This is a genomic window from Telluria sp. GW821-FHT07G12 (genome assembly GCF_059418525.1).
On the sequence record NZ_JBWKQA010000002.1, the window covers coordinates 484011 to 599353 of the forward strand.

General features: G+C 66.7%; 88 protein-coding genes (2 of these 88 cut by a window edge). 49 read left to right on the forward strand and 39 right to left on the reverse strand.

The genetic code is table 11. The features are described 5' to 3' along the window. Positions 1-836, reverse strand: the 5' portion of a protein-coding gene (locus AC07PE_RS10350) for an ethanolamine ammonia-lyase subunit EutB (RefSeq protein ID WP_498763873.1). 553 nt of this gene lie to the left of the window's left edge; only the first 836 of its 1389 coding nucleotides appear in the window; it begins with the start codon at positions 834-836; its stop codon lies off the left edge, out of view. Between the two features lie 139 nt (positions 837-975). Between AC07PE_RS10350 and AC07PE_RS10355 the strand changes: the two genes are divergently transcribed. Next, on the forward strand, positions 976-3180 hold the full coding sequence (locus tag AC07PE_RS10355) for an OsmC domain/YcaO domain-containing protein (RefSeq protein WP_498763875.1): 2205 nt from the start codon (positions 976-978) through the stop codon (positions 3178-3180). Here the strand turns inward: AC07PE_RS10355 and AC07PE_RS10360 are convergent. After that, positions 3177-8219: a diguanylate cyclase gene (locus AC07PE_RS10360; RefSeq protein ID WP_498763877.1), complete on the reverse strand. Its 5043-nt coding sequence runs from the start codon at positions 8217-8219 to the stop codon at positions 3177-3179. The two genes, AC07PE_RS10355 and AC07PE_RS10360, sit on opposite strands and share 4 nt — an antisense overlap. A 105-nt stretch (positions 8220-8324) precedes the next feature. Here AC07PE_RS10360 and AC07PE_RS10365 point away from each other — a divergent pair, with 105 nt between their 5' ends. The 3 genes from AC07PE_RS10365 (at position 8325) to AC07PE_RS10375 (ending at position 12571) form a co-directional block, all read left to right on the forward strand. Next, positions 8325-8552, forward strand: a complete 228-nt coding sequence (locus AC07PE_RS10365) for a hypothetical protein (protein ID WP_498763879.1) — start codon at positions 8325-8327, stop codon at positions 8550-8552. 17 nt (positions 8553-8569) lie between these two features. Next, the gene (locus AC07PE_RS10370; RefSeq protein WP_498763881.1) at positions 8570-9928 is read left to right on the forward strand and encodes an MBL fold metallo-hydrolase; all 1359 of its coding nucleotides are present in this window, start codon (positions 8570-8572) and stop codon (positions 9926-9928) included. Between the two features lie 87 nt (positions 9929-10015). After that, on the forward strand, positions 10016-12571 hold the full coding sequence (locus tag AC07PE_RS10375) for a S9 family peptidase (RefSeq protein ID WP_498763883.1): 2556 nt from the start codon (positions 10016-10018) through the stop codon (positions 12569-12571). Between the two features lie 16 nt (positions 12572-12587). Here AC07PE_RS10375 and AC07PE_RS10380 read toward each other — a convergent pair whose 3' ends face one another. After that, a complete protein-coding gene (locus AC07PE_RS10380) occupies positions 12588-14990 on the reverse strand; it encodes a TonB-dependent receptor (RefSeq protein ID WP_498763885.1) in 2403 nt (800 codons plus the stop codon). A gap of 357 nt (positions 14991-15347) precedes the next feature. On the opposite strand from AC07PE_RS10380, the gene AC07PE_RS10385 reads away from it, so the two are divergent. After that, the gene (locus AC07PE_RS10385; protein ID WP_498763887.1) at positions 15348-16664 is read left to right on the forward strand and encodes an MFS transporter; all 1317 of its coding nucleotides are present in this window, start codon (positions 15348-15350) and stop codon (positions 16662-16664) included. A gap of 74 nt (positions 16665-16738) precedes the next feature. Continuing rightward, entirely contained in the window at positions 16739-18349 is a 1611-nt protein-coding gene (locus AC07PE_RS10390) for a phytoene desaturase family protein (protein ID WP_498763889.1), read from the forward strand. Here the strand turns inward: AC07PE_RS10390 and AC07PE_RS10395 are convergent. Further along, on the reverse strand, positions 18346-19140 hold the full coding sequence (locus AC07PE_RS10395) for an ABC transporter permease (RefSeq protein WP_498763891.1): 795 nt from the start codon (positions 19138-19140) through the stop codon (positions 18346-18348). The genes AC07PE_RS10390 and AC07PE_RS10395 overlap by 4 nt on opposite strands. Next, positions 19137-19784 (reverse strand): ABC transporter ATP-binding protein, encoded by a 648-nt coding sequence (locus AC07PE_RS10400; RefSeq protein WP_498763893.1) that lies wholly within the window; start codon positions 19782-19784, stop codon positions 19137-19139. Before AC07PE_RS10400 ends, AC07PE_RS10395 begins: the two co-directional genes overlap by 4 nt. Positions 19785-19864: 80 nt before the next feature. Here AC07PE_RS10400 and AC07PE_RS10405 point away from each other — a divergent pair, with 80 nt between their 5' ends. Continuing rightward, the gene (locus AC07PE_RS10405) at positions 19865-21298 is read left to right on the forward strand and encodes a DUF3943 domain-containing protein (protein WP_498763895.1); all 1434 of its coding nucleotides are present in this window, start codon (positions 19865-19867) and stop codon (positions 21296-21298) included. 18 nt (positions 21299-21316) lie between these two features. Here AC07PE_RS10405 and AC07PE_RS10410 read toward each other — a convergent pair whose 3' ends face one another. After that, positions 21317-21577 (reverse strand): hypothetical protein, encoded by a 261-nt coding sequence (locus AC07PE_RS10410; protein WP_498763897.1) that lies wholly within the window; start codon positions 21575-21577, stop codon positions 21317-21319. A 145-nt stretch (positions 21578-21722) separates the two neighbouring features. On the opposite strand from AC07PE_RS10410, the gene fdhD reads away from it, so the two are divergent. Further along, positions 21723-22580 (forward strand): formate dehydrogenase accessory sulfurtransferase FdhD, encoded by an 858-nt coding sequence (gene fdhD, locus AC07PE_RS10415; protein WP_498763899.1) that lies wholly within the window; start codon positions 21723-21725, stop codon positions 22578-22580. On the opposite strand, the gene AC07PE_RS10420 is transcribed toward fdhD, so the two are convergent. The 3 genes from AC07PE_RS10420 to AC07PE_RS10430 all read right to left on the reverse strand — a co-directional run bounded on the left by AC07PE_RS10420 (position 22577) and on the right by AC07PE_RS10430 (position 25358). Beyond that, the gene (locus tag AC07PE_RS10420; protein WP_498763901.1) at positions 22577-23968 is read right to left on the reverse strand and encodes a nucleobase:cation symporter-2 family protein; all 1392 of its coding nucleotides are present in this window, start codon (positions 23966-23968) and stop codon (positions 22577-22579) included. The two genes, fdhD and AC07PE_RS10420, sit on opposite strands and share 4 nt — an antisense overlap. Before the next feature lie 48 nt (positions 23969-24016). After that, on the reverse strand, positions 24017-24598 hold the full coding sequence (locus AC07PE_RS10425) for a hypothetical protein (protein ID WP_498763903.1): 582 nt from the start codon (positions 24596-24598) through the stop codon (positions 24017-24019). 79 nt (positions 24599-24677) lie between these two features. Further along, positions 24678-25358, reverse strand: coding sequence for a trimeric intracellular cation channel family protein (locus AC07PE_RS10430; RefSeq protein WP_498763905.1), 681 nt, complete (start codon positions 25356-25358; stop codon positions 24678-24680). A gap of 131 nt (positions 25359-25489) precedes the next feature. On the opposite strand from AC07PE_RS10430, the gene lldD reads away from it, so the two are divergent. After that, positions 25490-26623 carry an FMN-dependent L-lactate dehydrogenase LldD gene (gene lldD / locus AC07PE_RS10435; protein ID WP_498763907.1) on the forward strand — a complete coding sequence of 378 codons (1134 nt, stop codon included), beginning with the start codon at positions 25490-25492 and terminating at the stop codon, positions 26621-26623. A 4-nt stretch (positions 26624-26627) separates the two neighbouring features. Next, positions 26628-27371: a sulfite exporter TauE/SafE family protein gene (locus AC07PE_RS10440; RefSeq protein ID WP_498763909.1), complete on the forward strand. Its 744-nt coding sequence runs from the start codon at positions 26628-26630 to the stop codon at positions 27369-27371. 3 nt (positions 27372-27374) lie between these two features. Here AC07PE_RS10440 and AC07PE_RS10445 read toward each other — a convergent pair whose 3' ends face one another. Further along, on the reverse strand, positions 27375-28760 hold the full coding sequence (locus tag AC07PE_RS10445; RefSeq protein ID WP_498763911.1) for an ATP-binding protein: 1386 nt from the start codon (positions 28758-28760) through the stop codon (positions 27375-27377). 3 nt (positions 28761-28763) lie between these two features. Continuing rightward, a complete protein-coding gene (locus AC07PE_RS10450; RefSeq protein WP_498763913.1) occupies positions 28764-29429 on the reverse strand; it encodes a response regulator in 666 nt (221 codons plus the stop codon). A gap of 351 nt (positions 29430-29780) precedes the next feature. Between AC07PE_RS10450 and AC07PE_RS10455 the strand changes: the two genes are divergently transcribed. The 3 genes from AC07PE_RS10455 (at position 29781) to AC07PE_RS10465 (ending at position 35640) form a co-directional block, all read left to right on the forward strand. Beyond that, positions 29781-32648 carry a TonB-dependent receptor gene (locus AC07PE_RS10455; protein ID WP_498763915.1) on the forward strand — a complete coding sequence of 956 codons (2868 nt, stop codon included), beginning with the start codon at positions 29781-29783 and terminating at the stop codon, positions 32646-32648. Between the two features lie 3 nt (positions 32649-32651). Next, on the forward strand, positions 32652-34031 hold the full coding sequence (locus tag AC07PE_RS10460; protein ID WP_498763917.1) for an alpha-amylase family glycosyl hydrolase: 1380 nt from the start codon (positions 32652-32654) through the stop codon (positions 34029-34031). A gap of 118 nt (positions 34032-34149) precedes the next feature. After that, complete coding sequence (locus AC07PE_RS10465) at positions 34150-35640, forward strand: tryptophan halogenase family protein (RefSeq protein ID WP_498763919.1); 1491 nt, start codon at positions 34150-34152, stop codon at positions 35638-35640. On the opposite strand, the gene AC07PE_RS10470 is transcribed toward AC07PE_RS10465, so the two are convergent. Both AC07PE_RS10470 and AC07PE_RS10475 read right to left on the reverse strand, forming a co-directional pair. Then, positions 35637-35861: a hypothetical protein gene (locus AC07PE_RS10470; protein ID WP_498763921.1), complete on the reverse strand. Its 225-nt coding sequence runs from the start codon at positions 35859-35861 to the stop codon at positions 35637-35639. The genes AC07PE_RS10465 and AC07PE_RS10470 overlap by 4 nt on opposite strands. A gap of 74 nt (positions 35862-35935) precedes the next feature. After that, positions 35936-36556, reverse strand: coding sequence for a flavin reductase family protein (locus AC07PE_RS10475; RefSeq protein ID WP_498763923.1), 621 nt, complete (start codon positions 36554-36556; stop codon positions 35936-35938). A gap of 93 nt (positions 36557-36649) precedes the next feature. On the opposite strand from AC07PE_RS10475, the gene AC07PE_RS10480 reads away from it, so the two are divergent. Then, positions 36650-36949: an antibiotic biosynthesis monooxygenase family protein gene (locus AC07PE_RS10480; protein WP_498763925.1), complete on the forward strand. Its 300-nt coding sequence runs from the start codon at positions 36650-36652 to the stop codon at positions 36947-36949. Between the two features lie 76 nt (positions 36950-37025). Beyond that, positions 37026-39260 carry an NADP-dependent malic enzyme gene (locus tag AC07PE_RS10485; protein ID WP_498763927.1) on the forward strand — a complete coding sequence of 745 codons (2235 nt, stop codon included), beginning with the start codon at positions 37026-37028 and terminating at the stop codon, positions 39258-39260. A gap of 12 nt (positions 39261-39272) precedes the next feature. Here the strand turns inward: AC07PE_RS10485 and AC07PE_RS10490 are convergent, their stop codons facing one another. From AC07PE_RS10490 to AC07PE_RS10520, 7 genes are all read right to left on the reverse strand, one after another. Beyond that, complete coding sequence (locus AC07PE_RS10490) at positions 39273-40163, reverse strand: MBL fold metallo-hydrolase (RefSeq protein ID WP_498763929.1); 891 nt, start codon at positions 40161-40163, stop codon at positions 39273-39275. A gap of 88 nt (positions 40164-40251) precedes the next feature. Next, complete coding sequence (locus tag AC07PE_RS10495) at positions 40252-42132, reverse strand: glycoside hydrolase family 28 protein (protein WP_498763931.1); 1881 nt, start codon at positions 42130-42132, stop codon at positions 40252-40254. 13 nt (positions 42133-42145) lie between these two features. Further along, positions 42146-44809 (reverse strand): pectinesterase family protein, encoded by a 2664-nt coding sequence (locus AC07PE_RS10500; RefSeq protein ID WP_498763933.1) that lies wholly within the window; start codon positions 44807-44809, stop codon positions 42146-42148. Next, positions 44806-45600: a rhamnogalacturonan acetylesterase gene (locus tag AC07PE_RS10505; RefSeq protein ID WP_498763935.1), complete on the reverse strand. Its 795-nt coding sequence runs from the start codon at positions 45598-45600 to the stop codon at positions 44806-44808. Before AC07PE_RS10505 ends, AC07PE_RS10500 begins: the two co-directional genes overlap by 4 nt. A gap of 84 nt (positions 45601-45684) precedes the next feature. Continuing rightward, the gene (locus AC07PE_RS10510) at positions 45685-48396 is read right to left on the reverse strand and encodes a TonB-dependent receptor (protein WP_498763937.1); all 2712 of its coding nucleotides are present in this window, start codon (positions 48394-48396) and stop codon (positions 45685-45687) included. Between the two features lie 267 nt (positions 48397-48663). Then, positions 48664-49896 (reverse strand): DUF4861 family protein, encoded by a 1233-nt coding sequence (locus tag AC07PE_RS10515; RefSeq protein ID WP_498763939.1) that lies wholly within the window; start codon positions 49894-49896, stop codon positions 48664-48666. Continuing rightward, a complete protein-coding gene (locus AC07PE_RS10520) occupies positions 49893-51299 on the reverse strand; it encodes a glycoside hydrolase family 88/105 protein (RefSeq protein ID WP_498763941.1) in 1407 nt (468 codons plus the stop codon). Before AC07PE_RS10520 ends, AC07PE_RS10515 begins: the two co-directional genes overlap by 4 nt. Positions 51300-51461: 162 nt before the next feature. Here AC07PE_RS10520 and AC07PE_RS10525 point away from each other — a divergent pair, with 162 nt between their 5' ends. Beyond that, a complete protein-coding gene (locus tag AC07PE_RS10525; protein ID WP_498763943.1) occupies positions 51462-52442 on the forward strand; it encodes an alpha/beta hydrolase fold domain-containing protein in 981 nt (326 codons plus the stop codon). A 3-nt stretch (positions 52443-52445) separates the two neighbouring features. On the opposite strand, the gene AC07PE_RS10530 is transcribed toward AC07PE_RS10525, so the two are convergent. Together AC07PE_RS10530 and zwf are read right to left on the reverse strand one after the other, a co-directional pair. After that, on the reverse strand, positions 52446-53144 hold the full coding sequence (locus AC07PE_RS10530; protein ID WP_498763945.1) for a FadR/GntR family transcriptional regulator: 699 nt from the start codon (positions 53142-53144) through the stop codon (positions 52446-52448). Positions 53145-53264: 120 nt separating this feature from the next. After that, complete coding sequence (gene zwf / locus AC07PE_RS10535; RefSeq protein WP_498763947.1) at positions 53265-54731, reverse strand: glucose-6-phosphate dehydrogenase; 1467 nt, start codon at positions 54729-54731, stop codon at positions 53265-53267. Positions 54732-54947: 216 nt separating this feature from the next. On the opposite strand from zwf, the gene AC07PE_RS10540 reads away from it, so the two are divergent. Next, positions 54948-55823, forward strand: a complete 876-nt coding sequence (locus AC07PE_RS10540; RefSeq protein ID WP_498763949.1) for a DMT family transporter — start codon at positions 54948-54950, stop codon at positions 55821-55823. A gap of 111 nt (positions 55824-55934) precedes the next feature. Here the strand turns inward: AC07PE_RS10540 and AC07PE_RS10545 are convergent, their stop codons facing one another. Genes AC07PE_RS10545 through AC07PE_RS10555 form a run of 3 tightly spaced genes read right to left on the reverse strand, consistent with a single transcriptional unit; the run spans position 55935 to position 58417 of the window. Next, positions 55935-56081 (reverse strand): hypothetical protein, encoded by a 147-nt coding sequence (locus AC07PE_RS10545; RefSeq protein ID WP_498763951.1) that lies wholly within the window; start codon positions 56079-56081, stop codon positions 55935-55937. Beyond that, a complete protein-coding gene (locus tag AC07PE_RS10550) occupies positions 56078-57079 on the reverse strand; it encodes a response regulator (protein ID WP_498763953.1) in 1002 nt (333 codons plus the stop codon). The genes AC07PE_RS10545 and AC07PE_RS10550 overlap by 4 nt, the downstream gene beginning before the upstream one ends. Positions 57080-57094: 15 nt before the next feature. Further along, positions 57095-58417, reverse strand: a complete 1323-nt coding sequence (locus tag AC07PE_RS10555; protein ID WP_498763955.1) for a sensor histidine kinase — start codon at positions 58415-58417, stop codon at positions 57095-57097. 217 nt (positions 58418-58634) lie between these two features. On the opposite strand from AC07PE_RS10555, the gene cqsA reads away from it, so the two are divergent. The 12 genes from cqsA (at position 58635) to AC07PE_RS10615 (ending at position 71889) form a co-directional block, all read left to right on the forward strand. Then, entirely contained in the window at positions 58635-59876 is a 1242-nt protein-coding gene (gene cqsA / locus AC07PE_RS10560) for an alpha-hydroxyketone-type quorum-sensing autoinducer synthase (RefSeq protein WP_498763957.1), read from the forward strand. Positions 59877-60052: 176 nt separating this feature from the next. Continuing rightward, positions 60053-60700: a class I SAM-dependent methyltransferase gene (locus AC07PE_RS10565; RefSeq protein ID WP_498763960.1), complete on the forward strand. Its 648-nt coding sequence runs from the start codon at positions 60053-60055 to the stop codon at positions 60698-60700. Positions 60701-60797: 97 nt separating this feature from the next. Continuing rightward, positions 60798-61814, forward strand: a complete 1017-nt coding sequence (locus tag AC07PE_RS10570) for a DUF2156 domain-containing protein (RefSeq protein WP_498763962.1) — start codon at positions 60798-60800, stop codon at positions 61812-61814. Between the two features lie 3 nt (positions 61815-61817). Then, positions 61818-63359 carry a fatty acyl-CoA reductase gene (locus AC07PE_RS10575; RefSeq protein WP_498763964.1) on the forward strand — a complete coding sequence of 514 codons (1542 nt, stop codon included), beginning with the start codon at positions 61818-61820 and terminating at the stop codon, positions 63357-63359. A gap of 103 nt (positions 63360-63462) precedes the next feature. Further along, the gene (gene coxB, locus AC07PE_RS10580; protein WP_498763966.1) at positions 63463-64449 is read left to right on the forward strand and encodes a cytochrome c oxidase subunit II; all 987 of its coding nucleotides are present in this window, start codon (positions 63463-63465) and stop codon (positions 64447-64449) included. Then, positions 64446-66389, forward strand: a complete 1944-nt coding sequence (gene ctaD, locus AC07PE_RS10585) for a cytochrome c oxidase subunit I (RefSeq protein ID WP_498763968.1) — start codon at positions 64446-64448, stop codon at positions 66387-66389. Before coxB ends, ctaD begins: the two co-directional genes overlap by 4 nt. Further along, the gene (locus tag AC07PE_RS10590; RefSeq protein WP_498763970.1) at positions 66386-67033 is read left to right on the forward strand and encodes a cytochrome c oxidase subunit 3; all 648 of its coding nucleotides are present in this window, start codon (positions 66386-66388) and stop codon (positions 67031-67033) included. The genes ctaD and AC07PE_RS10590 overlap by 4 nt, the downstream gene beginning before the upstream one ends. Position 67034: 1 nt before the next feature. Continuing rightward, complete coding sequence (locus AC07PE_RS10595; RefSeq protein ID WP_498763972.1) at positions 67035-67376, forward strand: hypothetical protein; 342 nt, start codon at positions 67035-67037, stop codon at positions 67374-67376. Next, positions 67364-68269: a cytochrome c oxidase assembly protein gene (locus AC07PE_RS10600; RefSeq protein ID WP_498763974.1), complete on the forward strand. Its 906-nt coding sequence runs from the start codon at positions 67364-67366 to the stop codon at positions 68267-68269. Before AC07PE_RS10595 ends, AC07PE_RS10600 begins: the two co-directional genes overlap by 13 nt. Beyond that, on the forward strand, positions 68266-68625 hold the full coding sequence (locus AC07PE_RS10605; protein ID WP_498763976.1) for a c-type cytochrome: 360 nt from the start codon (positions 68266-68268) through the stop codon (positions 68623-68625). The genes AC07PE_RS10600 and AC07PE_RS10605 overlap by 4 nt, the downstream gene beginning before the upstream one ends. A gap of 46 nt (positions 68626-68671) precedes the next feature. Next, a complete protein-coding gene (locus AC07PE_RS10610) occupies positions 68672-69496 on the forward strand; it encodes a ferritin-like domain-containing protein (protein WP_498763978.1) in 825 nt (274 codons plus the stop codon). Next, positions 69493-71889: a DNA polymerase II gene (locus AC07PE_RS10615; protein ID WP_498763980.1), complete on the forward strand. Its 2397-nt coding sequence runs from the start codon at positions 69493-69495 to the stop codon at positions 71887-71889. Before AC07PE_RS10610 ends, AC07PE_RS10615 begins: the two co-directional genes overlap by 4 nt. A 9-nt stretch (positions 71890-71898) precedes the next feature. On the opposite strand, the gene alr is transcribed toward AC07PE_RS10615, so the two are convergent. Beyond that, positions 71899-73008 carry an alanine racemase gene (gene alr, locus AC07PE_RS10620; RefSeq protein ID WP_498763982.1) on the reverse strand — a complete coding sequence of 370 codons (1110 nt, stop codon included), beginning with the start codon at positions 73006-73008 and terminating at the stop codon, positions 71899-71901. After that, complete coding sequence (locus AC07PE_RS10625) at positions 73005-74297, reverse strand: D-amino acid dehydrogenase (RefSeq protein ID WP_498763984.1); 1293 nt, start codon at positions 74295-74297, stop codon at positions 73005-73007. Before AC07PE_RS10625 ends, alr begins: the two co-directional genes overlap by 4 nt. Positions 74298-74403: 106 nt before the next feature. Between AC07PE_RS10625 and AC07PE_RS10630 the strand changes: the two genes are divergently transcribed. From AC07PE_RS10630 to AC07PE_RS10665, 8 genes are all read left to right on the forward strand, one after another. Next, the gene (locus tag AC07PE_RS10630) at positions 74404-74889 is read left to right on the forward strand and encodes an Lrp/AsnC ligand binding domain-containing protein (protein WP_498763986.1); all 486 of its coding nucleotides are present in this window, start codon (positions 74404-74406) and stop codon (positions 74887-74889) included. Between the two features lie 133 nt (positions 74890-75022). After that, positions 75023-75991 carry a chemotaxis protein gene (locus tag AC07PE_RS10635; protein WP_498763989.1) on the forward strand — a complete coding sequence of 323 codons (969 nt, stop codon included), beginning with the start codon at positions 75023-75025 and terminating at the stop codon, positions 75989-75991. 43 nt (positions 75992-76034) lie between these two features. Then, on the forward strand, positions 76035-77015 hold the full coding sequence (locus AC07PE_RS10640; RefSeq protein WP_498763991.1) for a diguanylate cyclase: 981 nt from the start codon (positions 76035-76037) through the stop codon (positions 77013-77015). A 452-nt stretch (positions 77016-77467) separates the two neighbouring features. Continuing rightward, complete coding sequence (locus tag AC07PE_RS10645) at positions 77468-79678, forward strand: ATP-binding protein (RefSeq protein ID WP_498763993.1); 2211 nt, start codon at positions 77468-77470, stop codon at positions 79676-79678. A gap of 126 nt (positions 79679-79804) precedes the next feature. After that, complete coding sequence (locus tag AC07PE_RS10650) at positions 79805-80323, forward strand: Csu type fimbrial protein (protein WP_498763995.1); 519 nt, start codon at positions 79805-79807, stop codon at positions 80321-80323. Between the two features lie 2 nt (positions 80324-80325). Further along, positions 80326-81060 carry a fimbrial biogenesis chaperone gene (locus AC07PE_RS10655; RefSeq protein WP_498763997.1) on the forward strand — a complete coding sequence of 245 codons (735 nt, stop codon included), beginning with the start codon at positions 80326-80328 and terminating at the stop codon, positions 81058-81060. Between the two features lie 32 nt (positions 81061-81092). Continuing rightward, on the forward strand, positions 81093-83435 hold the full coding sequence (locus tag AC07PE_RS10660) for a fimbria/pilus outer membrane usher protein (protein WP_498763999.1): 2343 nt from the start codon (positions 81093-81095) through the stop codon (positions 83433-83435). Next, complete coding sequence (locus AC07PE_RS10665) at positions 83432-84463, forward strand: Csu type fimbrial protein (RefSeq protein WP_498764001.1); 1032 nt, start codon at positions 83432-83434, stop codon at positions 84461-84463. Before AC07PE_RS10660 ends, AC07PE_RS10665 begins: the two co-directional genes overlap by 4 nt. Before the next feature lies 1 nt (position 84464). Here AC07PE_RS10665 and AC07PE_RS10670 read toward each other — a convergent pair whose 3' ends face one another. From AC07PE_RS10670 to AC07PE_RS10695, 6 genes are all read right to left on the reverse strand, one after another. Then, positions 84465-84734, reverse strand: a complete 270-nt coding sequence (locus AC07PE_RS10670) for a hypothetical protein (protein WP_498764003.1) — start codon at positions 84732-84734, stop codon at positions 84465-84467. Between the two features lie 307 nt (positions 84735-85041). Continuing rightward, positions 85042-85410, reverse strand: coding sequence for a response regulator transcription factor (locus tag AC07PE_RS10675; RefSeq protein WP_498764005.1), 369 nt, complete (start codon positions 85408-85410; stop codon positions 85042-85044). After that, positions 85403-86464: a sensor histidine kinase gene (locus AC07PE_RS10680; RefSeq protein WP_498764007.1), complete on the reverse strand. Its 1062-nt coding sequence runs from the start codon at positions 86462-86464 to the stop codon at positions 85403-85405. Before AC07PE_RS10680 ends, AC07PE_RS10675 begins: the two co-directional genes overlap by 8 nt. Positions 86465-86474: 10 nt before the next feature. Beyond that, positions 86475-87104 carry a response regulator gene (locus tag AC07PE_RS10685; RefSeq protein WP_498764009.1) on the reverse strand — a complete coding sequence of 210 codons (630 nt, stop codon included), beginning with the start codon at positions 87102-87104 and terminating at the stop codon, positions 86475-86477. A gap of 19 nt (positions 87105-87123) precedes the next feature. Then, positions 87124-87372 carry a hypothetical protein gene (locus AC07PE_RS10690; protein WP_498764011.1) on the reverse strand — a complete coding sequence of 83 codons (249 nt, stop codon included), beginning with the start codon at positions 87370-87372 and terminating at the stop codon, positions 87124-87126. Between the two features lie 94 nt (positions 87373-87466). Beyond that, complete coding sequence (locus tag AC07PE_RS10695; RefSeq protein ID WP_498764013.1) at positions 87467-88054, reverse strand: response regulator; 588 nt, start codon at positions 88052-88054, stop codon at positions 87467-87469. Positions 88055-88278: 224 nt separating this feature from the next. Here AC07PE_RS10695 and AC07PE_RS10700 point away from each other — a divergent pair, with 224 nt between their 5' ends. Beyond that, entirely contained in the window at positions 88279-89889 is a 1611-nt protein-coding gene (locus tag AC07PE_RS10700) for a methyl-accepting chemotaxis protein (RefSeq protein ID WP_498764015.1), read from the forward strand. Positions 89890-89906: 17 nt separating this feature from the next. Here AC07PE_RS10700 and budC read toward each other — a convergent pair whose 3' ends face one another. Continuing rightward, on the reverse strand, positions 89907-90668 hold the full coding sequence (gene budC / locus AC07PE_RS10705) for a meso-2,3-butanediol dehydrogenase (RefSeq protein WP_498764017.1): 762 nt from the start codon (positions 90666-90668) through the stop codon (positions 89907-89909). Between the two features lie 359 nt (positions 90669-91027). Here budC and AC07PE_RS10710 point away from each other — a divergent pair, with 359 nt between their 5' ends. Both AC07PE_RS10710 and AC07PE_RS10715 read left to right on the forward strand, forming a co-directional pair. Further along, positions 91028-94225 carry an efflux RND transporter permease subunit gene (locus AC07PE_RS10710; protein ID WP_498764760.1) on the forward strand — a complete coding sequence of 1066 codons (3198 nt, stop codon included), beginning with the start codon at positions 91028-91030 and terminating at the stop codon, positions 94223-94225. After that, a complete protein-coding gene (locus tag AC07PE_RS10715) occupies positions 94215-95360 on the forward strand; it encodes an efflux RND transporter periplasmic adaptor subunit (RefSeq protein WP_498764019.1) in 1146 nt (381 codons plus the stop codon). Before AC07PE_RS10710 ends, AC07PE_RS10715 begins: the two co-directional genes overlap by 11 nt. Before the next feature lie 69 nt (positions 95361-95429). On the opposite strand, the gene AC07PE_RS10720 is transcribed toward AC07PE_RS10715, so the two are convergent. The 3 genes from AC07PE_RS10720 to AC07PE_RS10730 form a co-directional block, all read right to left on the reverse strand. Further along, entirely contained in the window at positions 95430-96752 is a 1323-nt protein-coding gene (locus AC07PE_RS10720; RefSeq protein ID WP_498764021.1) for a PQQ-dependent sugar dehydrogenase, read from the reverse strand. Continuing rightward, positions 96739-97188: a DUF2231 domain-containing protein gene (locus AC07PE_RS10725; RefSeq protein ID WP_498764023.1), complete on the reverse strand. Its 450-nt coding sequence runs from the start codon at positions 97186-97188 to the stop codon at positions 96739-96741. The genes AC07PE_RS10720 and AC07PE_RS10725 overlap by 14 nt, the downstream gene beginning before the upstream one ends. Before the next feature lie 92 nt (positions 97189-97280). Then, positions 97281-98654, reverse strand: coding sequence for an enolase C-terminal domain-like protein (locus AC07PE_RS10730; protein WP_498764025.1), 1374 nt, complete (start codon positions 98652-98654; stop codon positions 97281-97283). 78 nt (positions 98655-98732) lie between these two features. Between AC07PE_RS10730 and AC07PE_RS10735 the strand changes: the two genes are divergently transcribed. Together AC07PE_RS10735 and AC07PE_RS10740 are read left to right on the forward strand one after the other, a co-directional pair. Further along, positions 98733-99995: an SGNH/GDSL hydrolase family protein gene (locus tag AC07PE_RS10735; protein WP_498764027.1), complete on the forward strand. Its 1263-nt coding sequence runs from the start codon at positions 98733-98735 to the stop codon at positions 99993-99995. After that, complete coding sequence (locus AC07PE_RS10740; protein ID WP_498764029.1) at positions 99992-102841, forward strand: glycosyl hydrolase 115 family protein; 2850 nt, start codon at positions 99992-99994, stop codon at positions 102839-102841. The genes AC07PE_RS10735 and AC07PE_RS10740 overlap by 4 nt, the downstream gene beginning before the upstream one ends. Here AC07PE_RS10740 and AC07PE_RS10745 read toward each other — a convergent pair. Both AC07PE_RS10745 and AC07PE_RS10750 read right to left on the reverse strand, forming a co-directional pair. Continuing rightward, a complete protein-coding gene (locus AC07PE_RS10745) occupies positions 102838-103968 on the reverse strand; it encodes an endo-1,4-beta-xylanase (protein ID WP_498764032.1) in 1131 nt (376 codons plus the stop codon). The genes AC07PE_RS10740 and AC07PE_RS10745 overlap by 4 nt on opposite strands. Before the next feature lie 33 nt (positions 103969-104001). Next, entirely contained in the window at positions 104002-106218 is a 2217-nt protein-coding gene (locus tag AC07PE_RS10750) for an alpha-glucuronidase family glycosyl hydrolase (protein ID WP_498764034.1), read from the reverse strand. A gap of 139 nt (positions 106219-106357) precedes the next feature. Between AC07PE_RS10750 and AC07PE_RS10755 the strand changes: the two genes are divergently transcribed. The 7 genes from AC07PE_RS10755 to xylF form a co-directional block, all read left to right on the forward strand. After that, a complete protein-coding gene (locus AC07PE_RS10755) occupies positions 106358-107473 on the forward strand; it encodes a LacI family DNA-binding transcriptional regulator (protein ID WP_498764036.1) in 1116 nt (371 codons plus the stop codon). 292 nt (positions 107474-107765) lie between these two features. Beyond that, positions 107766-110162 carry a glycoside hydrolase family 3 N-terminal domain-containing protein gene (locus AC07PE_RS10760; protein ID WP_498764038.1) on the forward strand — a complete coding sequence of 799 codons (2397 nt, stop codon included), beginning with the start codon at positions 107766-107768 and terminating at the stop codon, positions 110160-110162. Positions 110163-110177: 15 nt separating this feature from the next. Continuing rightward, on the forward strand, positions 110178-111359 hold the full coding sequence (locus AC07PE_RS10765) for a fumarylacetoacetate hydrolase family protein (RefSeq protein ID WP_498764043.1): 1182 nt from the start codon (positions 110178-110180) through the stop codon (positions 111357-111359). A 13-nt stretch (positions 111360-111372) separates the two neighbouring features. Then, positions 111373-112164 carry a D-xylose 1-dehydrogenase gene (xylB, locus tag AC07PE_RS10770; RefSeq protein WP_498764047.1) on the forward strand — a complete coding sequence of 264 codons (792 nt, stop codon included), beginning with the start codon at positions 111373-111375 and terminating at the stop codon, positions 112162-112164. Then, positions 112161-113042, forward strand: a complete 882-nt coding sequence (locus tag AC07PE_RS10775) for an SMP-30/gluconolactonase/LRE family protein (protein ID WP_498764049.1) — start codon at positions 112161-112163, stop codon at positions 113040-113042. The genes xylB and AC07PE_RS10775 overlap by 4 nt, the downstream gene beginning before the upstream one ends. 19 nt (positions 113043-113061) lie before the next feature. Next, on the forward strand, positions 113062-114843 hold the full coding sequence (locus AC07PE_RS10780; RefSeq protein ID WP_498764051.1) for an IlvD/Edd family dehydratase: 1782 nt from the start codon (positions 113062-113064) through the stop codon (positions 114841-114843). Positions 114844-114881: 38 nt separating this feature from the next. Next, positions 114882-115343 carry the 5' end (the start) of a D-xylose ABC transporter substrate-binding protein gene (gene xylF / locus AC07PE_RS10785; protein WP_498764054.1) on the forward strand. The gene runs 543 nt beyond the window's last position, so the window shows 462 of its 1005 coding nt (coding positions 1-462); the start codon lies at positions 114882-114884; its stop codon lies off the right edge, out of view.

Below are 115343 nucleotides of genomic sequence, written 5' to 3' on the forward strand. Positions count from 1 at the left end.
CCGCGGCGTAGGGAGAGGGCGGCATCCCGCGCTTCGCCCAGCAGCGCCAGGTCGATGCCGAAGCTGGCGTTGGCCGCCTGGGTCCCGGCAATCGACTGGAACACCAGGTCGACCGGCGCACCCCGTTCGATGGCGGCCATCGTGTTCGTCACATGGGTCAGCACGCAGGACTGGGTCGGGATCGCGTGGCGCGTAATGATCTCGTCGAGCATGCCGACCAGCCTGACCACCTGCGGCACGTTGTCGGTGGCCGGGTTGATGCCGATGACGGCGTCGCCGCTGCCGTACATCAGGCCGTCGAACAGGCTGGCCGCGATGCCAGATGCGTCGTCGAGCGGGTGGTTGGGCTGCAGGCGCGTCGACAGGGTGCCGGGCAGGCCGATCGTGTTGCGAAAGCGCGTGACGACGCGGCACTTGCGGGCGACCAGCACCAGGTCCTGGATGCGCATGATCTTCGATACCGCGGCCGCCATCTCCGGCGTGATACCGGGGGCAAGGCGCGAGAGCGCGGGTTCGTCCGCGCCGTCGCCCAGCAGCCAGTCGCGCAGGCCGCCGACGGTCAGGTGGCGGATAGGCGCGAAAGCCGCTGCATCATGGCTGTCGACGATCAGGCGCGTGACCTCGTCGGTCTCGTAAGGCACCACCGCCTCGTTCAGGAAAGTCGTGAGCGGCAGGTCGGCGAGGGCCATCTGCGCCGCCACCCGTTCCTCGGCGCTGCCGGCCGCCACCCCGGCCAGGTAATCGCCGGAACGGGCAGGCGAAGCCTTGGCCAGCAGCTCGCGCAGGTCCGCAAAGGTATAGGTCCGGCTGCCGACTAGGTGGGTAATCTGGCTCATGGCGGATTCGCTCCGGTTGCATAAATAGTACTTTCGTATAAATCCTGCCACATTTCCGCTGCAAGCGTGAGCCTATCCCGCACAAGGGAAACAACGGATAATAGCGCCTTGATTATTCAAGCAAATGTGGAATTCTTCGATGGAAATTAAGGTCAACTTTCTCGACAAGCTTCGTCTCGAAGCCAAGTTCGACGACTTCACGGTGATCGCCGACCAGCCGATCCGCTACAAGGGCGACGGCTCCGCACCCGGTCCCTTCGATTATTTCCTGGCTTCGTCGGCCCTGTGCGCGGCCTATTTCGTGAAGTTGTACTGCAACACGCGCAACATCCCGACCGAAAACATCCGTCTTTCGCAGAACAATATCGTCGACCCGGAAAACCGCTACCAGCAGATTTTCAAGATCCAGGTCGAGCTGCCGCCGGATATCTCCGAAAAGGACCGCCAGGGCATCCTGCGCTCGATCGACCGCTGCACCGTGAAGAAAGTGGTGCAGGCCGGTCCCGAATTCGTGATCGAGGAAGTCGAGAACCTGGATGCCGATGCGCAGGCGCTGCTCACTTTGCAGCCCGCCGGCGATGCGGCCACTTATATTCCTGGCAAGGACCTGCCGCTGGAGCAGACCATTGCGAACATGTCGGGACTGCTGGCGGACCTGGGCATCAAGATTGAAATCGCTTCCTGGCGCAATATCGTGCCGAATGTGTGGTCGCTGCATATCCGCGATGCGCATTCGCCGATGTGTTTCACGAATGGCAAGGGCGCGACCAAGGAAAGCGCATTGGCCTCGGCCCTGGGCGAGTACATCGAACGCATCAGCAATAACCATTTCTATGCCGGCAGCTATTGGGGCGAGGAGATCGCCAACGCGGCCTTCGTCCATTACCCGAACGAGCGCTGGTTCAAGCCTGGTCCGGATGACGCACTGCCGGACGGGATTCTCGACGAGTACAGCCTGGAGATCTACGATCCGGAAGGCGAATTACGCGGCTCGCACCTGATCGACACCAATTCCGGCAATGTGGAGCGCGGTATCGTTGCGCTGCCTTATGTGCGCCACTCGGATGGGGAGACAGTGTATTTTCCGTCGAACCTGATCGAGAACCTGTACGCCAGCAATGGCATGAGCGCCGGGAACACGCTGGCGGAAGCGCAGGTGCAATGCCTGTCCGAGATTTTCGAGCGCGCGGTGAAGCGCGAAATCCTCGAAGGCGAGATCGCACTCCCGGACGTGCCCCAGGAAGTGCTGGCGAAATACCCTGGCATCGTGGCCGGCATCCAGGAACTGGAAGCGCAAGGCTTTCCGGTGCTGGTCAAGGACGCCTCGCTGGGCGGCGCCTATCCGGTCATGTGCGTGACCCTGATGAACCCGCGGACCGGCGGCGTGTTTGCCTCCTTCGGCGCGCACCCGAGCTTCGAAGTGGCGCTGGAACGCAGCCTGACCGAATTGCTGCAGGGCCGCAGTTTCGAGGGCCTGAACGATCTGCCGGCGCCGACCTTCGCCAGCGAAGCGGTGACCGAGCCGTATAACTTCGTCGAGCACTTCATCGATTCCAGCGGCGTGGTGTCGTGGCGCTTCTTCAGCGCGAAGGCGGCTTACGATTTCGTCGAATGGGATTTCACGGCCGAAGGCGAAGACGCCAATGCCGAGGAAGCCGCGACCCTGCTCGGTATTCTCGAGGAGATGGGCAAGGAAGTGTACATGGCGGTCTACGACGAGCTTGGCGCGACGGCCTGCCGCATCCTGGTGCCCGGTTATTCCGAGATCTACCCGGTCGAAGACCTGGTCTGGGATAACACCAACAAGTCGCTGCTGTTCCGCGAAGACATCCTGAACCTGCACCGCCTCGACGACGAGGCCCTGGCGGCGCTGCTGGACCGCCTCGAGAACAATGAGCTGGACGAGTACTCTGACATCGCCACCCTGATCGGCATCGAATTCGACGAGAACACCGAGTGGGGCCAGCTGACGGTGCTGGAACTGCGCCTGCTGATCAATCTCGCCTTGCAGCTGCTGGAAGAAGCGCATGAACTGGTCGGCGCCTTCCTGCAGTACAACGACAATACCGTCGAGCGTCGCCTGTTCTACCAGGCCCTGAATGCGGTGCTGGAAGTGGAGCTGGATGAGGAGCTGGAGCTGGACGATTACGTCGTCAATTTCCGCCGCATGTACGGCAATCCGCGCATGGATGCGGTGCTGGGCTCCGTCGACGGCAGCGTGCGTTTCCATGGCCTGACGCCGACCAGCATGAAACTGGAAGGCCTGGACCGCCACCATCGCCTGATGGACAGCTACCGCAAGCTGCACGCGGCGCGGGCCAAGGCCGCGGCGCGCTCGCGCTAAGGCTGGTCGCCGAGCACCACGCAGTTGCGCCCCGCGTCCTTGGCGCGGTACAGCGCGGCATCGGCCAGCCGCATCAGGGTGTCCGGATCGCCGGCGCCCGGCTCAGTCTGGACCGCGATGCCGACACTGATCGTCACCCGGCCCGACTTCGCGCCGGCGTGGGCTATGGCCAGGCCTTCGATCGCGCCGCGCAACGCTTCGCCGATCTGGCGCGCTTTGTCGGCGCCGGTGTTCGGCAGCACGATCGAAAACTCTTCGCCGCCGTAGCGCGCCGTCAGGTCGCTGGCGCGCCGCATGCCGGCCGCCAGCGTCTGCGCAACGCGGGTCAGGCAGGCATCGCCGGCCTGGTGGCCGTAGTAATCGTTGAATCGCTTGAAGTAGTCGACGTCCAGCATGATGACGGCGAGCGGCTGCTTCATGCGTGCGGCGCGCGCGCATTCGTTGCGCAGCACTTCGTCGAAATGGCGGCGGTTGGCCAGGCCCGTCAGGCCGTCCGTGATCGACAGGGTCGCCAGCTTGCGGTTGGCGGCTTCCAGCTGCGCGGTGCGCTCGGCAACGCGCTGCTCGAGGCTGTCGTGCAGCCGGGCGCTGGCGATCGTGGTCATGGCCTGGGCGCCCAGCATGCGCAGGAACTCGACGCGCTCGCCGGTGAACGAGGCTTCGGCCAGCCGGTTCTCGAAATACAGCACGCCGGCGACGATGCCGCCGTGCCGGATCGGCAGGCACATGAGGGCGCGCGGCCGCTGCTGCTGCACGTAGGGGTCGGCGGCGAAGCGTGAGGCGTTCGCGACGTCGTCTTCGATCACTTCGGCGCCGGTGCGGATCACGTAGCGCAGCACCGACAGCGGGAACTGCGGATCGCTGTCCGCATCGAGGTCGAGCTGGCGCGACTGCAGTACGGTGACGGACTCGCCGTCGCCGTCCGCCTCCAGCCTGCACACGCCGTCGGACAGCAGCAACAGGCGTGCCACCTGGCCGCCGGCGTTCTCGCGCACGATGGCGATCAGGCGCTGCAGCACATTGCGCAGGCCGACTTCGTTCGACAGGATCTGCGTCGCCTTCAGCAGTGAGACCAGGTCGAGCGCGCTGGCGCCGTGGGTGCTGGAATGCGTCTGCGTCGTGCGGCTCTCCATCCTCGCCAGCTGCGCGCCGTGACGCTTGCGCAACTGCGCCACCTTGCCTTCGGCGCCCCACTGGCCGTAACGGGCGATGGCGTCCTTGATGAAGACCGCGGCCACGCGCGGCTGCCCCTGGTCCAGCCAGCACTCGCCGCACAGCTCGTTCGCCAGCGCCTGCAGGTTGACGTAGCCGGCCAGGCCGGCGGCGTCGATCGCTTCCTGGTAGCGGCGCGTCGCCAGCGGCAGGTCCTGGCGCCAGCGCGCCACCTCGGCCTGCACCAGCAGCTGCCTGGCGCCGCTGTTCTCCGGGCTCTGTTGCGCCCAGCGCGCGAGGCTGGCCTGCAGCGTCTCGACTTGCGCCAGCAGCTCGGCGGCATCAGGACGCCCGGGATTGCGCCGCAGCGCGCGTACCAGGATCAGCGCGGTGTAGAAACTGGTCTCCGGCACCTTGGCCTGGCCGCGCATGATCTGGGTGACGCTTTCCAGCTGGCCGGCCAGGGCCTCGGCATCGGCGGTGTCGAACAGATAGGCGTTGCGGATCTTCCCCTGCAGGTAGTAGGCGCGGTAGAGGCGCGAGTCGCCGTAGCGTGCCAGGAAGCCGGCCTCGGTGAAGTCCGCATCGTCGTAGTTGTCGCTGCGCGGCGTGTGGCCCAGCAGGGATTTGATCGGCTGGATCGCGCCGGCCAAGCAGCAATCGGCCATCGCCTGCTGGCCGTTGGCGCGCATCAGCGCCAGGTCACGCTCGATGGCGTGCATCAGGTCCGGCAGGTAATCGCCCAGGATGATCCGCTCGGTGGCGCGCACGGCCGCCACCACGCCCACCTGCACGAAATCGCCGATTTCCAGCGCCCAGCCCATCGCTTCGTCGTACAGCGCGTCGGAGTTGCGCAGCGGCCGCGTCCAATGGCTGGTCATGGCGGCGAACATCACCGCCGTCTGGATGCGGGTCTGCAGGTTAGCGCGGCCCCGGGCCAGCGCCATCGCCATCGCGCCGAAGCGGTAGCCGCGCTCGGCGTCGCCGCTTTGCAGGGTCAGCAGGAAGGCGTAGGCGACATAGGCGACCGCGCTGAAATCGTCGGTGCCCTGCTGCATGGACAGGCGCGTCATCGACACCACCATCAGCGCGCTCAGGTCCTGCTGGCCGGCATAGTAGGCGGCCAGCCACAGGCCGTGCATGGTCTGCATGGCGGCCACCGCATGCGGATCGCTCATCTCGCCGGCCGCAAGCAGCGCGTCCGGCGCGCGGCCGTCGTGCAGCTGTTCGATGTCGGCGAGGATGTTACTGAAGCGGGCCTTCAGTTGCGCGGTATCGTCCGAGATATCGACACCCAGCTGCGCCAGGCCCTCGCGCAGGATGGCGATGGCGTCGTGCAGGCGGCCCTGCAACTGATACTGGTGCGCCTGCACCTTGATGCAGCGTAGCTGTTCGAGCGGGGTCGCGCTGCGCGCCCGTACCAGCGGATAGATCGCCTCGGCGGCATCGAACTGGCCGCACAGGTAGGAGGCTTCGGCCACGCCGAGCTGCAGGTCCAGCCAGAGGCCGGGCTGGCTTTGCGATGCGTCCGGTGGCAGCAGCTCGAGACCGGTGCGCATGTGTTCGAGCGTCGCCTGGAAGGCGGCGGAGCGGCGGGCCTTGGCGCCGGCGCGCAGGTTCAGCCCCGCCAAGTGCAGGCGCTCGCCGGCGTCGAGGATCAGCGCACGCCCGGCATTCAGCTGCTCGACGATCTCGAACAGTTTTCCGTCCAGTGCCTCCGACGCCGTGTGCCGCAGCAGCAGGCGGCCGATGCGCAGGTGGTTCGCCGCCCGCGTGGCGGCATCGGCCACCTGGTAGGCGGCCTGCTGGACGCGGTCGTGCAGGAAGCGGTAGCCGACGCCGTTGTCGCCGGCGGCGCCGTCGGTATCGACATACTTGTAGCGCTCGTCGATTGGCTGGATCAGCCCCGCGTCGAGCGCCGGCCACAATTCCTGCTGCGTGAGCCAAGGGCTGCGTTCGACGGCGAGGGCCAGCGTGTCGAGCGCGAAGCGATTGCCGATCGACGCGCCCAGCTGCAGCATGCGCTGGGTGGCGACGGGCAGGCGGCGGATCTTGTCGAGCAGCAGCTCGACCACGTTGTCGGTGTACGCGGCCTGTTCGATCGCCGCCAGGTCCCAGTCCCAGCAATCGCCGGCGGCCCGGTAGCGCAGATGGCCGGCTTCATGGATCGAGCCCAGGAACTGGTTGAGGAAAAACGGATTGCCGCCGGTCTTGCGGAAGCACAGGCGCGTGAGCGGCGCGCATTCGGCGGCCGGCAGGCGCACAGTGGCCGCCACCATCCGCGCCACCTGCGGCTCGGTCAAGGGACCCAGCATCAGCGTCGACAGACGGACGCCGTGGCTCCGCAGCTTGTCGCGCAGGGCGATGAGCGGGTGAAGGGCTTCGACTTCGTTGTCGCGGTAGGCGCCGATGACCAGCAGGTGGCCGCTGTCGCGCGACACCATGAACAGCTCGATCATCCGCAGCGTGGCCGCATCGGCCCATTGCAGGTCGTCGAGGAAGAGCACCAGCGGATGGGCGGCGTCGGCGAACACCTCGACGAAGCGAGGAAACACGCGGGCCAGGCGGAGCTGGGCCTGTTCCGGTGGCAGAGGCGAGACCGTTTCGGTGGGGCCGACGATCAGCGCCAGCTGCGGAATCAGCTCGACCATCACCCCGAGGCCGCTGCCCAGCGCGCCGCGCAGCTTGCCGGCCCAGTGGCTCAGCGTTTCCTCGGGCTCGCCGAGCAGCTGGCGCACCAGGCCCTGGAAGGCCTGGATCAGCGATGCGTAGGGCAGATCGCGCTGGAACTGGTCGAATTTACCGGCCAGGAAGCAGCCGCGCCGGGCGACGATGGGCTTCTGCACCTCGTTGACCACCGCCGACTTGCCGATGCCCGAATAGCCGGCCACCAGCAGCATCTCGCTGCCGCCCTCGGCGCTGCGCTCGAAGGCCGCCAGCAGGGCGGCGATCGCGTCCTCGCGGCCGTGCAGGGTCTGCGGCACCATGAAGCGGCCGTTGTGTTCGGATAGCCTGAGCGGCAGCGCCGGCGCCGACGTGGCCATGCCTGCGCGGCAGGCTTCGAGGTCGCTGCGCAGGCCTTGCACGCTCTGGTAGCGCTGCTCGGCGTTCTTTTCCAGCAGGCGCTGGACGATCGCCAGCAGGGCGCCGGGCAGGGCGGCCAGCACCGGGTGCGACCAGTCGGGGCTGCGCGCGATATGGCAATGCACGAGTTCCATCTCGTCGCGCGCCTCGAACGGCGCCTGCCCGGTCAGCAGTTCGTAGAAGGTGGCGCCGAGCGCGTAGAAGTCGGCGCGGTAGTCGACCCGCCGGTTCATGCGCCCGGTCTGTTCCGGCGCCATGTAGCGTAGCGTGCCTTCCAGCGCGTGCGGATTGACGATGCCCTGCACCTCGTGCGGCAGCTCGCAGGCGATGCCGAAATCGATCAGCTGCAGCAGCCGCCGTTCCTGGTTCCACACCAGGTTGGACGGATTGATGTCCTTGTGGATCACGCCGTGACCGTGGACTTCCTCCAGCGCCGCGCACAGCTGCAGCGCGATGTCGAAGAAATCGTCGAGCGGCAGGGCGGGCTGCGAAGCATCGCCGTTTGCCGCCAGCCGCGTGCGCAGCACCCTGTCCAGCGCGAGGCCGCCGACGTCTTCCTGGACCATCATCCAGCGCCCGCCGCGCAGCTGCAGCGCGAGTGGACGCACGACGCCCGGATGGCGGCAGCGGCGCGCGATCGCATACTCGCGCTTGAACTGCGCCAGCTGCTGGAAGGAGGGAAATGCCTGATTCGGGAGTTTGACGATCAGCGCGGTGCCATCCCCGGCGCGGGCACGATAGACCAGCGAGCGGGAACTGTCGTGCAGCTGTTCGATGATCTCGTGGTCGAGGAGGGCGTCCATAGGCTGGAATTGCGATGTGGCAATTATTATATCAGGTGGGTGGCGCGTCAACACAAACGCTGCAAGTGGTAGGATGCCGCCTTTGCTTTCATCCCGGAGATCGCCATGACCATATTCGCCACGCCCGTTTTCGACGCGACCGTCGTCTACGAAGGCAAGGAACTCTTCAAGGGAAGGGGAGCCGCAAGCATGTGGGCCGAAAAGCTGGCCCGCGAACTCGAAACCGCTGTCACGGTCGAGAAGATCGGCACCGGCTGGGCGCTGTGCGGGCAGGTCGACGGCGTCGACTGCCGCTGGGGCATCCACGGCCAGCGCCTGATGCGTCTGGGCTGAGCCGGGGAAAAGCAAGCATGTCGACTCCCGCGCTGACCGTCTCGCGGATTCTCCACGCCGGCTACGTGTTCGAATGCGGCGGCACGCGCATCGCCTTCGATACGATTTTCGAGAATCCGTTCAGCCGCAATTGCCACGCCTTTCCCGAGGTCCGCTTCGACCACGAGCAGATCCGGCGCCAGCGCTTCGATGCCGTGTTCATCTCGCACTTCCACGACGACCACTGTTCGCTGGAGAGCCTGGATCTGCTGGACCGTGCGACGCCCCTCTATATCTACTGCCTGTTCGAGGAACTGTTCGACATGGTGCGCCAGCTGGGCTTCCATCAGGTGCATGCCTTGCGCCTGAACGAGGCGGTCGAGGTCGGGCCCTTCCAGGTGATCCGGCGCGAAGCCATGGATGCCGAGGTCGATTCGATGTTCCAAGTCAGGGCGGCCGGGCTGAATGTCCTGAACGTGGTCGATTCCTGGATCGACGAGGATACGCTTGCCGGGCTGGTGGCGGAGGGACCCTGGGACATGGTCCTGTGGCCTTTCCAGACCATGCGCGAGCTCGAAGTGCTGACGCCCTCGCGCGCCGCGGCGGCCCCGCCCGCGCTGCCGGAACAGTGGCTGGCCCAGATCGGGGCGCTGGCGCCGCGTTACGTGGTGCCGAGTTCCTGCCAGTTCCTGCAGGAGCCGTGGTCCTGGTACAACCGCGCCTTCTTCCCGATTTCGTATGCGCGCTTCGCGCAGGAGGTGGCGGCGGTGCTGCCGGAGGTCCAGGTGGTGCGCCTCGATCCCTCGGTCTCGGTGCGGCTGGATGCGGCATCCCTGCAGCCGGCGCCGCCCTTGCCCTGGGTGATCCCGGTGGGCGAGCAGGACGTCGACTACGTCTACGAAGGCAATGCCGCGCCGCCGCCCACCGCGGAGATCGCGTGCCATTTCGCAGCGCTGAGCGCCGAACAGTTCGAGCGCGTGATGGATTACTGCCGCGTGGACCTGCTCGAGAAGGTAGGGGAGACCGAAGCCGCCTCCGGCTTTTTCGACCGGGTGCGGGTGTGGCAGCTGTCGGTCTACGACCACGCGGGGCAGGCGACGCGTTTCCGCTATCGCCTCGAGCCCGATGGCAATACGTACCCGGACGAGGGCGGCGCGCCGCTGGCATGGACCACCGAGATCCCCGCCGCCAAGCTGTATGCGGCGCTCGAACTTGGCGAGTCGCTGACCTCGATGTACATGCGCATCAACGACACCGTGTTCGATGCGGACGTCGAGCGCGAGCTGCTGGATGCCGACGTGGTCGACGATCCACTGATCCGTTCCCTGTTCAACGACAGTTTCGGGGCCTACCAGGCGGCCCAGTTGCGGCGGCTGCTGGGGCGAACGAGCGAATAGGCCTCGCCGCTTCTGTTTGGCATTGCCTCCGGGATATTTTTATGGCAATGTCACCGTTCAGCCTACCCGATCAGAACGGAGAACCCCATGCAGGCAAAACACCTGTTGTCGGCCCTCGCGGCCACCATGCTCGCCGCCGGCATGACGCCGAGCGCGATGGCAGCATCCAAGACCGCGGCGCCGGCGAGCGCCGCCCCGTCCAGCGCCTACAACCAGCCGCCAAAAGAAATCCTGGACGTGATGCGCGCCCCGCCGCCGCCGTCTCCCTCGCTCAGCCCCACCCGCGACAAGCTGATGCTGATCACGATGGAGGAGTACCCGTCGATCGCCAAGGTCGCCACGCCTTTCCTGCGCCTGGCCGGCGTGCGCATCGAGCCGGGCAACCAGAGCCAGCACGATACCCCGGGCGGCTACGGCATCCCGCCCTGCGTGAGCGCGATCGACCTGGTGCAGGTCGCTGACGGCCGGCAGACCAAGGTGAAGCTGCCGGCGAATGCCTGCCCGCGGCGCCCGGTCTGGAGCGCGGACGGCCAGCGTTTCGCCTTCGAGAACATCACCAATGAAGCGGTCGAACTGTGGGTCGGCGATGCGAAGACCGGCGCCGTGCGCCGCCTGCCGGGCGTGCGCCTGAACCAGATGTTCGGCGACCAGATGCAGTGGATGCCGGACCAGAAGACGCTGCTGGTCAAGCTGTCGACCGCGCAAAAGGCGCCGCCGGCCGAGGCGCCGGGTTCCGATGGCCCGGGCATCCAGGAATCGCTGGGCGCGATGGGGCAGAGCAGCACCTACGAAAACCGCGACACGCTGCGCAACCGCCACGACGAAGAGCTCTTCAACTACTACGGCAGCTCGCAGCTGGCGCTGGTCGATGCCGCGACCGGCAAGATCACGCCGGTCGGCAGGCCCGGCATGTACGAGGAACTGGACGTGGCGCCCGACGGCCGCCACGCGGTGGTGACCGAGATCCGCACGCCGTACTCCTACGTGACCACTTTCGACCGCTTCCCCAAGCAGGTCGATATCTGGGACCTGACCCAGCGTGCGGCGAAAGGCGCCAACCCGGTGGTGCGCGAGATCGCTGCGCTGCCGCTGGCCGACCGCGTGCCGAACCGCGGCGTGCCTGTCGGTCCGCGCAGTTTCAGCTGGCGTCCCACGGAAGCCGCGACCCTGGTCTGGGCCGAGGCGCTGGACGGCGGTAATCCCAACGTCCAGGCGGCGGAGCGCGACAAGCTGATGATGCTGAAGGCGCCGTTCAATGCGGCACCCGTCGAGATCGTTCGCACCCAGCAGCGCTTCGGCGGCCTGGCCTGGAGCGAGAAGGCCGACGTGGCCCTGCTGAGCGACTATGACGTCAACCGCAAATGGCTCCGCACCTGGCAGATCAACGTCGACGATGCGCAGAATTCGCGCCGCCTGATCTGGGACCTGTCCAGCGACGAGCGCTACGCCGATCCGGGACGCCCGGTGCGCCGCCAGCTGGCCAACGGCTTCCCGGTGGTCCGCGTGGACGGGGACACGATCTTCCTGTCCGGCGCCGGTTCCTCGCCGGACGGCGACCGTCCCTTCCTCGACAGGTTCAACCTGAAGAGCCAGCAATCGGAGCGCCTGTTCCGCAGCTCGAAGGCCTCCTACGAGCAGTTCCTCGGCTTCGCCGGCAACGACACCTCGCGTCTGCTGACCTGGTACCAGTCGGCCGAGGAGACGCCCAACGCCTTCGTGCGCACCCTGGGTGCCGGCACTGGGGCCGCCGCCGGTGAGCCGAGCTATGCATCGTCCAGCGTCGCGCTGACTCACCTGACCGACCCGACGCCGGAAGTCCGCCAGATCAAGAAACGCCTGGTGAAGTACAAGCGCGCCGACGGCATCGAGCTGTCCTTCACGCTGTACACCCCGCCGGGCTACAAGGAAGGCACCCGCCTGCCGACCATCCTGAACGCCTATCCGCTCGATTATGCGGATGCGTCCAAGGCCGGCCAGACCACCGGCTCGCAAGCCACCTTTACCCGCCTGCGCCAGTACCGCCTGCTGCTGCTGTCGGGCTACGCGATCATCGACAGCGCGGCCTTCCCGATCGTCGGCGATCCGCGCAAGGCCTACGACACCTACACCGAACAGCTGGTGGCGAACGCCAAGGCGGCCGTCGACGAAGCCGTGCGCCTGGGCGTGGCGGATCCGGACCGCATCGGCGTGACCGGGCATAGCCACGGCGCGCTGATGACCGCCAACCTGCTGGCGCATTCGAACCTGTTCCGCGCCGGTGCGGCCACCAGCGGCTCGTACAACAAGTCGCTGACGCCCTTCGGCTTCCAGAACGAGCGCCGCTCGGTGTGGGAAGCGCCGGAGGTCTACACCAAGGCCTCGACCTTCTTCTACGCCGACAAGCTGAAGACGCCGCTGCTGATCGTGCACGGCGGCGACGACGCCAACCCGGGCACCACGCCGCTGCAGTCGGTCAAGCTGTACGAAGCGATCCGCGGCAATGGCGGCGTGACGCGCCTGGTGATGCTGCCGCACGAGCCGCACTGGTACGCGGCGCGCGAATCGAACGAGCAGCTGGTGTACGAAATGCTGCGCTGGTTCGACAAGTACGTGAAGAATGCGCCGCCGGCCCCGGCGGCCGGCGCGCAGACCGCCAGCCGCTGATAGGAAGGCGCGCAGCTCAGAACGTAAGGTCTGCGCGTACGCCGAAGTAGCGGTGATAATCCCGCGGCGGCAGCCACTCCGTGGTGTTCACCGCCAGCGGCACGTTCGGCGCCTTGGGGCTCCAGGTGCCGTTCGCAATGCTGCTGTTCAGGCCCGCCGCGTAACGCTTGTCGAACAGGTTGTTGACGAACAGGCTGGCCTTCCAGCGGCCCTGCTTGTCCGCGGCGCCAAAGCTCAGATTGGTGATGCTGTAGGCGCCCTGGATCGTGCTCGGGTCCTGGTTCAGCGAGTACTGGGTACGGCTCTGGTAGCGAGTGGTGCCCGAAATGAAGCCATCGAAGGGCAGGGCCGCGAGCGGCAGGTCCAGCTGGCCGCCGAGGTTCAGCTTGATCTTCGGGGCGTTCGGCAGCGTCTTGCCGGCCAGGTCCTGGACGTTGGTGTTGTTGAATTCCGGGCTCTGGTGGCAGCCGGGACCCGGCGTCGCCGCGTTGCCGGCGGCATTCAGGACGTTGTAGCAGGGACCGTTGCGAAACTCCCGGATCGTGGCGCGCGTGTAGGCCAGGCTGCCGTTCAATTGAAGCAGCCGGGTCGCGCGCACCGAGCCTTCCATTTCGAACCCTTCGGTGCGCAAGCCGCCGATGCTGTTCAGGGCTGTGCGGAAGATGCCGTCGTAGTCGAAGAAGCCGGCCGACTGCTGGAAGTTGCGGAAGTCCGTGCGGAACACGGCCGCCGAGAACATCGCGCGATTGCTCCACAGGCTTTGCTTCCATCCCAGCTCGTAGCTGCGGGCGGTTTCCGGCGCCACCGGCGGACGGGCGGCGAGGACCGCCGTGAAGCTGGACGTCAGGTCGTAGGCGATCCCCTTGTGACCCGTGGAGATCGTGCCGTACACCATGGCATCCTTGTCCAGGCGGTGTTCGAGGCCCAGCTTCCAGGTCCGGCTGCTGTTGCTGTCCGAGCGCGTATAGAACTCGGTCTGCGCGAAGGCCTGTGGCGGCACCGTGTAGCGGCGGAAGTTGTAGCCCGTGTCCTCGTCATTGAAGCGTCCACCGACTATCAGGCTGGTGTCGGGCCGGAAGTCCCAGCTGCCCTGGCCGTAAATCGCCTTGTTGGTATTCCAGGCGTCGGCGCCGTAGTTGGTGCCGTAGTTGGCGATCAGCGGCACCTTGGCCAGCTCGCGGTTCAGGTCATTCTTGCCGTACCAGATGCCGACCACGTAGCGCAGCGGCCCCCGGTCCGGTGAGGTCAAACGGAATTCCTGGGTGCTCGACTTGACGTTGAATACACCGTACTGGTAGATCCCGCCGTGCATCCTCGTGGGCGAGCCGTCCTGCAACGTCAGGAACTGCAGGATATCGATGTCGGTGGCGTCGTTGTCCTGGTAGTCGTCCATATGGTACTTGCTGTAGGACGAGATGGAGCTCAGCGTATGGCCGGCCAGTGGGCCGGCGTCCGGGAAGCCGTAGTCGATCTTCAGGCCCGTGCCCCAGTCGTGGAACTTGCCGCCGGTGGGATAATCGTTGCGCACGTCGCGGTTCGACGGATTGATGGCGATGCCGGCCAGGACCACCGACTGCGGCAGCTGCGGCGCGTTGCGGTACAAGCCGCCGGGCGTCATCGACGAGAACGCGGTGGTGCAGCAGAACTTCTCGGTGCGGTTGTAGTGCGGGGTCAGCGTGAAGCTGAGGCTGTCGACCGGACGCCATTCGAATTTCGCATTCAGGTTATCGCCCTTGCTGCCATTGAGCTTGCCGCCGGTAGTCAGGTTGTTCAGCGTGCCGTCGTAATTGGTCTTGCTGGCGGCGACACGCATGCGGAAGCTGTCCGAGACCGCGCCGGATACGCTGAGGCCTGCGCGCCATTCGTTGTCGTTGGTGGACAGCAGCGTCGCATTCGACTTGACCGGTCCGCCGATCGGCTTGGTGGTGATGTTCAAAGCGCCGGCGATCGAGCTTTTGCCGAAGAGGGTGCTTTGCGGACCTTTCAGTACTTCGATACGGTTAACGTCGGCGAGGTCCTTGAAGGCGTTGGCCTGCATGCCGAGCGGGATGTCGTCGACGATAACGGCGACGTCGGCTTCCACGCCGATACCCAATGAATACGTGCCTACTCCGCGCATGTTGATGCTGAAGTTGCCCGGTTGGGTGCCGTAGGATAGCGTGAGGGCCGGCGAGAGCGACGGCAGGTCGTCCAGCTCGCGGACATTCGAACGCTGGAGTATCGCATCGCCGAGGACGGTGATTGAGGCTGGCACGTCCTGCAGGTTCTGGGCGCGCTTGTTGGCGGTGACGACCACGGTATCGAGTTTGCCCGTGTCGGGCTGCTGTTGTACTTGTTGTGCCTGAGCGGCATTGACGAACATGGCGGCGCCAATGGCAAGGGCCAGTGGAGTTGGGGAGAGGTGTCGTTGGTGCGGCATGCTTGGTCTCCATATTGTAAATATTCGATTTGGCAACGTTTCCAATTCGCGCCGTTCGTTTGGGCTTCGGACCGCTGCCGTGATTGGACGGCAGGGTTCGATGGCAAGCTGTAAGGGAGAATGGCGGCGCTGGGGAAAACGTTTATTACGTCTTAATAGCCACACTAAACAAGCGCTAAGTTGGGCGGCGTTCTCGAACTTCAGTTAAACGTTTTCCACCGTATTAAAAATATACTAAATGGTGTGAATAGACAAGCGCACGAGTTTTTTTGCAACATTGTCTTCTGCAGCACGGTAGAGGAGATGTCATTCCTGCACACTAGGCACATCGTATAGGCGGCATATGAAGGAGAACGGATGACAACATCACCCGTAACAGTGGAGCAGGGCATCCGGGCGGCAGGCGTCGGAAAATTCCAGTACCGCCTTTTCGCCATCTTCGGACTCGTCTGGATGGCCGATGCCATGCAGGTGCTGGCGATCGGCTTTACCGCGCCGACGATCGCGAGAACCTTCGGGATCGCGATGCCGCGCGCGCTCGAGAGCGGCACCTTTTTCTTCATCGGCATGCTGATCGGCGCCTTCGTCTTCGGGCGACTGGCGGACCGCATCGGGCGCCGCCCTGTCCTGATGGCGGCGGTGCTGGTGGACGCCTGCTTCGGGGTGGCGTCGAGCTTCGCGCCCGACTTCGGCTGGCTGCTGGCGCTGCGTTTCCTGACCGGCATCGGCGTCGGCGGCACGCTGCCGGTGGATTACACGATGATGGCGGAATTCCTGCCGAGCGAACGGCGCGGCCGCTGGCTGGTGCTGCTCGAATCCTTCTGGGCGGTCGGCACGATCCTGCTGGCGGTGCTGGCGCTGGCGGCGCTGCGCTGGGGCGCGGATGCATGGCGCGTGATCTTCTTCGTGACCGGCATTCCGGCACTGGTGGGCGTGGTGCTGCGGCTCTCGATTCCCGAATCGCCGATGTACCTGAACCGCAGCGGCATGCCGGAGCAGGCACGCGCCGTCCTGCAGCGCATCGCCAGGGTCAACGGGAGCCAGGCGGCGATCCCGAGCCTGCATCCGGAGACGGCCGAGAAGCGCTCGATGTTCGCGCTGTTTTCCAGCGAACTGCGGCGCCGGAGCGTGTCGCTGTTCGTGGCCTGGGCGTTGATCTCGGTGGCCTATTACGGCGTGTTCGTCTACCTGCCGGTCAAGCTGAGCGCCGAAGGCTTCGGCTTCATGCGCGGCCAGGAATTCCTGATCGTGCTGGCGCTGGTACAGTTGCCAGGCTTCGCGTTGTCGGCCTATGGCGTGGAGCGCTGGGGCCGCAAGCCGACCCTGGTCGGCTTCCTGCTGCTGAGCGCCGCCGGCTGCCTGTGCTACAGCCTGGGCAGCGCGACGGCGCTGGTGGTCGGGTCGACCCTGCTGATGAGTTTTGCGCTGCTGGGGACCTGGGGCGCGCTGTATGCCTTCACGCCCGAGGTGTATCCGACCGGCCTGCGCGCCAGCGGGATGGGACTGGCAGGCGCGGTCGCACGCTTCGGCGGGCTGCTGGCGCCGGCCGTCATCGCGCCGGTGATGACGGCGCACTTCACGCTGGCGCTGGCCATGCTGGCGGGCTTCCTGGCGCTCGGGGCGGCCGCGATCCTGTGCGTGGATGTGGAGTCGCGCAACCGGGCCCTCGATTAACGCAATTCGACCCACGGCGACTTGCCATCCGCCGTGCAGCTTGTATAGTAGCCCGCATCACAGGGAGGCCCTGCATGCGCGATGCGATCGTAGTCGGAGGCGGCCACAATGGCCTGGTATGCGCCTTTTACCTGGCCCGCGCCGGGCTCAAGGTGACGGTGCTGGAGCAGCGCGGCGTGGTGGGCGGCGCTGCGGTGACCGAGGAGTTCCATCCGGGTTTCCGCAATTCGGTGGCGTCCTATACCGTGTCGCTGCTGAATCCCAAGGTGATCCGCGAGATGGACCTGCCGGCGCATGGCCTGCGCGTGGTCGAGCGGCCGCTCGCCAACTTCCTGCCGCTGGACGACACGCACTACCTGAAGCTCGGCGCCGGCCGGACCGCCGCCGAGGTGGCGAAGTTTTCCCAGCGCGATGCCGAGCGGCTCGACGATTATGCCCGGCACCTGGACGACGCCGCCGACCTGCTGCGCGAGCTGGTCCTGCAGACGCCGCCCAACCGCGTGCAGGGCGGCTGGTTGGAAGCGCTGCCCGAGCTGCTCAAGGCCGGCAAACTCGGGAACCGCGTGCGCAAGCTGCCGCTCGCCGCCCAGCGCGAGCTGCTCGACCTGTTCACCAAGTCGGCCGGCGATGTACTGGACGGCTGGTTCGAGAGCGCGCCGATCAAGGCGGCCTATGGCTTCGACAGCGTGGTCGGTAATTACGCCAGCCCCTTCACGCCGGGTTCGGCCTACGTGCTGCTGCACCACGTGTTCGGCGAGGTGAACGGCAAGAAGGGCGCCTGGGGCCACGCCATAGGCGGCATGGGCGCGATCACCCAGGCAATGGCGAAAGCGGCGCAGGCGCGCGGCGTCGAGATCCGCACCGGCTGCGCAGTCGGCGAGATCCTCACGGCGAAGGGGCGCGCCACCGGCGTCGTCACGGCGCAGGGCGAGCGCCTCGATGCCCGGGTAGTGGTGTCGAACCTGAATCCGCGCCTGCTCTACACCCGCCTGGTCGATCCGGGCGTGCTGCCAGCGGACTTCCTGCGCCGCATGCAGGCCTGGCGCTGCGGCTCCGGCACCTTCCGCATGAACGTGGCCCTGTCGGAGCTGCCGGACTTCAGCTGCCTGCCCGGCAGGGAGGCGGCCGAGCACCACGCCAGCGGCATCATCATCGCGCCCAGCCTGCAGTACATGGAGCGCGCCTACCACGATGCGCGGGCGCTGGGCTGGGCGAGGGAACCGATCGTCGAGGTCCTGATCCCGTCGACCCTGGATGCAGGCCTGGCGCCGGCCGGCCAGCACGTGGCCAGCCTGTTCTGCCAGCACGTGGCGCCGCAGCTGCCCGACGGCGCCAGCTGGGACGAGCACCGCGAGCAGGTGGCCGACCTCATGATCGATACCGTCAGCCGCTACGCGCCCAACTTCAAGGGCGCCGTGCTAGGACGCCAGATCATGAGCCCCCTGGACCTGGAGCGCACCTTCGGCCTGGTGGGCGGCGACATCTTCCACGGCGCCCTCGGCCTCGACCAGCTGTTCGCGGCGCGGCCCATGCTGGGGCACGCCGATTACCGCGGCCCGCTGCAGGGCCTGTACACCTGCGGCGCGGGCGCGCATCCGGGCGGCGGCGTCACCGGAGCGCCGGGCCACAACGCCGCGCGCGAGGTGCTGCGCGACTTCGCCCGGCGCGACAGGCAGTTCGCCTAGACGCGCAGCCGGTCCAGCCGCAGGCGCTGCCTGTGGTCGCTCAGCGCCCGCACCGCCAGCAGGGCCGCGCCGGCGGACGCCAGCCCGCTCGCGCCGGCGAGCAGGAACATCAGCAGGATCTGGTACTTCACTGCCTCCATCGGATCCATCCCGGCCAGCAGCTGCCCGGTCATGATGCCGGGCAGGGTGATGATGCCGGCGGCCGACATCTGGTTCGCCACCGGGATCATGCCGCGCCGGATCGCGTTGCGCAGCAGCGGCGCGATCGCTTCGCGGAAGGGCGTGCCCAGCGCCAGCCGCGCCTCGATGCGAGCGCGCTCGCGCACGACCCCGTCCAGGATGCCGTCCAGCGCCAGCGAAGCAGCATTCAGCACGCTCCCCAGCACGATGCCCATCAGCGGAATCGCATAGCGCGGCGCATACCACGGGTCCGGCCGCACCGCCGTGGTCAGGGCCAGCAGCACGGTGGCGAAACCGGCGCAGGCGACGACCGCGGCGCTGATCTGGTAATTCATCCGGCGCTTCAGGCGCTGCTTCGGCCGGGTCGCGACTTCGCGCGCGGCGGCGGCGATCATGAACAGGATCACGGCGGCGGTGGCGCCCGGGGATGCGATGGCGAACACGCTGCGCAGCACCATGCCGACGATGGCCAGCTGCAGCACCATGCGCACGGCGGCGATGAGAATCTGGCGGTGCACGCCGAGCCGCAGCGCCAGCGACAGCGCGGCGTCGAGCAGGATCAGCAGCGCGGCCGCCAGCAGGTCGGAGGCGCCCAGGTGGATGGCGTTCATCGGATGCTCAGCTTTCCCCGGTCGAGATAAAACACCCGCTGCGCCAGGCGCTGGGCCTGTTCGCTCGAGTGGGTCACGATCAGGATCGCCATGCCCCGCGCCAGGCAGCCCGACAGCAGCGCCTCGGCGCGCGCGACCGAGCCCGGATCGAGGCTGGCGGTCGGCTCGTCCAGCAGCAGCACGCGCGGGTCTTTCGCCAGCGAGCGCACCAGGGCCAGGCGCTGGCGCTCGCCGGTGGACAGGCGCTCGACCTCGCTGTCCAGCAGAGCGTGGGAGAGGCCGAGCGCGGGCAGGGCCTGGTCGAGGAAGCCGCGCTGCGCCGCCTCGAAATGCTCGCCGGCGCTGGCTTCCCACCATGCCGGCTCGGCCGCCTGGTAGACCACCTGCGCACGCCAGGCCGGCGCCGGCATCGATGTGTTCGAGCGGCCGTCGAGCAGGACCTCGCCCTCGTGCGGGTCGAGGTCGGCCAGCATGCGCAGCAGCACGCTCTTGCCGGCGCCGGACGGTCCCTGGATGGCGACGCATTCGCCGGCCTGGAGGTCGAAGTCAAAGGGGCCCCCGAAGCGCGAACGCAGGCCGCGCGCGGACAGGAGCGCGGGAGCAGGGGAGTGGCCGGAGATTCCGGACAAGGGAGTGGAGGGCATGAGTTTTTCTTGTGCGACAGGATTCTGCTGAGATTGTTACATTAATGCCAATATTTTGCATCGTAGCGAATCGGAGAAACATGAAATTACGAGCCCATGCCATTCTGCTTGCGCTGGCCGCCGGCGCAGTGCAGGCTCAGGAAGTGGAACAAAAGCAGCCGGCCGACCCGCTGGCCGAACCGGCGGCGGCGCCCGCGGCCGCGCGGGAGACCCAGGTCTATGCGGACTCGCGGCAGTACAAGAGCTATGGCGCGGCGGCGCTGGAAATCCTCGGCTTCCAGCTCGTGCTGAACCGCGTCGACCACGCCTTCGTCAAGCCGGACGACTACGGCGTCAGCGTCGGCTCGATCCGCCGCAACCTGCGCAGCAGCTGGGTCGAAGACCGCGACCCCTTCGAGATCAACCAGATGGGCCACCCCTACCAGGGCTCGGTCTACTTCAATATCGCGCGCAGCAATGGCCTGACGTTCTGGGAATCGATGGGCTATGCCTTCGCCGGCAGCGCCGTGTGGGAAATCGCCGGCGAGACCACGCCGCCCTCGCGCAACGACCAGATCACCACCAGCTTCGGCGGCAGCTTCCTCGGCGAAGCCCTGTACCGGATGGCCAACCTGGTGCTGGACCGCGGCGACGGCACTTCGCCATGGCGCGAAGTGGGCGCGGGCCTGGTCTCGCCCTCGCTCGAGTACAACCGCCAGAAGGGCTCGCGCCGCGCCGCCTCGCTGTGGGCCGGCGCCACGCCGGCCACCTTCTCGCGCCTGCAGCTGGGCTACAGCAACCCGTCGAGCAGCAATGTCGGCCCCTCGCTGGCGACCAAGCGCCGCGAAGTCGCGGCCGACTTCGCGCTGGAATACGGCCTGCCGGGCAAGGAGGCTTACACCTATCGCAAGCCTTTCGACTACTTCCTGTTCCGCGCCCGCGTGTCGAACGCGAACGGCCTCGAAAGCCTGACCTCGCGCGGCATGCTGACCGGGACCACCTGGGGCTATGGCGAGCGGGCGCGCGGCATCGCCGGCATCTACGGCAGCTACGACTACCTGTCGCCGCAGCTGTTCCGCATCGCCAGCACGGCGGTTTCGCTGGGCGGCAATGCGCAGGTCTGGCTGGCGCGCGAACTGGCGCTGCAGGCCCATGCCTCGGGCGGCGTCGGCTATGTATCGACCGGCACGATCCGCGCCAGCACGGGCGGTCAATACCACTACGGCTTTGCGCCGCAGTCCATGCTGGGCCTGCGCCTGATCTGGGACAACAAGATGTCGCTGGACCTGAGCTCGAGCGCCTTCTTCGACGGCAAGCAGCACGGTCTCGAATCGGGAGGCAAGGACCGCGTGCTGCGCGGAGACGCCTCGCTCAGCTACCGCTTGTCCGGCCCGCACGCGCTCACGCTCAAATACCTGACATCGCGCCGCGGTTTCTCCTTCCCCAACGTGGTGTCAAGGCAGCAGCGCTACGACTCGGTCGGCCTGTATTACAGTTGGCAGCCGGCGCGCAGCATGGGTGCAGTGAGCTGGTAAGCGCGATGCGGCGGCGTCTCAGCGCAGCCAGGCCTGCAGCACGTCCGCGCTCTGGTTCATGCCGGACTTCAGGCGGCGCTCCGCCAGCGCCGCGCATTGATCGACACTGCCGGCGCCCTGGTCCGCGGCTTTCGCGGCGAGCGCCCTGGCCGCGATCCCGAAGCCGAGGATGGCTTCGTCCCAGCTCAGCCCCGAGGCCAGCGCATGTTCGACCACGTGCGCGGCCAGCGCGCCCAGGCGCTCGACCCGCTCGCCATCCATATTCCCGACCTTCAGCATGTTCTCTCCCGTGTGTGTACGGGGCGGGCGCCCCGGGCCGTCTTTTGTAGCACGCACTGCGCCGGCCTTCCGTACGCTGGCCCGCCTTCAAAGGCAGGCTGGTGGCGCGCGCCGGAAAAGTGCCTGGAATGCTAGATTCCTTCGCATGCACGCACAGTTCGATTTCTCAGGCAGTCCCGATGGCCCCGCGCTCGCACCGCAGGCGCCCGCACCGGCGCGCGTGCGCCACGTGCTGCGCATGCGCAAGGAGATCCTGGCCACCGTCGAGGACATGGTAGTCGACGAAGTGCCGGTGGCGCTGGTCTACAACGGCATCTCGCACGCGGTGATGATGGCGACGCCGGCGGACCTGGAAGAATTCGCGCTCGGCTTCTCGCTCAGCGAAGGCATCGTCGCAGGGCCGGGCGAGTGTTACGGCATCGAGGTCGAACCGGGCCGCGACGGCATCGCCGTGCAGCTCGAGATCGCCGGCAAGGCCTTTGCGGCGCTGAAGGCGCGGCGCCGCACGCTGGCCGGGCGCACCGGCTGCGGCCTGTGCGGCGTGGACAGCCTGCAGCAGGTATCGCGCGCGTTGCCGCAGCTGGCGCCCGCGCGCGGCTTTCATGCGGCGGCGGTGCGGCGCGCCCTCGATGCCATCGGCGCCGAGCAGGCGCTGACGCGGTCGACCGGCGCCGCCCACGCCGCCGCCTGGTGCGGCATGGACGGTGGGCTCCGGATCGTGCGCGAGGACGTCGGCCGCCACAACGCACTGGACAAGGTCATAGGCGCGATGGCGCGCGCGCGCGTGCACCCCGCGGACGGCTTCTTCCTGATCACCAGCCGCGTCAGTTTCGAGATGGCGCAGAAGGCAATCGTGAGCGGTGTGCCGGCGCTGGTTGGCATGTCGGCGCCGACCCTGGCGGCGGTGGATCTGGCGGAGCAGGCCGGCATGACCCTGCTGGCCTTTGCGCGCGGGCGCGACTTCGTCTGCTACACCCACCCGCAATACCTCGGCCTGGATTAGTGACCGGCGCCCGTGTCGGCGTGAACAGCGGGCAGGAACCAGTTCATCAGCACCGCACAGATGCCGCCGGTGGCCACTCCCGACTCCAGCACGTTGCGCAGCGCCGACGGGATGTGCGCGAGGAATTCCGGCACCTGCGACACGCCCAGCCCCAGCGCCAGCGACACCGCGATGATCAGCAGTGCGCGGCGGTCCAGCGTAACGCTGGCCAGGATGTTGATGCCGGCCGCCGCTACCGCGCCGAACATCACCATGGCGGCGCCGCCGAGCACCGGCTCCGGCACCGCCTGGATCACGCCGGCCACGCTTGGGAACAGGCCCAGCACCACGAGGAAGAGGGCGATCCACATGCCGACATGGCGGCTGGCGATGCCGGTCAGCTGGATCACCCCATTGTTCTGGGCGAAGATCGAGCTGGGGAAGGTGTTCAGCAGGCCGGCCAGCAGCGAGTTGGCGCCGTTGACCAGCACCCCGCCCTTGATGCGCCGCATCCAGGTCTCGCCTTCGACCGGCTCGCGCGACACCTTGCTGGTGGCGGTGACGTCGCCGATGGCTTCGAGCGAGGTCACGAGGTAGATCACGATCATCGGAATGAACAGCGACCACGAGAAGCCCAGCCCGAAGTGCAGCGGCTGCGGCACCTGGAACCAGGCCGCCTGGTGCATGCCCGTGAAATCCAGGCGCCCCAGCGAACCGGCGAGCAAGTAGCCCACCGCAAGCGCGATGATGATGGCGCCACTGCGCATCCACACCACCGGCACGCGGTTCAGCAGCACGATGATCGCCAGCACCACGCCCGACAGCAGCAGGTTCTCGCCGTTCGCGAAGCTCCCGTTCGACATCGCCGCGAAGCCGCCGCCCATGCTGATCAAACCGACCTTGATCAGCGTGAGGCCGATCATCAGCACTACGATGCCGGTGACCAGCGGCGTGATCATGCGCTTCACGAAAGGCAGGATGCGCGACACGCCCATCTCGATGAAGGAGCCGGCCACCACCACGCCGAAGATCGCGGCCATCACGGCTTCGACCGGCGTGCCCTGCTTGACCATCAGGCTGCCGCCGGCGATCAGCGGGCCCACGAAGTTGAAGCTGGTGCCCTGCACGATCAGCAGTCCTGCGCCGAAGGGACCGAAGCGGCGGCACTGGACGAAGGTGGCGATGCCGGACACCACCAGCGACATCGAGACGATCAGGTTGGTGTCGCGCGCCGAGACGCCCAGCGCCTGGCAGATCAGCAGCCCGGGTGTGACGATGGGGACGATGATCGCCAGCAGGTGCTGGAGGGCGGCGAGGATGGCGACCAGGGGGCGCGGGCGGTCTTCGAGGCCGAGGACCAGGTCGGGGCCTGGCGGCGCGGCTGTGGGGAGGGGCGGTCGTGTGTTCATGGCGGGCGCGGGCAAAAACCCGATTCTACCCGCTACGGCCGGGCCCGCTCAGCGCCCGCCTTTTTTCTTGACCAGTTCGCCGCCGCACAAGACGATGCACAGCAGCGCCGCCGCGGCCCACAGGCACCAGGCGGCCGGCAGGGCGACCAGCAGGTTCATCTGTCGGCCCGCGAGGCCTGCGGCAAGGACGGCGCCGGCCGCCACCGCGAGGAAGGACAGGAAGAGGTGCTGCTGGTGCGCGCGCAGCCAGGTCCAGGGCGTGCAGCAGCACAGCGCGGCGGCCAGCGCCACCGCAAGCACCGAGCCGCTGCCGGCCGCGATGCCGAACACGGCGCCGAGGACGAATACGAAGGCCAGCGCGACGCCGCCGCTGAACAGGGCGCCGTGTGGCCGCGTGCGTGCGCGCATGTGGCGCGGACAGGCCGCGCGGAAGCGGCGCAGCGAGCAGGCCATGACGGGCGCACAGGCCAGGGTATTGACGAGATGGGGCGCGATGCCGGTGCGGGCGCCGAAGCTCCAGCGCTCGAGGATCGCCCAGCCGAGGAAGGAAAACAGCAGGGCGCTGAAGGCGAGGTTTGCCGGAGACCGGCGGGCGCCGGTAGGGTAGGCGGGTAACGCTCCTGGCTTCATGTGGACCTCACTGTCTTGACGCACCCCGTCAGGATGCGCCAATGATATGAGAGGGCAGCTGACTCAGGTCAAACCGAACTCATCTTCCATCCCGCGCGTCCGTCTCCGGCTCCTCAGGCGTGCGCGCGACCGGCAAATGCCAGTCATAGCGGATCGCGGCCATGCGCAGGACGAAGCACAGGATGGCGCCGGCGCTGGCCATGGGCGCCGACGGCAGGCCCAGTACGTGGCCGATCACCACCACGCCGGCCCCAGCCAGCGCCGCCACCGCGTACACCTCGGCGCGTAGCACTGCCGGCACCTGCGACAGCAAGACGTCGCGCGCGACGCCGCCGCCGACCCCGGTCAGCATGCCGAGCAGGGCGGCCATCCACGGCGCCAGGCCGTATACCAGTGCCTTCTGGGCGCCGGCCACGCAAAACAGGGCCAGGCCGGCGCCGTCGAACACCAGCACCGGGTTGCGCAGGTGGCGGACCTTCGGATACCAGAAGAAGATCAGCACGCCCGCCGCCACCGACACCACCAGGTAGCGCCAGTCGCTGATGGCGGCCGGCGGCGTCGCTCCGATCAGCAGGTCGCGCACGATGCCGCCCGAATTCGCGGCCACGAAGGACAGCACCAGCACCCCGAAGATGTCGAGACGGCGCTTGACGCCGGCGGTGGCGCCGCTCAGGGCGAACACGAAGGTGCCGACCAGGTCGAGGGTCAGGACGAGCGTCTTGAGGGCCGCCGCCACGTCGAGGGAAACTGCCGGGAACATCTGGATGTCTTTACTGTAGTGTGAAAGGGCGCCGCACACTATAGCATCGGCGCCCCGAAATCAAGGGCGGGCATGCCCATCGGTGCCGGTTTCGTCGTACACTGGACATTACGACAAGAACGCAAGAAGCCATGATCATCTCTTCCGCCACCGACTTCCGCGAAGCCGCGCGCCGCAAGCTGCCACCCTTCCTGTTCCACTACCTCGACGGCGGGTCCGGCGCCGAGCAGACCCTGCGCGCCAACGTCGACGACCTGCAGAACGTAAAGCTGCGCCAGCGCGTGCTGCGCGGCTCGGACACCCTGGACCTGACAACCCACTGGTTCGGACAGGACCACGCGCTGCCGATCGCGCTGGCGCCGGTCGGCCTGGCCGGCATGTATGCGCGGCGCGGCGAAGTCCAGGCGGCGCAGGCGGCCTGCAAGGCCAACATCCCCTTCATCCAGTCGACGGTGTCGGTGTGTTCGCTGGCCGAGGTGGCGGCCAAGGCCAGCAAGCCGATCTGGTTCCAGCTCTACGTGCTGAAGGACCGCGGCTTCATGCGCGACGTGATGCGCCGCGCCGGCGAGCTGGGCGCGACCACCCTCATCTTCACGGTCGACATGCCGGTGCCCGGCAACCGCTACCGCGACCTCCACAGCGGCATGAGCGGCCCGGCCGGCCCGCGCCGCCGCATGCTGCAGGCGATGCTCCATCCGCGCTGGGCCTGGGACGTCGGCCTGTTCGGCCGCCCGCACGATCTGGGGAATATCTCGGCCTACCGCGGCCACGCCACCGGCCTCGAAGACTACATCGGCTGGCTGGGCTCGAACTTCGACCCCGGCATCAGCTGGCAGGACCTGCAATGGATCCGCGACGAGTGGAAGGGCGAGCTGATCCTGAAGGGTATCCTCGACGTCGAGGACGCGCGCGACGCCCTGGACTTCGGCGCCGACGGCATCGTCGTCTCGAATCACGGCGGCCGCCAGCTGGACGGCGCGCCATCCTCGGCCAGCGTGCTGCCGGCGATCGCCGAGGCCGTCAAGGGCAAGATGACGATCTTCGCTGATGGCGGGGTGCGCACCGGCACCGACGTGTTCCGCATGCTGGCGCTGGGGGCGGACGGGGTGCTGATCGGGCGCGCCTTCATCTATGCGCTGGCCACCCAGGGCCAGGCCGGGGTCGAGCGGCTGCTGGCGATCATGGAGAAGGACTTGCGGACGAATATGGTGCTGACGGGCGTGAAGTCGGTTCGGGAGATCGGGCCGCATTTGCTGGCGGCCTGAAACCATGCTCCTCCTTCTGATCTTTCTCGCCGGCATCTGGGCCGGCATCCAGAACACCCTGGCCGGCGGCGGCTCCTTCGTCACGTTGCCGGCGCTGATCGTATCCGGCATGTCGCCGCTGGCCGCCAACATCACCTCGACGGTGGCCCTGTTTCCCGGCCAGCTGACCTCGGGCTATGCCGGCCGCAGCCTGGTGAGCGGCGCGGCCGGGCTGCGCTTCCGCACCCTGTTCATACTCAGCGTGCTGGGCGGCGCGGTCGGCGGCCTGCTGTTGTTGCACACCTCTCCCAAGGTGTTCGCGCGCCTGGTGCCGTGGCTGGTGCTGTTCGCCACCGCCGTCTTCACCTGGGGCAGTTTCTTCCGCAAGGCATCGGCGGAAAAAGCGGCCCACCTCGGTCCGATGACGACCGGGACGGCGCAGTTCCTGATCGCGGTTTATGGCGGGTACTTCGGCGGCGGCATCGGCATCCTGATGATGGCGGCGCTGACCATGGCCGGGCTGTCGGCGCGCAACGCCGGCGGCACCAAGAACGTGCTGGCGGGCGTGATGAATGCCTCCGCGGTGGCATTGTTCATCACCTCGCCCGAGCTGCACTGGCTCGAGGCCGGCGTGCTGGCGGTCGGCGCCATCATCGGGGGCCTGGCCGGCGCCTGGGCACTGCACCGGGTCAACGAGAAGGCGCTGCGCGTGGCTATCGTTGGCATCGGGGTGGCGTTGACTGTAGGCCTGTTCCTCCGGCCCTTGTGACGGTCAGGCGACGGCTGTGAAGTCGACGGTGACGCGCAAGCCCTGGCCGTCGCCACGGCCATCGAGCCGGATCGTCCCCCGGTTGCGCTCCGCCGCGCGCTCGGCGATGGCAAGACCGAGGCCGCTGCCCGGCTGGTCCTGGCCGGGAATCCGGTAGAAGCGCTCGAACACTTTGCGCCGCAGGCCGGGGTCGATGCCGGGGCCCTGATCGGCGATGCTCAGGCGGCAGCCGTCGGCGCGCGGCGCCAGCTGGACTTCGATCGTTCCACCTTCCGGCGAATATTTGATGGCGTTGCTGACAAGGTTATCGACCAGCGCCGCAATGCTTTCCACATGAAGCGGCAGGAGACACTCGGTGTCGGCCTGGAATTCGATCTCGATGCCGCGCTGCAGGGCCAGCGGAACGGCCGCGGCCAGGCGGTCGCGCACCAGCGTGCCGAGTTCCAAGGGCGGCAGGGGCGCCTGCGCCGGTTCGGTCTGCGTTCGTTCCAGCGCGAGCAGCTGATGCACCATGCGCGTCGCTCGATCGACGCCGTCGCGCAAGCCGTCCGCCGCATCCTGCGACCGAGCACGGGTCTCGGCATCGCAGCGGCTCAGCAGGACATGGGCGTTGATCTGCACCGCGACCAGCGGCGTCTTGAGCTCGTGCGCGGCGTCCGTCAGGAACTGGTGCTCGCGCTCGATGCGCTCGCTGAGGCGCTTCATCAGGCGGTTGATGGCATCGACCAGGGGCGAAAGCTCACGGTATTTCGAGGCCGGCAGCGCGGTCAGGTCGGACACCGCACGCTGCTCGATCGCGGCGGCGATCTCGCGCAGCGGGCGCAGTCCGATACCGACGATCAGCCACGCCGGCAAGAGCAGCAGCGGCAAGCTGAAGACGGTCGACGAGGCGAGGAAGCTGATGCCGGACATCGACAGCATCCACAAGTCGTCGACTTCATGGCTGCGTTCCAGCGCCAGGCCGGTCACGGCGTCGCTCTCGCGTGAGCTCACCCAGCCATTCTCCTGCAACGGGCGCGCCTGGTCCGGGTTCTTGAGCACATCCGGGAGGCCGGGCAGCGAGTCGTAGAGCAGGGCCCCGTGGCGCCACACCCGCAGTCTCACCTTCGAATGGTAGTCGAGCGTCTGGAACATGCGCAGCCGTGTCGCTTCAAGTTCGCGTGCAGCCGCCACCAGCTCTGCCGGCCGCTCGGCGAGCAAGCGCAAATGCAGCAGCGCCTCGCGTGCGTGAGCGCGATTCTCGGCCGCGGTACGGGTCCGCTGGGTGATGCGTGCGTCCTGCAGCACGTAGGCCAGGCCGAGCAGGAACACGATCACGGTGACGACGCTGAAGCCCAGCATCAGCCGCCGGAACAGCGAAGACTGGGTCGGAACGGGAAGGGGGGCCATGGCTTACGCGGGCTCGCGCTGGATCACGTAGCCGACGCCACGCACTGTACGGATCATGCGCTCTCCAATCTTGCGCCTGAGATTGTAGATATGAACGTCGAGCGTCTGGCCCTCGCTGTGCGGCAGCACGCGGCGTTCGAGGTCGGCGCGGGTCAGCACCCGGCCCGCCTGCTTGACCAAGGTGAGCAGCAATGCATACTCGGTGGGCGACAGCGCCACCGCGCCCCCGGCCCGCAGGACCTGCATGCTGCCCTCGTCGATCGTCAGCTCGCCCACGTTCCACAATTGATCGCTGCGTTCGACGGTGCCGCTGGCGCGCCGCACGATGGCGCGCAGCCTTACCAGCAGCTCGGGGATGTCGAAGGGCTTGATCAGGTAATCGTCGGCGCCCAGGTCGAACCCTTTCAAGCGGTCTTCCAGGCTGTCGCGCGCAGTGATGATCAGCACCGGCAGGCTGAGGCGCCGTGTACGTATCGCCTGCAGCAGGTCCGCGCCGTCGCCGTCGGGCAGGCCGAGGTCCAGCAGCATGGCGTCGAAATGTTCGGCTGCCATGCGCTCCATCGCGTGCGCCGCCATGCGGCACCAGACCACCCCGTGGCTGTTGTCCTGGAACACGGACAGCAGTGCCCGGCCGATCGAGAGGTCGTCTTCCACCATCAAGATTTTCATGCCGCGAGTGTAACAGCCGGGCTGGGTCGAGGGGACGATACAGGCGCCGTCAATCTTCAGGTTTTCTTTATGCCACCGTGCCGTGACATTTCCGCACCTTGCGCTGGACGGTAGCGGTGTTTCGCCCCTGAGTGCAAAGGAAATTCGGAGCTGTGGCGTGACGGGGAAATGTCGTTTGCCTTTATGCCCATTCGTGCAAATTGTCTGTACAGGGCATGGCCGCAAGGCAGCGCGTTTCTTTAGGCCAGATTCATGAATTGGCGACATCGGTTTTGACGACGGGAATGGTCAATCGCATCATCTAGCCCGACGCTTCGCACCCGATGGTCCACTACAACAACGAGAGACGACATGAAAAAAGCATTTGCCCTGCATCCGCTCGCCGCCGCCTGTACCTTGCTCCTGTGCGGCGCCGCCGGCGCCCAGCAGCTCGATTCGACCGCCAAGCCCGCCCGTGCCGACCAGCAGGAGCAGGACATCAAACCGGGCGGCGCCCAGCCGGTTCAGCCGGACATTGCGCGCGTCGAGGTGTCGGGCATCCGTACCGGCATCGAGGCCGCCATCTCGATCAAGAAGACCTCGACGTCGATCGTGGAAGCCGTGTCGGCCGAGGACATCGGCAAGCTGCCCGACACCAGCGTGGCCGAGTCGGTGTCGCGCCTGCCCGGCGTGACGACCCAGCGCAACAAGACCAACGGCAAAGCCACCGATGTCAGCGTGCGCGGCCTATCGCCGAGCTTTAACGGCTCGCTGCTGAACGGCCGCGAACAGGCGTCCACCAGCGACGCGCGCAGCCCCGAGTTCGATCTGTTCCCGTCGGAGCTGACCGGTGCGGTCGTGATCTACAAGACGCCGGACGCCAGCCTGATGGGCCAGGGCCTGGCTTCCACCATCGACTTGCACACGCTGCGCCCGCTCGATTTCGGCAAGCGCGTGCTGGCAGCGAGCGCGCGCAAGGAGCGCATCGGCTTCGATTCGGGAGCGGACATCGGCTCCGGCCATCGCAGCACACTGACTTACGTCGACCAGTTCTTCGGACGGACCCTCGGCCTGTCGATCGGCTTGACCTCCCTGAAGGAAGACAATGGCGGCGAGCTGAAATTCGACAGCTGGGGCGGATTCATGGTCGACAAGACCTTCGACGGCCAGACCGTGAAAGTGCCGGGCGGCTTCCTGGCGGAGACCTCGCGCCGCAAGAATGACCGCGACGCGGTCTCGATCGGTCTTCAGTTCAAGCCCAGCCAGAACTTCAAGACCATGGTCGATGCGTTCTACTCGCATGGTTCGGAATCGACCAAGAAAACCGGTATCGAAGGTGCGGTGGGCGGCAGCACCGGCGTTTACGATCCGGACGGCGTGCTGACGAATGCGACGGTCGCCAACGGCATCGCGACCAGCGGCACGCTGTCGAACTACAAGGCCGACGTGCGCAATCACATGTACTCGAACAAGGACCGCTTGCTGTCGGTGGGCGTCAACAGCGAGTGGAAGGCGGATGCCTGGCGGGTGGAAGGCGACCTCTCGCATTCGCGCGGTGTCAAGGCGCTGTCGAACTACGAGACCACCGCCGGCCAGCCGGGCAACCTGCCGAACTCCCAGCTCGGCAGCATCAGCTATAGCAACTTCGACGGCGTGCACTTCGACCAGGTCGTCTACAAGCCCAGCCTGAGCTATGCCGACCGCAAAGTGGCGGTGCTGACCGACGTCGACGGATGGGGCGGCGGTCCGCTAACCCCGCAGGCCGGCTATGTGTCGCTGCCTTTGATCGAAGACCAGGTCGACAGCATCCGCCTGAGCGGACACCGTGAGCTGGAGTGGGGGCCGCTGGCCGGCCTGCATTTCGGCCTCAACTTTACCAAACGCGACAAGTCCCGCGGCGGTGACGAAGGCCGGCTATCGATCCTGAATGGCGATGGCTACGCCAGCGTACCTGTGCCAGGCAGCGAGATCGCCATGGCCGGCGGCAGCGGCATCCCGGTCGTGTCCTTCGATCCAACCGGCACGCTTGGCACAGTCTATGCGCTGAATCGCTGGGTGGACGCGACCGTCCTGTCGCGCAACTGGACGGTAGGCGAACGTGTAACGACTGCCTACGCCATGGCCAACCTCGACGGCGCGCTCGGCGCGCTTCCCTACACCGGCAATGTTGGCGTGCAGGTGGTCCGGACGCGGCAGAACGCCAGCGGAAACCAGGTGGACCTCGCGAACTGCACCGGGATCACGATCGAGACCTGCCCATACGCGGTCCGTAGCGACGGCGCCAGCTACACCAACGTGCTGCCCAGCCTGAACCTGGCGTTCGACCTGCAGCGCGAACAATACCTGCGGGTCGGCGCCGGCAAGCAGATTTCCCGTGCAAACCTTGACAACATGAAGGCCAGCATGGACTTCGGCCTGCAGAGCGCCACCGCGACCGCGCCGGCGCTGACCGGGTATGCCGGCAATCCGCAGCTGAAGCCCTACCAGGCGACCTCTTTCGACATTTCTTACGAAAAGTACTTCGGCAAGAAGGCTTACGTAAGCGCGGCCCTGTTCTACAAGAAGCTGGACAGCTACGTGATCAACGCCCCGCGCGAATTCGACTTTGCGCCCTATACCAGCGCTTCCACGCCGCTGCCGCAAACCGGTCCGTACAAGAATTCGACGGTCGGCTTCCTGACCAAACCGGAGAACGGCTCGGGCGGCAACATGCGCGGCATCGAGCTGGCGGTAAACATGCCGTTCTCCCTGTTTACGAAAGGTGCGCTGAACGGATGGCTGGACGGCTTCGGCATTCAGGCCAGCCACTCGTACACCGACAGCTCGGTCAAGCTTCCGACCTCGGCCTTCGTCACCAAGAACAATGCGCCGGTATTCAATGGCGCAGTCGATTCGATCGGCCTGCCAGGCCTCTCGAAGAACGTCTCGAGCATGCGCCTGTACTACGAGAGCCATGGTCTGCAGCTGGCGGCGGCGGGCTACAAGCGTTCGGACTTCATTGGCCAGATCCTCGACTACCGCAGCGACTCGCAGTTCACCTTCATCAAGGGCGAGACCATCGTCGACCTGCAGGCGGCCTATGAGTTCCAGCAAGGGTGGCTGCGCGGATGGACCATCCTGCTCCAGGGGCACAACATGACGAACCAGCCCTTCCGCGAGTACACCAAGGATCCGAACCTGATCACCAACGAGGTCAAGTACGGCCGTACTTACTACGCCGGCGTCAACGTCAAGTTCTGAGCGATGCGGACCACGATACTGCATGCGGCCGTGCTGGCCGCGACGATGGCGGCGCTGGCTCCCGGGCCGCTTCTGGCGGCGGGGCCGGCGCCGGCCGGCGCGCCTTATGTGAAATTCGAGCACGCCGCCTGGACCCGTGACGCCACTGTCTACGAGATCAATACCCGCCAGTTTACGCGCGAGGGCACGCTGCGGGCGGCCGAGAAGGAATTGCCGCGCCTGGCAAAGCTGGGCGTGGGCATCCTCTGGCTGATGCCGATCCATCCGATCGGCGAGGCGAAGCGCAAGGGGGCTCTCGGCAGTCCATACGCCGTGCGCGACTTCCGCGCCGTGAATCCGGAGCTCGGCACGCTCGGCGACTTGCGCAGCTTCGTCGACAGGGCACACCGCCTCGGCATGCACGTGATTCTCGATTGGGTCGGCAATCACACGTCGTGGGACAACGCGCTGCTGTCCGGTCATCCCGACTGGTATGCGAGGGATCGCCACGGCCGTCCGCACCCGGCGCCGTGGTACGACTGGGACGACATCATCGACCTCGATTACGCCCAGCCGGGATTGCGGCGCTACATGGCCGATGCGATGGCATATTGGGTACGCGAAGCCGGCGTGGACGGCTACCGTGCGGATGCCGCCGGCCTGGTGCCGCTCGACTTCTGGGAGGACACGGCGGCCGAGCTGCGCGCCATCAAGCCGGTGTTCCTGCTGGCCGAATGGGAAAGCCGCGACCTGCACGCGCGCGCCTTCGACGCGACCTATGCCTGGACCTGGTGGGACACCTTGAAGAACATCGCCCAGGGCAAGCAGGATGCCAGCGCTTTGCACCAATACTACGCCTGGGATGAAAAGTTCTATCCGGCCGCGGCCTATCGCCTGCTGGGCACCAGCAACCACGACAAGAATGCCTGGGAAGGCACCGAGTTCGAGACCTTCGGGCCGGCGCTTGAAGCGGTGGCGGTGCTGTCCTTCCTCAGCAAGGGTATGCCGATGATCTATAACGGCCAGGAAGCGGGCAACACTAGGCGCCTGGCGTTCTTCGAACGCGACCCGATCGCCTGGCAGGCGTCTGCGTGGGAGGCGTTGTACCGCCGGCTGATTGCCCTGAAAAAGAAGAATCCCGCACTCTGGAACGGCGCCGAAGGCGGCGTGGTGCAGCAGGTCCGCAACGGCGACGAGAAGCGCCTGCTGAGCTTCGTGCGCCAGCGTGGCGACAGCCAGGTCTTCGCCGTGTTCAATCTCTCGGGTGACGCGCTGGAGGCGCGCTTCGCCGACGACCTGCAGCTTGGCAGCTATCGGGACTTCACGGACGGCGCCACGGTCACCGTCACGCCCGATACCCGCTTCACGATGGCGCCGTGGAGCTATCGGGTGCTGGTCCGCTAGGTGCCCCATGCTGTTGCCGCGCTCACAGGCGTGCTGGTACAGCGCCAACCGGCGCACCGGAGGCATGGTGGTCAGTTCGGGCCATGCTCCGGGGCGCCGTCCATCAGGAGAAAAAGACATGCAGTCACCCTTGCTGCGCGAGATCGTGATCGTCGGCGGCGGCAGCGCCGGCTGGATGAGCGCGGCCGCACTTGCGACGGCCCTGGAAGGGCGCTGCCGGATCCGCCTGGTCGAGTCCAGCGACATCGCCACCGTCGGGGTCGGCGAGGCGACGATACCGATGATCCAGCGCTTCAACCAGTTCCTCGGGATCGACGAGAACGACTTCCTTCAAGCGACCCATGGGACCTTCAAGCTCGGCATCGAGTTCCGGGGATGGGGCGACGAGGGCGCACACTATATCCACGGCTTCGGCCGTGTTGGCCAGCAGCTGGCCAGCGTGCCTTTCCACCAGTACTGGAACCGGATGCGCAGCCTGGGCCGGGCGGCGCCGCTGGGCGATTATGCGATCGGCTGCGCCGCGGCGCGCGCGGGGCGCTTCGCAAAGCCCGATCCCGCGCTCGGCGATTCGCCGCTGGCGGACATCGCCTATGCCTACCATTTCGACGCCGGCGCCTATGCGCGCTTTCTGCGTACGCTGGCTGAAAGGCGCGGCGTCGAGCGCATCGAAGGGCGCATTGCCGGCGCCATCCTCGGTGCGGATGGCAATGTGGCGACCCTTGCATTGGAGGACGGCCGCCGCGTCGACGGGGAGTTTTTCGTCGATTGTTCCGGCTTCCGGTCGCTGCTGATCGGCGAGACCCTTGGCACACCCTTCGAGGACTGGTCGCATTGGCTTCCTTGCGATCGCGCGCTGGCCGTACCAAGCGAACCGGCCGGACCCCTGCAGCCCTTGACCCGCTCGACAGCGCGCCGGGCTGGCTGGCAGTGGCGGATTCCGCTGCAACACCGTACCGGTAACGGCCATGTTTTCTGCAGCAGCCATATGAGCGAGGACGAAGCCGCCTCCGTACTGCTGGCCGGACTGGACGGTGCGCCGCTCGACGCATCGCGGCTGTTGAAGTTCCGGGCGGGGCGCCGCAGCCTGGCCTGGAACCGCAATGTGGTCGCGGTCGGCCTTGCCGGCGGCTTCCTGGAGCCGCTGGAGTCGACCAGCCTGCACCAGGTACAGACCGCGATTGCGCGCCTGATCGAGTTCTTCCCCGACGCGGGTTTCGATCCGGCGGATGTGACCGAGTACAACCGCCAGGCCGCGTTCGAGACGGAACGCATCCGCGACTTCATCATCCTGCATTACCACCTGAACCGGCGCACCGACTCGGCGTTCTGGCGCGACTGCGCGTCGATGGCGATTCCCGACACACTCAGGCAGAAGATGGCGCTGTATCGCGCGCATGGGCGTTTGCAGCGCATCGACAACGAGCTGTTCGCCGAGCCTGGCTGGCTCCAGGTGTTCGAAGGCCAGGGCCTGCGCCCGCAAGGCCATCATCCACTGGCCGAGCTGCGCAGCGAAGCCGAGGTCGAGGCCTACCTGGCCGGCGTACGCGAAGTGATCGGCAATTGCGTACGCAGCATGCGTTCCCATGCGGAGGCGCTCGGGCGCGGCTAGCACCTCGGCTTCAGTGCGCGATCAGCAGCGGCACCCGCGCGCGCTCCAGCAGTTCGCGCGTGGTCAGCGGCCTTGCGCAGTTCCTCGAAATCGTCGCCGATCACCGGTGCCGCCATCGAGCCGGTCAGCAGGCTGTAGTCCATCCACGAGATGCCGGTCGCGCCCAACCGGCTTTCCTGCCGGGCGCCGCCGTCGATGTGTACGACGATGGTCTTGTACATGTCGGGTCCTCCCGAAGTAGGACGGCAGATGCCACTTTAGGCCTGCTTGCCGGCGCTGTCAAAACCGCGGCGTGTCAGCCAGGACGGAACATCCGGAACAGCTGTTCGTGGCCGATCGTGAAGTAATCGGCCGGTCCGCCGCCGCGCAGGATGGGCACGGCCGCGGCGGTTTCGTAGACGCCATCCTTGAGCAGCGAACGGTCTATGTGCACGCCCACGACTTCGCCCAGCACCAGCCAGGTCGGCACCTGTTCGCCGTCCGCGCGCTGCAGCTGGATCAGCTGGCTGAGGCGGCATTCGAAGGACACCGGCGTTTCCGCCACGCGCGGCACCTTCACTACGTTCGACGGCGCCGGCGTCAGGCCGGCCAGCGCGAACTCGTCGGCTTCCGGCGGCACCGCGGCGCAGCTCTGGTTCATCTGTTCGGCCAGCGGGCGGGTGGCCAGATTCCAGCAGAACTCGCCCGTCTCTTCGATATTGCGCACCGAATCCTTCCAGCCGATGCTGGCGAAGCCGACGATGGGCGGGACATAGTTGAAGGCGTTGAAGAAGCTGTAGGGCGCCAGATTGAGGATGCCCGATGTGCTGTGCGAGGAAATCCAGCCGATCGGGCGCGGGCCGACGATGGCGTTGAAGGGATCGTGCGGCAGGCCGTGGCCGGTGCGCGGCTCGTAGAAATGAAATGCTGTGCTCATGCGTGCTCCGTGGGTTGACCAGCAACGATACTCCATCCGGGGCATAATTGAACGATCACGCATTCAGGCATTCAATCATCGAAAGGGCAAGACATGGTTTTGGAAAGTGCAGAAATCCTGGTCAAGGCAGGCATGGAAGAGATCTTCGAAGCAGGTGTGCGCGAGGCGGCGCCGCTGTTCAAGCGTGCGCAAGGCTGTACCGGCATGCGCCTGCAGCGCGGCATCGAGAATCCGCGCGCCTACCGCCTGCTGGTGCAGTGGAACACGCTGGAAGACCACACCGTCCACTTCCGCGGCAGCGAGGATTTCCAGGAATGGCGGCGCCTGGTCGGCCACTGCTTCGACGGCGCCCCCAGCGTCACCCACCTGAGCGGTGTGCTCGAGGCCTTTTGAGCGCCAGCCTGCGCCGTGCGCAGCGGCCTGCGCTTTTCTGCGACCATAGCCAGACGACCGAACAAGGGAGACAATAATGAGCACCGAAAGCAGCCTCGATAGCGGCATCCAGGAACCCGGCAAGGACGCGCAGCTGCGCGCGGACGCCCTCGATTACCACCGCTCGCCCACGCGCGGCAAGATCGAGGTCGTCGCCACCAAGCCGCTGTCGAACCAGCGCGACCTGTCGCTGGCCTATTCGCCGGGCGTGGCCTACGCCTGCGAAGAGATCGCCGCCGACCCCAGCACCGCCGCCGAGTACACTTCGCGCGGCAACCTCGTGGCCGTCATTTCGAACGGCACCGCCGTCCTCGGCCTGGGCAATATCGGCCCGCTGGCCTCCAAGCCTGTCATGGAAGGCAAGGGCTGTCTGTTCAAGAAATTCGCCGGCGTCGACGTGTTCGACCTGGAGCTGGCCGAGAACGACCCGGATAAACTCATCGATGCGATCGCCATGCTCGAACCGACGGTCGGCGGCATCAACCTCGAGGACATCAAGGCGCCGGAATGCTTCTACATCGAGAAGAAGCTGAGCGAGCGCATGAAGATCCCGGTCTTCCACGACGACCAGCACGGCACCGCCATCATCTCGAGTGCGGCGCTGCTGAACGCATTGAAAGTGGTCGGCAAGGATATCGCCAACGTGAAGCTGGCCGCCTCCGGCGCGGGCGCCGCGGCCATCGCCTGCCTCGACATGATGGTGAGCATGGGCGTACGCCGCGAGAACATCTTCGTGACCGATTCGAAGGGCGTGATCTGGCGCGGCCGCGAGGCGAACATGGAAGCCAACAAGGCGCGCTTCGCCCAGGATACCGATGCCCGCACCCTGGCCGACATCGTGCAGGGCGCCGATGTCTTCCTCGGCTGCTCGACCGCCGGCGTGCTGACCGGCGAGATGGTCAAGACCATGGCCGAGCGTCCGGTGATCCTGGCCCTGGCCAACCCGGAGCCCGAAATCCGGCCGGAAGTGGCGAAGGCCGCGCGCCCCGACTGCATCGTCGCCACCGGCCGCTCGGACTATCCGAACCAGGTCAACAACGTGCTGTGCTTCCCCTACATCTTCCGCGGCGCCCTCGATTGCGGCGCCACCCGCATCACCGAGGAGATGAAGCTGGCCTGCGTGAGTGCGATCGCCGAACTGACCCAGGCGGAAGCCAACGACGCCGTGGCCGCCGCCTACGCGGGCCAGGACCTGCGCTTCGGTCCCGACTACATCATCCCGAAACCTTTCGACCCGCGCCTGATGGCGGCGATCGCACCGGCCGTCGCCGCGGCCGCCGAAGCCTCCGGCGTGGCGGCGCGCCCGATCACCGACATGGACGCCTACCGCGAACGGCTGGCGGCGATGATCTACCACACCAGCTTCTTCATGCGGCCGGTGTTCGCCAAGGCCCGCGCCAAGCCGCGCCGCGTGGCCTACGCCGAGGGCTTCGACGCGCGCGTGCTGCGTGCGGTGCAGACGGTGGTCGACGAAGGCCTGGCGCAGCCGGTGCTGATCGGCCGCGGCGAGGAGATCGAACAGGCCATCCTTGACGCCGGCCTGCGCATGCGGCGCGACGTCGACTACACCCTGGTCGAGTGCGATGACGACACCACGGCGCGCGGCACCAGGCTGCTGGCCACCGGCGAAGTCGACGCCCTGATCTGCGGCATGCAGGGCAGCTACGACAGCCACCTGGCCCACGTGCAGCGCGATATCGGCCTGGCCCCGGGCGCCGAGGTGATGGCGGCGATGAATGCGCTGGTGCTGGACAAGGGCACCCTGTTCATCACCGATACCTATGTCAACGACCAGCCGTCCGCCCAGGAGCTGGCGGCGATCGCGAAGCTGGCGTCAAGCGAATTGCGCCAGTTCGGTCTCGACCCGAAGGTGGCGCTGCTCTCGCATTCGATCTTCGGCTCGTCCTCGCGCCCCTCGGCGCAGCGGGTGCGCGAGGCGCGCGAGATCCTGGCGCGCGAGGCGCCGGAGCTTAGCGTGATCGGCGAGGTGCATGGCGACGCCGCGCTGGACGAGAACATCCGCGCGATCTACCTGCCGGACGGCCAGCCCAACTTCGAAGGCAGCGCCAACCTGCTGGTGATGCCCTCGCTGGATTCGGCCAACATCCTGTTCAACGTGCTGAAGGTCTCGTCGGGCAAGGGCGTGACCGTGGGGCCTATCCTGCTGGGAGCGGCCAAGTCGGTGCACATCCTCAGCCCCAGCGCGACCGTGCGCCGGATCGTCAACATGACGGCGCTGGCGGTGGCGGATGTGAAGGACGGCGCCGGCTGAGGGCGCGCAGGATCAGGGTGCAGGCGGGCAGGGTGGCGCGGTGGCCGTCGCCGCCTGCCCGGCCGGCTGGCGCATCGCTACTGCTTGCCCCAAGGGCATCAGGCGGATCTTTACTTCGGATCGGCAGCGCGTGCGCGTCAGCTCGGCCAGCCTTTGCAGCGTCCGATCGACCTTGTCGATGGGCCAAGGCAGGGGAGCGAGAGGCTCGGTGAACGGTTTGCTGAAATTGTCCCAGTGGATGGGAATCACGAGCCGGGTTCCGGTGCGCTCGACGGCTTCCGTCCACAGCGCAGCGGTGTCCTCGGCCTCTTTCGTACCCAGCGTCGCGATGCCGAGGAAAACGACGTCGGCGCTGACCCCGGCAAACATCTCCGGCCGGCTGCCGGCGCTGGGGACCACGAGCAGCTTGCCGTCCGGGTGGCGCAGCAGGAAGCTGAAGTTGGCCCCGAGCTTGTAATCGGCGACCCGCCCCGGCGCCTCGAAACTTTCGTCGATCGCGCCACCGACCAGGAGCGCGTGCCGCGTTCTCGCCACCAAAGGCGCATCGAGGGCATGGTCGTAATGGGAGTGCGAGACCAGGACGGCATCGATGGCCGGCACCGTGTCGCGTGGCAGCGCGGCGTCGATGCGCCCTGGTTTTGGCGTCAGCGGCGCGAACAGCACTTCACCGAGGCCGGGACGCGAGAAAAATCCGTCGATCAGGATCGTCGTCTCGCTGTCGCGGATGAGAAGGGTGCTGACGCCATACCATTGTGCCCGCAGGCCGGTGTCCGCGGCGCCGCTTGCCTGCAATCGCTCGGCACCGGCTAGCGCACCGGGGCCGTCGGGCTGGGGCCAGCTGCAGCCTGCCAGAGCCAGGCTCGCAATCACACCCAGAACCACGGGTCGAACGATCGTCCTCATCTCGGTCTCCGGACAGCTTTATTGTATTGACAATAATATATCAGCTGTGAGCCCGGGTGGAGACCTGGATCGAGCGGCGCCTGAGCGCTCAGGATGCGAGCGAGGTACTGAGCTTCTTGCCGGCGATCGTCACGTTCTTCAGCGTCAGGCCGCTTACGTTGTACAAATACCAGGGCTGCTCGGCGTTGGAGGGCGTGCCGAAATCGCAGTCGGTGATGCTGACGTTCCGCACCGGCAGCACCTCCGGCCGCGGCCCCGGGCCGTTGTAGTCCGAGGCCACCGGGCCCAGGATGACGAAGGCCTGCCAGCTCGACGCCTGCTTTCCGTCCTTGGTCTTCACGTTCCCGACCTTGACGTTCGAGATGTGCACGTCGTGGACTTCTGGCGGGCGGATCCGGACGTTGTCGGCGCGCGGCGTGTAGTCGCAGTCGAAGGTGATGACGCCGCCGGCCGCTGCCGCCACCGAGCGGTTGGGGATCGGCGAGCCGGGCAGCGTGGCGTAGAACGAGGGGCTGGTCTGCACGCCGTTCGGGATGCTGACGTTGCGCACGTAGAAGTAGCGCAGGAAGCCGCCGCGGTTCATGTTCGTCTTCAGGCGGATCGCGATGTTGAGCGGATTGGTGGCCCAGTTCTTGTTCTCGAAGACGAGGTCCTGCGCGTAGACTTTCTGGATGCCGCCGGCCATCTCGCTGCCCAGGGTCACGGCGCCGTGGCCGCTGTGCATCTTGCAGTTCTGGATCACGATGTTCTGCGAAGGACCGAACTGGGTGTCGAGGTTCTTGCCGGCCTTGATGGCGATGCAGTCGTCGCCGGTATCGAACTGGCAGCCGTCGACCAGCACGCCGTCGCAGGCTTCGGGGTCGAAGCCGTCGCTGTTCGGGCCCAGGCTGTTGGCGTAGACCCGGCGGATCGTGAGGTTGCGGCAGGCGACCGGGTGGTGCTGCCAGAATGGGGTGTGGGTGACCTGGTAGCCTTCCAGTAGCACGCCGCTGCAATCGATCAGGTGGATCATCGGCGGGCGCAGGTAGTGGCCCAGGCCGAACACGCGTTTTTCGATGGGCACGCCGGCTTCGGACAGGGCCGGCAGGTAGGTGTCGTCGGCGCGCCATTTCTCGCCTTCGCCCTGGATCAGCAGGCGCCTTTCCTCGGACAGGCCGGGCGCGACGTCCGCCAGCGATTTCGGATTCAGCGGATTGACCTGGTTCTGCGCCAGCTTGCCCGGCACGTAGTTCGGCGACTTGTCCTGGGCCACCGAGTTGATGGTGGCGTTCTTGCCCTTCCAGGTCCACCAGCAGTCGTTCGATCCTTCGAACGGAACGCCGCCCTGGCCGTCGAGGATGGCGGTCCAGTCGTCGGCCGTGAGGGCGATGTTGTTCGCCTTGTGCGCGTAGACCATGGGCGCGAAGTTCAGGCAATCGTTGCTCTGCCAGCGCGAGACCACCAGCTTGCCGTTCGGGCCGCAGTCATGGTCGCCGTACTTCGCGTAGTCGCGCGGATCGTTGCTGAAGTAGACGTGGGCGCCGGCCTGCAGGTGCACGTTCACGTTCGACAGCAGCACGATGGGACCGGCGCAGAACCAGTCGCCCTTGGGGATCACCACACGGCCGCCGCCTTCCTGGTGGCAGCGGGCGATGGCGTCGCGGATCGCCGGGTAGCAGTCCTTCGAGCCCGGCGCCGGGGTATTCAGGGTGTCCTGGTCCTCGAAGGAGACCCAGGCCTTGACCGGCACCAGCTTGCAGATCTCCGCGCCGAAGTCCGTGACCAGATAATCCTTCTTGCGGAACTTGACCGGCATGGCCAGGCGGTGCGCGATGGCCGCGGCTTCGCGCCACGGGTCGGCGGCGGCCTTGCCGGCGGCCTGCGCGGCCGCGGCGATGGCCTGCGCGCCCGGCGTGAGCGCGAGTCCGGCCAGGCCGGCGAGGGAGCTGGTGCGCAGGAAGTTGCGGCGGGTGTCGAAAGCTGATGTCATGCTGCGGTCTCCGTCATTCATTCGTGTTGTTGTATTCGCCGAGGTAGATCTCGGCCGGCGCCGGGCGCGGCTTGCCGTCCAGGACCTTGGCACCATCCAGCCCGACCGCGGGGTGGACTGCTTCCAGATTGGCCCAGTAATCGCTCGAATCGAGTTGCGCGCGGCGATGGGCCATGGTGCCGATGCGGTTCCATTCCGACCAGGGATGCGTCCGGTCGATATGGGCGCCGATGCGCGAGTTCAGGATCACCGCCTTGCCGACCGATTCCAGCGTGCGCTGGCGGATCGTGCCTTCCGGCGCGCGGTAGACGTCGACCTCGCCCAGGCGGCAGCGGTAGCCGTCCACCGCCATCCAGCCGTAGGGCGTGCAGCGCTGGTTGTGGAACCACTGGCGGGCCAGGTAGAACTGCGTGCCGTCTTTCGTAGCCTTGTCGGCGGTGAAGCGGCAGTGATTGAACACGAAGCCGTATTTCGCGCGGCGACTGGTATCGGGCGCCAGTGCGTAGGAGGCAGAGCGGCCGCCGATCGATTTGATCTCGCAGTCGTCGAAGTAGGCGATGGTGTCGCCGAAGATGAAATCGACGTCGCCTTCCACATAAGACTTGTGGAAGAAGCTGCGCACCGTGGCGTTCTGGTCCGGTGCGTTCAGGAACAGCGTGTCCTGCAGGCCGAGCAGGCGCACATTTTCGAACTGTACGCGGTCGGCGCCATCCACGCGCAGGGCCACGGCCTGGTGGTGGACGCGGCTGCCGCCGGTATTGTCCGGGCAGCGGTCGCCCACGCATTCGTTCCCGGCTTTGCTGCCCTTGCGGTTGAAGGCGTTCTCGATGGTGATGTTCCGTGCCTGGAAACCGTCGGCCTTGATCCAGGCGGTGCCGGAGCCGCTGGTCGACAGGGAGGGCAGGTCCTTCAGCTGCTCGTACATGGCGCGCACCGCTGCGGGGGCATTGTCGAACTGGGCGCCATGCCGCTCGCGGTAATCCGTGCCTGTGGTCGAGGCGTCGAGAGCGGCGACGATGCGTACGGCGCGCGGATCGGCATCGTCGGAGTACAGGGTAATCGGCGGCGCACCCGGCGGCACGTAGAGCAGCTCGCGATACACGCCCGGCTGGATGCGGATGTAGATGCGCCTGGCGCCTGCGCCGGCGATGGCCTTGTTCACCGCTGCCTGCACGGTGGGGAAGCTTTTCAGTCCGTCGGCCCTGGCGTTCGGATCGACCGTGAAGTCGGGCGTGAACGCAGCGCCGGCGGCCAGCGGATCGGCCAGCGGGTCCCACGGGTCGATGCGCTCGGCGCCGACCGTGCCCACATACTTGAGCACCTCGCGCACTTCGTAGGCTTTGGCCTGCTCGGCGCTGAGCTGCGGGCGCATGTTGCGGAGCGTCTCCGCCGGGAACGTCGGGAAGCGCCCGCTGCAATCGACGGGCGCGGCCACCTCGCCGAGGAAGCTGGCGGTGCCGGTCACGTGCGCGAATTCCGTCTTCACCTGGGGCGAGCCGTCGATGACCACGTCGGACAAGCGCAGGCGCAGCGGGTGCGCCTCGTCGTAGCCCTGCAGGTTGACCTTGCCCGGCGTGAGGCTGTGGACGCGCTCCATGCGCACGTCGCGGTAATCAGGTACCAGGCTGCCTGGCTTCTCCGCCTGCTCGTAATGCGTGTAGATGTCGATCGGGGCTTTCGGCCCGCGCAGGCAAACATCGTGATACAGAATTTCGGAGACGGTGCCCCCACGCGTATCATTACTCTTGATGCGCAGGCCGGAGGTGGTACCGTCCATCGACAGATCGTCGACCAGCACGCGCCGCACGCCGCCATTGGTCTCGCTGCCGATCGACATGCCGTGGCCGCTGTAGAAGTGGTTGTGCAGGATGGAGACGTTCTCGGTCGGGCCATTGCTGCCGCCCTTGATGGCGACGTTGTCGTCGCCGGTGCGGATCCAGCTGTGGGCGATGGTGATGTTCTTCGAAGAGATCGGGTCGATGCCGTCGGTATTGCGGGCGTCGTGCGGCGTATCGATCTTCACGCCCCAGGCCGTGAAGCCGTCGACGCCGTTCAGCGTGACGTGGAAGTTCGGCGAATTCTTCAGCAGGATGCCGTACATCGTGAACTCCTGCGATTTATCGACCTGAATCAGGCGCGGCACGTTCTGGCGCGTCTTCTCCTTCTGCGCGCGGCGTGCGATCTGCCACCAGCTCTCATCCTTGCCGAGCATTTTCTCGCCGCCGCGGCCGTCGATGGCGCCGCGGCCCATGATGCCGCTGCCGCGCGTGTTCTCGGCCGTGATCAGGGGCCGGCAGCCGCGCCCGTTCTGGTCGTTCGATCCGCACGCAGTTTTACCATCGACGGCGCCGCGGTCGAACAGGCGCGGATCGCCACTGGCATACAGGGTGGCGCCTTCGTCGACCACCAGGGTGACGCCGCTTTTCAGCACCAGCGGGCCGGAGACGAAGCTGCGCCTGGCGTTGCTGGCCGCGAGCACCACGGCGTGGCCGGGCGCGCAGGCGTCGATGGCGGCCTGGATGCGCGGGGCGTCGTTGCGTTCGGGCGCGAAGCTGTCGCCGGTGAGGATGGCGCAGGCCGGCGGCAGCACCGGCTCGGTGACGGTGCGTGTGTCCTGCGCGTGGACGATGCCGGTGAAGCCCAGGGGAATCGATAAACAAAGCAGGCGCGCTTTCACTGCTTGCCCCCGTCCTTGAACCAGACGCCGGTGGACGGAATGGCGCGCACCATTTCGCGCTCGACCATGGTGGCGAACAGGTCCGCACCCTTGGCGCCGACGTGGGTACGGTCGAAGGCGCTCTTGGCTGCGCCCTGCGGTTCGACCTTGTTCGGATCCTGCGGCCCCGATGGCAGCACGGCTGGCGGCGGCGCCATGGCCAGCGTGTCCGCCTCGGCCTGGCCCATGGCCTGCACGGCCGCGTAGCTGTCGGCGTTCAGGTCGAGCAGCACGGCATGCTCCTGCGCCGCCATCCTGCGGGTCGTCGCGGCCCACGGGGCGAGGTCGTTGTGCAGCCAGGCGCCGTGGAAGCTGCGGCGCGACAGCGGCGTTACCAGCACCGGCACGCCGCCCAGCGCTCTGGTCTCCTGCGCGTAGCGCGCCATGTTGGCCGGGAATTCGGTGACGAAATCGGTGGAGCGTCCGGGCTTGCCCGGCTGGTCGTTGTGGCCGAACTGCACCAGCACGTAGGTGGCGCTGAAGCTCGCGCCATCTTTCAGCAGGCGCTGGACTTCGTCCCAGCGGCCCTCTGCGCGGAAGCTGCCGCTGCTGCGGCCGCCGCGCGCCAGGTTGATGCAGCTGACTTCGGGTGTGAAGCGGGCGCAGAAGGCGTCGCCGTAGCCGGTGCGGGTGGCCATGGTCGAGTCGCCGACCAGGATGACGCGGATGGGAAGGCGTTCTGCGGCGTGGACGGAAGAGACGAGCGAAGCCGCGAGCAGCATCGCGGCTGAAACGAAACGTGGGAAATTCATGAAACTCCTTTGCTTCCGATGCGGGCGCACGCCGGCGGGGAAACGCCCCCGGCGGCGTGCGTCTTCCTACGACACGACCAAGACTTACAGGAAGTTGTAAGTCACACGCAGGTTATACGCGCGGCCGGTCGGGTTCACTGCGCTGCTCAGGTAGCCGCTGCTGTACACCGTGTTGTTGGTGATCGGCGGCGCCTTGTCGAACAGGTTGGTGACGCCGGCCGTGATCTTCACCTGCCTGATGCCGGACCAGGACGCGGTCAGGTTCCACAGCGAGATCGAGGAGATGTCGCGGTAGTACTGCTGGGTGACGGCGGTGTTGGCGTCGCGGTACTTGCTGGCGAAGGTGTTGGTCAACTGGGCGCCCCAGTCGCCGCCGGTCCACGACAGGCGCAGGTTGTGCTTCCAGCGCGGCGTGATGATCGGGTAGCTGCTGGTGGTGCCGTTGCTGGCCCAGCCGAACTGGCCGATGTTCGACATCCAGGCGCCGTCCTTTTCCAGCTGGTTGTCGAAGCGGGTCAGGTAGGTGCCGTCCAGGCCGACGTTGAAGCTGCCGAAGCGGGTAGCAGGCGCGGTCCAGCTGGCGGTGACGTCGACGCCTGCGGCGATCTGGCCGCCCAGGTTCATGGTGCGGTTGTCGATGTAGGCCAGCGAACCGTCGGCGTTACGCACGAACAGGTTCTTGTACTGCGCGTAGTTGGTGAAGTAGACCGACTCCGGCAGGTTGGCCAGCATGTTCTTCATGTTGACCTGCCAGTAGTCGAAGGCCAGCGTGGCGGTGCTGCTCGGCTCGAACACCACGCCCAGGGTGCCGCCTTTCGACTTTTCCGGGACCAGGGCCGAGTTGGAACCGGTCATCTTGTTCAACTTGGCGTTGCAGACGTCGGCGGCGTTGAAGCCGGCGATGGCGGTGCCGGTGCCCGGGATCAGCGGGGTCTTGCTCGGGCACAGGACCGGATCGTCCCAGCGGCCCGAGGTGGTGGTGTTGGCGCCCGCCGTGCGGTAGCCGTTGCGGTCGAACAGGGTCGGCGCGCGGAAGCCGGTGTTGGCCGAGCCGCGGAACATCACGGCCTTGGTCGGCTGCCAGCGGAAGCTGATCTTCGGCGTGACGGTGCTGCCGACGTCACTGTAATGGTCGACGCGGACGGCGGCGTCCAGGTTCAGGGTCTTGGTGACCGGGGCGTCGATCTCGGCGAACAGGCCGCCGATGGTGCGCGCGCTTTCGCCATGGCCGGGGACGATCTTGGCGTAGGTGATGGCTTCGCCTTCCGGCAGCTTGGTGTCTTCGTTGGTGTCGCGGTGCAGGTCGGCGCCGATGGCCAGCGCCATGTCGCCGCCGGCCAGGGCCATCAGCGGACGGCTGATGGTGCCGTCGATGCCGTAGTAGGCCGACTTGGCGCTGCGGTTCATCATGCCGTCGGCGGAGATCGACTGCAGGTACTCGCTGCCGGCGGCATCCTGCAGGCCGAAGGGATTCAGCACGCCGCTGGCCAGGCCGTTCAGCAGGCCCAGGCCGTTGTAGTAGCCCGACTCGAAGTAGACACGGCGCTGCGACAGACCGTAGGACAGGCCGGTCTTGTAGTCCCAGTTGCCGACATGGCCGTCGGCGGACAGCAGCAGGCGCTGGTTGAGCTGGCGGTCGCGGGTGATGGCGGCGCCGCCGTCAGCCACGGCCCAGGTCACGGTCAGCGGCTGGTTGGTCAGGCCCGGGTAGGCCGGGACGCCGCCGCTCTTGCCCGGGTACCACTTGCTGGTCGAGGGCAGGGTCGCGGTGACCTTGCCGACCGCGGTGGCCTGGGTCGGGTTCTTGGTGGCGAAGATGGTCGCCTCGCCGCGGGTGTATTCAATCGAGACCGTGTTGTCTTCGTTGATCTTCTTGGTCGCCTTGACGTAGGCCGACAGCTGCTTGTTGGCGTGCAGCGCGGTGCCGTACACGTCGTCGTCCAGCACGCAGGTGTTCTTGGCGCCCTGAACCGAGGCGCCCGGCAGGCAGCCGCTCGCGTAATACGGGTTGGCGGCGCTCTTGTTGACCGAGCTCGTGAAGTTGGCCGGGGTGGCGTAGCCGCCGCTGGCGGCGCTGCGCGGCAGGCCGATCGCGGCCATCGCCGCATCGTCGGGGATGAAGCCTTCACGGTCGGACAGCAGCAGGCGCGAACGCTGGTGGAAGTCGGCGGTGCCGTAGATGTTCCAGCCGTCGCGGGCCAGGTTGCCCTTGCCGAAGGTGAGGGTGACGCGCTGCTCGTCGCCGCCGCCGGTCCGTTCCGGCTGCACGTACTGCACGGTGGCCGAGCCGCCTTCCACTTCGCGCTTGGTGATGAAGTTGACCACGCCGCCGATCGCGTCGGAGCCGTAGATCGAGGAGGCGCCGTCGCGCAGGATCTCGACGCGGGCCAGGGCGCTGATCGGAATGGTGTCGAGGTTGGCGTAGCCGTCGGCGATCGCTTCGTTGGCCAGGCGGCGGCCGTTCAGCAGCACCAGGGTGCGGTTCACGCCCAGGCCGCGCAGGTTGATGTTGGTGCCCGAGCCGGCGTTCGAGGGCTGCAGCGAGACCGACTGCGGCAGCGCCATCATGACGTCGGCGAGGGTGGTCAGGCCCTGCTTCTCGAGTTCCTCGGCCTTGATGGTGGTGACCGGCAGCGCTTCTTCGGCGGCCAGGCGTTTGATGCTGGAACCGGTCACTTCGACGCGCTGCATGGTCGACTGTGCGGCGGCCTGATGGCTCAGGGCCAGGATCGCCAGGGTGATCGAGGAAAGGACGAGGGTGCGCGGAAGCGCGCTGGGGGAACGCGGGTGTTTCATCAAGCTGTCTCCAGATTTGTTATCGGTGTCGTTCGGACGCCGTCGCTGCCGCGGCGTCTCGCTTGCTTCTTGATGCTGCCAGACGACTTGTTCGATTGCTTGGACCGCAAAGTCGTTTTGGTCGGACCATTCTAAAGTGGTTCGACCACTTTTAGCAATCGGACAATCCACTTTCGTGCATGTTGTCAATTAACCACGGTGGGGGTCCGGGCAAACCGGGGGCGCCGCCCACGTGTTGCGGGCGTCCGCTGCTGCAAAGAGGCCTGTTCAGTCGGCGCGCAGGGCGAGCTTGACCGGATGCGCGGCGCGCGCGGCAGCGGCCGCAACATAGGCTTGCCAGGCGTCCTGCGAGACGATCTGGCCCGCCTTATCCCAGGCCGCGCCGATCCAGTAGCGCAGCGGCTTGCCCGGCTCGACGCTGGCCAGCGCCAGTTCGTTCAGGCCGTCGTCGGCGAAGCCCGTGGCGCCCGGCAGCACCACGGCGGTGCCGTAGGCGCCGTTGGGACTGGCCTTCAGCGCGACCCATTGCGTCAACCACTGCGCCGGCCCTGAGGCGGCGGGGCTGCGCACTACCGAGATATGCGGCTCGTGCTTCTTATTGGCTGGGGTCTTGTTCAGGCCCACGGCCACCGTGAGCTTCTCCGCGCCGGTGAAATTGAAAGTGCTCTCGACCAGATCGAGCTGGTGGCCGGCGTCGACCGTGAAGCGCTTCACCTCCGAAACCTTGATCCCGCCTGCATCCCAGCTGTCGTAGGTGAGCTCGAACACCGCGCGCACCGGGCCGTTGGCCAGCACCTTCCACGACTTCCAGTTCCCGCTGACGTACAGCTTGCCGCCGGCCCAGACGCCGGTGCCGCCGGCGCCGCGGGTCTGGCTGACGTTGTACATGTCCAGGCCTTCGCCTTCGTCCTTGTGGTAGTGGTCGTGGCCCTTGTTGTACCAGCGGTCGACGATGGGATAGTCGACCCGCTTGAACCAGATGTCGATGCCGCTGGTCTCCAGCACTTCCTTGCCGCTGCCCGGCGGCGCCGGTGCGGCCAGCGCGGGACCGTAGATGCGGTGGGCGATGCGGTCGTTCTCCCAGGCGAAGTCGTCGAGGCGCTCCTGCACGTAGCGGGCATAGGCCTTGACCGGGAACACCGGCTCCAGTGCCTCGGTCTTCTCGACCGTGAAGCTGGCGCTTTTCTCGCCGGCGCCGAAGCTGTGCTGGAACAGGAGTTCGCCGTAAGCGGCGCCGACGTTCTTCGGGTCCTTGGACAGCGGCGCGACGTTCGTGACCTGGTAGGGCAGCGCGTGGCCGGCCGCATCCCTGATCACGATATGCTGGATCAGGGCGTTGGGCAGGGCGCGATTCACCTCTGCCCAGGGCACGGCGATCGTCTCCGAGGGTCGCGCGGCATTGAGGTCGTGGCTGGCCGTGATCGTCAGGCGCTCGGCGGCGCCTGCCGCCATTGGCGCGATCAGGGCGGCCAGCACGAGAAGGCGGATAGGGTGGCTCATGGTTTCCTCGGCACGTAGTGATAGGTCCGCACGCGGTACTGGATGTCGATGGCGGGGTTGTTCAGCAGGCGGATCATCTCGGCCCCGGCCAGCAGGGTCGGGCCATAGCCGTGCAGGGCGGCCGGGCTGGTGGGGCGGTTGTAGTAATAGACCTGGTCGCCGGCGAAGGTGGTGCCGACACAGGTGCCTTCGACCTGGCCCTGATCGTTGATGCGCGTGGACAGTCCCGCCCACCCGGCCTGCGCGATCGAGCCGTAGGTCACGGGGCTGATCCAGCCTTCGTTGACGGCATGCGCCAGCACGTAGACGAAGATGGCACTGGCCGAGGTCTCGAGGTAGGAGTCGTTCCGGTCTATCATCTGGTGCCACAGGCCGCTGCCCGACTGCAGCTGGGCGATCCCGCGCAGGCTTTTCTTCAGCTGCGCCAGCACCTGCGGATAGCCCGGATGCTCCTTCGGCAGCACGTCCAGCAGATCCGACATGGCCAGCACCGCCCAGCCGTTGGCGCGCGCCCAGTAGAACTGCGGCGCGTCCGGGTTGTTGGCGTTCCAGCCGTGGGTGTAGATGCCCAGCTGCGGGTTGAACAGATAGCCCGACATCTGCAGCACGTTCCTCACCGCGTCGTCGTAATAGGCGCGTTCCCCAGTCATGCGACCGAGTTCGGCCAGCGCCGGTATGCCCATGTACATGTCGTCGGCCCACAGCGACACCGCCTGCGGCCGCTCGCGCGCGAGGGTGCCGTCGGGCAGGCGGAACTGGCGCTTCGCGACCCAGTCGCCGCAGACCCTGATCTGGTCCTTCATGTCCGGGCCGACCCGGGCGCGGCGCGCGCGCATCATGGCCGCGCACATGGCGCCGGCGTCGTCCAGCGAACGCGGATCGAGGAAGCGCGCGAAGCTGTTGGCGCGGTCCAGGTGGAAGCGTTCCTGCTGGGCGCGGAAATAGGGCAGGCGCTCGGCGAAGAATTGGAGGTGGCGCGCGGTCAGGTCGCTGAAGCGCTTGTCGCCAGTGACCGCCGTCGCTTTCAGCATGCCGGCGTGGACCACGCCCATTTCGTAGACCTGCAGGCCGAAATCCATCTCGGTGGTCGGGACGATGGCGTCGGCAGCCGGTGTGCTGAAGTCGGTGATCTCGGCGCCGCTGCCCTTGTGCACCACGCGCGTCGGCGTCTGCGCATCCAGGTAGGCGTGGATGCGGTGCAGGCTGGCCTCGATCTCGGCCACGACCGGCTTCTTGTAAGGCACCGGATACGTGCCTTCGGCCGGATCGGCTTTGCTCTTGTTGTCGGGATTGCGATAGGGGCCGTCGGCCGGCTTGCCTCCATGCGCGGGCGCGCTGAGTACGGCCAGGGCCGCCAGCGCGCTCAGCAGCCGCGCGGCGCGTGATGGGTTCGGTGGTGTCACCGTCGTCTCCATGATGTTTGTGCGGCCCGTTGCATCGTTTTTGTCGTGGCCGCTATATTTGGTCGGTCCATTCTAAGGTGGTCGGGCCACTTACGCAAGGCGGACTAGCCGCAGTTTTCCGCCTCATGGCATACTTTGCGGACGGAAGACTGGGGAGACAGGATGAAGACGATGAGGACTTGCGCGGGCATCGCCGCGCTGCTGCTGGTGTCCGCACAGGCGGCGGCGCAAACACCGGCGCCTGCGCCGGAGAGCTATACGGCGGCGACGACCTACAGGAAGCTGGCGCCGGCCTATCCCTTCATCCGCATTGCGGGCAGCGAGGTACCGCCCTCGGTTCGTGCAATCACGGGCGTCACCTACGTGCAGCGCGGCGGGCACGCGCTGCAGCTCGATCTGTACATGCCCGCGCAGCCGAAGCCGGGAACGGTCCCCGGCATCGTGTTCGTGCACGGCGGCGGCTGGCGCGCGGGCGTGCGCGCGAACTTCGCGCCCATGGCGATCCGCATGGCGGAGCGCGGCTATGCGGCGGCCACCATCAGCTACCGTTTGTCGCCCGAGGCCTTGTACCCGGCCGCGGTGCGGGATGCGCGCGCGGCGGTGCGCTGGATGCGCACGCACGCGTCGGAATACGGCATCGACCCGTCGAAGATCGCGATCGGCGGCGGCTCGGCGGGCGGCCAGATCGCGGCGCTGGCCGGCGTGACGGATGGCCTGGCGCGCTTCGATCCGGACGGCGGGCCGGGCGCGGTGAGCAGCAGCGTGCAGGCCATCGTCAACATCGACGGCCTGTCGGACTTTACCTCCGAGGCGGCGCGCAGGTACGAGGACGATCCGGCGAAGCAGCCCTCGTCGGCGAGTGCCTGGTTTGGCGGGCGCTATGCTTCAATGCCAGCCTTGTGGCGCGAAGCCTCGCCGCTGTTCTACGTGAACGCGAAGACGCCGCCGGTGCTGTTCATTGGCAGCGCGCAGCCGCGTTTTTCATTGGGACGCGAGGAGATGGTGGCGCGGATGCGTGAAGCCGGCGTGCCGAGCCGGGTGGTGCTGGTGCCGGAGACGCCGCATAGTTTCTGGCTGTTCGATCCGTGGCTGGGGCCGACCGTGGAGGCGACTGTCGGCTTTCTGGATGCGTACCTGAAGTAGGCGTCAGCCCCGCGAAAACGTCCGCGTAACCCGGTCCAGGTGATTCCGCATCGCCGCCTTCGCCCCCGCGACATCGTGCGAGGCGATTGCCGTCAGGATGTCGCGGTGATCCAGCAAGGTCTGCTGGCGCAGCTCCTCGGTCTGGAAGTGCTCCTTCAGCTTGTGCCACAGGGTGCCGCGCTGGTTCCACAGGTATTCCACCACGCCGGTCAGCGCGCTGTTGCCGGTCGCGCGCGCGATCGCCAGGTGGAAGTTGCGGTCGGCGGATTCGCTGTCGCTGCTGTGCTCGTGGTGCTGTTCCATCTGCTCGACCGCGACCAGGATCGCGTCGATGTTGGCGGCGGTGGCGTTCTTGGCGGCCAGGCCGGCCACTTCGACTTCGATCAGGCGGCGCGCGGCCAGCACCTCGAAGGGGCCGGGACCGGCGGCCGGACCTTCCGCCTTCGGCGTCGCCTGCTCGCTCACGTACACGCCGGAGCCGCCGCGCACCTCGACCACGCCGCCCAGTTCGAGGGCGATCAGGGCCTCGCGCAGCGAAGTGCGGCTCACGCCCAGCTTGGTCGCGAGGTCGCGTTCGGCCGGCAGGCGTTCGCCCGGCTGGATGTTCTCTTCCCGGATCAGCTCTTCGATGCGCGCGGACACGACCCGATACAGTCGCGGCTCAGTCGACACGAGCTCGTTCGGCGCGGTGGCTCTTTTCATTGCGGTGGTCGTCCAGGAAAGTTGGTGGCAAATGCCACGCATATTAGTTGGCAACTGTTAATGTTGCAAGTGGACTAACCAATCATGCGTCCGGCATGGCCACCTTTACCCGGTCCGAGCTTATTCCACCCAGTGATACCCATCCCGCGCCAGCAGCGCAAACGACTCCGCCGGCCCCCAGGAGCCGGCCGCATAGGCATGCGGCTTCTCGCCCAGCGTGGCCCAGCCTTCGATGATCGGGTCGGCCCATTGCCAGGCCGCTTCCAGCTCGTCGCGGCGCATGAAGTGGGTCAGGCGGCCGCGCACGACGTCGATCAGCAGGCGCTCGTAGGCTTCGGCGCGGCGCTGCTGGAAGGCCGATTGCAGGTCCAGGTTCAGCGCCACCTGCTGCATGTGCATGCCGCTGCCGGGTTCCTTGGCCATCAGCTGCAGCTTGATCGCCTCCTCGGGCTGCAGCTCGATCACCAGGCGGTTGGCGACGCCGCCCGGCGCATCCGGGAACAGCGGGAAGGGCGGATTGGTGAACTCGATCACGATCTTCGAGGAGCGGCGCTGCATGCGCTTGCCGGTGCGCAGGTAGAAGGGCACCTTGGACCAGCGCCAGGTGTCGATGAAGGTTCGCAGGGCCACGAAGGTCTCGGTCTTGCTGTCCGCCGGGACGTTCTTTTCCTCGTGATAGCCGGGCACTTCCTGGTTGCCGCTGACGCCGCGCGTGTACTGGCCGCGCACGGTGTCGCGGGCGATGTCGGCCAGGGTGAAGCGGCGGAGCGAGCGCAGCACCTTCAGCTTTTCGTCGCGCACGGCGTCGGCGTTCAGTGAGGTCGGCGGCTCCATCGCGACGATGCACAGCAGCTGCAGCAGGTGGTTCTGGACCATGTCGCGCATCGCGCCGGCGCCGTCGTAGAAGCCGGCGCGGCTGCCGACGCCGACTTCCTCGGCCACCGTGATCTGCACGCTCGAGATGTTCGGCGCGCGCCACAGCGGTTCCAGGATCGAGTTCCCGAAGCGCAGCACCATCAGGTTCTGCACGGTCTCCTTGCCGAGGTAGTGGTCGATGCGGTAGATCTGCGATTCCGAGAAGTGCTTGCCGACCGCCTCGTTGATCTCGATGGCGGTGGCGAGGTCGGTGCCGAGCGGCTTTTCCAGCACCACGCGGGCGTTGGCGTCGACCAGGCCGGCCGAGGCCAGCTTTTCGCAGATGGTGGTGAACAGCGAGGGCGCGGTCGACAGGTAGAACACGCGCTGGGCGCCGGCGCGCGATGCATTCGCCAGGGCGCTGAAGTCCGGCGCCGCCTGCACGTCGAGGCGCACGTATTCGAGCAGTTGCAGGAAGCCGTCCCAGGTCTTCTCGTTGAAGTTCTCGGCGGCGATGAATTCACGCGAGTGTTCCTGCACGTGGGCCAGGTAGGCCTGGCGGTCGTAGTCCTGGCGGCCGGTCGAAATGATGCGGGTCGAGGCCGGCAGGTTGCCGTGCAGGTAGGCCATGTACAGGGCCGGCAGGAGCTTGCGCATCGCCAGGTCGCCCATGCCGCCGAAAATGGTCATGTCGAGGGGAAGGCCGGTATCCGATTCTGTCGAGAGGGTCATGTCGTGTTCAGTCTAAAAGTTGAAAGTGGCGCTGGGCCGGCAACCTCGTTACGGTAGCAGAAGGACAGCGGATGCGCTTGCACTGGCGGCTTGTGGACGGCGGCGCGCATGTCTTGCATTGTTAATTGCATAGCTTACAATCTGAGCGCGATTTAGGGAATGGCCAGATCGCTGACAAAGGGGTGTAAATGCCTTATTTCACGATGGTGATCGCCGATGTTGCGCCGCGCCGCCCCTGAGCTGCGGCCCGCCTTCGCCGCCGCCGGCCTGACCGCGGTGGCGATGCTGGCGTTTGCCGCCAACTCGCTGCTGTGCCGGCTGGCGCTGCAGCAGGACCGGATCGACCCGGCTTCCTTCGGCGCAGTGCGGCTGGCGGCCGGCGCGCTGGTGCTGGCCATCGTGATGCGGGCAAAGCGCCAGCCGGTGATGGGGGCCGGGGACTGGCGCTCGGCCGGGCTGCTGTTCGCCTATGTGGCACTGTTCTCGTTTGCCTACGTGTCGCTGCCGGCCGGCACCGGCGCCCTGATCCTGTTCGGCGCAGTGCAACTGAGCATGCTGGGAGCAGGGCTGCTGGCAGGCGAACGCTTTGCGCCGCCGGGCTGGCTGGGCTTGGTCATGGCGACGGCCGGGCTGGCGGTGCTGCTGTTGCCGGGCGCCGCCGCGCCGTCCCTGCCGGGGGCCGTACTGATGGCGGGCGCCGGCGTGGCCTGGGGCGGCTACTCGCTGCGCGGGCGCGGCGCGAAGGACCCGCTGGCCGCCACCGCCGCCAGTTTCCTGCGTGCGGCGCCGCTCGGCATCCTGCTGGCGCTGGTCTTCGCGGCGCGGGCGCATGCGGACGCGCGCGGGGTGGGGCTGGCGATCGCGTCCGGCGCACTGACGTCCGGGCTCGGTTATGTGGTCTGGTATGCGGCTTTGCGCCATTTGAGCTCGTTGCGAGCCGCGGTGGTGCAGCTGTCGGTGCCGCTGATTGCCGCTGTCGGCGGGGTTTTCCTGCTGGGCGAGGCCTTCACGTTGCGGCTGTGCGTGGCGGCGTTGGCGATTCTGGGTGGCATCGGGCTGGTGCTGGGCAGCCGGGCCGCGCGGAAGGCTTGATGGCGCTTCTCGGCGTCTGTGTATTTCTACAATTTGCAACTAACCGACGGGAGCGAACAAGCAAACAAAAAACCGGCCACCAGCAATCCGGGCGGCCGGCTTCCAGTCAACTCAGTGCAGGGCGATCATCTTACCCACGCCCGGCCCGCCATCCAGCTTCCAGCTCAGCTTGCCGCTACCCGCCGCCAGCTCGGCCGGCACGGCCACCTGCATGTCGAAGCTGACGCTGCCGTTGGCCGGAATCTGAGTTCGCCTCACGCGTTGCCCGGATGCCGGCGCAGGAAGTCGGCAAACGAGTCCACATGGCCCTCGAGGACGTCCGGGTCGAGCGCGAACATGGCCCAGTAATACAGCTCGCGGCCGTGGCAGGTCAGGGCCGGCGAGGTGAAACGGTGCCATTCCTTGTGCCGTACCGGCGAGTACATGCCGTCGCCGTCGCTGAAGTTCGGCACCACGCGGCGCTGTTCGAGCGCCTCCAGCAGCGATGGCGGCGCGCCGCCGTCGAGCGCGATCTCGAAGTGGGCGTTCATGCTCTGCTCGGTCTCGACGGCCAGCAGCCAGGGGCGGGCGTCGCGGTCGTACATCAGGAAGCCGGGTGGGGTCTTGTACAGGTAGTGCTCGACGATCTTGTGGCGGGCGCCGAGTTCGCGCACCAGGCCGCAGATGGCGGAGTCGTTGACGAAGCTGTAGTCGTGCAGCGCGAGCAGCATGCGCAGCGACGCCGACTGCGCCAGGAAGTAGCCCTCCTGCAGCTGGGTTAGTTCCTCTTCGAGGCGGTCGAGGGCGTGGGCGTCGCTCTTGCGCACGTAGCGGTCGATCAGGCCGCGGTTGAAGGCTTCGATGGCGACGCGCTCGTCGGCGACGCCGGTCAGCAGGATCTTCCGGCACGGCAGGTCGCGCACGGCCTCGCAGAACTCGATCCCGTTCATGCCCGGCATCGAGTAATCGACCACCAGCACCGAGGGCGTCATGAAGCGCCGGGGCTGGGTGCGGATGCCGCATACCTGCTCGACGTGCAGGGCGATGTTGTAGGGCTGGGGCGAGAGCGTGTAGGTGTCCACGCTGGGCGAGAGCAGGCCGGCCAGCGAGGCGGGGGCGGCGCCGTGCTCGCGCAGCCAGGCGATCGCCGCGCCCGTATCGCTGAAGCCGATGCTGGGGAAGCTCGGGCCGAGCTGGTAGCGCAGGCTGTGGATGAAGCTGGGGCTGTCGTCGACGAGGACGGTCATGGTCGGGTGCTGGTAGATCGGGAGAGTCATGGTAAGCCTCGGTCGTCAGGGGCGCGGGGAAGGAGCCAGTGCGGAGGGAGGACCCGCGGTGCGCATCGTGGCGCGCCGCTCCGCCGGGAACTCCAGCGCGAACACGGTATAGACCTGCTCGCGCGAGCGGCAGCGGATCTTGCCGTGCCAGGCGTGCACGATGTCCTTGCACAGCGCCAGGCCGATGCCCGAACCGGTGTTCGGCGGCCAGGAATAAAAGCGTTCGAAGATGTAGGGCAGCTGCTTCGCCGCGATGCCGCAGCCGCTGTCCATCAGCAGCAGGCGCGGGCGCCGGCGGGATCCGTCGACGATGATGCGCACCTTGCCCTTGCCGGCGCGCGCCACCGCCTTGAGGGCGTTGCGCAGGAGGTTGAGCAGCACCACCGCGCCCAGTTCCTGGCGGCCGAGGAAGGCGAAGTCCTTGCGCACCACCACGTCCACCAGCCCCCGCTGCTCCTCATTGGCGAAGGGGAAGCGCCCGATCACCGCCTCGACCATCTCCGCCATCGACAGCCGCTCGGAGGGCACCAGCTGCTGGCTCATGGCCGACGCCGACAACAGGAACAGGTCGATCATCTGGTTCATGTGGCGCACCTCGAACTGGATGCGTGCAAGTGCTTCCGGCACCCCGTCTTCATGGCCAAGGTGTGCGCGCCCGATCCCGCGCACGTTGGCGGCGATGCTGATCAGGGGCGTGCGCAGTTCGTGCGACACCATCGCCAGCGCCTGCGACATGCCGGACAGCTTCTCGCGCGCGAGCACGCGGCGTCCGACCTTGGTGACCGACACGATCACGATCGTGAAGACGTAGATCGGCATCTGTTCCATTGCAAGCGGGAAGGCGCTCAACCCTGATCGCATGGCGTCCGGGTCGCCGACCGTCACGTACAGCAAGCAGGCGGCCAGCGCGCCGAGGGCGCAGGACGCCAGCGCGAACAGCCAGTCGAAGTGGAACAGCGCGATCAGCGCCACCAGCAGCGATTCGCCCCAGACGGCCGAGCCGTGGTTCATCAGGAACATGAAGCTGAAGAAGAAGGGCATCACGTAGGTCACGCTGACGAACTCGTAAACGCGCAGCCAATTGCCCTTTATTTTGCGCGGGACCAACAGCGCAGGCAGACACAGCACAAAACCGATCACGCGCAGGTCCAGGCTCTCGAACTTTTGGGGGAACCAGGTTGTCCAGATGAGGTAGTACAAGGGCATGCCGATGCAACCCAGCCACGCCAGGAAGTGCAGACGCATGACGGAATACTCCTGCTGCTGCTCCTGGCGCAGCAGCCATGCCAGCAACGCGGGCCGGGTCAGGCGATAACGCGCCCTGATCGGCGCGCTCATGCTCGCAACACTCCTGTACAGCAGACTCTTCACTCGGTAGCTCCCGGTCATAGACCGTTTGTTTTCATTACTTGTCAATTCGAAATTGATCTCACTCAATTTTTGATTGAGCTTGACGGAAAGCGCTCAGTCGAGATTGATCTCGGTCAATTGTGCGGCGGAGAGACGCGAAGAAGCCTTGTGCAGGGACACAATAAAATTTTTTCCGGAGGAAAACATGTCTATCGTCAACGCCGCCCAGATCACCGCCCGTCCCGCCGCCACCCTGCGCATGCCGTCCTTCGTCACGAAGCGCATGGACGCCCACCACATCGACCGCATCGAACAATTAATGGGCGGCGAACACGTGCACGTCTGGAAGCGGCAGGGGCCAGGCGCGGTGATGCTTGCCGGCAACGATTACCTTTGCCTGGCCAACGAACCGGTCCTGCTCGATGCCCAGGCCCGTGTCCTGACCGGCAATGGCGGGCAGTCGCTGATGTCCGCCGTCTACCTGCAGGCCGGCAGCCAGCAGCACCGGCTGGAAGAAAAATTCGCCGATTTCATGGGCGCCCAGGAGACCATCCTGGCGCAATCGGGCTGGGCCGCCAATGTGGGGCTGTTGCAGAGCGTTTCCGAACCGGGCGTGCCGGTCTACCTCGACATGATGGCCCATGCCTCGCTGTGGGACGGGGTCAGGCTGGGCGGGGGCCAGGTGGTGCCCTTCCTGCACAATAATATGGAGCACCTGGAACGGCAGTTGAACAAGCACGGCGCCGGCGTGATCGTCGTCGATGCCCTGTACAGCACCGACGGCAGCCTGGCGCCCCTGCACGACGTCCTCGCGCTGGCCGAAAAGACCGGCAGCGTGCTGGTGGTCGACGAATCGCATTCGCTCGGCACCCACGGCCCGCGCGGCGCCGGGCTGGTGATCGAGGCCGGGCTCGAGGACCGCGTGCACTTCCGCACCGCCTCCCTGGCAAAGGCCTTCGCAGGGCGCGCCGGCATCATTACCTGTTCGAGCCGCTTCAAACCCTATTTCCTGTCCGAGTCGCGCCCCGCCATCTTCAGCTCCTGCATGCTGAATCACGAACTGGCCTGGTTCGACGTCGCCATCGACTTCGTCGAGCGCGCCGACGCCCGCCGCGCCACGCTGCGCCGCATCACCGAGGAAGTGCGCACCGGCCTCGGACGGCTGGGATATTGCGCCGACGAAGGCAGCGAGCAGATCATCGCGCTGGAGGTAGGCACCGAGCCCAAGACCCTGGTACTGCGCAAGGCGCTGGAAAACCGCGGCATCCAGGGCGCCGTGTTCTGCGCCCCGGCCACCCCCAAGAACCGCGCGCTGGTGCGCCTGACCCTGAACTGCGGCCTGAGCAAGCGCGAGATCGCCAAGCTGCTGGATGCCTGCGCCGACATGCGGGAGGAGGTCGACCTGGAAAGCTGGACCTCGACGGCCCGCCGTCGCCGCATTCATTGATTGCGGGTGACTCACAAAGCCAGAATGTTGGCTCGTAAAGCCAACGACTAAAACGTGGAGGTTTGACGCTTTCGCTTACTCTTATGGAACTTAACGTAAATGCAAGAGTTGATGCATGAACGGCAAGTGACCAATACAACGAGCTATCAAAGCCGAGGGTCAAGAGGAGACAAAGCGTGAGAGACAAATACAAGCTGGTAGGGCCGATCTATGACTGGCTGAGCGCCTTCTACAGCGGCAAATCCATCCATAAGTGCAAGATCGCCATGCTCGACCGGCTGCAGCCCGGCGACAAGGTGCTGTTCGCCGGCGTCGGGCACGGCAGGGATGCGGTATATGCCGCGCAGCGCGGCGCCGAGGTGACGGTGGTCGACCTGTCGGAGACCATGCTGAAGAAGTTCCAGGCCAACCTGGTCAAGGAGGGCGTGGAGGTCAACATCCGCCAGGTCCACAGCGACATCATGAAGGTCGAGGAAGAGGAGCGCTACGACATGGTCGTGGCCAACTTCTTCCTCAACGTCTTCCATGAAGACATGATGGTGAAGGTGCTGCAGCACCTGATCCGCCTCGGCAAACCGGGCGCCCAGGTGGTGGTCGGCGACTTCTCCTTCCCGACCGGGAATGTCCTGAGCCGGCTGGTGAAGACCCTCTACTGGTACGGCGCGGTCGGCTTCTTCTGGCTGTTCGCCGGGAACGCCTTCCACAACATCTACAACTACCCGGAGTGGATGAAAAAGCTGGGTCTGCGCATCCACGAGCAGAAGCACTACAAGCTGCTGCTGCTGAACTGTTACTGGTCCGTGCTGGGCGAGAAACCGGCCTGAGGCCGGGTCTTCACGTATTTCCCGAGCCTGAACGTCCTCCATCCCGCCGCAAGCCGCGGACGGATGGCAGGCCGCTCGCAACCCTAGCGGAGACCCCATGACAGACACCGCCATCGCGCTAACCCGGCCGTCCGCCGCCCAGGCCGACGCTGCTGTCCACGCCGACCTCGCACGCCGCGTCGCCTGGCTGAAGCAGTACGGCAGCCACCCGATGTCCTTTTCGACCATGCAGCCGGACATGTCCTATTTCGAGCTGCCCGGCGTCGGCTACATCGCCTACGCCCAGCACTGGGGGATGCAGTTCGCGCTGGCCGACCCGGTGTGTGCACCCTCGCTGCGCGCGGAAATGCTGGACCGCTTCCTCGAGCGCTTTCCCCGCGCCCTGTTCGTCCAGGTCAGCAAGGCCGTGGTCGACCACCTGCACGGCCGCCACGGCTACTACGGCACCCAGTTCGGCAGCGAATCGAAGATCGATTTGTCCGGCTGGAGCCTGCGCGGCGCCCGCAAGCAGATCATCCGCACCGCCGTCAACGGCGCCCGCGCCCAGGGCATCGAGATTCGCGAGGGCGGCTTCGACCACGACGTCAAGCGCATCTCGGAAGCCTGGATCCGCACCCGGCGCTGCAAGAACAACGAGATCCGCTTCCTGATCCGGCCCATGCTGATCGACTACCGCGAAGGCACGCGCTATTTCTACGCCATGCTGAACGGCGAGGCGGTCGGTTTCATCTTCTTCGACCCGATCTACAAGGATGGCCGCCTGACCGGCTATGTGCCGAACATCTCGCGCTCGTCCGCCAACTTCCGTCAGGGCCTGTGGTATGCGCTGATGGCCCACGCGCTGGCCGTGTTCCAGGAAGAGGGCGTGCCTTACGTCGACCTCGGCCTGGTGCCGCTGCAGATGGGCGGCGGTGTCGAGCCGCAGGAGTCGCGGCTGCTGCGCGCCACCATGTCGGTGATCCGCGAGCGCATGGACTTCCTGTACAACTTCAAGGGCCTGGAATTCGCCAAGTCGCGCTTCCAGGGCCGCATCGAAAAGACCTACTGCTGCCACCGCAACGCCATGCCGGCGCTGGCGATGACAGCCATGTTCCGCCTCACCCGCATCATCTGAACCATGACGACGCATCCATTCAGCGTACCGGCCGCCCTGTCCGGCAAGCGCATCCTCCTGACCGGCGCGACCGGCTTCCTGGCCAAGGTCGTGCTCGAAAAACTGGTCCGCACCGTGCCCGACCTGAAAGGCGTGATCCTCCTGATCCGCGGCGGCAAGGACGGCGACGCCCGCGAGCGCTTCCGGCGCCAGGTCGCGACGTCCTCGATCTTCGACACCCTGCGCGCCGAGCGCGGGGCCTGGCTGGAGCGCTTCTTCGACGAGCAGGTCGAGTGCGTGACCGGCGAAGTCACCGAGCCGCATTTCGGCATCGGCCTGGATGCCTTCCGCGCCCTGGCGGCGCGCACCGACCTGGTGATCAACGCGGCGGCCAGCGTGAACTTCCGCGAGCCGCTCGACCAGGCGCTGGCCATCAACACCCTCAGCCTGCACCACCTGACGGCGCTTGCGCGCGCCGCCAATGCGCCGCTGGTGCAGGTGTCGACCTGCTACGTGCACGGTTACCGGCGCGGCGAGATCGTCGAGAAGATGGTCGACCCGGCGGGACGCACGCCCATCCCGCGCGGCGCCGACGGTAACTACGACATCGCGGCCCTCGTCGACGGGCTGCAGCGCCGCATCGCCAGGGTTAGGGAACGGGTGCGCGACCCGGAACAGCTGGAGCAGGCCCTGACCGCGCTCGGCATCCGCGAAGCCAACCGCCACGGCTGGAACGACACCTATACCTTCACCAAGTGGATGGGCGAGCAGCTGGCCGTGCAGGGCATGCAGGGCCGCGCCATGAGCGTCCTGCGGCCTTCGATCATCGAAAGCACGCTGCAGGGCCCCGTGCCCGGCTGGCTCGAAGGCGTGAAGGTGGCCGACGCCGTGATCCTGGCCTATGCGCGCGGCCGCACCAGCTTCTTCCCGGCGCGCCCGGAAGGCATCATCGACGTGATTCCAGCAGACCTGGTCGCCAACGGCATCCTGATGGCGGCGGCCGAAGCGATGCAGGCGCCGAGTGGCCACCGCATCTACCAGAGCTGCAGCGGCTCCAGCAAGCCGATCCTGGTCGGGGACCTGATCCGCCTGCTGCAGGGCGAAGCGCAGCGCAACTGGCAGCAGTACGACAAGCTGTTCCACAAGGAGCCGAAGCACGCGTTCCGGGTAGTCGGCAACGTGCGCTTCCGGCTGGCGATGGCCGGCGTTGCATTGGGCGCGATGGCCTGGAGCGGCCTGCGCCGCCTGGCGGGCCAGCCGGGCGAGACGCCGGCGATGGAAAAGCTGCGCATCACGCGCCTGCTGGCGATCACCTTCTCCTTCTACGCCCAGCCGCGCTACCGCTTCCACAACGACGCGCTGCTGGCGCTGGCGGCGCGTTTCAGCGAGGCCGAGCGCCAGGCCTACCCGGTCGACGCCGGCCTGATCGACTGGGAAGACTACCTGTGCCGCGTGCACATGGCGGGGCTGAACCGCTATGCACTCAAGCGCAAGGAAGCGCGCGCCGCCCAGCCGCTCGATGCAAGCGACCAGGCGGCCCTGCCGCAGCCCGAAGCCGTGCGCTGACACGCCAATGTGGCTGCGGATGAGGCTCCATCCGTGCGTCATTCGACCGGGAAAGATGATATATCTGGCAATATAGTTACCAAAATATCATCGGAGACGCTTCATGAGGGGTCTGGGGCTGATGTCCGCGCCGCTGCAGGACGCATTGCGTCCGGCCGGCGTACAGGCCGAGCACATTGGCAGCCTGTGGAACCTGACCCTCGGCCTGTGCACACTGGTGTTCCTGCTGGTGTTCGCCGCCTGCGTGACCGCGCTCTGGATCGCACCGCGCGCCGACGCCGGCACGGCGCCGGATCTGAGCTCGCTGGCGCGGCCCGAACGCAGGACCTGGCGCACGATCGCCTGGGCCACCGGCGCCGCCACCGTCGGCTTGCTGGCGCTGCTGGCCGCCGACGTCCTGACCAGCCGTGCACTCGCGCGCATGCCGCTGGCGGATGCGGTCAACATCGAGCTGATCGGCCACCAGTGGTGGTGGGAGGCGCGCTACCTCGATGCCGATCCCGCGCGCGAATTCACCACCGCGAACGAACTGCACATCCCGGTCGGCAGGCCGGTGCTGTTCACCCTGCGCGCCACCGACGTCATTCACACGCTGTGGATTCCCAACCTGCAGGGCAAGAAGGACATGATCCCCGGCCGTACCGCCACCCTGACGCTGCGCGCCGACCGGCCCGGCACCTACCGTGGCCAGTGCGCGGAATTCTGCGGCATGCAGCACGCGATGATGGCGCTGCTGGTGGAAGCCGAAGCAAACGAGGATTACGAGGCCTGGGCCGCACGCCAGCGCCGGCCCGCGGCCGAACCGGCCGCTGAGGCGGCGCGGCGCGGGCGCGAGGTCTTCCTGGGCGGCTCCTGCGCCCGCTGCCACACCGTGGCCGGCACCAGCGCCAATGGGCGCATGGGCCCGGACCTGAGCCACCTGGCCAACCGCCGCACGATAGGCGCAGGCATCTTCCCGAACAACCGTGGCCACCTGGCCGGCTGGATCGCCAACCCGCAAGCCCTCAAGCCCGGCGTGAACATGGCGGCCAACCCGCTGCCGCCCGACGATCTGCAATCCCTGCTGGCCTATCTGGAGACCCTGAAATGAGTACAGTCGACACCGCGCAGGGGACCTGGCCCGACCGCGCCGGCCACAGCCTGCCGCCTGGCGACGCCCAAACCCTGGAACAGACCTGGAGCGACCCGCCGGGCTTCATCGGCTGGTTCGCCGCGGTCAACCACAAGACCATTGCCATCCGCTTCATCGTCACCACCTTCGTGTTCTTCGTCCTGGGCGGCCTGCTGGCGTTGGCGATGCGCCTGCAGCTGGCCCAGCCGAACGGCAAGCTGCTCGGGCCCGACCTCTACAACCAGGTCTTCACGATGCACGGCACCACCATGATGTTCCTGTTCGCCGTGCCGGTGATGCAGGCGGTGGCGGTGTACCTGGTGCCGCTGATGATAGGTGCGCGCAGCGTCGCCTTCCCGCGCATGAATGCCTTCGCCTGGTGGATCTTCACCATGGGCGGCGTCATGCTCTTCCTCGCGTTCTTTGCCAACCAGGGGCCCGATGCCGGCTGGTTCGCCTATGTGCCGCTGGCCAGCCTGGAATATTCGCCGACCAAGCGCGTCGACTTCTGGGCGCAGATGATCACCTTCACCGAACTGTCGTCGCTGATGGAAGCCGTGGTGCTGATCGCCACCATCCTCAAGATGCGCGCTCCCGGCATGAGCCTGAACCGCATGCCCTTGTTCGTCTGGACCATGCTGGTGACGAACTTCATGGTGCTGTTCGCGATGCCGGCCGTGATGCTGGCCAGTACCGCGCTGATCACCGACCGCCTGGTCGGCACCCATTTCTACAACCCCGACCATGGCGGCGACGCGCTGCTGTGGCAGCACCTGTTCTGGTTCTTCGGCCACCCCGAGGTCTACCTGATCTTCATTCCGCCGCTGGGCTTCATCTCCAGCATCATCGGCACCTTCTCGCGGCGGCCGGTGGTCGGCTATTCGGCCATGGTGCTCGCCCTGATCGCCACGGCCTTCCTGGCCTTCGGCCTGTGGGTGCATCATATGTTCGCGACCAACCTGCCCGAGCTGGGCAAGGCATTCTTCACGGCCGCCAGCCTGATGATCGCGATCCCGACCTCGGTGCAGATCTTCTGCTGGATCGCGACCCTGTGGACCGGGCGCATCAACTTCAAGACGCCGCTGCTGTTCGTGCTGGCCTTCTTCGTGATCCTGGTGCTGGGCGGGCTGACCGGATTGATGCTGGCCTCGGTGCCGCTCGACTACCAGCTGCACGATACCTACTTCGTCGTCGCCCACCTGCACTACGTGCTGCTGGGCGGCGCTGTGTTCCCGCTGTTCGGCGCCTTCTATTTCTGGTATCCGAAGTTCACAGGCCGCATGTTGTCGGAGCGCCTGGGCCGCTGGAACTTCTGGCTGTTCTTCATCGGCTTCAATGTGGCCTTCTTCCCGATGCACGTGCTGGGCCTGCAGGGCATGACGCGCCGGGTCTATACCTATCCGAAAGAGATGGAGTGGGGGAACCTGAACCTGGTGGCCAGCATCGGCGCGCTGACGATCGCCGTCAGCGTCTTGCTCTTCATCGTCAACGTGGTGCACAGCCACCGCCATGGCGAGCGGGCGTCCAGCGACCCCTGGGGCGCCGGCACGCTGGAATGGAGCGTTTCGTCGCCGCCGCCGATGGCGAACTTCAAGCTGGTGCCGGTCGTGTACGGCCGCGACCCGCTGTGGCAGGAAGCCGAGGCGCCGTATTACGCCACCGGCCTGGCCAACGATTTCCGCGAAGTCCTCATCACCTCGGTCGCCGACGCCAGGCTCGACCACCGCCTGTGGCTGCCCGGCCCGACGCTGTGGCCCTTCGTGGCCGCGGTCGCGACCACCATCCTGTTCGTCGGCTCGATCTTCTCGCCCTGGGCGGTGGTGTGGGGCGCGGTGCCGGTGGCCATCGCCACCACGGCGTGGTTCTGGCCCAAGCGCGAGATGACGGGCCGCCGCGTGGAATCGGAGCTGGCGCCATGAAGCCATCCGCTCGGGAACGCGACCCGAAGCGCGACGGCCGCCTGCTGGACGGCGGCAAGCTGCTGGACATCTCGACGCTGCCGACCTTCGGCTTTGGCCACCGCAGCCCCATGTGGTGGGGCACGCTGGGGCTGATGCTGATCGAAGGGACGGTGTTCGCGCTGGCCGTCATGGCCTACTTCTACCTGCGCAGCCATGCGCCGGCGTGGCCGATGGCGGAATTTCCGCCGGAGCTCATCTGGGGCAACGTGAACACCGCGATCATGCTGGCCAGCGCCATTCCGAACCACTACGTCAAGCGCGCCGCCGAACGGCTCGACCTCAAGCAGGTCAGGATCTGGCTGGTGGTGTGCATGCTGTTCTCGGTGGCCTTCCTGGCCGGCCGCGTGATGGAGTTCGGGGCGCTGAACACGCGCTGGGACAGCAATGCCTACGGCTCCATCGTGTGGATGCTGATGGGACTGCACACCACCCACCTGATCACCGACGCTTTCGATTCCGGGGTCCTGACGGTGCTGATGTTCACCGGGCCGCTGGAAGGCAAGCGTTATGTCGACGTCAGCGAGAACGCTGGCTACTGGTATTTCGTGGTGCTCAGCTGGTTGCCGATCTACGCCGTCATTTATTGGGGAGCGCGATTCTGACATGGGAAACTGGCCGGCCCTGCTGGTGGCGCCCTCGCTGGCGCTGACGAACCTGAGTGTGACTTATGCGATGGTGACGCCCGCCTGCTCGCGCCAGAGCATGCTGGCGCCGAACCTGGTCTGCGCCTTGTCGCTGCTGGCCTGCTTGTGGATGAGCTGGGGCGCCTGGCGCAACTGGCGCGCCAGCAAAGCCGCCGAAGGCCCGGCGGAAGGGGACAGCGATACCGTGCCGGCCCGCCCGCCTTTCGTGGCCCTGGTAGCCATGTGCGTCGGCGCGCTGTCCTGCCTGGCTGTGCTGGCGCAGTGGTTTCCGCAATGGGTGCTGTCGCCATGCGTAAGTTAATCTTATGCATGGTGGCGCTGGCGCCTTTGGCGGCGGGCGCGCACGACGTCGAGGGCCAGTACGCGGCGGCCGACGCGCTGTCCTGGGGCGCCGAGCCCTGGGTGCTGTTCCTGCTGGCCTTGCCGCTGCTGCTCTACGTGCTCGGCCTGCGCCGCCTGTGGCCGCGTTCGCGCCAGTCGCGCGGGCCGCTGGCGCGCCAGGCCGCCTGGTTCGGCGCCGGCTGGATCGCGCTGGCGCTGGCGCTGGCCTCGCCGCTGGATTCCGCCGGCAGCTTTTCCTTCGCCGCCCACATGGTCCAGCACGAATTCCTGATGATCGTGGCGGCGCCGATGCTGGTGCTCGGGCGTCCGCTCGGGATCTGGGTCTGGAGCCTGCCGGCGGCCTGGCGCCGCCGCACCGGCGCGGCCACCCACAATCCTGCCGTGAGCGCCGCATGGGACTCGCTCACGCGGCCGCTGAACGCCTGGCTGCTGCATTTTGCCGCGCTGTGGATGTGGCATGTGCCGGCCACCTTCCAGGCCGGCCTGGCCAGCAACGGCGTGCACGCGCTGCAGCACGCCAGCTTCTTGTTCTCCGCGCTGCTGTTCTGGTGGGCGGTGCTGGGGCGGCAGGGCGGAACGCAGGGGCGCGGCGCGGCCGTGCTCTACCTGTTCACGACCATGATGCACACCGGCGCCCTGGGCGCGCTGTTCACGTTGTCGGACACCGTCTGGTATCCCTACTATGGCAGCAAGGCCCAGGCCTTCGGCTTGACGGCGCTCGAAGACCAGCAGCTGGGCGGCCTGATCATGTGGATCCCGGGCGGCCTGGCCTATGTGGCGGCGGGCCTGGTCCTGTGCGCGCGCTGGCTCGGGCGTTCGTCGCAGGGCGCGGCGGCGGAGGCAGGGCGATGAAGCTGATCTTGTCCTGGATGCTTGTTGCCGCGCTGGCAGGCTGCTCAAAGCGCCCGCCAGAATTCGATGCGCTCAGCGGCGGCAACGCCCGCATCGGCCAGCAACTGATCGCGCGCTACGGCTGTGCCGCCTGCCACGAGATCAAGGGCATCGCCCACGCCGACAGCAAGGTCGGCCCCTCGCTGACCGAGATGCGCGACCAGGGCTATGTGGCGGGCGTGCTGCCGAACACCGCGGCGAATCTGATCAGGTGGATCCAGCACCCGCGCGCCGTCGACCCCAAGACCGCCATGCCGGAGCTGGGCGTGAGCGAGGCCGAGGCGCGGGACATGACCGCGTATTTATATAATCAGTGATGAAGGTTTGCTAAACTGCGTCTTTTACGCACCACCTCACCACACGATGTCCGCTCCGCTCGAGCTGCGCGCAGGCGCACTGATCCACCTGCTCCAAACGGACCCGCGCAGCAAATGCGATGGCGTGGCGGCCCTGGCAAAGGCGCACGCCGACGGCAGTCTCGCCATCGATCCCGCCGCCGGCTTCGAACCGGCCGGCGCCATTCCCGGCCGTCCCGAGAAACCTGAACTGGTGCCGCCGCGCCTGGTCGGCCGCCGCTCGATGGTCACGCCCGAGGGCCGCGCGATGCTGGTCCACGCGCTGGCCCATATCGAATTCAATGCCATCAACCTGGCGCTGGACGCCATCTGGCGCTTCCCCGGCATGCCGCTGGAGTACTACACGGACTGGCTGCGCGTGGCGAAGGAAGAGGCCTATCACTTCTCGCTGCTGGACGCGCACCTGGCCACGCTGGGCCACGTCTACGGCGACTTTCCCGGCCACGACAGCCTGTGGGAGATGGTCGAGAAGACCCGCGGCAACATCCTTGCACGCATGGCCCTGGTGCCGCGCACGCTGGAAGCGCGCGGGCTCGATGCGATCCCGCCGCTGCGCGCCAAGCTGGCCCAGGCCGGCGACATGGCGGCGGCCGAAATCCTCGACATCATCCTGCGCGACGAGGTCGGCCACGTCGAGATCGGCAACCGCTGGTACCTCGGCCTGTGCGCCGAACGCGGCCTGGAACCGATCGCCACCTACGAGGCGCTGGCGCTGCAGCACAAGGCGCCGGTGCTGAAGGGCCCGTTCAATCTGGAAGCGCGCCGCCGCGCCGGCTTCAGCGAGGCCGAACTGGCGCGCTACCGTGGCGACAGCGTCTCCTTCGCGCCATGAGCGACGCTGACGACACCGCAGCCCATCCGCGCGGCTTCCTGCTGACCCGCCACTGGCGCGACCTGGACAGCGGCGTCGAGCTGGAGTTCTGGCTGGCCACCGAGCACGGCCCGCGCCGCGTGCGCGTGGGCGGGCAGAGCGCCGTCGCCTTCGTCCCGGCCGAACAGCGCGAAGCCGCGGAATTCGTGCTGCGCGGTGAGCGCGGCTGCGAACTGCGCGAACTTGAACTGTCGGATTTCCACCATCGGCCCGTGCTGGGCCTGTACTGCCGCCAGTACCGCAAGCTGCTGGCGCTGGAGAAGAAGCTGCGCCAGCAAGGCGTGGACGTGTATGAAGCCGACGTCCGTCCGCCCGAGCGCTACCTGATGGAGCGCTTCATCACCGCGCCGGTGCTGTTTGCAGGAACCCCGGACGACAAGGACCCGCAGCTGCTGGTGGACGGCCAGCTGAAGCCGGACGGCGATTACCGGCCGCCGGTGCGCACGGTCTCGCTGGACATCGAGACCACCTTCCAGGGCGAGCTGCGCTCGATCGCGCTGGAAGGCTGCGGCCAGCGCCAGGTCTACATGCTCGGGCCGCCGAACGGCGATGCCAGCGTGGTCGACTTCGACTACGAATACTGCGACACCCGCCTGGCGCTGCTGGACCGGATGGAGGAGTGGTTCGTGCGCCACGATCCGGACGCCATCATCGGCTGGAGCGTGATCGGCTTCGACCTGCGCGTGCTGCAGAAGCATGCCGAGCAGATGGCGCGCCCGCTGCGCCTGGGCCGCGACGGCAGCCCGATGGAATGGCGCGAGCGCGCCGGCGGCGAATTCTACTTCGGCGGCATCGCCGGACGCCTCGTCATCGACGGCATCGAGGGGCTGCGCTCGGCCACCTGGAGCTTCCCGTCCTTCAGCCTGGAGTCGGTGTCGCAGACCCTGCTGGGCGAGGGCAAGGAGATCGGCAATCCCTACGACCGCATGGCTGAGATCGACCGCATGTTCTTCGAAGACAAGCCGATGCTGGCGCGGTACAACCTGAAGGATTGCGAGCTGGTCACGCGCATCTTCGAGAAGACCAACCTGATGGCCTTCCTGCTGGAACGCGCCAGCGTGACGGGCCTGTCGGCCGACCGCAGCGGCGGCTCGGTGGCGGCTTTCGAGCATTCCTACATCCCGCTGATGCACCGCCAGGGCTTCGTCGCGCCGAACATCGGCGACGTGCCGGCCGAGGACAGCCCCGGCGGTTTCGTGATGGATTCGACCTCCGGCTTGTACGACTCGGTGCTGGTGCTCGACTACAAGAGCCTGTACCCGTCCATCATCCGCACCTTCCTGATCGACCCGGTCGGCCTGGTGGTGGGGCTGGCCGAGCCGGAGGAAGCCACGGTGCCGGGCTTTCGCGGCGGACGCTTCTCGCGCACCCGGCACTGCCTGCCGGGCATCGTCACGCGCGTGTGGGCGGGCAGGGAAGCGGCCAAGCGCGAGAAGAACGCACCCTTGTCGCAGGCGCTGAAGATCATCATGAACGCCTTCTACGGCGTGCTCGGGACGCCGGCCTGCCGCTTCTTCGACCCGCGCCTGGCATCCTCGATCACGATGCGCGGCCACCGCATCATGCACCGCACGCGCGAGCTGATCGAGGAACGCGGCTACCAGGTGATCTACGGCGATACCGACTCCACCTTCGTCTGGCTCGGCAAGCCGCATGCGGACGAGGACGCGCGCCGCATCGGCCAGGAACTGGTGGACCACGTGAACAGCTGGTGGCGCGCGCATCTGCGCGAGGAATTGGGACTGGAAAGCGCGCTGGAACTGGAATACGACGTGCACTTCCGGCGCTTCCTGATGCCTACGGTGCGCGGCTCGGACGAAGGCAGCAAGAAGCGCTACGCCGGCATGGCCACCGCCGCCGACGGCAGCGACGAGATGGTCTACAAGGGTCTGGAAACGGTGCGCACCGACTGGACCCCACTGGCCCAGGAATTCCAGCAAGGCCTGTACGAGCGCATCTTCAAGCGCCAGCCCTACGAGGACTATGTGCGCGACTACGTGGCACGCACCTTGGCTGGGGAGCTGGACGAGCAGCTGGTCTACCGCAAGCGCCTGCGGCGGGCGCTCGACGAGTACGAAAGGAACGTGCCGCCGCACGTACGCGCGGCGCGCATCGCCGACGAATACCACGTGCGCCAGGGCCGGCCGCCGCAGTATCGGAATGGCGGCTGGATCCGCTACGTCATGACCACCGCCGGGCCCGAGCCGCTCGACGTCCGCGAGGCCGGGACGGGGACGACGATCGATTACGCGCACTATCTGGAGAAGCAGCTCGAGCCGGTGGCGGATGCGATCCTGCCGTTCATGGATGACAGCTTTGGGCGGCTGACCAGCCCGCAGGGGGCGCTGTTTTAGAGCGAGGGGTCAGCGATACACGCGGTGGAAGCGGCTGCCCAGGCGGGTCAGCACTTCATAGCCGATCGTCCCGGCCTCGCGCGCCACATCGTCCACAGTCTGCTGCGCGCACAGCAAATCGACCTCGCAACCCGGCTGCACGCGCGCCTCGGCAATCCCGGTCACGTCCAGCGTAATGCTGTCCATCGACACCGTCCCCGCAATGGGTACCGCCACGCCATCGATAAACGCATGTCCGCGATTGGTCAGGGAACGCAGCCAGCCGTCCGCATAGCCGATCGCGATCGTGGCGATGCGGCGCGGGCCGTCTGCGACAAAGCGCGCGCCGTAGCCGACGATGTCGCCGGCCTGCACCATGCGCGACTGCACGATGCGCGCACGCAGTCCGACCGCCTGGCGCAGCGAATTCGGCGAGCCCGGATGCGGATTGATCCCATACAGCGCCGCCCCCGGCCGCACCAGGTCGTGCCGGTAATCCGGGCCGAGGAAGACGGCCGAGGAATTCGCCAGGCTTCCCGGAATGCCGGCAAAGCGCGCACGCAGGGCGGCAAAGCGCTCGCGCTGCATGGCATTCACGGGGTGCGCGGCCTCGTCGGCGCAGGCCAGGTGGCTCATCACCAGCACCGGCTGTAGTTCGTCCTTCCACGACGGATCGGCCAACAGTGCCTCGACATCGACAGGGGCCAGGCCCATGCGCGACATCCCTGTGTCGAACTGCAGCGCGGCCGGCAGGCGGCGGCCCGCTGCGCGGCAGGCAAGGCGCCAGCCCGCGATCTGCGCCGGGTCGTTCAGCACCGGAATCAGATTGTGTTCGACGAATTCGGCGGTCGCGCCGGGCGGCGGACCGTGCAGCACGTAGATGGCGGCATCCGCCGGCACCAGCGCGCGCAGGCGCATGCCTTCGTCCAGGTGCGCGGTGAAGAACACGCGGCAGCCTTCGGCGGCCAGCGCCGGCGCCACCACGTCCATGCCGAGCCCGTAGGCATCGGCTTTCATCACGGCCGAACACAGCGCGCCGGCGGCCGTGTCGCGTAACAGGCGCCAGTTCGAACGCACCGCCTCCAGATCGACCGTCAGCACCGCGCCGGCGCGGGCATCAAGAACACTCGCCACCGTCATGCTTTCGCGAATTCGGTGCGCGCAGCGGAAGGGCGTGCGCCGGCGTAGCGGAAGATCGCCAGGTCGTCGGTGTGGATGGCCGGGACCTTGCCGCTGACCAGGTCCGCAATCACGCTGGCCGAGCCGCAGGCCATGGTCCAGCCCAGGGTGCCGTGGCCGGTATTCAGGAACAGGTTGCGCAGCGGGGTGGCGCCGACGATCGGGGTCGAATCCGGGGTCATCGGGCGCAGGCCGGTCCAGAAGCTGGCTTTCGCGACGTCGCCGCCGCCCGGGAACAGGTCGGTCACCACCATCTCCAGGGTCTCGCGGCGGCGCGGGTTGAGCGCCTTGCTGTAGCCGGCGATTTCCGCCATGCCGCCGACGCGGATGCGGTTCTCGAAGCGGGTGATGGCGATCTTGTAGGTCTCGTCGAGGATGGTCGACACCGGCGCCTGGGCGGCATCGGTGATCGGCACCGTGATCGAGTAGCCCTTCAGCGGATACACCGGCACGCGGAAGAACTGCTTCAGCAGCAGGCGCGAGTAGCTGCCCAGCGCCACCACGTAGCGGTCGGCCGTGAAGGTACCCTTGTCGGTGCGCACGCCGGTGATCTGGTCGCCCTGCGATTCGATCGCGTGGATGCTGGCGCCGAATTCGAAGCGCACGCCGATCCGTTTCGCCATCTCGGCCAGCTTGGTGGTGAACATCTGGCAGTCGCCGGTCTCGTCGTTCGGCAGCCGCAGGCCGCCGACCAGCTTGTCGCGCACATTGGCCAGTGCCGGCTCGGCGCTGGCCAGCTGCTCGCGGCCCAGCACCTCGAACGGGACGCCGGCCTGGCGCAGCACTTCGATGTCCTTGGCGGCGCCATCGAACTGGGACTGGGTACGGAACAGCTGCAGGGTGCCTTGCTGGCGGCCTTCGTAGTCGATGCCGATCTCGTTGCGCAGTTCGCGGATGCAGTCGCGGCTGTACTCGGCCAGGCGCACCATGCGTTCCTTGTTGACGGCGTAGCGGTCGGCGTCGCAGTTTTTATACATCTCCCACATCCACTGTAGCTGGAACAGCGAGCCGTCCGGGCGGATCGCCAGCGGCGCATGGCGCTGGAACAGCCACTTGAAGGCCTTCAGCGGGATGCCGGGCGCGGCCCAGGGCGAGGCGTAGCCGGGAGAGATCTGGCCGGCGTTGGCGAAGCTGGTTTCCAGCGCCGCGCCAGGCTGGCGGTCGATCACGGTGACCTCGTGGCCGGCCTTTGCCAGATAATACGCGGTCGACACGCCGACCACTCCGCTTCCCAGTACGATGACTCGCATAGTGTTCTCAGAAAAAATAGATTGGTTGAATCAGGAAATGTTGCTATCTTATATGTGATATAAGCAAATTAGTTCCTATATTTACCTGCAGATTTGGTGAAACTTCATGCGCGTTCAAAAAGAGTCGAACCGGGTGCTCGACAAGATCGATCTCCACATCCTGTCCATCCTGCAAGGCGACGGCCGCATCGTGATGAAAGACCTGGCCGAACGGGTGGGGCTGTCGCTGACGCCCTGCATCGAGCGGGTCAAGCGCATGGAGCGCGATGGCGTCATCGCCGGCTATTACGCCCGGGTCAATCCGCAGGCGATGGGCCTGCAGATCCTGGTGTTCGTCGAGATCACGCTGCTGCAGAAATCCGAAAAAGCCTTCGAGCGCTTTCGCCGCGCGATGCTCGGCATTCCGGAGGTGATGGAATGCCACCTGGTGTCGGGCGATTTCGACTACCTGATCAAGGCGCGGATTCCGGAGATGTCGGAATACCGGCGCTTGCTGGGAGAGATCCTGCACCTGGCCGATTCGGCCCAGTCCAAATCTTATGTGGTGATGGAGGAGGTAAAGGAAACCCTGGCGTTGTCGATTGGTTCATGAGCCTGTGAGATTCCGTGGTTTTTTGGAACAGAAAGTGATGAAATTGAGCAAGAGTTGGTCATGTAATGACACAGCCGGCAAGTTCGCTACTAAAATCATTTCCCGGAGGCATCACAACTTTTCGGGATGAGACATGAAATCGGTTCAGCAGGAAGTCGACGAGCGCAGCAACCTTACCGGCACGAATAAATTCGAGCTCTTACTTTTCCGCCTCGGCGGCGACGACAACGGCGAGCGTAGCGAGCTGTTCGGCATCAACGTGTTCAAGATTCGCGAGATCGTCGCGATGCCCGAGATCACCGCGATCGCCGGTGCGCCGCAGCACGTGCTGGGCGTGGTCAACCTGCGCGGCCAGATCATCCAGGTGCTGGACCTGCCGGGTATCGCCGGGGTCAAGCCGGTCACCGGCCTGAACATCATGCTGGTGACGGAATTCGCACGCACTACCCAGGCCTTCGCGGTCGAGAGCGTGGAAGAGATCGTGCGCCTGGACTGGAGCCAGGTGATGTCGGCCGAGCGCAGCGCCGCCGGCAGCGGCATGGTGACCAGCATTGCGCGCCTGGAGCCGCAGGACGGCCAGCCGGCCCGCCTGGCCCAGGTGCTGGACGTGGAAACCATCCTGCGCGAACTCAACCCGCCCAAGGAAGACGAAGAGAAGCTGGTCGCCCAGGCCGTCGGCAGCAAGATCAAGGTCAAGCCCGGCACCGTGGTGCTGGCGGCCGACGATTCCGTGGTCGCGCGCGCGTTGATCGAGCAGGGCCTGGATGCGATGGGCCTGCCTTTCATCATGACCAAGAGCGGCAAGGAATGCTGGGACCAGCTGAACGCCATCGCTGCTGCCGCCGAAGCCGAAGGCAAGACCGTGCACGATCGCGTGGCCGCCGTGCTGACCGACCTCGAGATGCCGGAGATGGACGGTTTCACGCTGACCCGCAAGATCAAGACGCACCAGCGTTTCTCCAGCCTGCCGGTGGTGATCCACTCCTCGCTGTCGGGCACGACCAACGAAGAGCACGTCAAGAAAGTCGGCGCCGACGCCTACGTCGCCAAGTACTCGGCCGAGGATCTTTCGCGCACTCTGCGAGCTGTTCTGCACGGCTGAGTTCCGGTATGATCCAGCAGTCGATTTGTTTCCGAACTGCCAAGTGATCACTTCCAAGCCAGAAGCTGGCGGCGCCGCATCCGGCGCCGTCTCCGCCATCGCCGCGCGCGTCCTGAACCTCGTGGCCGGCGGCGTCATCGTCCTCGACGCCGACCAGCACATCGTGCTGTGGAACAGCTGGCTGACGCCGCGCTGCGGCCGCGCTGCCGCCCGCGTCATGGGGCGGCCGCTGTTCGAGGTCTTCCCCGAGCTGCGCGGCTCGCGCGTCGAGGCGGCGGTACTGGCTGCAATCGCAGAGGACATTAGCACCGCCATCCCGCAATCCGAGCAGCGCAGTCCCTTCCCGCTGCGCGCGGCCGGCAGCTTCGACGGCCCGCTGATCGAGCAGGCCGTGAGCGTCTCGCCCTTCCGCGAGGGCGGCGAGACGTTCTGCCTGGTCGAGATCCGCGACGTCAGCGGCATCGTCGAGCGCGAAAAGCGCCTGCTCGACCATGCGGAATCGCTGCGCGCCCGTTCCTACGTCGACGGCCTGACCGGCATCGCCAACCGCCGCTACTTCGACGTCGCCCTCGACCGCGAACTGCGGCGGGCCCAGCGCCTCGGCGGTTCGCTGTCGCTGCTGCTGACCGACATCGATTCCTTCAAGGCCTACAACGACCACTTCGGCCACCAGGCCGGCGACAGCTGCCTGTCCGCGGTGGCGCAGGCGCTGGCTTCGCGCCTGAAGCGCCCGGCCGACGTCGCCGCGCGCTACGGCGGCGAGGAGTTCGCCGCGATCCTGCCGGACACCGACGCCGAGCAGGCGCGCCAGCTGGCGGAAAGCATCCGCGAATACGTGGCCTCGCTGAACCTGCCGCATGCGCCGACCGCCGTGCGTCCTTACGTCACGCTCAGCATCGGCGTGTCCAGCATGGAGAAGGGGCGTCTGGAAGAGGCGAAGACCCTGATCGAGGCTGCCGACAAGGCCTTGTATGCGGCCAAGCGTGGCGGACGTGATCGCGTGATCGTCGACGGCCAGCCTTGAACACAGTGTGACGGAAGCAGGATGCACCGGCAATCTTGGCGGTGGCAGCGTCCGCTCCCGACATTTCGAGACATTTTCCGGTCGAGCAAGCTGCTATGCTGTTCCGAACAGCCTGGCTTCGCGCAAGGCGCACGCCATCGCGAACACCAGGAGCGCATCTCTAAGTCTGCAGATGTGTCCAAGAAAGTCCCGCAGGAAGTCGTCGGATACCGTGTCAGCAGAACGGCGTCGGCATAACGCATGGCAAGGCAGACCTAGCGTCACGTTTCGGTCAAGTCAGTAAAATCACTACACCTTCCTTTAAATTGCTGGTGCTAGGATCGATCATATTTGTCCAAATCTGACATATGACAAAACCTTCCCAAGTGCTCGACCGATTTCGCCCACGAGGCCTTGCCGGCTATATGGGCCTGGCGTTTTCGACGCTGTCGATTGTCTTGACCGTGGTTGTCGTGGCAGTTGTTGAAAAGGAAGCCACCGAGCATGTCAAACACACCATCGGCCACGGCCTAGGTGAGCTTGCCCTGCAAGCCTCCGACAAGCTCGATCGCGGGATGTTCGAGCGCTACCGCGAGGTCGGGCTGATCGCCAAGCGCTTTGCCGTGGCTGATGCCGGGCTGAACCATGACGAGTGGCGCCGCATTCTCGACGACGTCCACGACACCTACGGCTACTACAGCTGGATCGGCCTGGCCGATTCCCGGGGCCGGGTACTGGTATCGGCCGGGGGCCTGCTGGAAGGGGCCGACGTCAGCAAGCGCCCTTGGTTCAGGGAAGCGAGCAAGGGCAGTGGCCATGTCGGCGACGTGCACGAGGCACTGCTGCTGGCCAAGCTGCTGCCCCGGCAAAAGAGCGGGGAGCCGCAGCGTTTCGTCGATGTCGCCCATCCGTTCCGCGACCGTGATGGTGTGGAGCGCGGCGTGCTGGGAGCTCATCTGTCATGGCAGTGGGCGCGCGACGTCGAGCGTTCCATCATCGCTCCACTGGAAGCCGCGCGCCGGGTCGATGCCTTGATCGTCGGGGACAAGGGCCTGGTGCTGCTTGGGCCTCGGGAGCTGCAGGGCAGCACCATCGACATGTCTAGCTTGCGCCGTGCACGGCTCGACAACAAGCCCGGCTACATCATCGAGCAATGGAGCGACGGTAAAACCTACCTGGTCGGCTACAGTCAGTCGAAAGGCTATGCCGACTATGCGGGCCTGGGCTGGACTGTGCTCGTGCGCGAAGATGTCGAGAATGCCTTCGTGCCCGTCAAGCGCCTGCGCCAGTATGGGCTGTGGAGCGGCATCGCGCTTGCGCTCCTGTTCTCGGTGGGCGGCGTGTTCGTGGCGCGCTGGATCACCCGTCCGCTGAAGCAGCTCAAGCTGGAAGCGGCGCGCGTCCAGGACGGCAAGGGCGCGGCCATTGTGGAGCGCAAGCGCAGCTACGACGAAGTAAGCGCCCTGGCCAGCACCCTGAACGGGCTGGTGGCCAAGCTACAGCACCGCCAGGCCGAGCTGGAAGAGTTGAACCTGACCCTGGAGCAGAGGGTGAACGAGCGCACCCAGGCCCTGGCGGAAGCGCTGGACGTCGTGCGGCAGAACGAGCAGCGCATCCACACCATCATCGAATCCGCGCAGGATGCCTTCATCGGCATGGGCCTGGACGGCCGCGTGATCGACTGGAATTCGGCGGCCGAGCAGATGTTCGGCTGGCGCCGCGAGGAAGCGCTCGGCAGGCCGATGGGCGAGTTGGTCTTTCCGAAGAGTTTCCTGCCTTTCCACCTGCAGTCCCTGCGCCAGTTCCGCGAAACCGGACAGCTCCCCGTCCTGAACCAGCGCGTCGAGCGCATCGTGTGCAACCGCCAGGGCCGCGAGCTTCAAGTGGAAATGACTGCGCGCATCGCCGGCGGCGCGGATACGAGCTTTTTCAGCATCTTCATGCGTGACATCGCGCTGCGCAAGAAGGTGGAACAAATGAAGAACGAACTGGTGGCCACCGTCTCGCATGAGCTACGCACGCCGCTGACCTCGATGCGCGCCTCGCTGTCGCTGCTGACGACCGGCGCCGTCGAGGGTGTGCCGGAGGAAGCCGCGGAGCTGATCTCAATCGCGCATCGCCACTGCGAGCGCCTGGTGCGCTTGGTGAATGACATGCTGGACGTGCAGAAGATCGAGTCGGGCCAGGTACAGCTGGTACGAAGTGAACAGGCGCTGCTGCCTATCCTGAACGACGCCGCCAGCGCGATGCGGGGCCATGCCGGCGAGGCCGGGGTACGCATCGAGTGTGGCTTCAGCGACGCCGCCGCACAGCTGCGGGCCGAAGTGGATGCCGACCGTCTGACCCAGGTGTTGACCAACCTGCTTTCGAATGCCATCAAGTTTTCGCCGTCCGGCGGGACGGTTGAACTTCGGCTGGTCCGCCACGGTGATGCGCTACGCATTTCGGTGCTCGACCGCGGGCCCGGCATTCCACCAGACTTCCGCGACCGCATCTTCCAGCGCTTCGCGCAATCCGATGCGGAAGGAGCGCGTCGCCAGGGCAGCGGACTAGGTCTGAGCATCAGCCGGAATATCGTCGAGGAGCACGGCGGCGAGCTGGCGTTCCGCGACCGCGACGGTGGCGGCACTGAATTCTTCGTCGACTTGCCGTTAGATAGCCATGCAGGCGAAAAAATCAGCTAGTTGCTGGTTTGCATCACTTTTTCGTAATTTACCGATATTTCTGTTTCCGGATTTGCTGATTTGGCCGAGTTGTGGCATAGTTGTCTTGCGGCAACTACAAATCCACCAATTTCGCACGGAGTTATCATGTTTGCATCGAAAATTCGGAAGTCTGTCCTGAGCGCCCTGATTATTGCGGTTCTGCCCGGCCTGTCCGGCGCCGCCGTCTACAGCAACGGCAGCCGTCCTTCGAGCTTCGATGTCACCATGAAGATCGTGGCAGATTGCACCATCGCCGCCGGCGCGCTGGATTTCGGCCAGCGCCAGGGCGTGTTGACTCAGGCCGTCAATGCCAGCTCGACCATCAACGTCACTTGCACCAACACCACGCCTTACAACGTCGGCCTGGATGCCGGTACCGGTGCGGGTTCCAGCGGCACCACCCGCTACATGAGCGGTACCGGCGGTAATGCCGCCACCGTGCGCTTCAACCTCTACCAATCGCAGGGTTCCGGCCTGTGGGGCAACAGCCAGGGCACCGACACCCTTGGCGGCACCGGCACCGGTACGCTGCAAACCCTGACCGTGTACGGCGAGATCCCTTCGCAAGCTTCGCCGGTCCCGGATACCTATAAATCCACGATTACCGCCACCGTCTACTTCTGAGCATGGCCTTCGATTCCTGGCGCCGCGCCGCGGTGTTCCTTGCCGGCCTGGTCTGCGCGCTGCCGTCGCCGGCGGCCAATCTGCAGATTTCGCCGGTCTCGATCCAGTTCCGGGCCGGGCAGGGCGCATCCGGCATTAATCTTCAGAATAACGGTGACACGCCGCTGGTCGGGCAGGTCCGCGTCTACCTCTGGGAGCAGCGCGACGGCCAGGACGTGCTGACGCCGGCGACCGATGTAGTCGCCAGTCCGCCGGTAATGGAAGTGGCGGCGCGCAGCACGCAGATCATCCGCCTGGTGCGCCGCAATCCGGCCCAGGCCTCGGGCGAACAGAGCTATCGCGTCCTGATCGACGAAATACCGCGCAGCGAGGCGGCCGCCAGCGGCGTGGCGATCCGCTTGCAGTACTCGGTGCCGGCCTTCGTGCAGGGCAACGATGCGCAGGCCACGCCCAAACTGATCTGGAAGCTGTTCCGCCGCGATGGCGCCTGGATGCTGCGCGTGCAGAACGATGGCGGCCTGCACGCCCAGATCGGCGCCGCCGTCCTGCACGCGAACGGCAAGGACTACTCGCTCAGCAAAGGTTTGCTTGGCTATGCGCTGGCCGGCAGGATGCGCGAATGGCGTTTGCCGGTCGATGGCGCAGTGGAGCTGGGCGCGCCTGGCGCCGCGCTGGCCATCGACGCAACCGTGAACGCCCAGCCGCTGGCTGCCAGCGGCATCGTCATACGCGAGTGAACGCGGTGCGGGACGGCTGCGGCGTAGCGGGAATGCCGGCGCGAAAGGCGTGCGCGCCGCGCCTGCTGCTTGCCTGCCTGCTGGCCGCCTGCCTGCACGCGCACGGCGCCGACGAGGCGCCCGAGCTCTACCTTGAAGTCAGCGTCAATGGAGCGAAGACAGGCCAGGTACTGCCTTTCCGCCAGGGCCCGCATGGGCTGTTCACGGGTGTGCAGAGCCTGCGCGAGATCGGCCTCGACCCGCAACGCCTGGGGGTGGCCGGTAAAGACGACTTCGAGCTGGGTGCGGTCGCGGGGTTGACCTGGAATTACGATGCCGCGGCACAAACCATCGACCTGATCCTCGCCGACCATCTGCGTGCGCCTTTCGAATTGCAGGCGCGCAGCGTTCGACCGGGCGGCCCGGGCCGCGCCGACCCGGGCGTCGTCCTCGACTACGACCTGTATGGCCAGCTTGGCGGCGGCAATCGCGTCGCGGCCTTCAACGAGCTGCGCGCATTCGGCGGCGGGCGCGGCGTCTTCAGCAGCAGCGGCAGCGCAGTCCTGCACGGCAGCGGCCGGCGCTATACCCGATACGACAGCAGTTGGACCTGGTCCGACCCGGCCAGCCTGCAGACCGTGCAGGCCGGCGACTTCGTGTCGCCTTCGCTGGGCTGGACCCGCGCGCTGCGCATGGGCGGCATCGTATGGCGCCGCAATTTCGACCTCCGGCCCGATTTGATGACCTATCCGGTGGCTGCAATGCGGGGCTCGGCGGTGGTGCCCAGCAGCGTCAGCCTGTATGTGAATGGCGTCCAGCAGTACAGCGCCGAGGTGCCGAGCGGCCCCTTCGTTCTCGACCAGGTGGCTGGACTGAACGGCGCTGGCCAGGCCACCATTGTCACGCGGGACGCGCTCGGCCGCTCGGTCGCTGCTTCGCTGCCGTTGTACGTCGATACGCGCCTGCTGGCCAGGGATTTGAGCGACTTCGCCTTCGCCTTGGGCGCCGTGCGCCGCGATTACGGCACCCGTTCATTCGGCTACGGCAATGCGCCGGCGGCGACCGCTTCTGGGCGGCATGGCTGGTCGGACACGCTGACGCTCGAAGGCCATGCCGAAGCGGGACGCGGGCTGCTCAACGCCGGCGCCGGCGCGCTGGTGCGCATCGGCAGCGCCGGTGGCGTGCTGAGCGGCTCGCTGGCCGGCAGCGGCCGCGCGGGCGGCAACGACGGCGCTGGCGCGCGCGGCCTGCAGGCCAGCATCGGTTACCAGTACATCGAGCAGCGCATCGGCTTCGACGTGCAAAGCACCCGCGCCACACGCGGCTACGCCGACCTTGGCGCCCTGGAAGGGACGCCCGTCAGCCGCATCAACGACCGCGCCAGCCTGAGCCTGGGACTGGCGGGCGCCGGCAGCGCCAGCCTCAGTTACGTGCACTACCAGGTAGCCAGGCAAGCTGCGGTGAGCCTGCTGGCGCTGGCCTGGTCGCGCACGCTGGGCCATGGCGCCTTCTTCAGCCTGAGTGGCTACCGCGACCTGGCGAGACGCGAGGCACGCGGCATCATGGCAAGCCTGAGCTTTTCACTCGGCGAACGTACCGGGTTGAATTTGGGCGCCGGCAGCCAGGGCGGACAGCGCAGCCGCAGCCTTACCATGTCGCGCGCGCCCGACTTCGGCGGCGGCTTAGGCTGGGGCTTGCAGAAGGGAGGCAGCGGCGACCTCGCGTACAGCCAGGCACAGTTGCAGTACCTGGGCAGCGCCGGCCAGCTGATGGCTAGTACCCTGCAGGCCGGCGGCGCGCGCAGTACTTCGGTGGGCTTGAGCGGTTCGCTGGCGGCGATGGACGGGACTGTACTCGCGGCACGCCGCGTCGGCCGCGGTTTCGCCTTGGTCAGCACCGGCGTGCCGGGCCTCCCGGTCATGCATGAAAATCGCGAGATTGGCCGCACCGGCGCCGATGGCAGGCTGCTGGTCCCCGACCTGATGCCGTATGCGGGCAACCAGATCGCGATCGATCCATCGAACCTCCCGGCGGACGCCCGCATCGCATCGACCAGCCTCGAGGTCGTGCCGCAGGCTGGCGCTGGACTGGTGGCGGCCTTCCATGTCGAGCGCTACCGCGCCGCCACCGTGATCGTCCAGGATGCCGAAGGCAAGCCGCTGCCGCCCGGGACGCCGGTGACACGGCCGGACGGCAAGCCGGCCACCGTGGTCGGCTACGACGGCGTCGTCTTCCTCGACGGCCTCGATGCGGACAACGAGATCGTCGCGGGCGAGGGCGCGGGCGCCTGCAGCTACCGCTTCGCGTGGCGCGCGGGCACCGAAGGCCAGCTGCCGTCCATCGGGCCGCTGCGCTGCACGGCCGGCAAACCGGCACCCACCAAGGAGAACCCATGAGCAAGCGTTTCGACATACTCTGGCGCGCCCTGATGCTGGCGGCGCTGTTCCTGTTCGGCCCACTCGAGGCGCGCGCCGACAGCTGCAGCGCCAGCATGACCGACGTCGTGTTCACGGGGGTTAACCCGACCGCCAATACCGACTATTACGCGAATGGGACGCTGACCGTGACCTGCACCTGGACCGTGCTGACGGGCGTGCCGCCGCTCCTTCTTTTTCCGAACGTGGCGGTATGTGTCTACCTGGGGGCCGGCAGCGGCGGCGGCACCGGCAATCCGCGTTACATGACCAATGGCGGCAACCAGCTGCCTTTCAACCTCTATGTCGACAACACCTACAGTGCCGCCGCGATCTGGGGAGGAAACGGCCTGCCTGCCAGCTCCGCCTACATTTCCGGCACCATGACCGGCCTGCTGGCGCTGGGCACCTTCAGCCGCAGCATTGCCGTGTACGGGAAGATCCCGGGCAGTGCACTGGCCGGCGTGAAAACGGCCGGCAATGCCGACACCGTTTACAGCGCCAGTTTCGCCGGCCACGGCAGCATCAGCTATGCCTTTTATGGACTGGTCTCCTCTCCCTGTACGGCGGGGGCGACGTCGACCTTCTCCTTCAATGCCAAGGCGACCGTGTCCAACAACTGCGTCATCAATACCGGCAACCTGGCTTTCGGCAGCAATAGCGTATTGAAGAGTTCAGTGCGCGCCAGTGCCGCCATGAACGTGCAATGCACGGCAAACACCGCGTATCAGGTCTCGCTCGGGGCGGGATCCAGCGGCAACGTCGCGGCGCGCAGCATGCGCAATGCGGCGACGGGGGAGACGATCGGCTACCGGATTTCGAGTACGCTGGACGGCGCGGTCTGGGGGGACGGCGCGGTCTGGGGGGACGGCAGCGGCGGTACGGCGGTGGTCACGGGTGTCGGCAGCGGCGCGACACAGACGATCACGATGTACGGGCAGGTACCGGTCCAGAAGACGCCTTCGCCCGGCGACTACAAGGATACCGTGATTGCGACGCTGGTGTTCTGAATCAGAAAGTGATTTTCCAGGTCTGGCCGTCGGCTTGCGACTGGGATGGCGCCGGCGCTGGCGTATCGACCTGGTTCGATACCTGGTAAGGGGCATGATGGCCGCAGGACACGGTCGGGGCGACCCTTGCCGTTCCTTCCTGCAGCTGTACGGTGCAGCTTTCCTTGACCACGAAGCTGACTTCCATTGTGGCGCTGCCGGAAGCAGCAGCGGCGATGCCGGCCACATTCAGCATGGACAGCAGCAGAGTGCCCAAGACGATTCGCTTCATTTTGACCCCCTTTCCACGTTGGCTCATTGTTCGGTTGACCGTTATCGAATGATACTCGATCGTTTCCGATTGGCAATTTAGAGCAGGCCGGATGCGAGAGAACGTAAACCGGTGGATGGTTGCCGGTTTTTCCGAATCGAGTCCGGGAAACGGTGGAAAAGGACGTCGAGCCGCGCGTTACCGGCACACGCGACTCAGGGCCGGTATCGTTTTTTTCGGCTTAAGCAGAGTCGCAAAGAAAATTAGAGTTTCACCTCTAATCGTCGTAAAAGTGAGAATGTGTGATTAAGTTGCCGCGCGGTGAGCTTCAGCAGGCACCAAGCAGGCTCGCCGCCGTCTCGGTCAGGCTTTGCGGACTGAAGGGTTTGATCATGTAGCGGTCGGCGCCGGCGGCAAAACCCGCATCGACGTCGCTTTGCTGGCCGCAGGCGGAGAGCAGCAGGACTTTGGTTCCCGCAGTGGCCGGATCGGCCTTGATCGCAGCGCAGACCTCGAGTCCGCTATCTTTGCCCAACCAGACGTCGAGAACGACCAGGTCCGGCTTTTCACTGCGCACAAGTTCAAGACCCTGGGCTGCGCCAGGCGCCTGCAGGATACCGCCCAGCGAGCGCAGGGTCAGGCGAATCAGCAGGCGCAGGTCGTCCTGGTCTTCGACGATCAGGATCGTCTTACCCACGCGGCACCCCTGCGGGCAGCCAGACGGTGACGGTGGTGCCGGCGCCAGGCTCCGATTCGACCGCGGCCCTGCCGCCATGCAGGTCGATGATCTCCTTGAAGATCGTCATCCCAAGGCCGCTGCCCTGCACCTCCGGCGTCTCACCTGCCCGGTAGAATGCGTCGAACATGCGTGCGCGCTGCTCGCCGTTCATGCCGATGCCACGGTCTGCAACCCGGATCGCGACCATGGGCTCGCCATCGAGCACGTCGGCAAAGGCAGTGATATCGATCAGGCTGCCTTCGTTCGAATATTTGATGCTGTTGCTGATGATGTTGGTGAGGGCCTGCTGCATCTTGTCGATATCGGCCGCCATCGTCGGCAGTGCGTCGTCGAGCACGAGCTGGATACGGTGGTTCTGTCCCAAGCCGTTGAGCCCCGCCATGGTCTGTTTCAGCAGCTCCGCCACGGGGGCCGGGTGGATCTGCAGTCCTTGGACGCCGCCGGCCTCGATGCGCGCAAGATCGAGCAGCTGGTTGATCAGGGCAACCAGCCGCTCGGCCTGGCGATGGATGATCTCGACCAGCTCCCGGCTGGTGGCCGGATCGTACTCGCGCTTTAACAGCAGCTCGGAAAAGCCCAGGATGCTGGCCATGGGCGTGCGTAACTCGTGGGTCGCGGTCGTGAAATGCTTGCGGCGGCGCTCGTCGGTGGCGCGGTTGCGCTGGTCCAGGTCGCGCTGCTGCGTTGCGTCGCGGACGATCACGGCGAATCGCTGTTGCGCGGCGGCCGGCATGGCCGAGATCTTGAGCTCGAGCGCCATTGCGCCGCCGGCGATGCTACGGCCGCTGGCGTCGCGTGCATTGCCATCTGCCGCAGCGGGCAGGGCGGCGGCATCGATACCGAGGAGGTCGGCGCCGCTGCCATGCAATCCCCCGGCGCCGGCGCCGAAGATGCGCTCGGCTGCCGGGTTCGCGTAGAGGATCGAGCCGCCAGCATCGAGCATGAGAATGCCGTCGGGAAGCTGCGCCAGCAGGCTGGATTGGTCGTCACCGGGCAAAGACGATATTTCCATTTTGGCTCCGTCAGGCCGCCTGGAGCGCGCCTTCAACCAGACTGCGCAGCCGTACGAAGGAAGCCGGTTTCGAGAAGAAGGGAATGTCGGCGGGCAGGCCCATCGAAGCTACAGTCGACTGATCGAGACCGCTGATCACGACAATCGCCATGCCAGCATAGGTTGCCTCGCTGCGCAAGGTTCGGATCATGCGGAAACCGTCCATGCCAGGCATATTCAGGTCGCTGATCAGCATGTCGGGTTTGTTCTCGCCGATCTTGATCAGCGCCTCGAAACCATTGCTTGCCTTGATCACCTCGACCGGCAGGTTCCAGCCAGCCATTTCGAGTTCATATAGGCGCAGCATGGTGGCGTCGTCGTCGACGATCAGCAGCTTTTTCTTACCGTCCACCGGTGCTGGAGAGGCCGGCGCGGCGAGGCCACCGATCGCCTGGCGCCGCTGCTCGACGAGCTTGAGAACGGATTCGGTCGTGATGCGGCGGTGCCCGCCCGCAGTTTTCCAGGCGTGAAGGACACCGCTCTCGACCCAAAGCTGAATGGTACGGTGCGAAACGCCGATTTTTTCGGCTGCTTGCTTGGTCGAGCAGAACTCGGATGTCTCAGGCCCGGATGCCACTAGCTTCGATGCGTCGGTTTTCATATTTTCCGATTTTATCGAGTTATTTCATTTCGTCAAGTGCGGCCAGCGGCGGCATTGCTGCCTGTCCAGCCTGCACAGCGGCGGGGCTTTCCATGATCGCAAGCGCAGGCGCGGGCCGCTCCGTGAGGGCGTAGCTGCCGACCAGCGGCAGAACCAGGACGGCAGCCAGCATCAGCAGCCGCTGCAGCATGCAAGGCTGCTCGTCGTCGTAAAAAGGCAAGCCGTCTTCAAAGATGGTCTTGGTTTCGTTTTTGCTGAATTTTTCCATGCATGCATGGTATCGATTTTACCGGTTCCAGGAAAGCGATATTCTCGAGCGCGAAAGTTGTGTTGCGGCAATTCAACATGTATATACAGCAAGTTTAACTCGTCAGCGCCTTATCGACGGCTGCTTGCAGCTTGGAAAACTGCACGGGCTTGGTGAAAACCGGGATATCTGCTGGGAGCCCAAGCGCGGAAATGGTGGCTTTGTCCAGGCCGCTGACGACAATGACGCGCAAGCCTTGGCGGGCGGGATCCGCGCGTAGCGTGCTGAGCATGCGGAAGCCGTCCATACCTGGCATGTTGAGGTCGCTGATCAGCAGGTCCGGGGTATGCTCGCCGATCTTCAGCAAGGCGTCGAAGCCGTTATGCGCCTTGATGATTTCGAGTGGCAAGCCCCAGCCAAGCATTTCAAGTTCGTAGAGGCGTAATAGGGAAGGATCGTCGTCTACGACCAGGATCTTGAACGCCTTTTGGGCTGCAGGCGGTTTGCTGCTCGATGCTGCAAGGACGCCGCTTCGCTCCGCCAGCAGCCGCTCGACCGAGCTCATTGCGATGCGGCGGTGGCCGCCCGCGGTCTTCCAGGCTTTCAGTGTGCCGGCTTCCACCCACAACTGAATCGTGCGGTGGGCAACGCCAAGCAAGTGTGCGGCTTCAGCGGTCGTACAGAACTGCTCGGCTTCGTTCATTGTTCAGGTGAGAATGTGTGAGAATTTAACGTAAATATAACTGCGGCAATTCACAGCATCACCAAAATTGTTGTAACAGTTTGCTCATGCACTAATAAAGTTAAAAAAACGCAACAGCATTTTGAATTTGCTGACTTTACTGATTTTATTGTTTACTTCGTGCAAAAAAAATCGCATCATGCAGTAGGGCAACTTTGAAAACGATAGACTGTGAGGCGGCTGTGTTGAATAACTTGAAATTGGGCGCGCGTTTAGGAATCTGTTTCGGCATGCTGCTGGCAATGATGCTGGCAATTGCCGGTATGTCTGCAATGCGCCTGAACGCCACTGCGCAAGCTATTGCCGACGCGACTCGCATTCGCCAGGACGAACTTGCTCCGCTATATACGATCCGGGAGGCGCTTGCCCAGACCGGCATCTCGGCCCGTAATGCGTTCATCCTCGAGGACGACACGGAGGCAGCCAGGGAACTTGACTTGCTCGAACAGCATCGCGCTGCTTACCTTGTAGCCCTGGACAGGCTCGGGCCGGTCCTTGCCGGCCGCCCCGAGTTCGAGAAGGCCCGAGCCGGTCTGCGCCGGATGGCCGAGGAGCTTGGACGTCCGCGCCGATACCGCCAGGCGCATGAGATGCAAGCCTATGCGCGGTTTCTGATCAAGGAATGCAACCCCTTGCGGCGCCAGATCGTTGTCGACGTCAATGAAACCATCCGTGTCATCGAAGCCGACCTGACTCAGGCCAGCCGCGAGGTTAACGAAGTGAGCGGGCAATCCATGCGCATCGTGGCGCTGATGGCGACGCTCGCGGTCGTGCTCGGCATCGCATTGGCCGTACTGGTGACGCTGAGCGTGGTGCGGCCCGTGCGGCGCGCTTGCGAGTTTGCCGAAGCGGTCGAGCGTGGCGATCTCACCATGCCACTCGAGACCGCCGCCAAGGACGAGATGGGCGCCTTGATGTGCACCCTGGACCGCATGCGTGCTGGCTTGGCCCGTATCGTGCAGGAAGTGCGGCAGGGCGCGACCGCCATTTCTTCGGTTACCGAGGAAATCGCTTGCGGCAACCAGGACCTGTCGCACCGTACTGAGTCGCAGGCCTCGTCGTTACAGCAGACGGCGGCAGCCATGCAGATCCTGACCGATGTGGTGCGCCAGAGTGCCGACAATTCCCAGGCCGCGGGCCATGCCGCGGCTGCAGCCACTTCCGTGGCCGAGCAGGGCGGGGCCGTGATGGATCGGTTGGTCGAGAAGATGTCGACCATCGACAACGCCGCAGCGCGCATTGTCGACATCATCGAGGTCATCGACGGCATCGCTTTCCAGACCAATATCCTTGCGCTGAATGCCGCCGTCGAGGCGGCGCGCGCAGGCGAACAAGGACGCGGCTTTGCCGTTGTCGCCAGCGAGGTCCGTGGACTCGCGCATCGCTCGGCAGCGGCGGCCAAAGAGATCAAGAGCTTGATTGGCGAATCCGTCTCGGCCGTCGCCGCGGGCTCCGAACTGGTCGAGAAGGCCGGCCACACGATGCGGGAAATCGTTGGCAAGGTAAGCTATCTGGCCGGGGCCATGCGCGAGATCGCCTCCGCCAGCGATGGGCAAGCGACCAGCGTCGACGAAATCAACATGGCCGTCGGCCACGTGGACGGCCTGACGCAGCAGAACGCCGCCCTGGTCGAAGAAGCGGCGGCTGCCGCGCAGTCACTCCACGAACAGTCGATGCACTTGGCGGCTCAGGTCGGCAAGTTTCGTCTTGCCATCCGCCAAGAACCGTCGGTGGCTGCTAGCCCGCGCCGGGAGTCTGTGCGCCAGCCAGGTGGTCCCGCAATGCTTGTCGCCTGAGCTTCGCCGCCAGCGCCTTACATGGGCGGCTGCCCGTTGGATGCCGTCAACCCCGCATCCACCGGCAGGTTCACGCCCGTGATCAGGCGCGCATCCTCGCTTGCGAGGAATGCCATGACTGCCGCGACGCCTTCCGGATCCTCGGGTGAGCACAGCGGCATGCGTTCCTTGAACTTGGCGACCAGTTCCTTATCCTTCAGCATATCCTCGGTCATGCCGGTCTTGGTGAAGCTGGGATTGACAGCATTTACCCGCACGCCGTCCTTGCCCGCATCCAGGGCCATCGCGCGCACCATATTGCTCACCGCGCCTTTCGAGGTGTTGTAAGCGAAGGTATTCCAGTCGCCGCCCAGCCCCGATACGGAGGAGGTCATGACGATCGCACCGCGGACTTTCACGAGTTCGGGCATCGCCGCCTTGGCCATGTGGAAGTAGCCGGCCACGTTGACTGCCATGACTCTTGCGAAGTCTTCTTCGCTGGTCTGCATGATGTCACCCTCGGTGGCGACGCCGGCATTGTTGATCAGGACATGCAACCCGCCGAAGCGCTCGAGGGCCGCCTTGACGGCGGCGTCTGCGGTTTGCTTGTCTGCGGTATCGCCGACCTGCACCAGCACGCGGTCCTGCGGCAGCCCGGCAGCGGCTTTGTGCAGCCTGGCTTCGTCGATATCGAGCATCACGACGCGGGCGCCTTCATCGAGAAAACGGCGCGCGGTGGCCAGGCCTATGCCCGAGGCTGCGCCGGTGACGAGTACGGTCTTTTCTTTAAAACGGTTCATCCTGTTTTCCAAAAAGCGTAAGGGGCAGTGGACGATAGCACAGCAGCGCAAACCCGGATTTTCAGTAGATGCGGTGCAAATACTTCCCGCGCCGCGCTTTCAATACGAGTGTTACGCGGCTGTGCGGCCAGCTGCCGCTTGCTGTGCACATCGTATTGACAATGCCGCCCCGGCGCGTATTGATGCAGGAAATTCATGGCCGTTTGCAGGACTGCGCACTAGCCAGCCCGTGGTTTTTCGCGCATATTATTGGGTTTGCATCACGGCTTCACGGCAGATGGGCTGTCATTACAGGAAGATGACGGCAGATTGCTGCGGAAATCCCCGTGCTGCCATGCCCTTGTCCGGAGTATTCAATGCTGCTTGGCCTCGTCCGCGTCGCGCTGCGCCGACCTTATACCTTCGTCGTGCTGGCGCTCACCCTGCTCATCATCGGTCCGCTGGCCGCGGTGCGTACGCCCACCGACATCTTCCCCGACATTAAGATGCCCGTGATCGCGGTGGCCTGGCAGTACACCGGCCTGCCGGCGGACCAGATGGCGGGGCGGGTCTCGACTCTGTTCCAGCGCTCGCTGACCACCACCGTCAACGACATCGAGCACATCGAAGCCAACACCTATCCGGGCGTCAGCGTGGTGAAGATCTTCTTCCAGCCGGGTGTCGACATCGCGGTGGCCAACGCCCAGGTGACGGCCATCGCGCAGTCGGCGGTGCGCCAGATGCCGGCCGGGATCACGCCGCCGCTGGTCATCAACTACAACGCGGCCACGGTGCCCATCCTGCAGCTGGCGCTGTCGGGCAAGGGCCTGTCCGAGCAGCAGCTGTTCGACCTCGGCCTGAACACCATCCGCACCCCGCTGGTGACGGTGCCCGGCGCGGCGATCCCGCTGCCCTACGGCGGCAAGCAGCGCCAGGTGCAGATCGACGTCAAGCCGGACGCCCTGCAGGCGCGCGGCCTGTCGGCCCAGGACATCGCCAACGCGCTGGCGGCGCAGAACGTGCTGACCCCGGTCGGCAACCAGAAGATCGACGCCCTCGAATACACGATCCAGCTGAACAGCGCGCCGTCCGCGATCGAGGACCTGGCGCGCCTGCCGGTGAAGGTGGTGGGCGGCACCACCATCTACCTCGGCGACGTCGCCGACGTCCACGACGGCAATGCGCCGCAGACGAATATCGTGCACGTGGACGGCGGCCGGTCAGTGTTAATGTCAGTTTTGAAGAACGGCTCCGCGTCCACACTGGCCATCGTCGACGGCGTGCGCGCCAAACTGGACGCCATGAAGGACAGTCTGCCGGAGGCGCTGAAGGTGGTGCCGATCAACGACCAGTCGGTGTTCGTGCGCGCCGCGATCAAGGGCGTGGCGATGGAAGGCGCGATCGCGGCCGCCCTCACCAGCGTCATGATCCTGCTGTTCCTGGGCAGCTGGCGCTCCACGGTGATCATCGCGGTGTCGATCCCGCTGTCCATCCTCGGCTCCATCATCGCGCTGGCCGCAACCGGGGAGACCCTGAACCTGATGACCCTGGGCGGCCTGGCGCTGGCGGTCGGCATCCTGGTCGACGACGCCACCGTCACCATCGAGAACATCAACTGGCACCTGGAGCAGGGCAAGGCGGTCGAGCCGGCGATCATGGATGGCGCCCAGCAGATCGTGGCGCCGGCGCTGGTCTCGCTGCTGTGCATCTGCATCGTGTTCATCCCGATGTTCTTCCTGCAGGGCGTGGCCGGCTTCCTGTTCGTGCCGATGGCGAAGGCGGTGATCTTCGCGCTGGTCTGCTCCTTCATCCTGTCGCGCACCCTGGTGCCGACCATGGCCAACTGGCTGCTGCGTGCGCATGACCCACGCGAGGAGCATGCGCACCAGCCGACCAACGCTTTTCAACGCTTCCAGCGCGGCTTCGAGGCCCGCTTCGAAGGCATCCGCCACCGCTATAAAGGCATCCTGCAGCATTCGATCCAGCACCGCCGGCCTTTCCTGATCGGCTTCATCGCCGTGGTGGCGCTGTCCTTCCTGCTGGTGCCTTTCCTGGGCAGTAACTTCTTCCCGGCGGTGGACTCGGGCCAGGTGCTGATCCACGCGCGCGTGCCGGTCGGCACCCGTGTCGAGGAGACGGCAAAACGCTTCGCCCAGATCGAGCAGGCGATCCGCAAGGTGATCCCGGCCCACGAGATCGTGACCATGGTCGACAACATCGGCATGCCTTCGTCGAGCATCAACCTCACCTACAACAACACCGGCACCATGGGCACCCAGGACGGCGACTTCCAGATTGCGCTGGGCCACGAGCATGCGCCGACCGCGGACTACGTGGCGAAGCTGCGCGAGGTGCTGCCGCGTGAATTTCCGGACACCACCTTCTCCTTCCCGCCGGCCGACATCGTCAGCCAGATCCTGAATTTCGGCTCGCCGGCGCCGATCGACGTGCAGGTGCGCGGGCGGAACATCGACGCCAATTTCGGCTACGCGCAGCAGCTGCTGAAGCGCGTGCGCGCGATTCCCGGCGTGGCCGACGCCCGCATCCAGCAATCGAACCGCGCGCCGGTGTTCAAGGTGGACGTCGACCGCACCCAGGCCCAGCTGCTCGGCCTGACCACGCGCGACGTCACCAACAGCATGGTGGTCAACCTGGCCGGCTCCAGCCAGGTGTCGCCGACCTACTGGCTGAACCCGGCCACCGGCGTGACCTATCCGATCGTGATGCAGACCCCGCAAGTGGCGCTGGACTCGCTGTCGGCGCTGGCCAATCTCCCGGTCGGCAACGGCGCCAACGCGAATGCCGCCACCCTCGGCGGGCTGGCGCGCTTCGAGCGCAGCACCGGCAATGCGCTGGTGAGCCAGTACGACGTCGCGCCCATGGTGCAGATCCACGCCACCACCCAGGGCCGCGACCTCGGCGCCGTCGCCGCCGAGATCCGCAAGGTACTCGAAGACACCAGGGCCGACGTGCCGAAGGGCGCCACCGTCGAGATGCTGGGCCAGGTGCGCACCATGGAGCGGGCCTTCTCGGGCCTGCTGTTCGGGCTCCTGGGCGCGGTCGGCCTGATCTACCTGCTCATCGTGGTCAACTTCCAGTCCTGGACCGACCCCGCGGTGATCGTCTCGGCGCTGCCGGCGGCGCTGGCCGGCATCGTCTGGATGCTGTTCGCGACCCACACCACCTTGTCGGTGCCGGCGCTGACAGGGGCGATCATGTGCATGGGCGTGGCCACCGCCAACAGCGTGCTTGTCATCAGCTTCGCCCGCGAACGCCTGGAAGAACTGGGCGACGCCGCCGCCGCCGCGCTGGAAGCCGGCTTCGTGCGCTTCCGCCCGGTCCTGATGACCGCCCTGGCCATGGTGATCGGCATGCTGCCGATGGCGCTGGGCCTGGGCGAGGGCGGGGAGCAGAATGCCCCGCTGGGCCGCGCCGTGATCGGCGGCCTGGTGTTCTCGACCATCGCCACCCTGGTCTTCGTTCCCGTCGTTTTCAGCCTGGTCCACGGCCGCCGCAAGCAGCGTGCGCTGGATGCAGGCCTGCCACCCCAATCCGGAGTTCCCGCTCATGCAAGCTAAATCATCTTCCAAACGTCCGCTGGTGATCGGCGCGCTCGCGCTGGCCGTGGCCGCCGCCGTGGTCGTCGGCGGCCTCGCCACCCGCCACTCGCAGGCCGAGCAGCTCAAGGAATCGGCCGCCGAGCGGGCGGTGCCGACGGTGAACCTGGTGGCCATGAAGGACGTCGCGGGCGCGCCGATGGAGCTGCCGGCGCGCATCGAAGCCTGGTCGCGCGCGCCCATCTATGCGCGCGTGTCGGGCTACCTGAAGGACTGGCGCGTCGACATCGGCGCACCCGTGAAGGCAGGGCAGGTGCTGGCGACCATCGAGACCCCGGACCTCGACCAGGACCTGCGCCAGGCCCAGGCGCAGCTGGCGGTCGCGCGCAGCAATCTGGCGCTGGCCGAGAGCACGGCCAAGCGCTGGCAATCGCTGGTGGCACAGAACGCGGTGTCGAAGCAGGAAGCGGACGAGAAGCAGGGCGACTTCATCTCCAAACAGTCGAACGTGGCGGCGCTGCAGGCCAGCGTCGAGCGCCAGCAGGCGCTGAAGCGCTACACCCAGCTGGCGGCGCCCTTTGACGGCGTGGTCACGGCGCGCAATACCGATGTTGGCGCGCTGGTCAACGCCGGCTCGGGCGGCGCGGCAGGCAGCGAGCTGTTCGTGGTATCCGACCTGCGCCGCCTGCGCGTGTATGTGCAGGTGCCGCAGCGCCAGCTGGCGCAGATCCATCCGGGCAGCCTGGCCCGCGTGGCGGTGCCTGAGCGTCCCGGCGTGACTTACCAGGCCAAGGTGCAGTCGCTGGCCCAGGCCATCAATGCCGGCTCGGGCACCATGCTGGTCCAGCTGGCGGTGGAGAATCCGAAAGGGGAGCTGCTGCCGGGCGCCTTCGCCACCGTCGCTTTCGACCAGGCCGCCATGGCGGACAACGCGGTGGCGATTCCGCCGGGCGCCCTGATCATGGGCCGCAACGGCGCCCAGGTCGCGGTGCTGGATGCCGGTAACAAGGTGAGGATCAGGAAGGTGACGATTGTGCGCGATCTCGGCAACGTGATCCAGCTGGGCGAGGGCGTCAGCAAGGCGGACCGCATCATCGACAGCCCGCCGGATGGGCTGGCGGATGGCGACCAGGTGAAGGTGGCGAAGCGCATGTAGGGTGGGCACCCCGGTGCCCACGTGACGATCGCATTGCGCCTGCGCCGCGCGTGGGCGCGGGCGCCCACCCTACCGCTTGGTCACGCGCCAGATGACGTTGCCGACGTCGTCGGCGATCAGCAGGGCGCCTTCCGCATCCTGCGCCAGGCCGACCGGCGCGCCGTACAGCTGCTTTTCGTCCGCCGAATGGAAGCCTGTCACGACCGGCTGGGCGGGTCCGCTGGGCATGCCGTTCGCGAAGGGCACGTAGATGACCTGGTAGCCGCTCAGCGGCGTGCGGTCCCAGCTGCCGTGTTCGGCCACGAAGGCGCCGCCCTTGTACTGGGAAAGCATGTTCCCGGTATAGAACCACAGGCCCAGCGCCGCCACGTGCGAGCCCAGCGCGTAATCCGGCTTGATGGCCTTGGCCACCAGGTCCGGGCGCTGCGGCTGGACGCGGCGGTCGACGTTCTGGCCGTAGTAGCTGTAAGGCCAGCCGTAGAAGCCTTTTTCCTTCACCGAGGTGAGGTAGTCCGGAACCAGGTCGGCGCCGATTTCGTCGCGCTCGTTGGCGATGGCCCACAGCTTGCCCGACTGCGGTTCGAACTGCAGGCCGGTCGGATTGCGGATGCCCGAGGCGAACACGCGGCTGGCGCCGGTGGCGGCGTCGACTTCCAGCACGGCGGCGCGGCGGTACTCCACTTCGAGGCCGTTTTCGGTGATGTTGCTGTTCGAGCCGCTGCCCACGTACAGGTGCTTGCCGTCGGGGCTTGCCACCATCGCCTTGGTCCAGTGGTGGTTGACGGTGCTGGGCAGGTCGCCGAGCTCCACGCCCGGGTCGGACATCTTGGTCTCGCCCGGCGTGTAGTGGTACTTCATGATATTGCCGGTGTTCGCGACGTACAGGGTGTCGCCGACCAGCTGGATGCCGAAGGGCGAGTGCAGGTTTTCGATATAGACGTGCTGCTCCCATTCACCGACGGCGCCGGGCTTCCGGCGCAGCAGCGTGACGCGGTTGCCGCCCTTGCCGCCTTTACCCGATTGATTCTTGACCTTGCCAGCGATGACCTGCTTCGGCGTCGTGACCGCTTCCTCGCCCGGCCCGTTGGCTTCGACGACGAGCACGTCGCCGTTCGGCAGCACCAGCAGCGAGCGTGGATGCTTGAGTCCGGACGCGATCTTTTCGATCTGCAGGCCGGCGACGACCTGCGGCTTGGCCTCGCCCTTCCAGCCGACGCCGTCGGGCACCTGCATCGGCGGGACCAGGAAGTCCTGCGGCTTGGGCATGGACGGATTGCCGCCCACCTGCTGCGAGATATTCATTTGGGCCTTGTCGCTGCAGGCGCTCAGGGCCAGCGCCGATACCGCGGCCATGCCCAGCGTCAGCCGCCATCCACGATTACGCATGTTCATGGCGGACCTCCTTGTAGGTGACGATGTCGGCAGCGAGGACGATACGGCCGATGACCATCGCCAGTACCGTCAATACGGATAGCCATACGCCGGCCGGCATGGTGGCATACGCATCGCGGCTGTGCACGAAGGCATTGAAGAGCGCGGCCACGATGGCGACCACGTTGAGCCAGAAGTTCAGCGCCAGCTTACGCGTACGGATGCGGCTCTTGCCGAACCAGGTGCGGCCGAGATTGATCAGCTGCGGAATGATGGCGAACACAAGGCCGATGCTGATCAGCCAGGCCGCGGCCTTCACCCACAGGATGGTGAAGGTATTCATGTACAGGATGTCGAAGATGAGCGCGGCCACGAAGAAACCAAATGGTATCGGGTCGAGCACATCGAAAATCGCCGACGTGATGCTGAATCGGGATGTATGGGTTTGTGTTGTCATGACACTGCCTTTCCATGTAAGAGCGCCTCTTGCGAGGCGCGGAAGCTTGTTTAAAGCCTAACATGGATGCCGAACATGACGGCGCATGACTGTCAGCGCGCGTAGCTCGGGCGCTTGGGGTCGTACTTCCAGTCCGGGACCAGGTAGCGCATCGCCATGGCGTCGTCGCGCGCGCCGCCGGCCACCTTGCGGTACAGGGCGTGCGCCTGCAGGATGCGCGCCATGTCGGGCTCGATGCCCAGGCCGGGACGCTCCGGCACCGCCACCTGGCCGCCGACGATCTGCAGCGGCTCCTTGGTCAGGCGTTCCTCGCCTTCCTGCCAGATCCAGTGGGTGTCGATGGCGGTGATGTTGCCCGGCGCCGCCGCCGCGGCATGGGTGAACATGGCCAGCGAGACGTCGAAGTGGTTGTTCGAGTGCGAACCCCAGGTCAGGCCCCAGTCGTGGCACAGCTGGGCAAGGCGCACCGAACCCTGCATGGTCCAGAAGTGCGGGTCGGCCAGCGGAATGTCGACCGCGTTCAGCAGGTGCGAATGGGCCATCTGGCGCCAGTCGGTGGCGACCATGTTGGTGGCGGTCGGGATGCCGGTGGCGCGCTTGAACTCGGCCATGATCTCGCGTCCCGAATAGCCGTTCTCCGGCCCGCAGGGGTCTTCGGCGTAGGCCAGGATGTGGCCCTTGCCGCGGCAGGCCGCGATGGCATCAAGCAGCGACCAGGCGCCGTTCGGATCGAGCGTCGCGCGGGCATCCGGGAAGCGGCGCTTGATGGCGGCCACGGCCTCGACTTCTTCTTCCGGGCGCATCACGCCGCCCTTCAGCTTGAAGTCGCGGAAGCCGTACTTCTCGACGCTGGCCTCGGCCAGGTCGGCGATCTGTTCGGGCGTCAGGGCTTCCTCGGTGCGCAAGCCGTACCAGCCGCGGCTAGCGTCGCCGGCCAGGTAGGGCAGGTCGGTGCGGCGGCGGTCGCCGATGTAGAACAGGTAGGCCAGCATGGTCACGTGGCTGCGCTGCTGGCCGCCGCCCAGCAGTTCGCAGACCGGCACGCCCATGTGCTGGCCGAGCAGGTCGAGCATGGCCGCTTCGACCGCGGTGATCACGTTTTCCAGACGCAGGTTGATTTCGTGCGGCTGCTTGAGGATCTCGGCTTCCGCGCTCGAGGTCACCTGATGGCCCTGGCTCTTGCCGGAGATCGCGCTGCGCATCGCGTTCAGGGTGCGGTTGTAGCGTGCGATCTCGCTGCCGACCACCAGCGGCGTCGCCTGTTCGAGGGCGCGCAGGATGCCGTCCGAGCCCGGCACTTCGCCCATGCCGATGTGGCCGGCGCTGTCGGTCAGCATGACCAGGATGCGGGTGAAGTAGGGCGCATGCGCGCCGCACAGGTTGAGCAGCATGCTGTCGTGGCCGGCCACTGGAATGACTTGCATGCCGGTGACGGTGGGCGTGGCGGCGGCGTGGATGGGCATCATGAAAGACTTTGCTCCTAACATTGTTATAAACTAAAATGATTGCGCAAACATCTAGCTCTTCAGTGTGAAGGAATTGTGATGGCCCGTCAATCATTCCCGGCGCTTCTTCTGGCTGGCCTGCTGCTCGCAGGCTGCGCCACTTCCGGCCCCCTGCAGGACCACGTACATTGGGTGACGTCCTGGGGCACCGCGCAAATGGTGCCGGATGCGCAGAACGAACTGCCGGCGGCGCAGTGGCAGGATGCGACCCTGCGCCAGGTGGTACGGGTATCGCTGGGCGGCAGCCGCCTGCGGGTCCGCTTCAGTAACGTCATGGGCACCACGCCGCTGGCCATCGATGGCGCCAGCGTCGCGCTGTCGCGCGGGCCTGGTTCGTCCGCGGTCGATCCGTCGAGCTTGCGGCCGTTGCGGTTCGCGGGCAGCGCCAGCGTGACGATTCCGGCGGGCGCCGAATACGTCAGCGATCCGCTCGAGTTGGCGCATGCGGCCGGCGCCGACCTCGCCGTCTCCACGCACTTCGCAGCGGCGCCGACGCGCCAGACCAGCCACCCGGGTTCGCGCGCCACCAGTTTCGCCGCGCCGGGCCGCCACGAAATGGATGCCGAGCTGTCGCAGGCGGCCAGCTTCACCCACTGGTTCCAGCTCACCGCCGTCGAAACCGAGTCCTGCCTCGGCGCGCAAGCGGTGGTGGCGATCGGGGATTCGATCACTGACGGCTACGGCGTCGCGCCCGACACCAACGCCCGCTGGACCGACGGCCTGGCTCTGCGCCTGCGCCAGGCCGGCATGAGTGAAGTCGGCGTGGTGAATGCCGGCATCGGCGGCGGGCGGCTGCTGCGCGACGGCCTGGGCCCGAACCTGACGGCGCGTTTCGAGCGCGACGTGCTGGGGCGCGAAGGCGTCAGCCACGCGCTCGTGATGATAGGCGTGAACGATTTCGGCTCGCAGCGCCGCGACAAGGCGGATAGCCCGGAAGCACGCGCGCGCCTGCTGGCCGACATGCAGCAGGCGCTGCGCCAGCTGCTGGCGCGGGCGCATGCGCGCGGCGTGTGCGTGATCGGCGCCACCATCACGCCCTACGGCGGCAGCGGTTACTACCAGCCGGGCCCCGCCAACGAGCTCGATCGCCAGGCCTACAATCGCTGGATCCGCGAATCGGCCGGCTTCGACGGCGTGGTCGACTTCGATGCCGCGCTGCGCGACCCGGCGCGGCCGGACCGCATCCTGGCCGCCTACGACAACGACGGCCTGCACCCGAACATGGCCGGCTACCGCGCGATGGCGGATGCCGTGCCGCTGGAGCTGCTGAATGCTTGCCGCCACACCAAAGGACACCCATGAAATCGCTGTTCGCCTGCCTGCTGGTCCTGTTCGCCGTCGTCCGCCCCGCCTGGGCACTGGGCGAGCGCCAGTTCGTGCGCTTCGATGCGGCGCCGGGCGCCACGCTGCTGGCGCGTGACGGCGCCGCCGCGCCCATCGTGCTCGATGCGGGCGAAGACCCGGCGGTGCGGCATGCGGCGATGGCCCTGCGCGAGGACTTCGCGCGGGTGGCCGGCGCACAAGCGGCGCTGCTGGCGGCACCAGGCGCCGCCGGCACCGTGGTCCTGATCGGTACCCTGGGCAAGAGCGCAACGATCGACCGTCTCGCGCGCGAAGGCCGCATCGACGTCGCAGCCCTGCGCGGCAAGTGGGAGGGCTATCTGATCCAGACCGTGCGCGATCCGCTGCCGGGCGTCGCCCGCGCGCTGGTGATCGCCGGCAGCGACCGCCGCGGCACGGTGTTCGGCGTCTACGCGCTGTCGGAGCAGATCGGCGTCTCGCCCTGGCACTGGTGGGCCGACGTGCCGCCCGCGCGTCACGCGGTGCTGGCGGTCGACGAGGGCACGCGCATCGAGGACGCGCCGGTGGAGCGCTACCGCGGCATCTTCCTGAACGACGAGGCGCCGGCGCTGGCCGGCTTTGCCAAGGACACCTTCGGCGGCTTCAACCACCGCTTCTATGAAAAGCTGTTCGAGCTGATCCTGCGCATGCGCGGCAACTACCTGTGGCCGGCGATGTGGGGCAATGCCTTCTACGACGACGATCCGGAAACCGGCCGCCTGGCCAATGACATGGGCGTGGTGATCGGCACCTCGCACCACGAACCGATGATGCGCGCCCACGCCGAGTGGGCCAAATACGGCAAGGGGCCCTGGGATTACAGCAGGAATGCGCCGGTACTGCAGGACTTCTGGCGCCGCGGCCTGGAGCGCTCGCACGGCTTCGACAAGGTGATCACCCTGGGCATGCGCGGCGACGGCGACGAGCCGATGTCCGAGGAATCGAACGTGGCGCTGCTGGAGCGCATCGTGGCCGACCAGCGCGCCATGATCGCGGCGGACACCGGCAAGCCGCTGGCCGAAACCCCGCAGATGTGGGCACTGTACAAGGAAGTCCAGGACTACTACGAAAAGGGCATGCGGGTGCCGGACGACGTGACGCTGCTGTGGTGCGACGACAACTGGGGCAATATCCGCCGCCTGCCCACGCCGGAAGAACGCAAGCGTCCGGGCGGGGCCGGCATCTACTACCACTTCGATTACGTCGGTGGGCCGCGCTCCTACAAATGGATCAACGTGACCCAGCTGCCAAAGGTCTGGGAGCAGATGCACCTGGCCTGGCGCTACGGCGCGGATCGCCTGTGGATCGTCAACGTGGGCGATCTCAAGCCGATGGAGGTGCCGACCCAGTTCTTCCTCGACTATGCCTGGAACCCGGCGGCCTGGCCTGCCGAGCGCCTGCCGGATTACCTGCTACTATGGGCCACGCGCGAATTCGGCGCCGCGCATGCCGCGGAGATTGCCGCCCTGGTCGAGGGCTACACGCGCTTCAACGGGCGACGCAAGCCGGAGCAGCTGGCGCCGGGGACCTTCTCGCTCGAGAACTATCGCGAAGCCGAGCGCGTGGCCGCCGACTGGCAGGCGCTGGCCGATCGCGCGCGCAAGCTGGCCGCCCAGCTGCCGGCAGCGCAGCGCGATGCCTACTACCAGCTGGTCCAGTACCCGGTCGAAGCGGCAAATACGCTGAACCAGCTGTACTTCACGGTCCAGCGCAACCGCCTGCATGCGGCCCAGGGTCGGGCCGACACGAATGCACTGGCGGCGCGGGCGCGCGCCCTGTTCGCCGAGGACGCCGAGCTGGCGCGGCGCTACGAGCAGGACATCGCCGGCGGCAAGTGGAAGCACATGATGTCCCAGACCCACATCGGCTATACCAGCTGGCGCGATCCGGCCACCAACATCATGCCGGAAGTGCGCGAGATTAGCGTGCCGGATGGCGCGGACCTGGGCGTGGCGGTGGAGGGCAGCAACGAAGCATGGCCGGCGGCGAATCATTTGTCCTTGCCGGCTTTCGATCCCTTCGAGCGCAAGCCGCGCAGCATCGACGTGTTCAAGCGGGGCCGCGCGCCGCTGCGCTTCTCGGTGCGCGCCGACCAGCCCTGGGTGAGCCTGAGCACCGTCGGCGGCAGCATCGAGCGCGACACCCGCATCCTGGTCGATGTGCGCTGGGACCGGGTCCCGCCCGGCTCCACGCTTGCCCACGTGATCGTCGCCGGGCCGGACGGCCGCGAGGCGCGGGTCGAGGTGCCGCTGCGGCATGCGGACGCGCGCAAGGCCGAGGTGCACGGCTATGTGGAAACGGGCGGCGTGGTCGCCATCGAGGCCGAGCACCATGCGCGCGCGCTGGCGCCGGCGGGACGTTCCTGGCTGCGCGTGCCGAGGCTGGGCGCGACCCTGTCGGGCATGACGACCCTGCCGGCCGAGGCGGCGCCGCTGCGGATCGAGGACGGCATGCGCCTGGAGTACGAGGTTTATCTGTTCGAGCCGGGCAAGGTGAAGGTCGAGGCGACCCTGTCGCCGACCCTGAAATTCCGCCCCGGCGCCGGCTTCCGCTACGCCGTGTCCTTCGACGACGAGGCGCCGGTGGTGGTCGACGTGCATGCCGACGCGTCGATGAAGCACTGGGAAAGGATCGTGTCGGATGGTGTGGCGCGTTTCACGTCCGGCCACGTGCTGGCGCGCCCGGGGCGCCATACCCTGAAATTCTGGGCGCTGGATCCGGGCCTTGTACTTCAGCGGCTGGTAATCGATGCGGGCGGCCTCAAGCCGAGCTACCTGGGGCCGCCCGAAAGCCCTAGGCGATCTTAAGAGCGCGCCGGTGCGGCGGCCATGGCCGCCGCGATCGCCTGGCGCATCGGCTTGGCCTTCAGCTGGGCATCGTAAGGGCAGGGGCGCCCCGGCAGGCCGTCCGTGCGCTTCGCATCCTTCCAGCCCTGCAGCCAGCTGATCTTGTCCGACATGCCCCACACCAGGATGTCGCGCAGGCTTGGGTAGGACAGGGTCACGTCGAGGAAGTCGCCGGTGATGGCGGCCACGGCGGCGTCGCGTTTCGCCAGGTCGGCCGGCAGCAGGCGGTCGCCGACGTCCAGTTCCGTGATCAGGAGGCGATAGCCCATGCCCGTCACTTCGTCGAGGAAGCGGCGCCAATCCTGCAGGTCTTCCTTGCTCAAGGCGGTGCTGCCCTCCGTGGGGCCGATGTGGCTCTGCAGGCCCAGCGCGTCGATGGGGGTGCCGCGCTTCTTGAGGTCGGCCAGCAGGGCGAGGACGCCGGCGCGGTGGCGTGCGCTGCCCTTGGTCGGGCCCATGTAGTCGTTGTAGACCAGTTCCGCGCCGGGGGCCTGTTCGCGCGCGAGGCGGAAGGCCAGGTCGATCTGCTCGGGGGCGCCGAGTGCGCGCGTGAGGGTGTTCTGGACCAGGGCGCCGTCGGCCGGGTTGACCGCTTCGTTGACCACGTCCCAGCTGGCGATGCTGCTGCCGAAGTGCTTGCAGACTTCGCTGACGTGCCTGCGCATCAGGGCTTCCGCGCCGGCGCGCTTGTCGGCGCCGAAATCGGCCTTCGCCACCCAGCCGGGCAGCCATTTCTCTTCCTGCCAGAACAGATTATGGCCGCGCACGGCCATGCCCTTGCTTGCGGCCCAGGCCAGCATGGCGTCGGCTTGCTGGTAGTGGGGCGCGCCGGCGGCCGGCTCCGCTGCCTGCCACTTCATCTCGTTCTCGGCGACGATCACGCCGCATTCGCGCTCGACGAGGGCGCGGTAGGCCGGATCGCCGAATTGCGACGGGCCCGCGCCGACGGCGGTGCCGAAGCGGAAGCCCTTGCGGCGGGCGATGTCCTTCAACGGCGCCTGTGCGGCGGGAGCGGCGGCGCTGGCCAGCGCGGTGGGCAGCAGGGTGGCGCCGGCGAGGGCGTGCAGCATGGTGCGTCGTGTCGTCATGAAGTCTCCTTGTGTGGGTATTGTAGGTCTTGCTTAACCGTGTCCGGGCGCGTAGGGGAAGCGCAGCGCCTGGTAGTACTCGAGCGGATGGGCCGGGGCCTTGACGCCGGCCGGCAGCGCCAGGCCGGAGCGGCGCTGGAAGTAGGCGATGCAGGCGTCGCGCCACCACTGCGCTTCCGCGTGCTGCTGGGCCAGGCGCTGCGCGGTATCGCTCCAGCGGCGCGCATCGATCAGCGGGCGCAGCCCGTCCCAGCGCGCCTGCATGGCCGCCACCCCGGCCACGCCGCCGTCGTAGTGGGCGATCAGCTCTTCCCACAGCGTGCGGCCCGAGGGCATGCGGTAATCCCAGGGCAGGTGATGGAACCACAGCAGCAGCTCGGGCGGGGTGGTGGCCGGCTTGGCGAAACGCCGGGCCAGTTCGGGCGCGTACTGGGCCACCGCATTGCTGCCGGTGGAGCTGCGGTCGAAGCCGATGCCGTCCGGGCCGGCGCGGTGGTAATAGGCCGGGTTCCAGTCCGGGCGCTCCAGGTTGTCGATCCAGGGCGCCGGGCCGTAATGGTGGCCGGTGCCCATCAGGTGGTGCAGGCCGAACGGCGTCATATAGTCGACCGCGGTTTCGCGCGAAGCCATCATCATGGCGACGACCGGTTCCACCACGCGCGGGTCCGGCGCGAAGGTCTGGGCCGCCCATTCGCGCGCGATGGCACCGGCGTCGAGTTCGGGGTTCCAGGCCAGGCGGCCGAAGGTATACCAGTTGGCCTGGTCGAAGGTCGAGCCGGTCCAGTTGCGGCTGCTGCCGATATTCGCCACGCCGGCGATGCCGCCGGTGCGGCCGGTCTGTGCGCCTTCGAGCACGCGCGCCACCGGCAGCGAACTGGATGCCGCGCGGGTGTCCGCGCGCAGGGTTTCCTGGAAGAGGGTGCCAAGGTAGACCAGGTGGGTAGCGAAGCCCAGGTACTCCTTGGTGAGCTGGAATTCCATCATCAGCGGCGTGCGCGGCATGGCGCCGAACAGCGGGTGGAAGGGCTCGCGCGGCTGGAAGTCGATGGCACCGTTCTTCACCTGCACCAGCACGTTGGGCTCGAACTTGCCGTCCAGCGGCTGGAACTGGTCCCAGGCCTGGGTGGCGCGGTCGTGGGTATCGTCGCGCGCCGCACCCTTGGCCGCCGGGGGGGCATAGACGAAGGCGCGCCACATCACGCTGCCGTGGTGCGGGGCCAGCGCGCGCGCCAGCATGTTGGCGCCGTCTGCGTGGTTGCGACCGTAGTCCTGCGGCCCCGGCTGGCCCTCCGAATTGGCCTTGACCAGGAAGCCGCCGAAGTCGGGGATGGTCTTGTAGATCTCGTCGGCCTTGCGGCGCCACCAAGCGGCCACCTCGGGGTCGAGCGGGTCGGCGGTCCTGGTTTCGTGCAGCTCTAGCGGGGTCGACCAGCGCACCGACAGGTAGACCCGAATGCCGTAGGGCCGCAGCACATCCGCCACCTTCGCCGCCTTGGCGATGAAGGGTGCGCCCAGCACCTCGGCCTTCGCATTCACGTTGTTCAGCACCGTGCCGTTGATGCCCAGCGAGGCGTTCGCCCGGGCATAGTCGGTGTAGCGCGGATCGACGATCCCCGGCAGCTCCCACCAGTTCCAGATCGATTCGCCGGCATAGCCGCGTTCGACGCCGCGGTCCAGGTTGTCCCAGTGGTTCAGCACGCGCAGCGGCAGCGCCGGCGCCCCGGCCAGCGGCTGCTTCTCCAGCGCGCCGGCGGCGCCCAACTGCAGCGCGCGCAGCCAGGCAAAGCTCCCGTACACCAGGCCGGCATCGTCGCGCGCGGCGATCAGGGTCACGTCCTTGCCTTCGATGCGGGTGCGCTGGACCAGGTAGGCTTCCGGCGTCAGGGCGGCCAGCGAGGCGCGCAAGGAAGCGGGCAGTGCTTTCGCCAGCCCGGCGGGCAGGGCGTCCGCGCGGGCCAGCAGCACGCTGCCGCGCCCGACCCTGGTGGAGGCAGGCGGCGCCTTGCCGAGCATGCCGCCGAGGCCGCGCTGCAGCTCTTCGCGCGCCGCGCGCACGGCCGCGCTGTCGGCAGTCAGGGTAAGGATGGATTCGGGGGCCACAGCGGGACGAAGCGCCTGCGGCAGGGGCTGATAGCGCAACCACAGCGCGTAGCCGTCTTCCTCCGCAGCGTTTGCTGTCGCGGGAAATGCCGCGCCGAGCAGGAAAAGGATCAGAACCTGCGTCAAGGCGCGGGCAAGATAGCGAGGCAAGATGCGTCTCCGGAATATTTTTATGTACATCGATGTTAGCGCAAACTTTAATGCTGCGGTATCCTTTTCTGGAATCACAGCGAGCCGTGCAACTATGTTAAGATAGCGCGAACAGTTGTCACACGAAGGACCGGACCAGATGAGCAAAGCGAAAGTTGACGCCAGCCTCGACGAGAGCGATCGTCGCGGACAGCCGACCATGGCGGATGTCGCCAAGCTGGCCGGCGTTTCCGCCATGACGGTGTCGCGCGTCATGAACGGCAAGGGCCTGGTGCGCGAGAGTACGCGCCGCAAGGTGGCCGAGGCTGTCGCTGCGCTGAACTACACCCCGAACCAGGAGGCGCGCAACCTGGCCGGCTCCAAGCCGATCCGGATCGGTTTCTTGTACAGCAACCCGAGCGTCGCTTACCTGAGCGAATTCCTGGTCGGCCTGCTGGGACAGTCCGGCCTCAACAACGTCCAGCTCTTCGTCGAGAAGTGCGAAGACGCCGAGCGCGAGGACGAGCAGGCGCTGCGCCTGATCGGCAATGGCCTGGACGGCGTGATCCTGCCGCCGCCGCTGTGCGACAGCCGGGCCGTGCTGGCCCGCGTGAAGGAAGCCGATATTCCCGCGGTGGTGGTGGCCTGCGGCCAGCCGGATGCGGACGTCGGCGCGGTCAGCATCGACGACTACGAAGCTGCGCACGCGATGACGCGCCAGCTGGTCAACCTCGGACACCAGCGCATCGGCTTCGTGATCGGCCATCCGAACCAGACCGCCAGCGCGCGCCGCCTGGACGGCTACCGCGCCGCCATCGAGGAAACGGGCGCGGACACCGACCCGGACCTGGTGGTGCAGGGCATGTTCACCTACCGTTCGGGCCTCGACGCCGCCGAGCACCTGCTTGGCCTGGCCGAGCGTCCGACTGCCATCTTCTGCAGCAACGACGACATGGCCGCTGCCACGGTCGCGGTCGCGCATCGCCTCGGCCTCGACGTGCCGGGCGACCTCACGGTCACCGGCTTCGACGATACCATCCTGGCCACCACCATCTGGCCGGAACTCACCACCGTGCGCCAGCCGATTGCCGAGATGGCGCGCGAAGCCGTGCAATCGCTGGTGCGCCGCGTGCGTGCGCTGCGCGAAGGCGAGGACGCCGAACCCGAACAGATCCGCATGGCCTTCGAGCTGGTGCGGCGCCAGTCGGACGCTGCGCCCCGGATCCGCCCGTCGGCGCGCCTGCCGCAGCTGGCCGCGAATCAGCGCGGGCGCTGAGCTTCTCCAACTTCTCATTGCTTCCTGTCGGGAGGCCGGCTGCAGGCGCTTTCGTTGTTTTTTGATTGCGCTAACATCGGTGTTTTAGCCGTCCGCTAAGTCTTCCATGCCTCGGCCCGGACCTTTTAGAGCCGGACTCTTCTCCAAAACCCACCATCGACAGCAAATATTCGGTTGACAAGCCTAAAACTTGCCGTTTAGACTGAAATGATTGCGATAACATTGCTGTTAGGGGAATGTTTGCGGCGTGTTCGCACGTAATGCCGATACTAAAAATAATTTCGGAGACCGGATGGGTATCAAGCGCAGGGAGTTTTTGGCGTCTGTGGGCGGCCTGGCTGGCATGGCGGCGCTGCCGCCTGCGCTGGCCGGTGCGGCAGCGGTAGGCAAGGGCGGGCTGCCGCTGTACAAACAGGCCGGCGCGCCGGTGGAGGCGCGCGTGGAGGACCTGCTGCGCCGCATGAGCCTGGACGAGAAGATCGCGCAGATGCAGTGCCTGTGGCAGCAGAAGGCCGCGGTGCAGAATGCGGACAGCAGCTTCTCGGCGGAGAAGTCGCAAGCCGCCTGGCCGCACGGGATGGGCATGCTGGCCCGTCCCTCGGACCGCCAGCTGGGGCACGTCAGCGCCGCCGGCGACAGCGGCGAGGTCAAGCACCGCGGTCCGCGCGAGACCGCGGAATACGTCAACGCGGCCCAAAAATGGGCGCTCGAGCAGACCCGCCTCGGCATTCCCATGCTGACGCACGAAGAGTCGCTGCACGGCTACGCGGCGCGGGAAGCGACCCACTTCCCGCAATCGATCGCGCTGGCGTCGAGCTTCGATCCGGCCCTGCTGACGCGGGTGTTCTCGGTGGCGGCGCGCGAGATGCGTGCGCGCGGCGCCAACCTGGCGCTGGCGCCAGTGGTGGACGTCGCGCGCGACCCGCGCTGGGGCCGCATCGAAGAGACCTATGGCGAAGACCCGCACCTGTGCGGCGCGATGGGCAAGGCGGCCGTGCTGGGCTTCTCCGGCGATACGCTGCCGCTGGCAAAGGACAAGGTCTACGCCACGCTCAAGCACATGACCGGCCACGGCCAGCCGGAGAGCGGCACCAACATCGGCCCGGCCAACCTGGGCGAGCGCAGCCTGCGCGAAGACTTCTTCCCGCCTTTCGAGAAGATCGTCAAGGAAACGAAGATCGCGGCCGTCATGCCCTCGTATAACGAGATCGACGGCGTGCCCTCGCATGCCAACCGCTGGCTGCTGACCAAGGTCCTGCGCGAAGAGTGGGGCTTCAAGGGCGTGACGGTGTCCGACTACATGGCCGTTCACGAACTGGTCAGCCGCCACCACCTGGCCTCGACGCCGAAGGAGGCCGCCCTGCGCGCGCTGAAGGCCGGCGTCGACATCGAGACGCCGGACCCCCACGGCTACCTCAGCCTGGCCGAACTGGTCCGCGAAGGCAAGGTCGCGACGAAGGAGATCGACGCCGTCGTGCGCCGCATCCTGCGCCTGAAGTTCGATGCCGGCCTGTTCGAGAATCCCTATGTGGACGCGGACCGTGCCGACGCCCTGACGGCGGCGCCGGACGCGATCGCGCTGGCGCACGAGGCGGCGCTGAAGAGCGCCGTGCTGCTGAAGAACGACAAGGGCCTGCTGCCGCTGCAGGCGGACAAGATCGGCAAGCTGCTGCTGCTCGGCACCCACGCGCAAGACACCCCGATCGGCGGCTACTCCAACGTGCCGCGCCACGTGGTGTCCGTGTACGAAGGCCTGCAGCGTGAGGCCGCGGCCGGCCGCTTCGAGCTGGCCTATGCGGAAGGCGTGCGCCTGACCGAAGGCCGGGTCTGGGGCAAGGACGAGATCGTGTTCACCAAGCCGGAAGTGAATGCGCGCCTGATCGCGGAGGCGGTGGAGGCGGCAAAATCTGCCGACACCATCGTCATGGTCCTGGGCGACAACGAGATGACGGCGCGCGAAGCCTGGGCCGACACCCACCTGGGCGACCGCACCACGCTCGACCTGCTGGGCCAGCAGAACGACCTGGCGCGCGCCATCTTCGCGCTGAACAAGCCGACCGTGGTGCTGCTGCTGAACGGGCGTCCGCTGTCGGTGAACCTGCTGGCCGAACGCGCCGACGCGCTGATGGAGTGCTGGTACCTGGGCCAGCAGACCGGCCATGCGGTGGCCGACCTGCTGTTCGGCCGGGCAAACCCGGGCGGCAAGCTGCCGGTGACGATCGCGCGCGAGGCGGGCCAGCTGCCGCTGTTCTACAACCGCAAGCCGAGCAGCCGCCGCGGCTACATCGACGGCAGCACGGCGCCGCTGTTCCCGTTCGGCTTCGGCCTGTCGTATACCCGCTTCGAGATCTCGGCGCCGCAGCTGGAGCAGAGCCGTATTTCGACTTCCGGCAGCACGCGGGTGCGGGTCGAGGTGCGCAACGTCGGCCAGCGCCGCGGCGACGAGGTGGTGCAGCTCTACATCCGCGACGACGTCAGTTCGGTCACGCGGCCCCTGCTGGAGCTGAAGGGCTTCCAGCGCGTGAGCCTGGAGCCGGGCGAGACGCGGACCCTGAGCTTCGACATCAAACCTTCGGACCTGTGGTTCTACAACACCGAGATGAAACGCGTGGTGGAACCGGGGACTTTCACGATTTTGGCCGGGCCGGACAGCGTCGCCCTGAAACAGGCGACCCTTACGGTGGCATAACACACAAGGATGAATATGACAGCACAAGCATTCAAGTTGCTTCCCGAGGACCTGGAACGCGCGCTGCTGGTCGGCCGTGTCTGGCGCGACGGCGAAGGCGCCGGGCCGGCAGTGGTTGCCGTGCGCGGCGGCCGCATGGTCGACATCACGCGCCACGCCCCGACCGTGTCCGAGCTGTTCGACCGCGCCGACCTGCTGGCCATCGTGCGCGATGCCGACGGCGAAGACCTGGGCGCTGCCTTCGATCTGGTGCAGGCCGCCTGCAAGGGCGAGGCCGGCCCGGGCGGCATCCGCCTGCTCGCGCCCTGCGACCTGCAGGCGATCAAGGCCTGCGGCGTGACCTTCGCGGTCAGCCTGCTGGAGCGCGTGATCGAAGAGCAGGCCAAGGGCGACCCGGTCCGCGCCGATGCCCTGCGCGCCCAGCTGCAGGCCTCGATCGGCACCAACCTGTCCGAAATCGAGCCCGGCTCCGAGGCCGCCATGCGCCTGAAGGCGGAGCTGAGCGGCCGCGGCCTGTGGTCGCAGTACATGGAAGTCGGCATCGGCCCGGACGCCGAGGTCTTCACCAAGTCGCAGCCGATGTCGGCGGTGGGCCATGGCGCCGCCGTCGGCCTGCACCCGGCCTCGCACTGGAACAACCCGGAGCCGGAGATCGTGCTGGCGGTGAACAGCCGCGCCGAAGTGGTCGGCGCCACGCTCGGCAACGACGTCAACCTGCGCGACATCGAAGGCCGCAGCGCGCTCCTGCTGGGCAAGGCCAAGGACAACAACGGCTCCTGCGCGATCGGTCCCTTCGTGCGCCTGTTCGACGGCGACTTCGGCATCGACAGCGTGCGCAACCTGGAAGTCGGCATGCTGATCGAAGGCGTCGACGACGGCTTCACCCTGAGCGGCGCCAGCTACATGCGCGAAATCAGCCGCGACCCGCTCGACCTGGTCGCCCAGACCTGCGGCAAGCATCACCAGTACCCGGACGGCTTCATGCTCTTCCTCGGCACCATGTTCTCGCCGATCAAGGACCGTGACGCCAAGGGCGGCGGCTTCACCCACCACGCGGGCGACCGCGTCAGCGTTTCGACGCCGGCGCTGGGAACCCTGGTCAACATCGTTTTCCGCAGCGACCAGATCGCACCCTGGACCTTCGGCGTGCGCGCCCTGGTCGCCAATCTGGCCCAGCGCGGACTCCTCACGAGATAGTCAAGAGATACTCATGCCCGACAATAAAGAACAAGCATTCGTCTACGCCATTTACCCTGACCTGGCCGGCAAGAACGTCGTCATCACCGGCGGCGGCAGCGGCATCGGCAGCGAGCTGACCACGGCCTTCGCGGGCCAGGGCGCGCGCGTCTGGTTCCTCGACATCGCCGAGGAAGCGTCGCTGCAGCTGCAAACCGCGCTGGCCGGCTCGCTGCATGCGCCGACCTTCGTCAAATGCGACCTGACCGACCTCGATGCCCTGAAGGACGTCTTCACCCGCATCGAGGCAGAAGCCGGCGCCGTCGACATCCTGCTGAACAACGCGGCCAACGACGACCGCCACGAGATCGAAGCGGTCACCCCGGGTTATTGGGAGAACCGGATGAACGTCAACCTGCGCCACCTGTTCTTCGCCGCCCAGGCCGTGGTCCCGGGCATGAAGCGCCGCGGCGAGGGCGTGATCCTGAACTTCGGTTCGATCTCCTGGCACATTCCGCACACCCAGCTGAGCCTCTACATGACGGCCAAGGCCGCGATCGAGGGCATGACCCGCGCGCTGGCGCGCGAGCTCGGCCCACATGGCATCCGCGCGAACACCGTGGTGCCGGGCGGCGTGCGCACCCCGCGCCAGGTGGCCCTGTGGCACAACCCGGACGAGGAAGCCCGCATCGTGGCCGGCCAGTGCCTGCCCGAGCGCGTCGAGATGCAGGACGTCGCCGCGCTGGCGCTGTTCCTGGCCTCGAACAACGCGCGCCGCTGCAGCGGCCGCGAATACTTCGTCGACGCAGGCTGGTACGGCGCATGAACGGCGCATCTTCATCGACGCCGGTCAGCCTGTGGAAGGTCGGCGCGACCCTCGGTGAGGGCGTGCTGTGGGACGCCGCCCGTTCGCGCGTCTGGTTCGTCGACATCAAGGGCCGCCGCATCCACAGCTGCGCCCCGGATGGCGGCGAGCGCCGCAGCTGGGATACGCCGGGCCAGGTCAGCTTCATCGTGCCGGCCGCCGACGGCGGCATGGTGTGCTCGCTCGACGACGGCCTGTACCGCTTCGTCGAGGCAGACGGCAGCTTCGCGCCGCTGGCCAGCGTCGAAGCCGACCAGCCGGGCAACCGCTTCAATGACGGCCACGTCGACCAGCACGGCCGCCTGTGGTTCGGCTCGATGGACGACGCCGAGGAAAAGCCGACCGGTGCGCTGTACCGCTTCGACGGCGGCCAGGTGGCGCGCATGGACGAGGGCTACGTCATCACCAACGGCCCGGCGCTGAGCCCGGACGGCCGCACCCTCTACCATACCGACACGCTGGAGAAGTGCGTGTACGCCTTCGACATCGGCGCTGACGGCGCCCTGACCGGCAAGCGCCTGTTCGTGCGTCTCGAGGGCGGCGGCTATCCGGACGGGATGGCGGTCGACGCCCTCGGCTGCGTGTGGGTCGCGACCTTCGGCGGCTGGCGCATCGACCGCTACAGCGCGGACGGCATCAAAATAGGGGAGGTATCCTTCCCTTGTGCGAACATCACCAAGCTGGCCTTTGGCGGCCCGGACCTGTGCACGGTGTATGCGACCAGCGCGTGCAAGGGCCTGTCCGCAGCCGAGCTGGCGGCCCAGCCGCTGGCCGGTTCCTTGTTTACCTTCCGGTCGGAGACGCCGGGCTTGCCGCAGCGGGCGCTGCGGCTGATATAGAAAGAATGGCAGGAGCATCATGAATCAGGCAAACACCACGCGCCGCTTCCGGTCCCAGGACTGGTTCGACAACGAAGAACGCATCGACATGACCGCGCTCTATCTCGAGCGCTTCATGAACTACGGGATCACGCCGGAAGAACTGCGTTCCGGGAAGCCGATCATCGGCATCGCCCAGAGCGGCAGCGACATCTCGCCGTGCAACCGCATCCACCTCGAGCTGGCCAAGCGCGTGCGTGACGGCATCCGCGATGCAGGCGGCATCCCGATGGAATTCCCGCTGCATCCGATCTTCGAGAACTGCCGCCGCCCGACCGCGGCGCTGGACCGCAACCTGGCCTACCTGGGCCTGGTCGAGATCCTGCACGGCTATCCGATCGACGCGGTGGTGCTGACCACTGGCTGCGACAAGACCACCCCGGCCCAGCTGATGGCGGCGGCGACGGTCGACATCCCGGCCATCGTGCTGTCGGGCGGCCCGATGCTGGACGGCTGGTTCGAGGGCGAACTGGTGGGTTCCGGCGCGGCGATCTGGAAGGGCCGCCGCCGCCTGGCTGCCGGCGAGATCGACGAGAAGAAGTTCATCGACATCGCCACCGCCTCGGCGCCGTCCGCCGGCCACTGCAACACCATGGGCACGGCGTCGACCATGAACGCGATTGCCGAAGCGCTGGGCATGTCGCTGACCGGCTGCTCGGCGATCCCGGCGCCTTACCGCGAGCGCGGCCAGATGGCCTACGAGACCGGCCGCCGCATCGTCGGCATGGCCTTCGAAGACCTGCGTCCCTCGCAGATCCTGAGCCGCGACGCCTTCCTCGACGCGATCGTGGTGAATGCCGCCATCGGCGGCTCCAGCAACGCCCAGCCGCACATCGTGGCGATGGCGCGCCATGCCGGCGTCGAGATCACGCCGGAAGACTGGATGGAATATGGCTACGACGTGCCGCTGCTGCTGAACATGCAGCCGGCCGGCAAATACCTGGGCGAGCGCTTCCACCGTGCAGGCGGCGTGCCCGCCATCATGTGGGAGCTCGAGCAGCAGGGCATGCTGCGCTCGCAGCGCCAGACCGTGAGCGGCAAAACCATGGCCGCCAACCTGCTTGGCCGCGAAAGCGCCGACCGCGAGATGATCCGTCCCTTCGCCGAACCGCTCAAGCAGAGCGCCGGCTTCCAGGTCCTGAAGGGCAACCTGTTCGACTTCGCGATCATGAAGACCAGCGTGATCTCGGAAGCCTTCCGCGCGCGCTACCTGTCGACGCCGGGCGCGGAGAACCGCTTCGAGTGCCGCGTGGTGGTGTTCGACGGTTCGGACGACTACCACCACCGCATCAACGACCCGGCGCTGAACATCGACGAGAACACGATGCTGGTGATCCGCGGCTCGGGCCCGATCGGCTGGCCTGGTTCGGCGGAAGTGGTGAACATGCAACCGCCGGATGCCCTGATCAAGCGCGGCATCACGGCGCTGCCGACCCTGGGCGACGGCCGCCAGTCCGGCACGTCGGACAGCCCGTCCATCCTGAACGCCTCGCCGGAAAGCGCGGCCGGCGGCAACCTGGCATTGCTGCGTACCGGCGACGTGGTGCGCGTGGACCTGAACACCGGCCGCTGCGACGTCCTGATCGGGGACGAGGAACTGGAAGCGCGCCGCAAGGATGCGCCGCCGCCGATCCCGGCCGACCAGACCCCGTGGCAGCAGATCTACCGCGCCACCGTTGGCCAGCTGCATACCGGCGCCTGCATGGAGCTGGCTCTGCAGTACCGCGGGGTGGGGCAGGACATGCCGCGCCATAATCACTGAGCTTTGCACCGCACAAAAAAACCATCAGGAGACGCAACATGAAAAAGATGATCACGGCCCTCGGCCTCGCCTGTTCGATGCTGTTCGCGGCGGGCGCCGCGCACGCGGACCCGCAGCACCCGAAGATCGGCTTCTCGATCGACGACCTGCGCCTCGAGCGCTGGACCCGCGACCGCGACTACTTCATCCAGGCCGCCGAGCAGATGGGCGGCAAGGTCTACGTGCAGTCGGCGGACGCCAGTGAGCAGCGCCAGATCGCCCAGATCGAGAACCTGATCTCGCGCGGCGTGGACGTGCTGGTGATCGTGCCCTATAACGCGACGGTGCTGAACAACGCCATCCGCGAAGCCAAGAAGGCGAAGATCAAGGTGGTCTCCTACGACCGCCTGATCCTGAATGCCGACGTCGACGCCTATGTCTCCTTCGACAACAAGGCCGTCGGCAAGCTGCAGGCGCAGTCGCTGGTGGCGCTCAAACCCAAGGGGAATTACTACCTGCTG

Bases quoted from the DNA above. Each gene is read 5' to 3' on its own strand.
- AC07PE_RS10550 (WP_498763953.1), bottom strand. From the start codon at position 57,079: ATGACTCTCCCGATCTACCAGCACCCGACCATGACCGTCCTCGTCGAC.
- AC07PE_RS10690 (WP_498764011.1), bottom strand. From the start codon at position 87,372: ATGGAAAAATTCAGCAAAAACGAAACCAAGACCATCTTTGAAGACGGC.
- AC07PE_RS10725 (WP_498764023.1), bottom strand. From the start codon at position 97,188: ATGACAACACAAACCCATACATCCCGATTCAGCATCACGTCGGCGATT.
- AC07PE_RS10635 (WP_498763989.1), top strand. From the start codon at position 75,023: ATGAAATCGGTTCAGCAGGAAGTCGACGAGCGCAGCAACCTTACCGGC.
- AC07PE_RS10440 (WP_498763909.1), top strand. From the start codon at position 26,628: ATGCTCCTCCTTCTGATCTTTCTCGCCGGCATCTGGGCCGGCATCCAG.
- AC07PE_RS10505 (WP_498763935.1), bottom strand. From the start codon at position 45,600: ATGAATTTCCCACGTTTCGTTTCAGCCGCGATGCTGCTCGCGGCTTCG.
- AC07PE_RS10570 (WP_498763962.1), top strand. From the start codon at position 60,798: ATGACAGACACCGCCATCGCGCTAACCCGGCCGTCCGCCGCCCAGGCC.
- AC07PE_RS10495 (WP_498763931.1), bottom strand. From the start codon at position 42,132: ATGACATCAGCTTTCGACACCCGCCGCAACTTCCTGCGCACCAGCTCC.
- AC07PE_RS10555 (WP_498763955.1), bottom strand. From the start codon at position 58,417: ATGAGCGCGCCGATCAGGGCGCGTTATCGCCTGACCCGGCCCGCGTTG.
- AC07PE_RS10660 (WP_498763999.1), top strand. From the start codon at position 81,093: ATGCCGGCGCGAAAGGCGTGCGCGCCGCGCCTGCTGCTTGCCTGCCTG.
- coxB (WP_498763966.1), top strand. From the start codon at position 63,463: ATGAGGGGTCTGGGGCTGATGTCCGCGCCGCTGCAGGACGCATTGCGT.
- AC07PE_RS10650 (WP_498763995.1), top strand. From the start codon at position 79,805: ATGTTTGCATCGAAAATTCGGAAGTCTGTCCTGAGCGCCCTGATTATT.
- AC07PE_RS10735 (WP_498764027.1), top strand. From the start codon at position 98,733: ATGGCCCGTCAATCATTCCCGGCGCTTCTTCTGGCTGGCCTGCTGCTC.
- AC07PE_RS10410 (WP_498763897.1), bottom strand. From the start codon at position 21,577: ATGCTGAAGGTCGGGAATATGGATGGCGAGCGGGTCGAGCGCCTGGGC.
- AC07PE_RS10425 (WP_498763903.1), bottom strand. From the start codon at position 24,598: ATGAAGCCAGGAGCGTTACCCGCCTACCCTACCGGCGCCCGCCGGTCT.
- AC07PE_RS10665 (WP_498764001.1), top strand. From the start codon at position 83,432: ATGAGCAAGCGTTTCGACATACTCTGGCGCGCCCTGATGCTGGCGGCG.
- AC07PE_RS10615 (WP_498763980.1), top strand. From the start codon at position 69,493: ATGAGCGACGCTGACGACACCGCAGCCCATCCGCGCGGCTTCCTGCTG.
- AC07PE_RS10390 (WP_498763889.1), top strand. From the start codon at position 16,739: ATGCGCGATGCGATCGTAGTCGGAGGCGGCCACAATGGCCTGGTATGC.
- AC07PE_RS10680 (WP_498764007.1), bottom strand. From the start codon at position 86,464: ATGGAAATATCGTCTTTGCCCGGTGACGACCAATCCAGCCTGCTGGCG.
- AC07PE_RS10715 (WP_498764019.1), top strand. From the start codon at position 94,215: ATGCAAGCTAAATCATCTTCCAAACGTCCGCTGGTGATCGGCGCGCTC.
- AC07PE_RS10400 (WP_498763893.1), bottom strand. From the start codon at position 19,784: ATGCCCTCCACTCCCTTGTCCGGAATCTCCGGCCACTCCCCTGCTCCC.
- AC07PE_RS10360 (WP_498763877.1), bottom strand. From the start codon at position 8,219: ATGGACGCCCTCCTCGACCACGAGATCATCGAACAGCTGCACGACAGT.
- AC07PE_RS10460 (WP_498763917.1), top strand. From the start codon at position 32,652: ATGCGGACCACGATACTGCATGCGGCCGTGCTGGCCGCGACGATGGCG.
- ctaD (WP_498763968.1), top strand. From the start codon at position 64,446: ATGAGTACAGTCGACACCGCGCAGGGGACCTGGCCCGACCGCGCCGGC.
- AC07PE_RS10445 (WP_498763911.1), bottom strand. From the start codon at position 28,760: ATGGCCCCCCTTCCCGTTCCGACCCAGTCTTCGCTGTTCCGGCGGCTG.
- AC07PE_RS10480 (WP_498763925.1), top strand. From the start codon at position 36,650: ATGGTTTTGGAAAGTGCAGAAATCCTGGTCAAGGCAGGCATGGAAGAG.
- lldD (WP_498763907.1), top strand. From the start codon at position 25,490: ATGATCATCTCTTCCGCCACCGACTTCCGCGAAGCCGCGCGCCGCAAG.
- AC07PE_RS10755 (WP_498764036.1), top strand. From the start codon at position 106,358: ATGAGCAAAGCGAAAGTTGACGCCAGCCTCGACGAGAGCGATCGTCGC.
- AC07PE_RS10420 (WP_498763901.1), bottom strand. From the start codon at position 23,968: ATGAACACACGACCGCCCCTCCCCACAGCCGCGCCGCCAGGCCCCGAC.
- alr (WP_498763982.1), bottom strand. From the start codon at position 73,008: ATGACGGTGGCGAGTGTTCTTGATGCCCGCGCCGGCGCGGTGCTGACG.
- AC07PE_RS10525 (WP_498763943.1), top strand. From the start codon at position 51,462: ATGAAGACGATGAGGACTTGCGCGGGCATCGCCGCGCTGCTGCTGGTG.
- AC07PE_RS10605 (WP_498763976.1), top strand. From the start codon at position 68,266: ATGAAGCTGATCTTGTCCTGGATGCTTGTTGCCGCGCTGGCAGGCTGC.
- AC07PE_RS10600 (WP_498763974.1), top strand. From the start codon at position 67,364: ATGCGTAAGTTAATCTTATGCATGGTGGCGCTGGCGCCTTTGGCGGCG.
- AC07PE_RS10740 (WP_498764029.1), top strand. From the start codon at position 99,992: ATGAAATCGCTGTTCGCCTGCCTGCTGGTCCTGTTCGCCGTCGTCCGC.
- AC07PE_RS10540 (WP_498763949.1), top strand. From the start codon at position 54,948: ATGTTGCGCCGCGCCGCCCCTGAGCTGCGGCCCGCCTTCGCCGCCGCC.
- AC07PE_RS10745 (WP_498764032.1), bottom strand. From the start codon at position 103,968: ATGACGACACGACGCACCATGCTGCACGCCCTCGCCGGCGCCACCCTG.
- budC (WP_498764017.1), bottom strand. From the start codon at position 90,668: ATGAACCGTTTTAAAGAAAAGACCGTACTCGTCACCGGCGCAGCCTCG.
- AC07PE_RS10430 (WP_498763905.1), bottom strand. From the start codon at position 25,358: ATGTTCCCGGCAGTTTCCCTCGACGTGGCGGCGGCCCTCAAGACGCTC.
- AC07PE_RS10485 (WP_498763927.1), top strand. From the start codon at position 37,026: ATGAGCACCGAAAGCAGCCTCGATAGCGGCATCCAGGAACCCGGCAAG.
- AC07PE_RS10685 (WP_498764009.1), bottom strand. From the start codon at position 87,104: ATGAAAACCGACGCATCGAAGCTAGTGGCATCCGGGCCTGAGACATCC.
- AC07PE_RS10450 (WP_498763913.1), bottom strand. From the start codon at position 29,429: ATGAAAATCTTGATGGTGGAAGACGACCTCTCGATCGGCCGGGCACTG.
- AC07PE_RS10405 (WP_498763895.1), top strand. From the start codon at position 19,865: ATGAAATTACGAGCCCATGCCATTCTGCTTGCGCTGGCCGCCGGCGCA.
- AC07PE_RS10510 (WP_498763937.1), bottom strand. From the start codon at position 48,396: ATGAAACACCCGCGTTCCCCCAGCGCGCTTCCGCGCACCCTCGTCCTT.
- AC07PE_RS10720 (WP_498764021.1), bottom strand. From the start codon at position 96,752: ATGAACATGCGTAATCGTGGATGGCGGCTGACGCTGGGCATGGCCGCG.
- AC07PE_RS10730 (WP_498764025.1), bottom strand. From the start codon at position 98,654: ATGATGCCCATCCACGCCGCCGCCACGCCCACCGTCACCGGCATGCAA.
- AC07PE_RS10530 (WP_498763945.1), bottom strand. From the start codon at position 53,144: ATGAAAAGAGCCACCGCGCCGAACGAGCTCGTGTCGACTGAGCCGCGA.
- AC07PE_RS10455 (WP_498763915.1), top strand. From the start codon at position 29,781: ATGAAAAAAGCATTTGCCCTGCATCCGCTCGCCGCCGCCTGTACCTTG.
- AC07PE_RS10515 (WP_498763939.1), bottom strand. From the start codon at position 49,896: ATGAGCCACCCTATCCGCCTTCTCGTGCTGGCCGCCCTGATCGCGCCA.
- AC07PE_RS10385 (WP_498763887.1), top strand. From the start codon at position 15,348: ATGACAACATCACCCGTAACAGTGGAGCAGGGCATCCGGGCGGCAGGC.
- AC07PE_RS10765 (WP_498764043.1), top strand. From the start codon at position 110,178: ATGACAGCACAAGCATTCAAGTTGCTTCCCGAGGACCTGGAACGCGCG.
- AC07PE_RS10365 (WP_498763879.1), top strand. From the start codon at position 8,325: ATGACCATATTCGCCACGCCCGTTTTCGACGCGACCGTCGTCTACGAA.
- AC07PE_RS10590 (WP_498763970.1), top strand. From the start codon at position 66,386: ATGAAGCCATCCGCTCGGGAACGCGACCCGAAGCGCGACGGCCGCCTG.
- fdhD (WP_498763899.1), top strand. From the start codon at position 21,723: ATGCACGCACAGTTCGATTTCTCAGGCAGTCCCGATGGCCCCGCGCTC.
- AC07PE_RS10775 (WP_498764049.1), top strand. From the start codon at position 112,161: ATGAACGGCGCATCTTCATCGACGCCGGTCAGCCTGTGGAAGGTCGGC.
- zwf (WP_498763947.1), bottom strand. From the start codon at position 54,731: ATGACCCTCTCGACAGAATCGGATACCGGCCTTCCCCTCGACATGACC.
- AC07PE_RS10670 (WP_498764003.1), bottom strand. From the start codon at position 84,734: ATGAAGCGAATCGTCTTGGGCACTCTGCTGCTGTCCATGCTGAATGTG.
- AC07PE_RS10355 (WP_498763875.1), top strand. From the start codon at position 976: ATGGAAATTAAGGTCAACTTTCTCGACAAGCTTCGTCTCGAAGCCAAG.
- AC07PE_RS10465 (WP_498763919.1), top strand. From the start codon at position 34,150: ATGCAGTCACCCTTGCTGCGCGAGATCGTGATCGTCGGCGGCGGCAGC.
- AC07PE_RS10695 (WP_498764013.1), bottom strand. From the start codon at position 88,054: ATGAACGAAGCCGAGCAGTTCTGTACGACCGCTGAAGCCGCACACTTG.
- cqsA (WP_498763957.1), top strand. From the start codon at position 58,635: ATGTCTATCGTCAACGCCGCCCAGATCACCGCCCGTCCCGCCGCCACC.
- AC07PE_RS10395 (WP_498763891.1), bottom strand. From the start codon at position 19,140: ATGAACGCCATCCACCTGGGCGCCTCCGACCTGCTGGCGGCCGCGCTG.
- AC07PE_RS10630 (WP_498763986.1), top strand. From the start codon at position 74,404: ATGCGCGTTCAAAAAGAGTCGAACCGGGTGCTCGACAAGATCGATCTC.
- AC07PE_RS10780 (WP_498764051.1), top strand. From the start codon at position 113,062: ATGAATCAGGCAAACACCACGCGCCGCTTCCGGTCCCAGGACTGGTTC.
- AC07PE_RS10475 (WP_498763923.1), bottom strand. From the start codon at position 36,556: ATGAGCACAGCATTTCATTTCTACGAGCCGCGCACCGGCCACGGCCTG.
- AC07PE_RS10375 (WP_498763883.1), top strand. From the start codon at position 10,016: ATGCAGGCAAAACACCTGTTGTCGGCCCTCGCGGCCACCATGCTCGCC.
- AC07PE_RS10625 (WP_498763984.1), bottom strand. From the start codon at position 74,297: ATGCGAGTCATCGTACTGGGAAGCGGAGTGGTCGGCGTGTCGACCGCG.
- AC07PE_RS10655 (WP_498763997.1), top strand. From the start codon at position 80,326: ATGGCCTTCGATTCCTGGCGCCGCGCCGCGGTGTTCCTTGCCGGCCTG.
- AC07PE_RS10760 (WP_498764038.1), top strand. From the start codon at position 107,766: ATGGGTATCAAGCGCAGGGAGTTTTTGGCGTCTGTGGGCGGCCTGGCT.
- AC07PE_RS10470 (WP_498763921.1), bottom strand. From the start codon at position 35,861: ATGTACAAGACCATCGTCGTACACATCGACGGCGGCGCCCGGCAGGAA.
- AC07PE_RS10595 (WP_498763972.1), top strand. From the start codon at position 67,035: ATGGGAAACTGGCCGGCCCTGCTGGTGGCGCCCTCGCTGGCGCTGACG.
- AC07PE_RS10490 (WP_498763929.1), bottom strand. From the start codon at position 40,163: ATGAGGACGATCGTTCGACCCGTGGTTCTGGGTGTGATTGCGAGCCTG.
- AC07PE_RS10370 (WP_498763881.1), top strand. From the start codon at position 8,570: ATGTCGACTCCCGCGCTGACCGTCTCGCGGATTCTCCACGCCGGCTAC.
- AC07PE_RS10380 (WP_498763885.1), bottom strand. From the start codon at position 14,990: ATGCCGCACCAACGACACCTCTCCCCAACTCCACTGGCCCTTGCCATT.
- AC07PE_RS10575 (WP_498763964.1), top strand. From the start codon at position 61,818: ATGACGACGCATCCATTCAGCGTACCGGCCGCCCTGTCCGGCAAGCGC.
- AC07PE_RS10610 (WP_498763978.1), top strand. From the start codon at position 68,672: ATGTCCGCTCCGCTCGAGCTGCGCGCAGGCGCACTGATCCACCTGCTC.
- xylB (WP_498764047.1), top strand. From the start codon at position 111,373: ATGCCCGACAATAAAGAACAAGCATTCGTCTACGCCATTTACCCTGAC.